Source organism: Pseudomonas putida, assembly GCA_041071465.1.
In the GTDB taxonomy this organism is placed as follows: Bacteria; Pseudomonadota; Gammaproteobacteria; order Pseudomonadales; family Pseudomonadaceae; genus Aquipseudomonas; species Aquipseudomonas putida_P.
In genome coordinates this window covers 6147643-6262985 of sequence record CP163498.1, presented here as the reverse complement: position 1 = coordinate 6262985, position 115343 = coordinate 6147643, and the positions used below count along the sequence as shown (strand labels likewise).

The 115343-nt window shown below is 63.3% G+C and carries 94 protein-coding genes, 1 tRNA gene and 13 pseudogenes (2 of these 108 only partly in view); 37 read left to right on the top strand and 71 right to left on the bottom strand.

Features of this window, described 5'->3' with window-relative positions:
- The 7 genes and pseudogenes from AB5975_28745 to AB5975_28715 all read right to left on the bottom strand — a co-directional run.
- On the bottom strand, window positions 1-340 hold the 5' portion of the coding sequence (locus AB5975_28745; GenBank protein XDR20358.1) for an ABC transporter substrate-binding protein. 398 nt of this gene lie to the left of the window's left edge; only the first 340 of its 738 coding nucleotides appear in the window; its start codon is at window positions 338-340; its stop codon lies off the left edge, out of view.
- Between the two features lie 83 nt (window positions 341-423).
- Complete coding sequence (locus AB5975_28740) at window positions 424-1110, bottom strand: hypothetical protein (GenBank protein XDR20357.1); 687 nt, start codon at window positions 1108-1110, stop codon at window positions 424-426.
- Between the two features lie 180 nt (window positions 1111-1290).
- On the bottom strand, window positions 1291-1683 hold the full coding sequence (locus AB5975_28735) for a hypothetical protein (GenBank protein ID XDR20356.1): 393 nt from the start codon (window positions 1681-1683) through the stop codon (window positions 1291-1293).
- Between the two features lie 21 nt (window positions 1684-1704).
- On the bottom strand, window positions 1705-1917 hold the full coding sequence (locus AB5975_28730; protein XDR20355.1) for a hypothetical protein: 213 nt from the start codon (window positions 1915-1917) through the stop codon (window positions 1705-1707).
- A 336-nt stretch (window positions 1918-2253) separates the two neighbouring features.
- Window positions 2254-2436 (bottom strand): annotated as a pseudogene (locus AB5975_28725) (hypothetical protein).
- A gap of 464 nt (window positions 2437-2900) precedes the next feature.
- Window positions 2901-3401, bottom strand: a complete 501-nt coding sequence (gene lspA / locus AB5975_28720) for a signal peptidase II (GenBank protein ID XDR20354.1) — start codon at window positions 3399-3401, stop codon at window positions 2901-2903.
- A 3-nt stretch (window positions 3402-3404) separates the two neighbouring features.
- The gene (locus AB5975_28715) at window positions 3405-6317 is read right to left on the bottom strand and encodes a heavy metal translocating P-type ATPase (protein ID XDR20353.1); all 2913 of its coding nucleotides are present in this window, start codon (window positions 6315-6317) and stop codon (window positions 3405-3407) included.
- A gap of 91 nt (window positions 6318-6408) precedes the next feature.
- Between AB5975_28715 and cadR the strand changes: the two genes are divergently transcribed.
- On the top strand, window positions 6409-6807 hold the full coding sequence (gene cadR / locus AB5975_28710; protein XDR20352.1) for a Cd(II)/Pb(II)-responsive transcriptional regulator: 399 nt from the start codon (window positions 6409-6411) through the stop codon (window positions 6805-6807).
- Between the two features lie 67 nt (window positions 6808-6874).
- On the opposite strand, the gene AB5975_28705 is transcribed toward cadR, so the two are convergent.
- A complete protein-coding gene (locus AB5975_28705) occupies window positions 6875-7237 on the bottom strand; it encodes a DUF3703 domain-containing protein (GenBank protein ID XDR20351.1) in 363 nt (120 codons plus the stop codon).
- A gap of 24 nt (window positions 7238-7261) precedes the next feature.
- Window positions 7262-7465, bottom strand: a complete 204-nt coding sequence (locus AB5975_28700; GenBank protein XDR23052.1) for a sterol desaturase — start codon at window positions 7463-7465, stop codon at window positions 7262-7264.
- A gap of 417 nt (window positions 7466-7882) precedes the next feature.
- On the opposite strand from AB5975_28700, the gene AB5975_28695 reads away from it, so the two are divergent.
- On the top strand, window positions 7883-8518 hold the full coding sequence (locus AB5975_28695) for a cation transporter (GenBank protein XDR20350.1): 636 nt from the start codon (window positions 7883-7885) through the stop codon (window positions 8516-8518).
- 723 nt (window positions 8519-9241) lie between these two features.
- On the opposite strand, the gene AB5975_28690 is transcribed toward AB5975_28695, so the two are convergent.
- The 11 genes from AB5975_28690 to AB5975_28640 form a co-directional block, all read right to left on the bottom strand.
- Complete coding sequence (locus tag AB5975_28690) at window positions 9242-11272, bottom strand: DNA topoisomerase III (GenBank protein XDR20349.1); 2031 nt, start codon at window positions 11270-11272, stop codon at window positions 9242-9244.
- 283 nt (window positions 11273-11555) lie between these two features.
- Window positions 11556-11996, bottom strand: coding sequence for a single-stranded DNA-binding protein (locus tag AB5975_28685; protein XDR20348.1), 441 nt, complete (start codon window positions 11994-11996; stop codon window positions 11556-11558).
- 73 nt (window positions 11997-12069) lie between these two features.
- Window positions 12070-12597 (bottom strand): DUF3158 family protein, encoded by a 528-nt coding sequence (locus AB5975_28680; GenBank protein XDR20347.1) that lies wholly within the window; start codon window positions 12595-12597, stop codon window positions 12070-12072.
- Window positions 12594-13373 carry a PFL_4669 family integrating conjugative element protein gene (locus AB5975_28675; protein XDR20346.1) on the bottom strand — a complete coding sequence of 260 codons (780 nt, stop codon included), beginning with the start codon at window positions 13371-13373 and terminating at the stop codon, window positions 12594-12596. The genes AB5975_28680 and AB5975_28675 overlap by 4 nt, the downstream gene beginning before the upstream one ends.
- Window positions 13374-13704: 331 nt before the next feature.
- The gene (locus AB5975_28670) at window positions 13705-14958 is read right to left on the bottom strand and encodes an STY4528 family pathogenicity island replication protein (protein XDR20345.1); all 1254 of its coding nucleotides are present in this window, start codon (window positions 14956-14958) and stop codon (window positions 13705-13707) included.
- Between the two features lie 3 nt (window positions 14959-14961).
- Window positions 14962-15522, bottom strand: a complete 561-nt coding sequence (locus AB5975_28665) for a DUF2857 domain-containing protein (GenBank protein XDR20344.1) — start codon at window positions 15520-15522, stop codon at window positions 14962-14964.
- A 15-nt stretch (window positions 15523-15537) separates the two neighbouring features.
- Complete coding sequence (locus AB5975_28660) at window positions 15538-17202, bottom strand: ParB family protein (protein XDR20343.1); 1665 nt, start codon at window positions 17200-17202, stop codon at window positions 15538-15540.
- Entirely contained in the window at window positions 17195-17455 is a 261-nt protein-coding gene (locus AB5975_28655; protein ID XDR20342.1) for a hypothetical protein, read from the bottom strand. The genes AB5975_28660 and AB5975_28655 overlap by 8 nt, the downstream gene beginning before the upstream one ends.
- Window positions 17439-18314: a ParA family protein gene (locus AB5975_28650; protein ID XDR20341.1), complete on the bottom strand. Its 876-nt coding sequence runs from the start codon at window positions 18312-18314 to the stop codon at window positions 17439-17441. Before AB5975_28650 ends, AB5975_28655 begins: the two co-directional genes overlap by 17 nt.
- 42 nt (window positions 18315-18356) lie before the next feature.
- On the bottom strand, window positions 18357-18569 hold the full coding sequence (locus AB5975_28645; protein ID XDR20340.1) for an AlpA family transcriptional regulator: 213 nt from the start codon (window positions 18567-18569) through the stop codon (window positions 18357-18359).
- A gap of 118 nt (window positions 18570-18687) precedes the next feature.
- Window positions 18688-19434 carry a hypothetical protein gene (locus AB5975_28640; protein ID XDR20339.1) on the bottom strand — a complete coding sequence of 249 codons (747 nt, stop codon included), beginning with the start codon at window positions 19432-19434 and terminating at the stop codon, window positions 18688-18690.
- Window positions 19435-20159: 725 nt separating this feature from the next.
- On the opposite strand from AB5975_28640, the gene AB5975_28635 reads away from it, so the two are divergent.
- Genes AB5975_28635 through arsH form a run of 6 tightly spaced genes read left to right on the top strand, consistent with a single transcriptional unit; the run spans window position 20160 to window position 24432 of the window.
- Window positions 20160-20483, top strand: a complete 324-nt coding sequence (locus tag AB5975_28635) for an ArsR/SmtB family transcription factor (GenBank protein XDR20338.1) — start codon at window positions 20160-20162, stop codon at window positions 20481-20483.
- A 4-nt stretch (window positions 20484-20487) separates the two neighbouring features.
- Window positions 20488-20982: an arsenate reductase ArsC gene (locus AB5975_28630; GenBank protein ID XDR20337.1), complete on the top strand. Its 495-nt coding sequence runs from the start codon at window positions 20488-20490 to the stop codon at window positions 20980-20982.
- 10 nt (window positions 20983-20992) lie between these two features.
- Entirely contained in the window at window positions 20993-22063 is a 1071-nt protein-coding gene (gene arsB, locus AB5975_28625; protein XDR20336.1) for an ACR3 family arsenite efflux transporter, read from the top strand.
- A 2-nt stretch (window positions 22064-22065) separates the two neighbouring features.
- Complete coding sequence (locus AB5975_28620; GenBank protein ID XDR20335.1) at window positions 22066-23298, top strand: MFS transporter; 1233 nt, start codon at window positions 22066-22068, stop codon at window positions 23296-23298.
- Window positions 23295-23717 carry an arsenate reductase (glutaredoxin) gene (gene arsC / locus AB5975_28615; GenBank protein XDR20334.1) on the top strand — a complete coding sequence of 141 codons (423 nt, stop codon included), beginning with the start codon at window positions 23295-23297 and terminating at the stop codon, window positions 23715-23717. Before AB5975_28620 ends, arsC begins: the two co-directional genes overlap by 4 nt.
- Window positions 23710-24432 carry an arsenical resistance protein ArsH gene (arsH, locus tag AB5975_28610; GenBank protein XDR20333.1) on the top strand — a complete coding sequence of 241 codons (723 nt, stop codon included), beginning with the start codon at window positions 23710-23712 and terminating at the stop codon, window positions 24430-24432. The genes arsC and arsH overlap by 8 nt, the downstream gene beginning before the upstream one ends.
- A gap of 354 nt (window positions 24433-24786) precedes the next feature.
- Here arsH and AB5975_28605 read toward each other — a convergent pair whose 3' ends face one another.
- The 3 genes from AB5975_28605 to AB5975_28595 all read right to left on the bottom strand — a co-directional run bounded on the left by AB5975_28605 (window position 24787) and on the right by AB5975_28595 (window position 27526).
- On the bottom strand, window positions 24787-26103 hold the full coding sequence (locus AB5975_28605; GenBank protein XDR20332.1) for an arsenic transporter: 1317 nt from the start codon (window positions 26101-26103) through the stop codon (window positions 24787-24789).
- Between the two features lie 161 nt (window positions 26104-26264).
- Entirely contained in the window at window positions 26265-26780 is a 516-nt protein-coding gene (locus AB5975_28600) for a DUF4880 domain-containing protein (protein XDR20331.1), read from the bottom strand.
- 431 nt (window positions 26781-27211) lie between these two features.
- Window positions 27212-27526 (bottom strand): hypothetical protein, encoded by a 315-nt coding sequence (locus tag AB5975_28595; GenBank protein XDR20330.1) that lies wholly within the window; start codon window positions 27524-27526, stop codon window positions 27212-27214.
- 130 nt (window positions 27527-27656) lie between these two features.
- Here AB5975_28595 and AB5975_28590 point away from each other — a divergent pair, with 130 nt between their 5' ends.
- The gene (locus AB5975_28590) at window positions 27657-28310 is read left to right on the top strand and encodes a LexA family protein (GenBank protein XDR20329.1); all 654 of its coding nucleotides are present in this window, start codon (window positions 27657-27659) and stop codon (window positions 28308-28310) included.
- Window positions 28311-28342: 32 nt separating this feature from the next.
- Here AB5975_28590 and AB5975_28585 read toward each other — a convergent pair whose 3' ends face one another.
- The 4 genes and pseudogenes from AB5975_28585 to AB5975_28570 all read right to left on the bottom strand — a co-directional run bounded on the left by AB5975_28585 (window position 28343) and on the right by AB5975_28570 (window position 33901).
- A complete protein-coding gene (locus AB5975_28585) occupies window positions 28343-30295 on the bottom strand; it encodes an acetyl-CoA carboxylase biotin carboxylase subunit (GenBank protein ID XDR20328.1) in 1953 nt (650 codons plus the stop codon).
- On the bottom strand, window positions 30292-31107 hold the full coding sequence (locus tag AB5975_28580) for a gamma-carboxygeranoyl-CoA hydratase (protein XDR20327.1): 816 nt from the start codon (window positions 31105-31107) through the stop codon (window positions 30292-30294). Before AB5975_28580 ends, AB5975_28585 begins: the two co-directional genes overlap by 4 nt.
- Before the next feature lie 3 nt (window positions 31108-31110).
- Window positions 31111-32654: pseudogene (locus tag AB5975_28575) on the bottom strand (carboxyl transferase domain-containing protein).
- 83 nt (window positions 32655-32737) lie between these two features.
- Entirely contained in the window at window positions 32738-33901 is a 1164-nt protein-coding gene (locus AB5975_28570; GenBank protein ID XDR20326.1) for an isovaleryl-CoA dehydrogenase, read from the bottom strand.
- Window positions 33902-34120: 219 nt separating this feature from the next.
- On the opposite strand from AB5975_28570, the gene AB5975_28565 reads away from it, so the two are divergent.
- Window positions 34121-35803: an AMP-binding protein gene (locus AB5975_28565; GenBank protein ID XDR20325.1), complete on the top strand. Its 1683-nt coding sequence runs from the start codon at window positions 34121-34123 to the stop codon at window positions 35801-35803.
- 139 nt (window positions 35804-35942) lie between these two features.
- On the opposite strand, the gene AB5975_28560 is transcribed toward AB5975_28565, so the two are convergent.
- Window positions 35943-36104: a hypothetical protein gene (locus AB5975_28560; GenBank protein ID XDR20324.1), complete on the bottom strand. Its 162-nt coding sequence runs from the start codon at window positions 36102-36104 to the stop codon at window positions 35943-35945.
- Window positions 36105-36243: 139 nt separating this feature from the next.
- On the opposite strand from AB5975_28560, the gene AB5975_28555 reads away from it, so the two are divergent.
- Genes AB5975_28555 through glgB form a run of 3 tightly spaced genes read left to right on the top strand, consistent with a single transcriptional unit; the run spans window position 36244 to window position 43840 of the window.
- Entirely contained in the window at window positions 36244-38262 is a 2019-nt protein-coding gene (locus AB5975_28555) for an alpha-1,4-glucan--maltose-1-phosphate maltosyltransferase (protein ID XDR20323.1), read from the top strand.
- Window positions 38263-38312: 50 nt separating this feature from the next.
- Complete coding sequence (gene treS / locus AB5975_28550; GenBank protein XDR20322.1) at window positions 38313-41633, top strand: maltose alpha-D-glucosyltransferase; 3321 nt, start codon at window positions 38313-38315, stop codon at window positions 41631-41633.
- Window positions 41630-43840 (top strand): 1,4-alpha-glucan branching protein GlgB, encoded by a 2211-nt coding sequence (glgB, locus tag AB5975_28545; protein ID XDR20321.1) that lies wholly within the window; start codon window positions 41630-41632, stop codon window positions 43838-43840. Before treS ends, glgB begins: the two co-directional genes overlap by 4 nt.
- 123 nt (window positions 43841-43963) lie before the next feature.
- Here the strand turns inward: glgB and AB5975_28540 are convergent, their stop codons facing one another.
- From AB5975_28540 to AB5975_28500, 9 genes and pseudogenes are all read right to left on the bottom strand, one after another.
- On the bottom strand, window positions 43964-45040 hold the full coding sequence (locus AB5975_28540) for an autotransporter domain-containing protein (protein ID XDR20320.1): 1077 nt from the start codon (window positions 45038-45040) through the stop codon (window positions 43964-43966).
- A 318-nt stretch (window positions 45041-45358) separates the two neighbouring features.
- Window positions 45359-46153, bottom strand: coding sequence for an endonuclease/exonuclease/phosphatase family protein (locus AB5975_28535; GenBank protein XDR20319.1), 795 nt, complete (start codon window positions 46151-46153; stop codon window positions 45359-45361).
- Between the two features lie 72 nt (window positions 46154-46225).
- Window positions 46226-48379 carry a glycogen debranching protein GlgX gene (glgX, locus tag AB5975_28530; GenBank protein ID XDR20318.1) on the bottom strand — a complete coding sequence of 718 codons (2154 nt, stop codon included), beginning with the start codon at window positions 48377-48379 and terminating at the stop codon, window positions 46226-46228.
- A 152-nt stretch (window positions 48380-48531) separates the two neighbouring features.
- A complete protein-coding gene (locus tag AB5975_28525) occupies window positions 48532-48798 on the bottom strand; it encodes a DUF2934 domain-containing protein (protein XDR20317.1) in 267 nt (88 codons plus the stop codon).
- Window positions 48799-48812: 14 nt separating this feature from the next.
- The gene (locus AB5975_28520; protein XDR20316.1) at window positions 48813-51587 is read right to left on the bottom strand and encodes a malto-oligosyltrehalose synthase; all 2775 of its coding nucleotides are present in this window, start codon (window positions 51585-51587) and stop codon (window positions 48813-48815) included.
- Window positions 51584-53654: pseudogene (malQ, locus tag AB5975_28515) on the bottom strand (4-alpha-glucanotransferase). Before malQ ends, AB5975_28520 begins: the two are co-directional and overlap by 4 nt.
- Window positions 53651-55393: a malto-oligosyltrehalose trehalohydrolase gene (gene treZ / locus AB5975_28510; GenBank protein XDR20315.1), complete on the bottom strand. Its 1743-nt coding sequence runs from the start codon at window positions 55391-55393 to the stop codon at window positions 53651-53653. Before treZ ends, malQ begins: the two are co-directional and overlap by 4 nt.
- A gap of 14 nt (window positions 55394-55407) precedes the next feature.
- On the bottom strand, window positions 55408-56967 hold the full coding sequence (gene glgA, locus AB5975_28505; GenBank protein ID XDR20314.1) for a glycogen synthase GlgA: 1560 nt from the start codon (window positions 56965-56967) through the stop codon (window positions 55408-55410).
- A 535-nt stretch (window positions 56968-57502) separates the two neighbouring features.
- The gene (locus tag AB5975_28500) at window positions 57503-57670 is read right to left on the bottom strand and encodes a DUF6026 family protein (protein ID XDR20313.1); all 168 of its coding nucleotides are present in this window, start codon (window positions 57668-57670) and stop codon (window positions 57503-57505) included.
- A gap of 171 nt (window positions 57671-57841) precedes the next feature.
- On the opposite strand from AB5975_28500, the gene gnd reads away from it, so the two are divergent.
- From gnd to AB5975_28465, 7 genes are all read left to right on the top strand, one after another.
- A complete protein-coding gene (gene gnd / locus AB5975_28495) occupies window positions 57842-58858 on the top strand; it encodes a phosphogluconate dehydrogenase (NAD(+)-dependent, decarboxylating) (protein ID XDR20312.1) in 1017 nt (338 codons plus the stop codon).
- On the top strand, window positions 58855-60360 hold the full coding sequence (gene zwf / locus AB5975_28490; protein XDR20311.1) for a glucose-6-phosphate dehydrogenase: 1506 nt from the start codon (window positions 58855-58857) through the stop codon (window positions 60358-60360). Before gnd ends, zwf begins: the two co-directional genes overlap by 4 nt.
- Before the next feature lie 144 nt (window positions 60361-60504).
- Entirely contained in the window at window positions 60505-62301 is a 1797-nt protein-coding gene (locus tag AB5975_28485; protein XDR20310.1) for a glycoside hydrolase family 15 protein, read from the top strand.
- Window positions 62302-62417: 116 nt separating this feature from the next.
- Window positions 62418-62696, top strand: coding sequence for a type II toxin-antitoxin system RelE/ParE family toxin (locus AB5975_28480; GenBank protein ID XDR20309.1), 279 nt, complete (start codon window positions 62418-62420; stop codon window positions 62694-62696).
- A 15-nt stretch (window positions 62697-62711) separates the two neighbouring features.
- Window positions 62712-62999 carry a HigA family addiction module antitoxin gene (locus tag AB5975_28475; GenBank protein ID XDR20308.1) on the top strand — a complete coding sequence of 96 codons (288 nt, stop codon included), beginning with the start codon at window positions 62712-62714 and terminating at the stop codon, window positions 62997-62999.
- A gap of 59 nt (window positions 63000-63058) precedes the next feature.
- Window positions 63059-63415, top strand: coding sequence for a VOC family protein (locus AB5975_28470; protein ID XDR20307.1), 357 nt, complete (start codon window positions 63059-63061; stop codon window positions 63413-63415).
- Window positions 63415-64035 carry a TetR/AcrR family transcriptional regulator gene (locus tag AB5975_28465; protein ID XDR23051.1) on the top strand — a complete coding sequence of 207 codons (621 nt, stop codon included), beginning with the start codon at window positions 63415-63417 and terminating at the stop codon, window positions 64033-64035. Before AB5975_28470 ends, AB5975_28465 begins: the two co-directional genes overlap by 1 nt.
- A 175-nt stretch (window positions 64036-64210) precedes the next feature.
- On the opposite strand, the pseudogene preA reads toward AB5975_28465, so the two are convergent.
- From preA to hydA, 3 pseudogenes are all read right to left on the bottom strand, one after another.
- Window positions 64211-65484: pseudogene (gene preA, locus AB5975_28460) on the bottom strand (NAD-dependent dihydropyrimidine dehydrogenase subunit PreA).
- Window positions 65485-66851 (bottom strand): annotated as a pseudogene (locus AB5975_28455) (NAD(P)-dependent oxidoreductase). It abuts the pseudogene before it with no gap.
- A gap of 83 nt (window positions 66852-66934) precedes the next feature.
- Window positions 66935-68372, bottom strand: a pseudogene (gene hydA, locus AB5975_28450) (dihydropyrimidinase).
- A gap of 343 nt (window positions 68373-68715) precedes the next feature.
- Here hydA and AB5975_28445 point away from each other — a divergent pair.
- Both AB5975_28445 and AB5975_28440 read left to right on the top strand, forming a co-directional pair.
- Entirely contained in the window at window positions 68716-70233 is a 1518-nt protein-coding gene (locus AB5975_28445) for an NCS1 family nucleobase:cation symporter-1 (protein ID XDR20306.1), read from the top strand.
- 11 nt (window positions 70234-70244) lie between these two features.
- Window positions 70245-71528, top strand: coding sequence for a Zn-dependent hydrolase (locus tag AB5975_28440; protein XDR20305.1), 1284 nt, complete (start codon window positions 70245-70247; stop codon window positions 71526-71528).
- Between the two features lie 18 nt (window positions 71529-71546).
- Here the strand turns inward: AB5975_28440 and AB5975_28435 are convergent.
- The 6 genes and pseudogenes from AB5975_28435 to nhaB form a co-directional block, all read right to left on the bottom strand.
- A pseudogene (locus AB5975_28435) lies at window positions 71547-72085 on the bottom strand (AAA family ATPase).
- 36 nt (window positions 72086-72121) lie between these two features.
- Window positions 72122-73081, bottom strand: coding sequence for a ribonuclease Z (locus tag AB5975_28430; GenBank protein ID XDR20304.1), 960 nt, complete (start codon window positions 73079-73081; stop codon window positions 72122-72124).
- A gap of 17 nt (window positions 73082-73098) precedes the next feature.
- Entirely contained in the window at window positions 73099-73545 is a 447-nt protein-coding gene (locus AB5975_28425; GenBank protein ID XDR23050.1) for an NUDIX hydrolase, read from the bottom strand.
- 84 nt (window positions 73546-73629) lie between these two features.
- On the bottom strand, window positions 73630-74175 hold the full coding sequence (locus AB5975_28420) for a lipocalin family protein (protein XDR20303.1): 546 nt from the start codon (window positions 74173-74175) through the stop codon (window positions 73630-73632).
- Between the two features lie 78 nt (window positions 74176-74253).
- Window positions 74254-74871: a dihydrofolate reductase family protein gene (locus AB5975_28415; protein ID XDR20302.1), complete on the bottom strand. Its 618-nt coding sequence runs from the start codon at window positions 74869-74871 to the stop codon at window positions 74254-74256.
- 130 nt (window positions 74872-75001) lie between these two features.
- On the bottom strand, window positions 75002-76504 hold the full coding sequence (nhaB, locus tag AB5975_28410) for a sodium/proton antiporter NhaB (protein ID XDR20301.1): 1503 nt from the start codon (window positions 76502-76504) through the stop codon (window positions 75002-75004).
- Window positions 76505-76654: 150 nt separating this feature from the next.
- Between nhaB and AB5975_28405 the strand changes: the two are divergent.
- A pseudogene (locus AB5975_28405) lies at window positions 76655-77466 on the top strand (crotonase/enoyl-CoA hydratase family protein).
- A gap of 37 nt (window positions 77467-77503) precedes the next feature.
- A complete protein-coding gene (gene nudC / locus AB5975_28400) occupies window positions 77504-78334 on the top strand; it encodes an NAD(+) diphosphatase (GenBank protein XDR20300.1) in 831 nt (276 codons plus the stop codon).
- On the opposite strand, the gene AB5975_28395 is transcribed toward nudC, so the two are convergent.
- The 11 genes and pseudogenes from AB5975_28395 to AB5975_28345 all read right to left on the bottom strand — a co-directional run bounded on the left by AB5975_28395 (window position 78302) and on the right by AB5975_28345 (window position 91549).
- Complete coding sequence (locus AB5975_28395) at window positions 78302-79081, bottom strand: TSUP family transporter (GenBank protein ID XDR20299.1); 780 nt, start codon at window positions 79079-79081, stop codon at window positions 78302-78304. The genes nudC and AB5975_28395 overlap by 33 nt on opposite strands.
- 140 nt (window positions 79082-79221) lie before the next feature.
- Window positions 79222-80052 carry an alpha/beta fold hydrolase gene (locus tag AB5975_28390; protein XDR20298.1) on the bottom strand — a complete coding sequence of 277 codons (831 nt, stop codon included), beginning with the start codon at window positions 80050-80052 and terminating at the stop codon, window positions 79222-79224.
- A gap of 81 nt (window positions 80053-80133) precedes the next feature.
- Window positions 80134-81423 (bottom strand): NAD(P)/FAD-dependent oxidoreductase, encoded by a 1290-nt coding sequence (locus AB5975_28385; GenBank protein ID XDR20297.1) that lies wholly within the window; start codon window positions 81421-81423, stop codon window positions 80134-80136.
- A 77-nt stretch (window positions 81424-81500) separates the two neighbouring features.
- Window positions 81501-83459 carry a DNA topoisomerase III gene (locus tag AB5975_28380; GenBank protein XDR20296.1) on the bottom strand — a complete coding sequence of 653 codons (1959 nt, stop codon included), beginning with the start codon at window positions 83457-83459 and terminating at the stop codon, window positions 81501-81503.
- A 168-nt stretch (window positions 83460-83627) separates the two neighbouring features.
- A pseudogene (locus AB5975_28375) lies at window positions 83628-84055 on the bottom strand (GNAT family N-acetyltransferase).
- Window positions 84048-85214, bottom strand: a complete 1167-nt coding sequence (locus tag AB5975_28370; protein ID XDR20295.1) for a cupin domain-containing protein — start codon at window positions 85212-85214, stop codon at window positions 84048-84050. The pseudogene AB5975_28375 and the gene AB5975_28370 overlap by 8 nt, the downstream one beginning before the upstream one ends.
- 81 nt (window positions 85215-85295) lie before the next feature.
- Window positions 85296-86666: an adenylosuccinate lyase gene (gene purB / locus AB5975_28365; GenBank protein ID XDR20294.1), complete on the bottom strand. Its 1371-nt coding sequence runs from the start codon at window positions 86664-86666 to the stop codon at window positions 85296-85298.
- A gap of 189 nt (window positions 86667-86855) precedes the next feature.
- Window positions 86856-87482: a high frequency lysogenization protein HflD gene (gene hflD / locus AB5975_28360; GenBank protein XDR20293.1), complete on the bottom strand. Its 627-nt coding sequence runs from the start codon at window positions 87480-87482 to the stop codon at window positions 86856-86858.
- Window positions 87479-88603 (bottom strand): tRNA 2-thiouridine(34) synthase MnmA, encoded by a 1125-nt coding sequence (mnmA, locus tag AB5975_28355; GenBank protein XDR20292.1) that lies wholly within the window; start codon window positions 88601-88603, stop codon window positions 87479-87481. Before mnmA ends, hflD begins: the two co-directional genes overlap by 4 nt.
- A gap of 58 nt (window positions 88604-88661) precedes the next feature.
- Window positions 88662-89102, bottom strand: a complete 441-nt coding sequence (locus AB5975_28350; GenBank protein ID XDR20291.1) for an NUDIX hydrolase — start codon at window positions 89100-89102, stop codon at window positions 88662-88664.
- A 221-nt stretch (window positions 89103-89323) separates the two neighbouring features.
- Window positions 89324-91549, bottom strand: coding sequence for an NADP-dependent isocitrate dehydrogenase (locus tag AB5975_28345; protein XDR20290.1), 2226 nt, complete (start codon window positions 91547-91549; stop codon window positions 89324-89326).
- Window positions 91550-91963: 414 nt separating this feature from the next.
- Between AB5975_28345 and icd the strand changes: the two genes are divergently transcribed.
- Entirely contained in the window at window positions 91964-93220 is a 1257-nt protein-coding gene (gene icd / locus AB5975_28340; protein ID XDR20289.1) for an NADP-dependent isocitrate dehydrogenase, read from the top strand.
- A gap of 71 nt (window positions 93221-93291) precedes the next feature.
- Here the strand turns inward: icd and cspD are convergent, their stop codons facing one another.
- Window positions 93292-93546 (bottom strand): cold shock domain-containing protein CspD, encoded by a 255-nt coding sequence (gene cspD, locus AB5975_28335; protein XDR20288.1) that lies wholly within the window; start codon window positions 93544-93546, stop codon window positions 93292-93294.
- Between the two features lie 230 nt (window positions 93547-93776).
- Here cspD and clpS point away from each other — a divergent pair, with 230 nt between their 5' ends.
- Window positions 93777-94139 carry an ATP-dependent Clp protease adapter ClpS gene (gene clpS, locus AB5975_28330; GenBank protein ID XDR20287.1) on the top strand — a complete coding sequence of 121 codons (363 nt, stop codon included), beginning with the start codon at window positions 93777-93779 and terminating at the stop codon, window positions 94137-94139.
- 30 nt (window positions 94140-94169) lie between these two features.
- On the top strand, window positions 94170-96440 hold the full coding sequence (clpA, locus tag AB5975_28325) for an ATP-dependent Clp protease ATP-binding subunit ClpA (protein XDR20286.1): 2271 nt from the start codon (window positions 94170-94172) through the stop codon (window positions 96438-96440).
- Window positions 96441-96525: 85 nt separating this feature from the next.
- Here clpA and infA read toward each other — a convergent pair whose 3' ends face one another.
- The 3 genes from infA to aat all read right to left on the bottom strand — a co-directional run bounded on the left by infA (window position 96526) and on the right by aat (window position 98291).
- Window positions 96526-96744, bottom strand: a complete 219-nt coding sequence (infA, locus tag AB5975_28320; GenBank protein ID XDR20285.1) for a translation initiation factor IF-1 — start codon at window positions 96742-96744, stop codon at window positions 96526-96528.
- A 102-nt stretch (window positions 96745-96846) separates the two neighbouring features.
- Complete coding sequence (locus tag AB5975_28315) at window positions 96847-97554, bottom strand: arginyltransferase (GenBank protein XDR20284.1); 708 nt, start codon at window positions 97552-97554, stop codon at window positions 96847-96849.
- Between the two features lie 56 nt (window positions 97555-97610).
- Window positions 97611-98291 (bottom strand): leucyl/phenylalanyl-tRNA--protein transferase, encoded by a 681-nt coding sequence (gene aat, locus AB5975_28310; protein XDR20283.1) that lies wholly within the window; start codon window positions 98289-98291, stop codon window positions 97611-97613.
- 354 nt (window positions 98292-98645) lie between these two features.
- On the opposite strand from aat, the gene AB5975_28305 reads away from it, so the two are divergent.
- From AB5975_28305 to cysG, 6 genes are all read left to right on the top strand, one after another.
- Window positions 98646-101153, top strand: a complete 2508-nt coding sequence (locus AB5975_28305) for a DNA translocase FtsK (GenBank protein XDR20282.1) — start codon at window positions 98646-98648, stop codon at window positions 101151-101153.
- A 62-nt stretch (window positions 101154-101215) separates the two neighbouring features.
- On the top strand, window positions 101216-101839 hold the full coding sequence (gene lolA, locus AB5975_28300; GenBank protein XDR20281.1) for an outer membrane lipoprotein chaperone LolA: 624 nt from the start codon (window positions 101216-101218) through the stop codon (window positions 101837-101839).
- 12 nt (window positions 101840-101851) lie between these two features.
- Window positions 101852-103177, top strand: coding sequence for a replication-associated recombination protein A (locus AB5975_28295; GenBank protein XDR20280.1), 1326 nt, complete (start codon window positions 101852-101854; stop codon window positions 103175-103177).
- On the top strand, window positions 103174-103548 hold the full coding sequence (crcB, locus tag AB5975_28290) for a fluoride efflux transporter CrcB (protein XDR20279.1): 375 nt from the start codon (window positions 103174-103176) through the stop codon (window positions 103546-103548). Before AB5975_28295 ends, crcB begins: the two co-directional genes overlap by 4 nt.
- A 30-nt stretch (window positions 103549-103578) precedes the next feature.
- A complete protein-coding gene (serS, locus tag AB5975_28285; GenBank protein ID XDR20278.1) occupies window positions 103579-104859 on the top strand; it encodes a serine--tRNA ligase in 1281 nt (426 codons plus the stop codon).
- Window positions 104860-106251, top strand: a complete 1392-nt coding sequence (cysG, locus tag AB5975_28280; GenBank protein XDR20277.1) for a siroheme synthase CysG — start codon at window positions 104860-104862, stop codon at window positions 106249-106251. It begins immediately after the preceding gene.
- A gap of 33 nt (window positions 106252-106284) precedes the next feature.
- On the opposite strand, the pseudogene AB5975_28275 reads toward cysG, so the two are convergent.
- The 8 genes and pseudogenes from AB5975_28275 to AB5975_28240 form a co-directional block, all read right to left on the bottom strand.
- A pseudogene (locus AB5975_28275) lies at window positions 106285-107243 on the bottom strand (glutathione S-transferase family protein).
- A gap of 96 nt (window positions 107244-107339) precedes the next feature.
- Complete coding sequence (locus tag AB5975_28270) at window positions 107340-108341, bottom strand: glycosyl transferase family protein (protein XDR20276.1); 1002 nt, start codon at window positions 108339-108341, stop codon at window positions 107340-107342.
- Window positions 108338-108673, bottom strand: coding sequence for a TusE/DsrC/DsvC family sulfur relay protein (locus tag AB5975_28265; GenBank protein ID XDR20275.1), 336 nt, complete (start codon window positions 108671-108673; stop codon window positions 108338-108340). The genes AB5975_28270 and AB5975_28265 overlap by 4 nt, the downstream gene beginning before the upstream one ends.
- A pseudogene (gene tusB, locus AB5975_28260) lies at window positions 108670-108967 on the bottom strand (sulfurtransferase complex subunit TusB). Before tusB ends, AB5975_28265 begins: the two are co-directional and overlap by 4 nt.
- On the bottom strand, window positions 108967-109326 hold the full coding sequence (gene tusC, locus AB5975_28255) for a sulfurtransferase complex subunit TusC (protein ID XDR20274.1): 360 nt from the start codon (window positions 109324-109326) through the stop codon (window positions 108967-108969). The pseudogene tusB and the gene tusC overlap by 1 nt, the downstream one beginning before the upstream one ends.
- A 1-nt stretch (window position 109327) precedes the next feature.
- Window positions 109328-109719 (bottom strand): annotated as a pseudogene (gene tusD, locus AB5975_28250) (sulfurtransferase complex subunit TusD).
- Between the two features lie 177 nt (window positions 109720-109896).
- Window positions 109897-111275 (bottom strand): annotated as a pseudogene (locus AB5975_28245) (nucleobase:cation symporter-2 family protein).
- Between the two features lie 179 nt (window positions 111276-111454).
- Window positions 111455-112126 carry a Bax inhibitor-1/YccA family protein gene (locus AB5975_28240; GenBank protein XDR20273.1) on the bottom strand — a complete coding sequence of 224 codons (672 nt, stop codon included), beginning with the start codon at window positions 112124-112126 and terminating at the stop codon, window positions 111455-111457.
- A 133-nt stretch (window positions 112127-112259) separates the two neighbouring features.
- Here AB5975_28240 and AB5975_28235 point away from each other — a divergent pair.
- Together AB5975_28235 and AB5975_28230 are read left to right on the top strand one after the other, a co-directional pair.
- Window positions 112260-112347, top strand: a tRNA-Ser gene (locus AB5975_28235).
- 163 nt (window positions 112348-112510) lie between these two features.
- Complete coding sequence (locus tag AB5975_28230; GenBank protein ID XDR20272.1) at window positions 112511-112684, top strand: hypothetical protein; 174 nt, start codon at window positions 112511-112513, stop codon at window positions 112682-112684.
- Window positions 112685-112927: 243 nt separating this feature from the next.
- On the opposite strand, the gene AB5975_28225 is transcribed toward AB5975_28230, so the two are convergent.
- On the bottom strand, window positions 112928-113569 hold the full coding sequence (locus tag AB5975_28225; GenBank protein XDR20271.1) for a 3-oxoacid CoA-transferase subunit B: 642 nt from the start codon (window positions 113567-113569) through the stop codon (window positions 112928-112930).
- A gap of 8 nt (window positions 113570-113577) precedes the next feature.
- Window positions 113578-114273, bottom strand: a complete 696-nt coding sequence (locus AB5975_28220) for a 3-oxoacid CoA-transferase subunit A (protein ID XDR20270.1) — start codon at window positions 114271-114273, stop codon at window positions 113578-113580.
- A 228-nt stretch (window positions 114274-114501) separates the two neighbouring features.
- Here AB5975_28220 and AB5975_28215 point away from each other — a divergent pair, with 228 nt between their 5' ends.
- Both AB5975_28215 and AB5975_28210 read left to right on the top strand, forming a co-directional pair.
- Window positions 114502-114951 (top strand): GNAT family N-acetyltransferase, encoded by a 450-nt coding sequence (locus AB5975_28215; GenBank protein XDR20269.1) that lies wholly within the window; start codon window positions 114502-114504, stop codon window positions 114949-114951.
- Window positions 114952-115062: 111 nt separating this feature from the next.
- On the top strand, window positions 115063-115343 hold the 5' portion of the coding sequence (locus tag AB5975_28210; GenBank protein ID XDR20268.1) for a LysR substrate-binding domain-containing protein. The gene runs 598 nt beyond the window's last position; the window shows 281 of its 879 coding nt (coding positions 1-281); it begins with the start codon at window positions 115063-115065; the stop codon falls past the right edge of the window.

The following is a 115343-nucleotide window of genomic DNA, read 5'->3' as shown; positions in this document are numbered from 1 at the left end:
CCGAATAGGTGTCGCCAATGTGGACGGGGCGGCCGTCGAAGTCGTCGCCGTGGATCGCGTACACCACGGCACCCACCATGCCTTCGCCGCTGCCCCCTTCAGCCGCGTCGCATTCGGCGATCAGTGCGGCGCCGACAGGTTCGGTGCCAGTCCTGACCACCGCGAAGTCGCTGGTGATGATGCAAGGAGAAGAAACCAGCGCCGCGTCGCAGAGGTGCTGCTGGCTCGGGTGGATGTTTCGCCAAACATGCGGGCTTCCGTCCTCGTAGCTGATGGACAGCGTGCGGACGATTTTCAGATTCCAGTAGCCGCGTAGAAAGGGATTGGGATTCTGGGACATGGGATTTCTCCAACAGAATAATGATGGAGCAAATCCCCGCCACCGGGAATTGACCCCGGTGGGTGGAAAGAAAGGAAACAGCGTCAGGTGACGCTGATCGTTGGCGTTTGGGCCAATCGCTCGGCGACGCGCCGGCGCAAATTCATGCGGAATGGCTCGTCGCTGACGCCCGCCAGCAGATTGATGGTCTCCAGCGCGATCAGGGCCGAAGCCTCTTCGATGTCGGCGGCCACAATGGTCTTGCGCAATTGGTCGCCGAGCTGGAGGGCCTGGGAGGAGGAGCTGATGAAGCGGACCTCGCGGCTCAGGTAGCAGCCGTTGCCGCCGAACTCGAACAGCCGCGGCTTGCTGCAGTACCAGCAGCCCTCGAACTGGATGGCGGTCAGGTGGTGCCCGTCATCGAACCGGGTGGCGATCAGAAACAATGCGTCGAGATCGGCGGTGTCCTCGAACGAATGACGGTCGATCAAGTTCCCCAGCTCTTCGTCCTCATCGGCACGGAAGTGCACGGCGAGCAGTTCGAGCAGCGGCGGGATCGACAGCCCTTCGTCGTCCGGCATCGGAATACCGAGTTGCGTGGCCAGGTCTTCCAGGCCATCGAGCACGTCCGGCCATTGCGGATTGGTGGTCTCGGCGATCTGGGCGATGTAGGCCTGCCCGTTGCCGGGGTGGCTCTCGTCCAGCGCGAAGGCGCCGAACAGCGCCTGGATGACGGGCGTCACACGGTCGAGCACGAGAACGCCGGTGGCTTCGTAGTAGTTGTTGGCCATGAAGGCTCCTTTCGATGAATGAACGGAGCCAGCCCTTGCGGACGATGGCATCCGCAGGGGAAACCGCCTGATGCCGGATGGCGCTGGGCGGGAGAAACGCGAGGGACATGGCCTCGAACGAGGCGCATGTCCCTCATGGGGTCCCGTGAACGCAGTGATGAAGGTGTGCCAGGGACCGGCTCACCAACCGCTGTAGTTCAGCAGCAGGTCGGCGATCACCTGGCGACGTTGCAGATCGAGACCATCGAAGTCCGACAGTCCTTGGAAGTGGCAGCGCTTGAGCATGGCACCGCCCTCGCGCGCGTTGTAGAAGCTGAACATGGCGGACAGGAACATGCGTTCCCCGCTGCTCAGGACGCCGAGTGCGTCGTTGGCACGCAGCATGTCGGGACGCAGATCCCACTTGCTCTTTGCCTGGTTCAGGCCTTCGCGCGTGCCGTCGCCAAACCATTGCGGGCCTGCGATCTCGACGCCGCGCTTCCAGACCTCGAAGAAGGCTTGGGGCGCGGCGGCGAAATGCTGCTCTTCCCGCATGATCTGATCGACGACTTCCTGGGGCAAAAGCTGGTTCATGACGTGGTTCCTCCAGTTGGATCAGGGTGTGGCGAGCTGGGACCAGCCGCCTCTTTCGAGGGCACGTTGAGCCGCGGCATAGCTGCGGAAGTACTGGCAGGATTCCCGCGAAACGGGACCTTCTGTATCGCGCGTGCCGATGTAGTGGCCGGCGGCGCTATGCAGGATTTCGAGCGGCAGGAACTTGCCGCAATGGATCAAGGCCAACTGGCCGAAAGAGGCTTGCTGGGACATGGACGGGCTCCTTGGAAAAAGCGGGGCCTCGTCCCTCACGGGATGGCAGCTCCCGCACGCGGTTGAGAAAAAAGCATCGGCGTCACGGGTGACGCGCGTCCGCAGACTCGATGCGATGGCGGACTGGCGGGTAGCGCGGAAAGAATCCGCGGCAGCCTGGAAACTCTGGCTGCTGGCATGGTGCTGACGAATCAGCGACACATGCGGGCAGCTTCATGCGCGAGGCGAGCCGCGTCAGCCGGAAATCGGCATTTGCAACAGCCCCGATTGGCGAACGCGGAAAAAGAAAGCCCCGCAATAAGTGCGGGGCTGTCAGGAGGATGAGGCGAAACTGGGTCAGCGAGGCCTGTCGCCCAGTACATGCTGCTTCCACAGGGCGAATGCCTCGTCCGGTCCCAGCTCTGCGAGGATGACGATGGGCTGGCCCCGACGGGCACGCAGCGATGCGAAATACGCTGGCCGGTCGGCGATGGCGTTGAGCTTGATGCCCTTTAGGAACAGCAACTGGCGGGGGCGAACTTTGGTGGTAACGCAGGCATGATTGCGCTTGTTTGGGCAAAAGGGCCAGCGAAGCGGGCGGACACGGCCAGAAAACCGCGACGAACTACTTGTACTTGCCAGGCGAGGCGAACGGGTGACATCAGCATATCGCTATGCGGTAAAGAAGACCGTCCTAAAGCTTGCAGGATCCCGGCATAGCTTCATCATCACCTCTCCGTGACGGCTCATTGGAACGAAAAAGGCCAGCATCGCCGTGATGGACTTTCATAATTGCCAGGTCAACTGGCTTGCGTGCTGTTTATTCACAGCAAGGCATTGCGACGTCGTTGCAGCAATCGCCGCCATCGCAACAGGGCGTTGCAGCAAAAGCGGCGGTGGGCGCTAGCATGAGGGCCAAGCCGCGGCCGCTCATGCTGGGGGCCGTTCTCTTCAGATTGGTGTCCTGCACCGTGTGCATTGCGAATTTCCGGATCGTCCCAATGTCACTGGGACTCCTTTGTGGCGGCCGGGTTCTCCACGCTCATGAACGACTGGGCCACCAGCGCGATCGCCCCGCCCACGATGGCCATGTCAGCGATGTTGAAGGCGGGCCAGTGCCAGCCGTGCAGGTGAAAGTCGATGTAGTCGATAACGTGCCCGCGCGTGGCGCGGTCGAACGCGTTGCCCAATGCGCCGCCCAGAATGAGGCTGTACGAAAGGCCTTCCGTTTTGCGCAGCGGCCGGGAGAGCAGCCATGCGAGCCATGCCGATATTGCGAACGCGATCGCCAGAAAAAACCACCGCTGCCAGCCGCCCGCGCCAGCAAGGAAGCTGAACGCCGCGCCGGGATTGAGAGCGTGAACTAGGTTGAAGAATGACGCCACCTCGTGCGACCAACCCAAGGGAGTTGTCGCGTCAATGTAGCTCTTAGCTGCCTGATCGCCGGCGAATATAACGATCGCGAGTGAGTACCACTGCGTCTTGCGAAGAGATGGTTCATCCATTGTTCATGCCGCCTTGAACTTCAGGAGGCGCAGCCCATTGACGACAACCAAAAGACTTGCCCCCATGTCAGCGAACACAGCCATCCACATGGTGGCATGCCCTGTGAACGTCAACGCAAGGAACACCGCCTTGATGCCAAGGGCCAGAACGATGTTCTGCGTGAGGATCGCCGCAGTGCTACGCGACAGCCGGATGAAGGCGGGGATCTTGCGCAGGTCGTCGTCCATCAGGGCGACGTCGGCTGTTTCGATCGCGGTGTCGGTGCCGGCCGCGCCCATGGCGAAGCCGATGTCGGCACGGGCGAGCGCGGGCGAATCGTTGATGCCGTCGCCCACCATGCCCACCTGGCCCTCGCCGCCGACCAGGCTTTCGATGGTCTTGAGCTTGTCTTCGGGCAGTTGGTCACCACGGGCTTCAGAGATTCCGACCTGGGCAGCGATGGCCGCGGCCGTGTGCTGGTTGTCCCCCGTCAGCATCAGCGTGCGCACACCCAGCGCCTGCAGGTCGGCCACCGCCTCACGGCTGGTTTCCTTCACGGTGTCGGCCACTGCAAAAATGCCGAGCACGGTCGCATCGTCCATCAGCAGGATCGCTGTCTTGCCTTGGCGCTCCAGGGTCTCCAGCCGAGCCTGGAGCGTCGCTTCGCTCAGGCCCAGCTCCTGGGCGAGCCTGTGGTTGCCCATGTGCAACATGCGCCCGGCGACGCGGCCGCGCACGCCGCGGCCAGGCAGCGCCGCGAAGTCGTCGACCTCGTGCAGCGCGATGCCGTCACGGTTCGCCTTGCGGGCGATGGCCTGAGACACAGGATGGTCCGAGCGTGCCGCGAGGCTTGCGGCCCAGGCGGCAACTTCCTGCGCCTCGCCGATCAGCGGCACGAAGTCGGTCTGCTCGGGCTTGCCATGTGTGAGTGTGCCGGTCTTGTCCAGGGCCAACGCCTTGAGCTTGCGCCCGCCCTCCAGGTAGACGCCACCCTTGATCAGGATGCCGCGTCGGGCGGCAGCGGCCAAGCCGCTGACGATGGTGACCGGCGTGGAGATGACCAGAGCGCAGGGGCAGGCGATCACCAGCAGTACCAGGGCCTTGTAGACCCAGTCAAACCATGCGCCGCCGAAGGCGAGCGGCGGCACGACGGCAACCAGCACGGACACCGCGAACACCGCCGGCGTGTAGACGCGGGCGAACTGGTCGACGAAGCGCTGCGTGGGCGCACGGCTGCCCTGCGCGGACTCCACGGCATGGATGATGCGCGCGAGCGTCGAGTCGCTGGCGCCTGCGGTCACCTTGTATTCGAAAGAGCCGGTCTCATTGATGGTTCCGGCGAAGACCTGGTCACCTTCGGCCTTCTCGACGGGCAGGCTCTCGCCGGTGATGGGCGCCTGGTTGATGGCCGATCGACCCGAGGTGATCAGGCCGTCCAGTGCGATGCGCTCGCCAGGACGCACGCGGACCACCGCGCCCTTTGCGACCTCCTTGGCCGGCAGCTCTGTCCATGAGCCATCGGCCTGCCGCACGGTCGCGGTCTCGGGCGCCAAGTCCATCAGCCCCCGAATGGCGTTGCGGGCGCGGTCCAGCGACTTCGCCTCGATCACTTCCGCCAACGCGAACAGGAACATGACCATGGCGGCCTCCGGCCAGTGGCCGATCGCCATGCCGCCGGTGACCGCGATGGCCATCAGGGCGTTCATGTTCAGGTTGAGGTTCTTCAGCGCGATCCAGCCCTTCTTGTAGGTGCTGAGGCCGCCGGTGAAGATCGAAACCAGTGCCAGCACGATCACGGCCCAATGATTGCCGTCGTTGACCCAGTACACGCCTTCGGCGGCCACCGCCGCAACGCCCGAAACCGCCATCGGCCACCAATTGGTCTTGTGCGCGGCCACCGGGGCATCGCGCGGCTCATCAGTCCTCTGGACCTCGGCTTCCATGCCCAGCGATTCGATGGCTTCGACTGCCGGCTTGATCGCGTCGGGTGTGTGCCGAACCGTGAGCGTGCGCTGCATCAGGTTGAAATCCATTCCCTGCACGCCCGGCATGCCTTGCAGCTTGCCGCGGATCAGACTTTCCTCGGTCGGACAGTCCATCTTCGCGATGCGAAGTACCGTGGTGGCTGTCTGCATGTCCTGCCGCGCAGCCTGCATTCCAATGGAAGCAAGCGCCTTCTCGATCGGCGCTGAGGTCGCCAGCGTGTGCTGGACTCCCAGCACACGCTGCATCAGATTGAAGTCGAGCGCGGTCACACCCGGCAGCTTGCCCAGCCGGTCGCGGATCAGCGCTTCTTCCGTCGGGCAATCCATGTTCTCGATCCGGTACGTCACCCGCTCGCCGATCGGCGGCGCGGAAACGGCAGCGGTTGGTTGCTGCTGCAGGGCCGAGGATGGGATCACAGCCGCGGCTTCGATCGGCCCCGTGTGGCCGAAGGTCTGCTCCTTGGCGCGCATGCCGATCGAGGCCAGGACCTGCTCCATCTGCGCGCGTGCCTGAGCGAGGTGTTTCACCGACAGGGTGCGCTCAGCGAGGTCGAAGTCGAGGTCCTGAATTCCCTCGACTGCCCCGAGGTGCGAGCGGATGAGTTTCTCCTCGCTCGGGCAGTCCATGTTCTCGATGCGGTAGGTGGTCGACACGGCGGCGTCTCGGACAGCCTGAGCCTTCATGCCCACCGAATTCAGCGCTTGCTCCAAGGCATCGGCCGAGACTTCGCGGTGCGAAATGGTCAACAAACGCTGCGGAAGATCGAACAGGAGCCGCTCGACACCGGGCATGCCCTCCAGCGTTCGCCGCACCAGTGCTTCCTCATTGCGGCAATCCATGTTGCTCACGTGGAAAACGGTGGTTTCAGTGCTGGCCTGCTCACTGGCGCACGCCGTCTGTTGGCCATTGCCGCCGGAGCAGGCGCATGGGCTGGAAGGTTCTTTGTTCATAGATCGCTCTTCATTGACAAGGTTTTCCCCGGATGCCATCATTAGAAAACCTCTAGTAGATATAGAGTCAAGTTTTTTATAGGAAGCAACCATGATGCGGATCGGTGAACTGGGCAAGAAGGCAGATTGCTTGGTGCAGACCGTGCGCTTTTACGAGTCAGAAGGCTTGCTGCCCGAGCCTGCACGTAGCGAGGGCAACTTCAGGCTCTATGACGAAGTCCATTTGCAGCGCTTGCTGTTCATCCGCCGCTGCCGGGCGAAGGACATGACGCTGGATGAGATCCGTCAACTGCTGAACTTACGGGATCGGCCAGAGTTGGGCTGCGGCGAGGTGAACGCGCTGGTCGACGCTCATATCGCGCAAGTGCGGACCAAGATGAAGGAATTGCGCGCCTTGGAGCGCGAGTTAATGGATCTGCGACGCTCCTGCGATAGCGCCCGAACCTCGCGCGAGTGCGGCATTCTCAACAGCTTGGCCGAGCCCGCCTGAAGCTCGAGCGTGTCATCGGTGCTGGAAGTGATCGGGTCCAGTTCTGAGAGCCACGTGCCGCGCTCCATCATGCGAAAGCGCGCGATTCTGACGTTTTGAGACGGCGTGCGACCGAGGGCGTGGCCCACAGGAGCCAGCGCGAGCCGGACGACCTGCGCGCCGCAATCTCCGCCACCTTACGGGTTCTCCAGGCCAGACCGAGCATCGCGGCGTGGCTGCGCAGGTGCAGGTGCAGGCCAAGGTAGCAGTGCGCCACGACGCGGCCCGACTCATGGGCACGCCACGCAACTCGCGATCGCTTCGCAAGAAGCCGCAAGGCCCGACTCGCGCAAGAATGCGACGTGGGCAAGATCGTATAGCCAGCAGCGCAAGCGTTTGCCGCTGCTGGCCGGCTCCGGAAGGGATAGACAAGCTGCGGGCCGTAGTCCATTGGAAAGTCCATCTTTCTTGAGTGTCACTCTTTGGCGCCCAGCGTGTGCTTTTGCGACCGGAAAGCGCTGAACAAGTGGCCCCCGGGCATCCAGAAATCGCCGTAGTTGACTTGGGCGTCTTCGTGCTCACGCTTGTGATGCCAGCGATGGGCTTCAGCCACCCCGATCAACAATCCCAACGGCCCGACCCGGTATCCCAGATTGGAGTGCTGGAAGGCCAGATGCACGACCAAGAAGCCGAGCCATGCGCCGACGGCCAACCACAGCTTGGAACGCCGCTACTGGCTCAACGGGGAGTGGAAAGGCCGCCCGCCCTCTAGCAAGGCGGCACAAGCGAGCGCGACGATCACTGTGAGTAGCTCCGTCGGAAAAGACGGCCGGCCGGTCGCGAGCTCGCCGAAGAGCACAACCGCAGTGGCGCCACGGATCAGTGGATAGCAGCCATACCGGATGACAGTCGCAATGAAGGGGGCGCATTGGTGCTCATCTGTTCTGTCCTAAAGCTCTGACTGGATTGGAAAACCTTCTAGCTACGGTAGAGTCAAGGGCGTCCGGGAAGACCCTGTGGCAAGTTCGTTGCATCTGCGCCTTGACTCTCCAGCCGCTACAGGCTTCAGCATCCATCGATTTGGAAGGAACAATGCATGGCTGAAAACCACAGAAATCACGAAAACGACGAGTTGGGCCGCCTAGATGCGAGCGATGCGAAGGACCGAAAGATTCTTCTGACTGTGTTGCTGATCAACCTGACGCAGTCCGCCGCCGGCATTGCCCTTGGCATCTGGGCTGGCTCTACGGCGCTGATGGGCGCCGGGTTGGACAACCTCGCCGATGCGTCGGTCTATGCGGTTAGCCTGTATGCCGTCGGTCGTGCGGCAACGGTCAAGGTGGGCGCGGCCCGCTTGTCGGGTTTCTTGCTAATCGGCCTGGCCGCGCTGCTGCTGTTGGAAGTCCTACGCCGCTTCGCTGGAGGGGAAGAGCCTGTCGGCCCAGCCATGATGGCCATGGCCGCGCTGAACGCGGCTTTGAACCTAGTGTGCCTCAGACTACTGCGCCGCCATCGCGGGGAAGATGTGAACTTCAAGGCGTCAGCGATCTTTACCAGCAACGACTCCATCGTCAATGGTGCGATTGTGCTGTCCGGGGTGCTGGTGATGGGGTTCGGGTCGAACATCCCGGATCTGGTGCTGGGCGTCATCGTGGCCGCAATCGCAGCGAATGGGGGGCGGGAAATCCTGCGCGAAGCATCGGAAACAGCTCGCCGTAAGGCGGGCACATAAGGCATGTTTTCGCCCAGTTCATCCCGAGGTTTACCTCTGCAAAAGAGGTAGTCCAGCCTTTGGGCTACGGCCTCGGCTGCAGCCGAGCGTACCATTGGCGATGGCCGCGCGATAGGCGGGCATGCCGTTCTCGACCTCCGTCTGCCGTACAGCAGCGGTGCGCAAGGTTGAGGGTGCATGTCGTCTCTCCTGTTCGTGTGGCCCAGGCCAATGGCCGGGCCGGGACGTTGATGGGCAGGAGAATGGCGCCGAAGGCCCAACGGCCTTCGGCTCGGGAGAAAAGAGGAACCACCCGTGGGCTGATTGGCAGGCCCGGTCGTCGCTAGAACCGTCTGCTCATCAAGCAATCACACCCGGCCCATGTCGTGGCTGGGGCCGGCATCGTCTGGCGCACATCCGCGCACAAAGGGAGCCCGTTTTTGCACCGGCGGGCACCGGCACCGATTACCGCTGACCACGAAGGGTCTCCCGGTGGCTCGTGCAGCCTGGCAAGCCACCGGGAGACCCTTCGCAGAGGGCGGAAGAAACGCAGATCAACAGAACGCGCGTGGTGCGGCTCGCAGAGAAGCTACCTTCAGGTCCCGCGGCCGGGGACGGCTGGGCGGGACGCGCACACGGATCAAGAAGGCGTTGCGCGCTGGGCGTCCCGCAGGGCATGCGGCGGAGTGCGGGACAGGGGCCACGCCGCCGAAGGCGGGCACGGCTCACGGGGAACGGGGGCGGTCAGGAGCCTTTGCGGCCGCTACGGCGCGGGCGCGAGGCGCCGCGCTTGGAGCTGCCGGATTCGACTGGCAGCGTGCCTTTGCAGTCCGGGTAGCGGCTGCACGACCAGAACGGGCCGCTCTTGCCGCTGCGCTGGCGCGTGGGTGCGCCGCACTGCGGGCATGCCGGCCCTTGGGGAACCTTGATGGACAGGGAGGCGCTGCCGTACTGCGCAATCAACTGCGAAATCCACGCGGCCTGCTTGCCGATGAACACGTCCAGGGTGAGCTGTCCGGCCTCGATCATGTCGAGCGCCTGTTCCCAGACGGCGGTGGTGCCAGGGTCGGCAATCGCCGCAGGCACGGCATCGATCAAAGTGAAAGCCGCATCCGAGGCGCGGATGGCGCGCCCCTTCTTCACGAGGTAGCCGCGAGCGATCAGGCCGCCGATGATGTTGGCCCGCGTCGCTTCGGTGCCGATGCCAACCGTATCCTTGAGCTTCTGCTTCAGGCGGGGATCGGACACCAGCTTGGCGACGCCTTTCATGGACTTGACCAACTCGCCTTGCGTGTACGGTTTGGGCGGCAGCGTCTTGAGTGCCTTGAGATCGACGTCGGCCACCTGGCATGCCAGGCCCTCATACAGTTTCGGCAGCGCGGGCAGCACCTGGGCGCGGACCGCAGTATCGCCCTCGCCATCACCGTCTTCGGCCTGCGGCTCGGCGAGCACCTGGCGCCAACCCGGGATGACAACCTGCTTGCCCGTGGCCGCCAGGTTCTGCCCCCCGCACGAAAACTTGGCCACAGTGCGGTCGAACTCGTGGTGAGGGAGGAACTGCGCCAGGTAATGCGACCGGATGAGCCTGTACACGGCCAGTTCCTTCTCGCTCATGGCGGAGAGCTTCGCCGGTTCGAGCGTCGGGATGATGCCGTGGTGCGCCGTGACCTTGCCATCGTTCCAGGCGCGCGAGCGCTGCGAGCGGTCGAGCTGGCCCATGATCGAGCGCAGCGAGGGATCGGTCTTGAGCAGGCTGTCGAGAACGGTGGGCACTTCGGCAAACATGCTCTCGGGCAGGTAGCCGGAGTCCGAGCGGGGGTACGTCGTGGCCTTGTGCGTCTCGTACAGGGCTTGGGCAATCTCCAAGGTTTCCTGCACGTCCAGCCCAAGCTGCTTGGAACACACTTCCTGCAAGGTGCCCAGGTCGAACGGCAGCGGCGGGCCTTCGCGGACACGCTCAGTCTCCACCGACACGACGTGGGCACTGCCCGCAGCGCGGATCTGCTGCATGGTCTGCTGTGCGACCGGCTGCCGCAGGCAGCGGCCTGCGTCGTCGGTGCACGCATCGGGTGGAACCCATTGCGCGGCGAAAGTCGAACCGCCTGCGAACAGGGACACGGCGATGGCCCAGTATGGTACGGACACGAAGCGCGCGATCTCGCGGTCGCGGTCCACAACGAGCTTGAGCGTCGGGGTCTGTACGCGGCCGACCGACAGCACGCCGTCGTAACCCGCCTGTCGCCCCAGCACCGTGAACAGCCGGCTCAGGTTCATGCCCACGAGCCAATCCGCACGGGAGCGCGCCAGCGCCGAGTGGTACATCGAAAGCGTCTCGGCCGAAGGCCGCAGCTTGCCCAGTGCCGCCCGAATGGACGCATCGTTGAGCGCCGACAGCCACAGGCGTTCGATGGGGCCGCGGTAGCCGCAAAGCTCCACGATCTCGCGGGCGATCAATTCGCCCTCGCGGTCGGCATCGGTGGCGATAACCAGGTGAGTCGCCTTCGCCAAGAGCGCCTTGACGACCTTGAATTGCGTGGCGGTCTTCGGTTTGACCTCGACCCGCCAGTGCTGGGGAATGATGGGCAACTGCTCAACGGACCATCGTTTGAGCTGCTCGTCGTAGGCCTCGGGCGGCGCCGCCTCCACGAGATGGCCGATGCACCAGGTGACCGTGACGCCGGAACCGTTGAGGCAGCCTTCACCGCGCTGCGTGGCGCCGAGAATCCGGCCAATGTCTTTGCCCTGGGAGGGCTTCTCGCACAAGAACAGCCGCATATCCGTCCATCCCGATTCCTGTTGTTCATGGAGTTGCTGGGATCGAGGATGCCGAGCGCAGCCCCTGGCAGCAGCAAACAAGCCGCATGCGGCAGCGACCGCTTTCACGCCGATGAAATGGCGAGTGCGGGGAAGGTGCGTGGCCGGAAGTGTGCGGGCCGAGAGCCGCGATTTCCGGGAGCGCGCGTGGAACTCGGTGGACGTTGGTGGAGCTATCCCCTGGGGATAATTCGCAGCGCATGGAGGGCGGCGAAGCACTGCGGCAGCCGCCCTCCATGCCCGATCACTTCCTGCGCTTGGTCTCTTTCGGCGCCGTCGATTCCTGGGTGGCCTGGGGCTTCGGCTCTGCCTCCTGTGGCTTCGGGCTGAGGGCCACAGACTCGATGCGGTACGGCAGGATGCCGACACTGCGCGCGTTGACCTGCCAAGTCTCACGCGGCTGATCTTCGTTGTCCGTCCAGGGGTCGCGCTCCATGCGGCCGACGACCAGCACCCGCATGCCCTTCTGGTAGAGCTGCTGCCAGCGGTCGGCGTCGTGGTGCCAGAGTTCCACCGGCGCCCAGAAGCCGCCGCGGTCCTCGAACTCGCCGCCCTTGGTGGGGACGGGGTTGTCGAAGTACACGTTCAGCCGGAGCAACCGGCGAGGATCGTCGTTGCCATTGGGGAATTCGCGGTACTCGGGAGGCGATCCGATGTTGCCCTCGCCGATGAATTGTGTGCTCATGTTGGAATCTCCGTGGTGGTTGAAATACCCGTGCCTCGTTGGGCTCGGGCGCGTGCTCGGATGGCAGGCGCAATCACCGATCGCGCACTGCGGCAGGAACGGACGCGAGCCGGCGCAGGTAGGTGTTGTCCGCCTGCGCGGCCTTGCTGGCGCATTCCTGTGCTTGCCTGCCCAGGGTGTGCAGCAGGCTGATCTGCATGTTCAGCATGACGCGCTGCAGTTCGATCTCGTGCAGGTCGTGCAGCAGGTTGACCGGCGTGCTGGGGCTCGCCATCAGCTCCTGCCACAACGCCACGCCCATGGCCGATCGATCGTGCTTGCGCCAGCGAAGAAAGGTCGTGCCTGCGCCAGTGGTCTGCTGGGCCAGCTCGACGGGAAGCAGGTGGAAGGGATGCCCGCACGCCTGTGGCAGCACCTGTCGCTGCGCCAGGGCAATCAACTCGTCGCGCATGGCGAAGCACTGGCTGGCCCAGGCCTCGAAGTCCCCTTTACCTTTAAAAGGCTTTAAAAGGCCTTTTAGAGAGGCCGCGTGTTCCAGCCGCATGAAGGCTGGCTGTTCCAGACCACGGAAGTAGCGAGGTTCGCGGTTCGGGTCGCTCATGCCTGTTCGTCCTCGCCGGTGCTGGCCTCGGCCGGATCGGCGGCAGTGCCTTCGTCGCTGGGAGGTGCGGCTGCGGCAGCGCTATCACTGCGCTGTTGCAGGCCGCGGCGCACGACGGGCGGCGCAAACTTCGAGCGGCGAGCGCCTTCGAGCACGTCCTGCGGCAAGTCGCCGAACTTCTCCAGCGCCGCCCGCGCTGCGGCGTTCTTGGCCGCGAAGTCGTCGCGGGTGCATCCCGAGTAGCGGTACTGCTGGGCCAGGCTGAACAGGCTGCGCAGCGTGTGAGCGCCTTCGTTGAGCCACCGCTCCAATGTCGAGCGATCGATCAGCGCGGTGTGATGGGCGAGGATCAGCTTGCGGGCGATGTCGTCATAGTCGGCCAGGAGATAGACCGCGGCAAAGCCGAGCTGCGCGTTCACGAACAAGGGGAGCTTCACCGGTTGCACGTTGAGGTTCTCGCCCAGGCTCAACGCCGCTGGCACGCCGGCCAATGCCTGGTCCACCTGCTCGCGCAGCGATTGCAACGTGGTCTTGGCCTGGTCGAGCTTTTCCTCGATGCGCAACATCCACCAGTCGCTGTACGGGTCATCCTGTTCCGAGCCGCGCTTCATCTTGTTCATCACGGCGATGTAGCCGTTCAGGCCGACGATGCCGGGTCGCCCCTCGGCGGCGGCGCGGCCATGCCAGATGCGCGATGCGTGGTGGGTGTGAAGCGTCAGCGACATCGCGCTGCGCAAAGAGCCGAGATTGAGTTGCAGAGGTTCGTTGGTTGCCATGGTGTCCGCTCGCTTGGGAAAAGGAGCGGTCAGGATCGGCATGCAGCGGAAGGCAGTCAGTCAACAAACCGAAATGAACTGGTCCCCGGTTGTCGTGGTGGTGGCGGCCCGCAATGCGAGCTATCCCCAGGGGATAGCTCCATCAAACGCCACAGAGCGCTGCTCGCGCAGATGGTGGGTGCGCTCAGGAACCGGACGCCACTGCAGCACCGTGGACAGAAGCACCCAGCCTGTGTCTTTCGGTGTTACGCCTTGCATCACATCTATCCCCAGGGGATAGCTCTACTGACGGCCACGGGCGTCTGCTTCACGCCCTTGTCGCTCGTCGCGCTCAGCTACTGCGCAGAAGGTCGCGCAGCCGGTCGATGTGCTGCCGGGCTACCTCGGGCGGAACTACATTGCGCGGTGGCTCAGGCGGTGCATCTCGTGCAGGGGCAGGTGGCGGTGCTGACCCAGCTTGCCTGGCCCATGCGTTGAACTCGCCACGGATGGCACGTTGGATGATGCCGAACAGGTAGCCTGCCGGGTTGCGGATGGTGCTGCCACGACAGCGATCCGCCCATTCGTCGTCCAGCACGGCCTGGCGTAGCGGGGCATCGACCTGCTGCAATGCCACCATGGCGCCGGCCTGCTGTTCATCTTTCAAGCCGAGAAAGCGATCAGGCAGACGAACTCCCGGCATCGCGCGCGCCTGCCCACGCTCACGCGCGGTAGTACGTACTTCATTAATACGACTACTACGTACAGTACGGTCCTGTTTCGGATTCCGAAGAGCGCCGTCTGCTGCGTGTTTTGGCCCTGCTTCGGAATCCGAAGAGGGCCGATCAGAATTCCGAAGAAGGCTCGGCGCCCCTTCTTCGGAATCGTGAACCGTGTCCTCCTGTGGATAACTCTCCTGCGACCCAATGCCTTGGCTTGCGAGGCGTTCGGCAAGGACCTGCAGCCGCGAGGGCAGCATGCGGCCAGACAGCAGCGGGTCTTCGGCGATCTCATTGAGCGTGTGCAAGCCCACGACCTGAACGGCCCTGGCCGAATGGCCCAGGGCTTGGCTGACGAGCTGCAGGTAGTCCGGGTCGAGCTGCATCGCCTCGAACGGGGTCAGGGGCTCATCGTGCAGGACGTAGAGGTTGCCGAGGATGCGCCCGGTCTTGGGGTCGCGCCTGCGGCGCACGAGACTCAACCAGCGCGTCAGGCGCAACAGCGTCAGCGCCCGTGCCACGGTCTCGTGGGAGGCCTGTCCGGCGCAGGGCATTGACGCGAGCCACGGGCGAAGTTGCTCATACGTCGGAAACGCCGTGACGCCATCCTCGTTGAGCATCATCCGGAAGACTTGCCAGGCATTGCGTTCCAGCGGCGTCAGGCGTCGGTCGAGGAACAGCCGTCGCGGCACGCTCTCGTGCCGATTTCCACTGAACAGGAAACCGTCGCCGGTTGCAGACACAGGAGACGTCGCGGATGCGAAGGCGGGAGCCGGTGCTAGTGGGCGAGGTTTCGGTGCAAGGTCTTTCAGCGCGCTGTCGAACAGATCAGCGAGGGCGACCGGACCTTGGCGTGGTGCTCGTGGTGCAGCGTCGTCCACGGCCATGATTCAACCCAGTCCCTGATCGATCCAGTTCTTGATCGCAGCCCAGACCACCGACAGCGGCAGCTCCATGCCTTCGGCGAGGTCCATTGCCGCATCAAGAACCGAGGTCTCATCCTCCAGCTCGACGTTCCTGCTGCTGGTCACGACCTTCCAGCGCCGCCACAGCTCGGTGTCCTGCTCCTCGTCCAGAACCGGATGGCGCCCCTTGCGTTTGGGCAGGCCGAGAACTTCGCGCCGAAGTGCGACTTCCTGATGTGTCAGCCCGTAGAAGCGGCTCACCATTTCGGTACTGGCACCCAGGCGCAGCATGCGATCGACGGTGGCGATCTCCTTCTCCACGTCCTGCGCCTGTTTGAGCAATCGCCGGAGCACTTCCCGGTTCACCGAGACAGAGCACCAGGAGACGTTGGCATTGGCCAGCACGCTGATCAGCGCCGGATGCTTGAGCGCATCCAGCTCTTCCTCGCCGAACCCCATCGCCTTGCAGCGACGCAGTTGCCCGTTTCGTAGGTCGTAGAGTGCCTGCGCGATGACGGCCTGGTTGAGTGGGTTCGGTGCGGACATGCAGGCCTCCCTCGCTCAGATCCCAGAACCGACAGCGCCGGCTTCCAGATCCAGCAGGCGCCGGGCCAGCCGCAGCAGACGAAACAGCTTGACCAGCGCGGTGTCGCTCAATCGCCGGGCCCCGCCGTCACGACGTTGACCCTGGCCGTGCAACAGCGCTGGCAGGTCTGTGATGAGTTGCCCGCTGTCCAAGCCGACGCCGGCTGGCTGCTGACCGGCCAGGGAAACCAGTAGTGCGAGCACGGCGCGTGCGAGCGGCGACGAAGCCTGGGCTGGGGCACGACACGTGAACCCGATGCCATCAGAACGATCCTCGACACACGCGTCCAGGTCGGCCTCGCCCGCGATCTCGCGCGCGAACTGCGCGATGTGGATGCGCAGGCGGTCGGGTGTGTCGAGGCCAGGGTCGATATACCAGATGTCCGAGATGGGATAGAGGCCACCGGCCTGCACGGGAATCGACTGCAAGACGTTGGCCGAGAAGTCGGGCGGCAGCGCATCGCCCAACTGGTCGGCGACCATGCGCTGGATGGACTGGAGCCGCTCCGTCGTGGGTGCCGGAGAGATGATGTGCTCGTCAAGCAGACCGCCATTCGCTGCCGCAGGGCTGGCTGCGGATGCCTCGCTCGGGGCCCCATCGTCCCGGGGCCTTGTCGGCGCGTCGGCAGAGTGGCCCGCAGAAGGTGCAGTTGTAGTGGGGGGCGGTGCCGGTTCGATCGGCGGCCGTGCGATGGCCCCAGGCTCGGGCAATGCCGGCGGCGCCGATGGCGGGGTTGGGTCGCTGACCAGGGCGCGGTGGCGGCTCTCGGATTCGGTCAGGTCCAAGGCGAGCACGTCGTAGTCGATGCCCAGCAGCTCGGACATCTGACCGATCAACTCGTCCTGCACACGCGGCGGCGAGAACTCGTCGGGCTGGACATCAAATTGCGACAGCGCCTCCAGAAAGAAGCTGTCGAAGTCCAGCGGCAGGGAGCGGCCTTTGGCATAGTGCTCCCACGTGCGTTCGCTGGCTTTGCGCATGACCGACAGCCGCTCGACCTGGTGGCGGCCGAGGCCCCCGTATAGGACGGTCGGGATCGCGGGCAGCAGGTAGCGCACCGCGTCAGCCATGCGGCTGATGTGCGACTGCTGGACTGGGAAGCCGTCGGCGGCCAGGCGGCGGGCCAGCTCGGACTGGCTCAGGGTGGTGCCGCTTTCAGCCTCATAGAACTCGCGGGCTTTCTCGACGCCCAGGGCGCGCTCGATGAACGTGAGGCCGCCGCGTAGTTCGTTCTCGGCGAGGTGCCCGGTCAGGGCGACGATCTCTCCGCGCGCAGGCCACGGCCGGAACAGGCACGATATGCGGAAGAAGCGTTCGTCCTTGGTCTCCGCCCAGAGTTCACGCAGGATCGCCAGCCTGGTGTTGCCGCCGTTGCGGATGATGTAGTGCGCCTCGCCAGGACGGCGTGTGATCGCTGGCGCCGCGTCCAGGCCGCGCTCTCGGATGGAGGCCTTGATTTCATCGTAGGCCGAGTTGCGCTTTTTGCGGGGGTCGTGGTCGTAGGGCCGCAACTGGTCCAGCGTCACGACCATCGGCGTGTCGGCGATCGGGTCGCTCAAGGCCGTGGCCGATGGCCCACTGCGCTCGAACCCGGCGGCAAGCAGCTTGCCGGCCATGTCCTGGGAGGTCATCTCAGCCATGACCACATCCCTCGGCGTTGACGGCCCGGGCCATGCGGGCCTCGCGCTCGGCGCGGCGGATCTGTGCACGGGCGTTGAGATCCGCCCGGTAGTCGCTCGCTGTTGAGCTGGTGTAGATGGCGGCGCAGCCGGCCTTGGTGAACTTGAGGTGTCCGCCCCGTGTGCGCTTGACGTGCCAGCCTTCGCTCACCGCAAACTCAATCAGGGCGCGCAGCCGTTTGTGGCCGCGGGCCAGTTCATGTGCGTTCGCCATGTGACCTCCCGGTTTCAATGGAACGAGGAGGACGGCCGGACACGAGGGCAAATCTGTCTTGCCACTGTGGGAACAGTTCGCCGGCGAGCGCGCGCATGGTGTCGAGCGCGGCGGGCGCAACTCTGCCCGGCGGCTGGCGATGCTCGACGCGATGCACCGGCAGGCCGCGGGTTGCGGCGCGCGGATAGGCCTCGATGGCCGGCACGTCGGTGCCCAGCACGCATATGCCGGCATGGTCCTGGAACAGGTCGCGCAGCGCCTGCTGGATCATCCGTGCATTCGCGGACACGGGGTGGACGCGATTGATGAGCAGGTGCAGGGATGGCGGTTCGATGCCGAGGTGCCGGTATGGCGCGATGTCCTCCAGCAACTGCATGGTGCCGCGTCGCAGTTCGCGGGCAGCGAGAATTTCCGGGGTCACGGGCGACAGCGCCAGGTCAGAGGCGAGCACCGCCATCTCCAACAGCACCGAGCGTGCACCCTGGGTGTCGATCAGCACCAGGTCATAAAGCGGCGCCAGCGCCGGCAGCAGGTGCCGCAGTCTCAGGCGTCCGTCTGGCGCGTGCAGTAGCAACGTGTTCAGTTCACCCCGGTGATCGTTCGAGAGCACCAGGTCCAGGCCCGCGATGATGGTGCGGGACACCAACTGATCGAGGGCGCGTTCGTTGAACGCCAGCAACTCATAGATACCGCCGGCAGCGCGGTGTGCCAGCTCGTAATAGGACGACAAGGTCGGCTGCACGTCGAGATCGAGCAGCAGCACACGCAGCCCCGCGTCCGCGGCGAGGCCGCCGAGGTTGGCGGCCGTAGTCGTCTTGCCTACGCCGCCTTTCGTTGAAATTATGGATACGACCTGCATGGCGCTCTCCGTTTGGCGATGGGAAAATCGAGGGGGAGCGGGTCAGGTCCGGTTGTTGAGGCGTTCGGCGATCCACTGGTCGATCTCGACCGAATCCCAGCCCACGGCGCGCACGCCCAGGCGCAACGCCTGCGGAAACTGGCGCTTCTTCATCAGGTTGTAGATGTGGGCGCGTTTGAAGCCGGACTTCGCTTCAACTTCATCGAGCCGCAGGATGCGGCGCTCGTGCGGTGGCAGTACAGGTATTTGCGACATGGCGGTCACTCCTGAACGCTCAGTAGCGTTTGTTGGCGTGACCTCTATTCAATAGACATGGCTGCGGAAAAACATTGCAAATGCAATCTCCGCGACTGCACATACAAGATGGAAGAATTCACGCGGCTGCGCTACGGACATTCTTCCTGGCATTGGCGAACTTGCCGTTCAAGGTTCGCTCCGTGATGCCCATGGTGCCGCCATAGTGGGCGAGCAATGCGGTGACGATGGCCTCCTGCGTCTTGAAGCTGGAGTACGGCACGCCGGATGGGGATTGGCTCAGCATCAGCGTCAGCATGCCGCCGATGATGTTCAGGTATGTAGTTTCCGCCCGATCACTGATCACGCACTGCTTGGGAGCCAGCAGTACGGCGGACTGCTTTAGCAAGACTTCGTGTTGCTGTTGCAGTTCGCGCATCTCGCGTCGGCTATGGTCCAGCGCGGCCTGCAGAGCCAGCCGTTCCAGCAGGATTGCCTGTCCTGTCTCGATGGTGATGAAGGGATGCACCATGCGCTCGCCGCGACTGAACAGAAATCCCGGCCGATGCTCGGGATAGTGGGTGCGCATCCACCGCTTCAGATCGACATGGCGGACGGTCAGATCGAGTGAACTCACCAGATCTGGGTCATTAAGTGTGATCCCGTTCTTGCCGAAGGGTAGTTCGGCGTTGAGGATACCGTCGTAGATGCGTTCCGAGTACAGCCGACACTCGTTCCATCGCGGGCAGTCCAACATCTGCGGCAGACAACGCGGTGATGCGATCGATGCGACGATCACCGCTTCGTACCGCAACAACCCAGCCCACCGTATGGCAGCTTCGATGGGACGATAGAACACCTTTGATAGTGGTGGCTCCTTGTGCATGTTTTCGTCTCCTTTCGGAAGCGCTACATCACCGGCTCCTTCTTGCCCCACCAAGGGGCTGTTTTTTCGTTATGCCTGTGGCTGATGCCTGGGGCGATGCCCTGGAACATGGACGGAAGAGATCATGGCACCCGTCACAGGTGGTTCTCTCTTGCTCGATATGCAAGAATTGACCAGTTGCCGGTCCGTCGAGTAATAAGGAAGAAGCACGCTCGACAATTGCGCTCACGGTGCCAGCGTCATGGGGTGCGTCAAGCACATCAAGACCGATTCGATATGGTCTGATATCCCCACGGTTTCACAAGGCGCAGGGGATTGCATCCGCTGCTCCACGTCCAGAGGGACCTGGAGAAATCCGCGCATGTCATGCTTGTTTCGGCATCCTGATATATCGACATAGCATCTTGCGGCGAAGCATTTTGCTTGGTTCAATCCAACGCACTTTGCGTTCACGCGCCTGCGGTGTGGGCCAAACATGGTCACATCGCATCAGGATGCAGTGCAGTTCTATCGCCCGCTAGGCATCCTGCCTTCCCTTGAACTAGTCCGTGGTGCGAGAAGGCATCCGCCGCTCTTGATAGAAGCATCTTGCTGCCGCGATGACTTTGATGGGCGTGATGCGCGGAACATAGTCCAAGAACTCGACGGCGGTATGCCGCGAAGCCATGAATGACTTGCCCGCTGATTCTTATCCATTAATTCAATAATTGTTGTACTATCGAATCATGAACGAAGATCAAGCCGTTTCCGCCCTGAGCGCCTTGGCGCACACCCAGCGCCTGCGTGTGTTCCGCGCCCTGGTCGTCGCCGGCCCGGAAGGACTCACGCCCAGCGTGCTGGCCGACCAGCTCGACGTGGCCCGCAACACCTTGTCCTTCCATCTGAAGGAACTGGCCCACGCCGGCCTCGTCAGCATCGAGCAGCAAGGCCGCAACCTGATCTATCGCGCCGAATACGACCACATGAACGGCCTGATCGGCTACCTGACCGAGCATTGCTGCCAAGGCGGAGTGTGCGAGGTTTCCGAATCCACCCGCTGCGACTGCTGACGCCATGACCGACACGATCTACAACGCATTGTTCATTTGCACGGGTAATTCCGCCCGCTCCATCCTTGCCGAAGGCATGCTCAACGAGCTGGGCAAGGGCCGCTTCCACGCTTATTCGGCGGGCAGTCACCCCAAGGGCGAGGTTCATCCGCTGGCACTTGCCACGCTGGAGCGGCTGCACCTGCCGACGACCGGCTACCGCAGCAAGAGCTGGGACGAGTTCGTGGCACCGGGTGCGCCGGTGTTCGACTTCATCTTTACAGTTTGCGACAACGCTGCTGGGGAGGCTTGCCCGCTGTGGCCGGGCAAGCCGGTGTCGGCGCATTGGGGCGTCCCTGATCCGGCAGCCGTCGAGGGCACTGAGGAGCAACAGCGCAAAGCGTTCCTCGACGCCGCGATCACGCTGCGCCGACGCATTGAACTGTTCCTGTCGCTGCCGCTCCAGCGCCTGGACGCCATGTCGTTGCAGCGCGAGCTGCGCGACATCGGCCGCCAGTAAGGGCGGCGCGATGACTACAGAAACCGAAGCGGCCGGTCACGCGCCGGCCGCATCTGCCATGAGCAGCTTCGAGCGCTATCTGACCCTGTGGGTGCTGCTGTGCATCGTTGCCGGCATCGCGCTGGGCCAGTTCGCGCCGGGCGCGTTCCAGGCCATTGGCCAGCTGGAAGTCGCCCAGGTCAACCTGCCGGTGGGCTTGCTGATCTGGGTGATGATCGTGCCGATGCTGCTGAAGGTGGACTTCGGCGCACTCGGCCAGGTCAGGCGACACTGGCGCGGCATCGGCGTCACGCTGTTTGTGAACTGGGCGGTCAAGCCGTTTTCGATGGCGCTGCTGGCGTGGATCTTCATCCGCCATGTCTTCGCACAGTGGCTGCCGGCCGGGCAGCTGGACAGCTACATCGCCGGGCTGATCCTGCTGGCCGCCGCGCCCTGCACGGCGATGGTGTTCGTGTGGAGCCGGCTGACCGGCGGCGATCCGGTGTTCACGCTGTCGCAGGTGGCGCTGAACGACACCATCATGGTGTTCGCCTTCGCGCCCGTCGTCGGCCTCCTGCTGGGCCTGTCGTCGATCATCGTGCCATGGGCCACGCTACTGGTGTCGGTCGCGCTCTACATCGTCATTCCTGTCATCCTCGCGCAGCTCTGGCGCCGGGCGCTGCTGCGCCGGGGTCAGGTTGCGTTCGACCGGGCGCTGGAACGTATTGGCCCGCTGTCGATCGCCGCGCTGCTACTGACGCTGGTGCTACTGTTCGCCTTTCAGGGAGAGGCCATTATCCGGCAACCGCTGGTGATCGCCATGCTGGCGGTGCCGATCCTGATCCAGGTGTTCTTCAATTCCGGGCTGGCGTACTGGCTCAACCGCAAGGTAGGCGAGAAGCACAGCATCGCCGGCCCCTCGGCACTGATCGGCGCGAGCAACTTCTTCGAGCTGGCCGTGGCCGCCGCCATCAGTCTGTTCGGCTTCCACTCGGGCGCGGCGCTGGCCACCGTGGTTGGCGTGCTGATCGAGGTGCCGGTGATGCTGCTGGTGGTGCGCGTGGTCAACCGCTCGCGCGGCTGGTACGAGCGCCAAGCGTAATCATGGACAACACCATCCCGCGCTCTCGCGGCTGGCTGATTCCCTCGCTCGGACTGACGCAGATCGTCGCGTGGGGGTCGATGTTCTACGCCTACGGCGTCCTGATGCAGCCCATGCAGGACGAACTCGGCCTGTCCAAGCCCGCCATCGTCGGGGCTTATTCGGTGGCCTTGCTGATCTCGGGACTGCTTTCGACCGCGGCCGGCAGCATCATCGACCGCATCGGTGGACGTCTGCTGATGGGAAGCGGCGCCTTGCTGGCCGCCGTCATGCTCGCGTGCCTCTCGCGGGTACACAACGCGACGGAGCTTTACCTCGTGTGGGCCGGTATCGGCGTGGCCATGAGCGCGACCTTGTACCAGCCGGCCTTCGCGGTCATCACGCAGGTCCATGGCAGCAACTATCGCCGGGCGATCACGCACCTGACGTTGTTCGGCGGTTTCGCCAGCACGGTATTCTGGCCGCTGACGCAAACGCTGTTGCAACACGTCGGCTGGCGCGAGGTCTGGTTGATCTATGCGGCCGCGAACCTGCTGATCTGCCTGCCCATCCATGCCAGCCTGCCAAAGGGACGCGGCCCGGCACACGGCACACCCCCAGCGCGGACGGAAACCCGATCCCGCAATCTCACCGCGGTCATGCGCGAACCGGTGTTCTATCTCGTCACGGCGGCTGTGACGCTGAATGCACTGGTGTTCGCGGCGATGTCGCTGCACATGATCCCAGTCTTGCAGGCACATGGCATCTCTGCCGCAAATGCGGCCTGGGTCGGTGCGCTGATCGGGCCAATGCAGGTACTCGGCCGTGTGGTGCAAGCCACGGTCGGCAAGCGGGCCAGCACGCGCCAGGTCGGCATGGCGGCCATCAGTCTGCTGCCGCTGTCATTGCTCCTGCTCTTTGCTTCCGAGCAGTGGCTGCCGGTGTATGTCGTGTTTGCCGCGCTCTACGGCATCGGCAATGGCGTCATGACGATCGTACGAGGCGCCTTGCCCGCCGAGCTGTACGGTCGGGCCGCTTATGGCGCCATCAGCGGCGCGATGGCGACACCCGTGCAGATCGCAGTGGCCGCCGGCCCCTTCGTGGCCTCGCTGCTGTATTCCGCCGGCAACGGCTATCCCGGCACGCTGCTGGCCCTGACCGGCATCAGCGCGGCGGGCGCGATCCTGTTCGGCTATGTGATCAGGCATCTGCGCCAGCAATCCATGCTTCTCTCGAACGAAGGCACCTCGACATGAGCCACATCACGATCTACCACAATCCCGATTGCGGCACGTCACGCAACGTCCTCAGCCTGATTCGCAACAGCGGCGAGGAACCGGCTGTCATCGAATATCTGAAGACACCGCCCGACCGCGACATGCTGAAGGCGCTGATCGCCGCGATGGGCATCCCGGTACGCGCGGTGCTGCGCGAGAAAGGCACGCCGTATGCGGAACTCGGCCTGGGAGATCAGAAGTGGAGCGACGAGCAATTGATCGACTTCATGCTCCAACATCCGATCCTCATCAACCGACCTATCGTGGTCACGCCGCTGGGCACGCGCCTGTGCCGCCCGTCGGAAACAGTGCTCGACATCCTGCCGCAACCGCAGCGCGGCGCGTTCAACAAGGAAGACGGCGAGCCGGTAGTGGATGTGGAGGGCCGTCGTGTCTGAATCCCGTCTCGACCTGCCGAACATCGACGCCGCATTGCTCCAGCCGCCGGACATGGAACGGCTACTGGCACCCGAACGTTCCACCCATGCGCCACGCTTCCTGCTGCTCTACGGCTCGCTGCGCGAACGCTCGTTTAGCCGACTGGCCGCCGAAGAGGCAGCCCGCGTGCTGCGGGCGTTGGGCGGCGAGACGCGGCTGTTCAACCCGTCGGGCCTGCCGCTGGTGGATGACGCGACCGAGGATCATCCCAAGGTCAGGGAACTGCGCGAACTCGCGCAGTGGGCCGAGGGTATGGTGTGGAGTTCGCCGGAGCGCCATGGCGCGATGTCCGGCCTGATGAAAACGCAGATCGACTGGATTCCGCTGTCAGTCGGCGCGGTGCGTCCGACTCAGGGCAAGACGCTGGCAGTGATGCAGGTGTCGGGCGGCTCGCAATCTTTCAATGCTGTCAATCAGATGCGCGTGCTGGGCCGCTGGATGCGGATGCTGACCGTCCCCAACCAGTCCTCGGTCGCCAAGGCGTATCAAGAATTCGATGAAGCGGGACGCATGAAACCGTCGGCCTACTACGACCGCATTGTGGACGTGATGGAGGAACTGATGAAGTTCACGCTGCTCACGCGCGATGCGTCGCCGTATCTGGTGGACAGGTATAGCGAGCGCAAGGAAAGCGCCGAGGCGTTGACCAAGCGCATGCAGCAGGCGGTAATCTGATAACCCCTGATTCCATTCGCCTATCGCCGCACGACGGCCTTGGCCACTGGAGGCCCCATTGCATCGCGACAGCATCGTAGGGCGGTGCGACTGCGAAAAGAGCAGTCCTTGGACTTCAATGGAAGTCGTTGGATGAACTTTGTTGCCGAGGGCGAAAAACAAGGCTATAATTGAGTTCTTCACTGATCACCACAGTGAAGAAAGTGATTGGGAAACAGAGACTTAGCGCTCTAGTGCATGACTCGTTTCCCGCTCCAAATTCGATCCTCAGTGCGTCGCTGGGATCAAAAAGAAGAGGCCTTAATGGCCTCTTTTTTTTTGGGATTTTTTACCTATGGCTGGGTTGGCGGCTGCTTACCCGGCAATTTCAGCACTGGTTAGATCAAGCGCCGCTTCAGAGCCCCAGGCGTGCGCTGGGTTACACCCACAACGCCAGCAGCGCGGCAGCCAGGGCAGGGGCATTACCAATAGCCCCAGGCGTAAGAAGTGCCAGGCCCCCACGTGCTCTCCCTCACGGCGGATCGCGACCAGCCATAGCAACGTGGCCAGTGATCCGGTAATCGACAGATTCGGGCCCAGGTCCACGCCGATCAGCAAAGCCGCGGTAGTTTGCTGCGGCAACTCGACGACCGACCCCATGGCCCCGGCAATCAGCCCGGTCGGCAGGTTGTTCATCAGGTTGCTGGCAATAGCAACCCCTGTGCCCGCTACCCAACTTGCTGTGTTCGGCGAGCCCTCGGCGAGCGCCGCCAGCGCATGGGCAAGACGCACCACCAGGCCGGTTTGGGCGACCGCTTCGACCAGCACGAACAAGCCTGCTACAAGTGGCAGCACGCCCCACGCGATATGGCGCAACACTGGCGTCGGGCTGCGCCGCTGGCGCAGGTGGATCAGGGCGGTGGTCGCTACCCCCGCGCAGAATGTCGGCAGCCCCAGCGCCTGGTCCAGCGCCGAGGCGCCCAGCAGCAAGACCGCGGTGAAGGCGATACCCACTGCGCACAACCGTGCGCCCGCGCTCAGTGGCAGGGTTTGAACGTTCAAGGCCAGCGGCTGGCGGATCTGTCGGCGCTGGGACAGGCGCAGGGCCACGTAGGTCAGGGCAATTGCCGCCAGTGATGGCAGGCTGAACTGTCTTAACCAGTCCAGTAGCGGCGGCATCTGGCTGCCAAATACCACGAGGTTGGCCGGGTTCGAGATGGGCAGCACGAAGCTGGCGGCGTTGGCGATGAAGGCGCAGATGAACAGGTACGGCAAAGGCTCGGCCTTGGCGGCCTTGCACGCAGCGTAGACTGCTGGGGTCAGCACCACCGCGGTGGCATCGTTGGACAGAAAAACAGTGACCAGCGTGCCCACCAGGAACACCAGGTCGAACAGCCGTTGCCCCGATCCTCGCGCGTGCTGGACGGCATAGTGGGCCAGCCAGTCGAACAGGCCTTCCTGGCGAGCAAGCTCGGCCAGCACCATCATGCCGATCAGGAACAGGTAGACGTCGCTGCCTTCGGCCACCGCAGCCAGCGCGCTGTGCGGCGTGATCAGGCCAAGAGCGGTCAGCAGCAGTGCGCCGCCCATGGCCCAGGCGTACTCCGGAATACGCCAGGGGCGCAGGATGACGCCGCAAGTGGCGAGGGCGGCTACGACCCAGATGATCGATGCGTTTTCGCTGACAGGCATGGAGGGGCGGTTTCCGGGAGGGATCGCGAAACAGGGGCGTGATCGGCAGCTGTCTTACGCGCCGGTTTCAACCCAATTGCAAGCGGTTGCGGCCGCTCCTTGACAATGTACAGTAGCCTGCTGGGCGCATGCGAGCAGTGTTTGGGCGGCTGAAGCGAGGATCAGGCCCAGAAGCCGAACAGTACCAGGGCTGTAACGCCAAGCCCCACCGCAATCGAGCAACCACCCAGCGACAGTGCAGCCCGGCCTTGCCGATACCAGCCGTCGTGGCCCAGTTGTCGTGCCGGTGCCAGCAGGCTGCGCCAGCGTAGCTCTGTCTCATGAAACGCTTGCAAGTTAGCCGGGTCCGCATCCAGCCAGCGGCGGAAGTCGATCCGCTCGCACGCTGTCACCTGTGGGCTCTGCAAGCGTACATACCATTGCCCGGCAACACTCGCCAGTACATCCCGGCGCGAGCGGCCCACCTGCAGCACTTGGTCCATGTTCCGTTCAATGCTTGCCAGTGGCAGATCAAGGCGGCTAGCGATCGTGGCAAAGTCCAGCTGGTCAAGGCGGTTGAGCAGGAACACTTGCTGCACGCGCCGTGGCAGCCGTTTCAGGGCATGTAGAAGGGCATCGTCGGCATTGTGTTCGGCGGCAGTGGTAGGGTGTTCAAGGGGCAGCAGCAGACGGGTCATGGACAGCTCCTTGCTCTATAAAGGGGAGGGGTGGGGGCATCTTCCCTGATGCGTGATCAGCGTAGGTGAAACGAGATTGATTCTCAAGTGCTGATTCCGCAAAGTTTTGTAATGAGCGTTCACGCCCTGAAACACCTTTGCTATCATGCGCGCCATCACGATCTTCATTAGCCTGAAGAGCCAAAAAAAAGACCCGGCAAAAAGCCGGGTCAAAAACCGTGATTAGCCTGATGAGGAGATAATCTGAGAGCGACCTAAGCTCCAGGTTATCCAGCAGATCTCGCGATCAGCTGAGTGCAATAATAATCGTTATCATTTGCCAGTCAAATGAATTTTCGCTAATTCGGTAAAAAAGTTTTACCGATGCGCTTCCTTGTCCCGGCAATCGGGGCATTTGCCGTTCCAGGCCATCACGTTTTCTCCCTTCTTCATTACTTGAAAACCGGTTCTCCGGCGCCTTTGTGCTCCAGCAGTGCCCGCGCCATGTCCATCATGTGCATCAGGGCGAAGGTCAGCTCGCGCTGGCTACCGTGCTGGTGGCTTGCGGTTTCCTGGGCGGTTGCAGCGGCGCAACGCAGCAGGGCGATGGCATGCTGCTGGGCCTGGTCGTTGGTTACGCCTTCGTGCAGCGTCCAGATCTTGTTGTCCAGGCTGGGCCGTGGCGGGTTCGGGTTGAGGTAGTAATCGAGAGCGCGGCGGGCCGCTTCGCTGTCGAGATCTGTTTCGTCGTTTTTCGGTGGTTTCATCGCGATACCTTCTGATTTCCCTTCAAACACACTGGAAATACAGGATAGGTCAATCTGTACTGTTAGATACCAGATAAATAATTCAGATTGTGTATTGCTGTGGGTAATACAGTCCGTATTGTTGCCGCTCATGGAAAACTGGAACGCATTTCTCAAGCGCTACAAGCGCGAACATAACCTCAGCCAGCTCAAGCTGGCTGAACGCCTGGGCATGACTCAGGGCGGCGTGGGGCATTGGCTGCGCGGCACGCGGCGGCCGACGGTGGAAACCATCAACGAAAAGCTCGAGAAACTCGGCCTGGTGTTTTTGGAAGCACAAGTCATGGTGGTAGAGCGCAACATCGTGCGCGAAGCCCCTGGGCGTTATGCAGTCGAGCAGCCGGTGTCGGGCGAAGCGCTGCTTTATGCAAGCTTTCGCTTCCCGGTGTTGGCTTGGTCCGACTTGCAGGGGCCTTTGCCTGAAACAGCCAAGTCCAACGAGCAGACCGATTACATGCCAGCAGGTAATGCGTTCTGGCTGTTGGTTGAAAACGACTCGATGAATGCAGCCAGCGGCAAGAGTGTTCCTGAGGGCATGCGCGTATTGGTGGATACTGGCCTGCCGGTAGAGCCCGGCAGGCTGGTGATTGCGCGCCAGCCGGGGCGGCCTGCTGTGTTGCGGCAGTTGGTCGAAGAGGGTGGCGACAAGATGCTCAAGCCGCTGAATACGCGCTATCCGACAATCCTGTGTGAAGAGGGATGCGAGTTTATCGGTGTGGTCGTGCGGGTGCATGGCGCCTTCTAGAATGCCGGGGCCGCAAAGCGGCCCCCGTACCCTTACTCCACCAGTTCGACCAGCACCGTCCCTTCGCTGACCATATCGCCTTCCTGGCAGAACAATGCCTTCACTGTGCCTGAATGCGGCGCACGAATGCTGTGCTCCATTTTCATGGCCTCCAGCACCACCAGCGCGGTGCCTGCTTCCACCACCTGTCCCGGTTCCACCAGCACCCGCACGATGCTGCCGTTCATGGGCGCACCCAGCCCGCCCTGATGACTGTGGCTGGCTTCCGCCTGCGCGATCGGGTCGAAGGCTTCGATGGCATGCATCTCGCCATCCCACTGCAGATACAGCGTGCCACCCCGGCGGATGGCCAGGTGCTGACGACGTACGCCGTCCTGGTCATGCAGCAGTTGTTCGCCCGTTAGCTGCCAGGTAGACGCAGCACTGCGTTCCAAGGCAACCGCCTGATCCTGCCCGCCGCTCACCAGATGCAGGCTGCTACGCGCTGGCAGGCCCAAGCGCAGGCCGTTGCACTCACCCCACGGCGAATGGCAGTCGTCATCGCGGTGATGGCCGGCCTGGCCTTGCAGCCATGCCTCGGCCGCCGCCTCCCAGAAACCTGCTGGCATTGCCTGTGGTGCCGGCAGCAAAACCGCCTGGTGGCGCGGAATGAAGCCGGTATCCAGCTCCGCCGCCGCAAACGCCGGGTGGGCCAGGATGCGGCGCAGGAAGGCGATGTTGGTCTTCAGCCCGCCAATGGCGAACTCTTCGAGCATGGCCAGCAAGCGCAGGCGCGCCTGCTCGCGGTCTTCGCCCCAGGCGATCAGCTTGCCCAGCATCGGGTCGTAGAACGGCGACACCACATCGCCTTCGCTGACCCCGCTGTCCACCCGCCGGCCCTCGCCTGGCGCCGACTCCCGATACAACATCAGCTTGCCGGTTGCGGGCAAGAATTCGTTGGCCGGGTCCTCGGCATACAGGCGCACCTCGATGGCATGGCCGATCAGCGGCACCTGCTCCTGGGTGATCGGCAGGGCTTCGCCGCAGGCCACGCGAATTTGCCAGGCCACCAGGTCCAGGCCGGTAATGGCTTCGGTGACCGGGTGCTCCACCTGCAGGCGCGTGTTCATCTCCATGAAGAAGAACTCGCCACGGGCGTCGAGCAGAAACTCCACGGTGCCGGCGCCCACATAGCCGATGGCTTGTGCCGCGCGCACTGCGGCTTCGCCCATGGCACGGCGCAGTTCTGGCGAGAGGCCGGGGGCGGGAGCTTCTTCGACCACTTTCTGGTGGCGGCGCTGGATCGAGCAGTCACGCTCGTTGAGGTACAGGCAGTTGCCGTGTTGGTCGGCGAACACCTGGATCTCTACGTGGCGCGGTTTGAGCACGTATTTTTCTACCAGCATGCGCGAGTCGCCGAACGACGATTGCGCCTCACGCTGGGCCGAGGCCAGGGCGTCGGCCAGCTGGCTTTCTTCCTCGACCACCTTCATGCCCTTGCCACCGCCACCGGCGCTGGCCTTGAGCAGCACTGGGTAGCCGATGCGTTCGGCGGCGGCGCGGAAGGTGTCCAGGTCCTGGGCTTCACCGTGGTAGCCCGGCACCAGCGGTACGCCGGCAGCCTCCATCAACGCCTTGGCCGCCGATTTGCTGCCCATGGCGTCGATGGCGCTGGCCGGTGGGCCGAGGAAAATCAGCCCGGCTTGTTCGATGGCCCGGGCAAAACCTGCGTTCTCGGACAGGAAGCCATAACCTGGGTGGATGGCCTGGGCGCCTCTGGCCTTGGCCGCGGCCAGCAGTTTGTCGACCTGCAGGTAGCTTTCGGCAGCCTTGGTGCCGCCGAGGTCGACGCGGATGTCGGCTTCGCGGCTGTGCCGGGCGTCACGGTCGGTGGCGCTGTGCACGGCCACGGTGGTCAGGCCCATGGCCTTGGCGGTGCGCATCACCCGGCAGGCGATTTCGCCGCGGTTGGCGACCAGCAGGGTGGTCAAAACGGGGCGGCTCATGGGCGCGGCTCCTTCTTGTCATCGGTTTGCCAGGCGGGGCGGCGTTTTTCCAGGAAGGCGCGCAGGCCCTCCTGGCCTTCGGCGCTGACGCGGATACGGGCGATGGTGTTTTCGCAGTAACGGCGCAGGGCCGGGCTGAGTTCGCCATCGTCCACTTCGCGCAGCAGGTCCTTGGTGGCGCGCAACGCTTGTGGGCTGTTCTGCAGCAGGTTGTTCACCCAGGCTTCGACGTGGGCGTCCAGCTCGCTGGCTGGATACACCTCGGCCAGCAGGCCCAGCTCGCGGGCGCGCACGCCGCTGAAGCGCTCTGCGGTGAGCGCATAGCGGCGCGCGGCACGCTCGCCAATGGCCTTGACCACGAACGGGCTGATCACTGCCGGGGCCAGGCCGATGCGTACTTCCGACAGGCACAGCTGGGCGTCTTCGGCGCCGATGGCCATGTCACAGCAACTGATCAAACCCAGCGCGCCGCCAAAGGCTGCACCTTGCACCACCGCCAGGGTAGGGGCCTTGAGGCGGTGCAGGGCGTACATCAGCTCGCCCAGTTCGTGGGCATCATCCAGGTTGGTATTGAAGTCCAGCTGCGCCGATTGCTGCATCCAGGCCAGGTCGGCGCCGGCGCTGAAGTGCCGGCCGCGGCCGCGCAGCAGCACGAAGCGCAGGCTGGCGTCTTCGGCCAACTGGTCGATGGCCACGATCAGCTCGCGGATCATCTGCGCGTTGAAGGCGTTGTTCTTGTCCTCGCGGCTCAGCCACAGGGTGGCGAAACCGCGCGGGTCGCGGGTCACTTCGAGGGTGCTGAAGTCGCTCATGGGTCACATCCGGAAAATGCCGAAGCGGCTCTGTTCGATCGGCGCGTTCAGCGCGGCAGACAACGCCAGGCCGAGCACGTCGCGGGTCTGTGCCGGGTCGATGACACCGTCGTCCCACAGGCGGGCGCTGGAGTAGTAGGGGTGGCCTTGATGCTCGTACTGGTCGAGGATCGGCTGCTTGAGCCTGGCTTCATCCTCGGCGCTGAACGGCTGGCCGCTGCGTTCGCTTTGCTCGCGCTTGACCTGGGCCAGAACCCCGGCGGCTTGTTCGGCGCCCATCACGCCGATCCGTGCGTTGGGCCACATCCACAGGAAGCGCGGGTCGTAGGCGCGGCCGCACATGCCGTAGTTGCCGGCGCCGAAGCTGCCACCGATGATTACCGTGAATTTCGGCACCTGGGCACACGCCACGGCGGTAACCAGCTTGGCGCCGTGCTTGGCGATGCCGCCTTCTTCGTACTTTTTGCCGACCATGAAGCCGGTGATGTTCTGCAGGAACAGCAGTGGGATACCGCGCTGGCAGGCCAGCTCGATGAAGTGCGCACCCTTTTGCGCCGCTTCGGCGAACAGAATGCCGTTGTTGGCCAGGATCGCTACCGGGTAACCGTGCAGGTGGGCGAAGCCGCACACCAGCGTAGTGCCGAACAGGGCCTTGAACTCATCGAAAACCGAGCCATCGACCAGCCGCGCAATCACTTCGCGCACGTCGAACGGTTGCTTGGCATCCGCTGGCACCACGCCATACAGTTCATCGGCGGCATACAGCGGCGCCACCGGTGCCAGGCGTTGCAGCTTGCCCAGCTTGTGCCAGTTGAGGTTGGCCACGCTGCGCCGGGCAATGGCCAGAGCGTGCTCGTCATTGTCGGCATAATGGTCGGCCACGCCGCTGGTACGGCAATGCACATCGGCGCCACCCAGGTCTTCGGCGCTGACCACTTCACCGGTTGCGGCTTTCACCAAGGGCGGGCCAGCCAGGAAGATGGTCGCCTGCTGGCGCACCATGATCGCTTCGTCGGCCATGGCCGGTACGTAGGCGCCGCCAGCGGTGCACGACCCCATCACCACGGCAATCTGTGGAATACCTTGCGCGCTCATGTTGGCCTGGTTGAAGAAAATCCGCCGAAATGCTCGCGGTCGGGGAACACTTCGTCCTGGCGTGGCAGGTTGGCGCCGCCCGAGTCCACCAGGTAGATGCACGGCAGGCGGTTTTGCAGCGCGATGGTTTGCGCGCGCAGGTGCTTCTTTACCGTCAGTGGGTAGTAGGAACCGCCCTTTACCGTGGCGTCATTGGCCACGATCATGCATTCCACGCCTTCGACGCGGCCGATGCCGGCAATCACGCCCGCAGCCGGCACGTCTTCGCCGTACACCTCATGGGCGGCCAGCTGGCCGATCTCGAGGAATGGCGAGCCAGGGTCCAGCAGGCGGTCGATACGCTCGCGCGGCAGCAGTTTACCGCGCGAGGTATGCCGTTCCTGGGCCTTGGGGCCGCCGCCCTGGGCGACCTGGGCGAGCAGGCCGCGCAGGGCCTGGACCTGTTCGAGCATCGCCGCACTGTTGCCGGCGAATTCCGCCGAACGTGGGTTGATCTGGGTGTGCAAGGTAGCCATGTGCGCCCGTCCCTTTATGCTCAGCGGGTTTCGTTGAACAGTTCGCGGCCGATCAGCATCCGGCGAATTTCGCTGGTGCCAGCGCCGATTTCGTACAGCTTGGCGTCGCGCAGCAGGCGGCCAGCCGGGAATTCGTTGATATAGCCGTTGCCACCGAGAATCTGGATCGCCTCCAGGGCCATTTGCGTGGCGCGTTCGGCGGTGTACAGGATGACGCCGGCAGCGTCCTTGCGGGTGGTCTCGCCACGGTCGCAAGCCTGGGCCACGGCATACAGGTAGGCGCGGCTGGCATTGAGCTGGGTGTACATGTCGGCGATCTTGCCCTGGATCAGCTGGAACTCGCCGATGCTCTGGCCGAACTGCTTGCGGTCATGAATGTAGGGCACCACCAGGTCCATGCAGCTTTGCATGATGCCGGTCGGGCCGCCGGACAGCACCACACGCTCGTAGTCCAGGCCACTCATCAGCACGCGCACGCCGCCATTGAGTTGGCCCAGGATGTTTTCTGCCGGCACTTGCACGTCGTCGAAGAACAGCTCGCAGGTGTTGGAGCCACGCATGCCAAGCTTGTCGAACTTGTTGCTGCGGCTGAAGCCTTTCCAGTCACGCTCGACGATGAAGGCGGTGATGCCGTGCGCGCCCTTGTCCAGGTCGGTCTTGGCGTAGATCACGTAGGTGTTGGCGTCGGGGCCGTTGGTGATCCAGGTCTTGCTGCCGTTGAGCACGTAGTGGTCGCCGCGCTTTTCCGCACGCAGTTTCATCGACACCACATCGGAGCCGGCATTGGGCTCGCTCATGGCCAAGGCGCCGATGTGCTCGCCGCTGATCAGCTTGGGCAAGTACTTGAGCTTCTGCTCGTGGGTACCGTTGCGGTTGATCTGGTTGACGCACAGGTTGGAGTGGGCGCCATAGGACAGTGCCACCGAGGCCGAGCCACGGCTGATTTCTTCCATCGAGACCACATGGGCCAGGTAGCCCAGGCCAGCGCCACCGTATTCTTCCGGGACGGTGATCCCCAGCAGGCCCATGTCACCGAACTTGCGCCACATGTCGGCGGGGAACAGGTTGTCGTGGTCGATTTGAGCGGCGCGCGGGGCCAGTTCGGCGGCGACGAAGGTACGCACCTGGTCGCGGAGCATGTCGATGGTCTCGCCCAGGGCGAAGTTCAGGGAGGGGTAATGCATGCTGGGGCACCTTCTTGTTCTTGAAATGGGGTTACACCGTAGCGTCAGGGCAATCCGCCGGCCCTGCGAGACCCGGTGTCGTTCATCACCTTTACGTTAACGTAAACCTGCGTGCGATCACTGTCAATCCACTCATCACCTTTACGTAAACGTAAATCTGCGCCAGAGTATTCCCGCTTGCTTCAGCCGTGCCCAGAACAACCACAAGAAGGGACACCCATGAGTCAACCGAGTTATACCCGCGGTCGCCAGGACCAAGCCTTGCTGACCCAGACCATCGGCCAGGCCTTCGATGCCACCGTGGCCCGCTGTGCCGACAGCGAGGCGCTGGTGTCGCGCCATCAAGGCCTGCGCTACAGCTGGCGGCAGTTGGCCGCACAGGTCGAAAACCATGCACGCGCGCTCATGGCCCTGGGCGTGAACACCGGCGAGCGTGTCGGTATCTGGTCGCCCAACTGCGCGCAATGGTGGATTTTGCAACTGGCCAGCGCCAAGGTCGGGGCCATCCTGGTCAACATCAACCCTGCCTATCGCGTGGGCGAGTTGGAATACGTGTTGCGCCAGTCCAGCTGTCGCTGGCTGGTGTGTGCCGATGCCTTCAAGACGTCTGATTACCATGCCATGGTTCAGGAACTGGTGCCTGAATTGGCCAGCGCCAAGCCAGGTGAACTGGCCAGTGAGCGCCTGCCAGCGTTGCGCGGTGTGATCAGCCTGGCCGCCAACCCGCCTGCCGGCTTCCTGCCCTGGCACGCATTGCCCGAGTGGGCAGGGCAGACCTCGCCAGAGGCCTGCAGCGCTCGCCAGCAAAGCCTGCAGTTCGACCAGCCGGTGAACATCCAGTACACCTCCGGCACCACCGGCGCGCCCAAGGGTGCCACCCTCAGTCACTACAACATCCTCAACAACGGTTTCATGGTCGGCGAAAGCCTGGGGCTGACCGAGCGCGACCGTATGGTGATCCCGGTGCCGCTGTACCACTGCTTCGGCATGGTCATGGCCAACCTCGGTTGCATCACACACGGCAGCACCATGATCTACCCCAACGACGCCTTCGACGCCGAGCTTACCCTGCGCGCCGTGGCCGAGGAGCGCGCCAGCATCCTCTATGGCGTGCCGACCATGTTCATCGCCATGCTCGACCACCCGTCGCGTGCGCAGATGGACCTGTCGACCCTGCGCAGTGGCATCATGGCCGGTGCCACCTGCCCGATCGAGGTGATGCGCCGGGTCATCGACCAGATGCACATGGCCGAAGTGCAGATTGCCTACGGCATGACCGAAACCAGCCCGGTGTCGCTGCAGACCGGCCCGGACGACGACCTGGAACTGCGCGTGACCACCGTCGGCCGCACCCAGCCGCAGCTGGAAAACAAGCTGGTGGACGCCGACGGCTGCATCGTCCCGCGCGGTGAGATCGGTGAACTGTGCACCCGTGGCTACAGCGTGATGCTCGGCTACTGGGACAACCCCCAGGCCACGGCGGACGCCATCGACCCGGCGGGCTGGATGCATTCGGGCGACCTGGCGGTGATGGATGAACATGGGCACGTGCGCATCGTCGGGCGCAACAAGGACATGATCATTCGTGGCGGTGAGAACATTTACCCGCGTGAGCTGGAAGAGTTCTTCTATACCCACCCGGCGGTGGCCGATGCGCAGGTGATCGGCATTCCGTGCAGCCGCTATGGTGAAGAAATCGTGGCCTGGATCAAGCTGCACCCAGGGCATAGCGCCACGGTCGAGGAACTGCAGGGTTGGTGCAAGGCACGCATCGCCCACTTCAAGGTGCCTCGGCATATTCGTTTTGTTGAGGAATACCCGATGACGGTGACCGGCAAGGTGCAGAAGTTCCGCATGCGGGAGATTAGTGTGGCGGAAATCTCGGCGGTATCTGCGGGTTGATGGGTTGGGTCAACCGGCCCTTTCGCGGGTAAACCCGCTCTCACAGTACGGCGCCACTTGCAAGGTTGGCGCAATCCCTGTGGAAGCGGGTTTACCCGCGAAGAGGCCGGTCCTGCCAGTACACAATCCTGGTCTACCCTTAAGCCTTCACCGGTGGCTCCTGGCTCGGCGGGTCGCCCACCGTCGGTGGCATGGTCGGCTTGATCGGCAGCTCGTCCGGTTCTTCTTCTGGCACGGGCGGCGGCAAGCTCGGGTCGTCGATGTTGGGATCGGGGGTTTCCGGTGGAATGGGAATGTTCATGGCCTGACCTCGCGTGGGTGAATGAAGAGGTGCTGCAGGCTCTGACCGCTGGCAGCTGCCGTTCGCTCATTTTTTTTGAACCCCGCGCTTGTGCCTGGCTCTGAATCCTTACCGCCACCAGCCTGAGGGAGCAAGGTCGATGTCACGTAACGAGCCCTTTGAAAACGTGCCCACGGCGAACGATCACCCGGACCAGGCCATCAGCCTATCCCAGGCGTTGCTGGCGCCACGCATCGTGATCGAAGACACCCAACCGGTGCTCGAAGCCGGCACCTTCGCCGCCAAGGCCATCAGTGGCCAGCCGGTGGTCGTCGGCAGCAAGGTCTATTGCGATGGCCACGACCGCCTGGCGGTGATGCTCAACTGGCGCCAGGCCAACAGCCGCCGCTGGCATTGCGTGCCCATGCACTCGCCGGGCAACGACCTGTGGCTGGCCGAGTTCACCCCCACCGAACTTGGCCCGCACCTGTTCAGTATCGAGGCCTGGATCGACCCGTTTGCCACTTATTGCCACGACCTGGAGAAAAAATACCACGCCGGCGTCGAGGTGAAACTGGAGCTGGAAGAGGGCCGTTTGCTGCTGAGCAAAGGCCTCGAACTGTGCAGCGGCGCCCTGCACGAGGAACTTGAGGCCGTGCAGCAGCGCCTGGCTACACTCGGTCCCGACGACCAGGTGGCGTTGTTTCTCGACCCAACCACCGCCCGCCTGATGAGCGAAGCCGAACACCGCAGTTACCTGGCCCGCAGCCGTGAATTTCCGGTCGATGTCGACCGCCCGGCGGCGCAATTTGCCAGCTGGTACGAACTGTTCCCGCGTTCGATCACCGACGACCCGCAGCGCCACGGCACCTTCAACGACGTGCACGAACGCCTGCCGATGATTCGCGACATGGGCTTCGACGTGTTGTACTTCCCGCCCATCCACCCCATCGGCATGCAGCACCGCAAGGGCCGCAACAATGCCCTGCATGCCGAACCTGGCGACCCCGGCAGCCCTTACGCGATCGGCAGCGCCGAAGGCGGCCACGATGCGATCCACCCGCAACTGGGCAGTCGCGAAGATTTTCGCCGGTTGGTCGCCGCTGCGGCGGAGCACGGCCTGGAAATCGCCCTCGACTTCGCCATCCAGTGTTCGCAGGACCACCCCTGGCTCAAGGAGCATCCGGGCTGGTTCAGCTGGCGCCCCGACGGCACCATCCGCTATGCCGAAAACCCACCGAAGAAGTACCAGGACATCGTCAACGTCGACTTCTATGCCCCCGACGCGGTGCCGAGTTTGTGGCTGGCCCTGCGCGATGTGATCATCGGCTGGGTCGAGGAGGGGGTCAAAACCTTTCGCGTCGACAACCCGCACACCAAGCCACTGCCGTTCTGGCAATGGCTGATCGCCGATGTGCGTAGCCAGCACCCCGACGTCATCTTCCTCGCCGAAGCGTTTACCCGGCCGGCGATGATGGCGCGCCTGGGCAAGGTCGGCTACGCGCAAAGCTATACCTACTTCACCTGGCGCAACACCAAGCAGGAGCTGCGTGAATTCTACGAGCAGCTCAACCAGCCGCCGTGGAGCCAGTGCTATCGCCCCAACTTCTTCGTCAACACACCGGACATCAACCCGTACTTCCTGCACACCTCTGGACGCGCCGGCTTCCTCATTCGCGCGGCGCTGGCGACCATGGGCTCGGGCCTATGGGGTATGTACTCGGGTTTCGAGCTGTGCGAAGGCACGCCGCTGCCTGGCAAGGAGGAGTACCTGGATTCGGAGAAGTACGAAATTCGCCCGCGTGATTTCACCCAGCCCGGCAACATCATTGCCGAGATCGCCCAGCTCAACCGCATCCGCCGGCAGAACCGTGCGTTGCAAACGCATCTGGGCGTGGCGTTTTTCAACTGCTGGAACGACAACATCCTGTACTTCGCCAAGCGCACGGCCGAGCGCGACAACTACATCCTGGTGGCGATCAGCCTCGACCCGCACAACGCCCAGGAAGCGCACTTCGAGCTGCCGCTGTGGGAGCTTGGTTTGGATGACAACGCCGAAACCCATGGCGAAGACCTGATGAACGGCCATCGGTGGTCGTGGTACGGCAAGACTCAGTTCATGCGCATCGAGCCTTGGCACCAGCCATTCGGAATCTGGCGTATCGAAAAGGCTAGGTGAAAGTGGGAGCGGGCGTGCCCGCTCAACCTGGAAAATGCAAGGAGTCGCACATGGCCAAGCGTGCCCGCACGGCAGCCTTCATCGACGACCCGCTGTGGTACAAGGACGCCGTCATCTACCAGTTGCATATCAAGTCGTTCTTCGATTCGAACAATGATGGTATCGGCGACTTCGCCGGCCTGATCAGCAAACTCGACTACATCGCCGAGCTGGGCGTCAACACCCTGTGGCTGCTGCCGTTCTACCCCTCGCCTCGGCGCGATGACGGCTACGACATCGCCGATTACAAAGCCGTGCACCCCGACTACGGCAGCCTGGGCGATGCCCGGCGTTTCATCGCCGAGGCACATAAGCGCGGCTTGCGGGTGATCACCGAGCTGGTCATCAACCACACCAGCGACCAGCACCCGTGGTTTCAGCGTGCCCGCCATGCCAAACGCGGCAGCAAGGCGCGCGATTTCTACGTGTGGTCGGACGACGACCAGAAATACGACGGCACGCGCATCATCTTCCTCGACACCGAAAAGTCCAACTGGACATGGGACCCGGTCGCCGGCCAGTACTTCTGGCACCGCTTCTACGCGCATCAGCCAGACCTCAACTTCGACAACCCGCAAGTACTCAAGGCGGTGATCGGCGTGATGCGCTTCTGGCTCGACCTGGGTGTTGACGGCCTGCGCCTGGACGCCATCCCGTACCTGATCGAACGCGACGGCACCAACAACGAGAACCTCGCCGAAACCCACGACGTGCTCAAGGCGATCCGCGCCGAAATCGACGCCAACTACCCCGACCGCATGCTGCTGGCCGAAGCCAACCAGTGGCCGGAAGACACGCGTCCATACTTCGGCGAAGGCGAGGGCGACGAATGTCACATGGCCTTCCACTTTCCGTTGATGCCACGCATGTACATGGCCCTGGCCATGGAAGACCGCTTCCCGATCACCGACATCCTGCGCCAGACCCCGGAAATTCCCGCCAACTGCCAATGGGCGATTTTCCTGCGCAACCACGATGAGCTGACCCTGGAAATGGTCACCGACCGCGAGCGCGACTACCTGTGGAACTACTACGCCGAAGACCGCCGCGCGCGCATCAACCTGGGTATCCGCCGGCGCCTGGCGCCGCTGCTGCAGCGTGACCGTCGGCGCATCGAGCTGCTCACCAGCCTGCTGCTGTCGATGCCCGGCACGCCAACCCTGTATTACGGCGACGAACTGGGCATGGGCGACAACATCTACCTGGGTGATCGCGATGGCGTGCGTACGCCCATGCAGTGGTCGCCGGACCGCAACGGCGGGTTCTCCCGCGCCGACCCGCAGCGCCTGGTGCTGCCGCCGATCATGGACCCGCTGTACGGCTACCAGACCGTCAATGTCGAAGCGCAAAGCCACGACCCGCATTCACTGCTGAACTGGACCCGGCGCATGCTGGCGGTGCGCAAGCAGCAGAAGGCCTTTGGCCGCGGCAGCCTGCGCACCCTCACGCCCAGCAACCGGCGCATTCTCGCCTACGTCCGCGAGTACACCGATGTCGACGGCAACACCGAGGTCATTCTGTGCGTGGCCAACGTGTCGCGCGCTGCCCAGGCCGCAGAACTGGAATTGTCACACTTCGCCGACAAAGTACCGGTGGAGATGCTCGGCGGCAGCGCCTTCCCGCCCATTGGCCAGTTGCCGTTCCTGCTGACCTTGCCACCCTATGCCTTCTACTGGTTCCTGCTGGCCAGCCGTGACCGCATGCCCAGCTGGCATATCCAGCCCACCGAGGGGTTACCTGAATTGACCACGCTGGTACTGCGCAAGCGCATGGAAGAACTACTGGAAGCACCTTCAAGCGATACCCTGCAAGCCACCATCCTGCCGCAATACCTGCCCAAGCGGCGTTGGTTCGCCGGCAAGGAAGGGCCGATCGACGCCGTGCGCCTGTGTTACGGCGTGCGTTTTGGCACTGCCACCACACCGGTGCTGCTCAGTGAAATCGAAGTGCGCAGCGACGGCACGGCCACCCGCTACCAACTGCCGTTCGGCCTGCTGCGCGAGGAGCAGATCACTACCGCGCTGCCGCAGCAGTTGGCCTTGTCGCGGGTGCGCCGCGCCCACCAGGTTGGCTTGATCACAGATGCCTTCGTGCTGGAGCCGTTCATCCGCGCCGTGATGCTTGCCTGCCAAGATGGCCTGCGCCTGCCATGCGGCAACGATGAGGGTGAATTGCGCTTCGAATGCACGGCGCAATTGGCCGGCCTGGCGCTCGACGAGGAAAGTGAAGTGCGCTACCTCAGCGCCGAACAGTCCAATAGTTCGGTAGTGATCGGCGACCGGGTGGTGCTCAAGCTGATCCGCCGGGTCAACCCAGGTGTTCATCCAGAGCTGGAAATGAGTGCCTACCTGACCGCCGCCGGCTTTGCCAACATCTCGCCGCTGCTGGCCTGGGTCAGCCGAGTGGATGAGCAGCAGGCACCGCACCTGCTGATGATTGCCCAGGGTTACCTGAACAACCAGGGCGATGCCTGGGGCTGGACCCAGAACACCCTTGAACGGGCCATTCGCGACCAGATGGAGCCCACCACCAGCGACCCCGAGGCGCACACCGACGCACTGGCCGAGCTCAGTGGCTTCGCTGCCTTGCTTGGCCAGCGCCTGGGCGAGATGCACCTGTTGCTGGCCGCGCCAACCGAAGACCCGGCCTTCCAGCCACGTCCCAGCAATGCGCAGGACAGCCAGCGTTGGAGCACGCAGATCAGCGCCGAACTGACCCACGCTCTCGACCTGCTGGCCCAACACCGCGACACGCTCGACCGCGATAGCCAGGCCCTTGTCGATGACCTGCAGCAGCAGCGCGACGGCCTGGCCCAGCACATCGACAATCTGACCGACCAGGCCCAGGGCGGCCTGTTGATGCGGGTGCATGGCGACCTGCACCTGGGCCAGGTGCTGGTGGTGCAAGGCGATGCCTACCTGATCGATTTCGAAGGCGAGCCGGCCCGGCCGCTGGAAGAGCGTCGGGCAAAACACAGCCCGTACAAGGATGTCAGCGGCGTGCTGCGATCCTTCGACTATGCTGCTGCGATGATCTTGCGCAGCGCGTCTGCGGTGGACCTTTCAGACCCGGCGCGGCAGGCCCGGCAACGGGTTGCCCGGCAGTACCTGCACCAGTCGCGGCATGCCTTTGTCGAAGCCTATGGCCTGGCCACCGCCGCCATGCCCCACGCCTGGCAGCGGGCCGAGGGTGAGCGCGCGGCTCTGGAGCTGTTCTGCCTGGAAAAAGCCGCCTACGAGATTACCTACGAAGCCGAGAACCGTCCGAGTTGGCTGGCCGTGCCTTTGCATGGCCTGCATGGATTGATCAGTACCTGGGGAGAGTCAGAATGAACGTTACATTGCGTGAAAACGGTGGCCTTCGGCAACGGGACCTCGATGCCCTGGCCCGCGCCGAACACGCCGATCCATTTGCGGTACTCGGCCCCCATGGCGACGGCGCAGGCGGCCAGGTGGTCCGCGCCTTCCTGCCCAGTGCCCTGAATGTGCGCATCCTGGCTCGCCACGATGGGCGCGTGCTTGCCGAAATGGTGCAGGGCAGCTTGCCCGGGTTGTTCAGCGCGCACCTTGATGAGGCACAACCCTACCAGTTGCAGATCGGTTGGGCCGGTGGCGATCAGATTACCGAAGACCCCTACAGCTTCGGCCCACAATTGGGTGACATGGACCTTCACCTGTTCGCCGAAGGCAATCATCGAGACTTGTCCGGGCGCTTTGGCGCCCAGCCTACCCAGGTCGATGGTATCGACGGCGTGTGCTTCTCGGTGTGGGCGCCGAACGCTCGGCGGGTGTCGGTGGTGGGTGACTTCAACAACTGGGATGGGCGTCGCCACCCCATGCGCCTGCGCCACAGCGCCGGGGTGTGGGAGCTGTTCATTCCGCGCTTGGGTGTGGGTGAAACCTACAAGTTCGAAGTGCTCGGCAAGGACGGCATACTGCCGCTGAAAGCCGACCCGCTGGCCCGTGCCACGGAACTGCCGCCGAGCACCGCGTCCAAGGTGGCCGGTGAGCTTGGCCACGCTTGGCAAGACCACGACTGGATGGCGCAACGCGCGCAGCGCCATGCCTACAACGCGCCACTGTCGATCTACGAACTGCACCCAGGGTCATGGCGCTGCGAGCTGGACGAGGCGGGTGAAGTCGGGCGCTATTACAACTGGCGCGAACTGGCCGAGCGGCTGGTACCCTATGTGCAGGAACTGGGCTTTACCCACATCGAGCTGTTGCCGATCATGGAGCACCCCTTCGGCGGTTCCTGGGGTTATCAGCCACTGTCGATGTTCGCGCCCACCTCGCGCTACGGCAGCCCGGAGGACTTCGCAGCCTTCATCGATGCCTGCCACCAGGGTGGCATTGGTGTGCTGCTGGACTGGGTGCCGGCGCATTTCCCCACCGACGAACACGGCCTGGCGCGGTTCGATGGCACTGCGCTGTACGAATACGATAACCCCCTGGAGGGCTACCACCAGGACTGGAACACGCTCATCTACAACCTCGGCCGTAACGAGGTGCGTGGTTTCATGATGGCTTCTGCGTTGCACTGGCTGAAGCACTTTCACATCGACGGCCTGCGCGTCGATGCAGTGGCTTCGATGTTGTACCGCGACTATTCGCGCAAGGCCGGTGAATGGGTGCCCAACCGCCATGGCGGGCGCGAGAACCTGGAAGCCATCGACTTCATCCGCCACCTCAACGGCGTGGCTGCCCACGAGGCCCCTGGGGCACTGATCATCGCCGAGGAGTCCACCGCCTGGCCCGGCGTCAGCCAGCCGACCCAGCAGGGCGGCCTGGGCTTTGCCTACAAGTGGAACATGGGTTGGATGCACGACACCCTGCATTACATCCAGAACGACCCGGTGCACCGCACTTTCCACCACAACGAGATGAGCTTCGGGCTGATCTATGCCTATTCCGAGCACTTCATCCTGCCCATCTCCCATGACGAAGTGGTGCACGGCAAGCACTCGCTGATCGACAAGATGCCCGGCGACCGCTGGCAGAAGTTCGCCAACTTGCGCGCCTACCTCACCTTCATGTGGGCGCACCCGGGCAAGAAGCTGCTGTTCATGGGGTGCGAGTTCGGCCAGTGGCGTGAGTGGAACCACGACAGCGAACTGGACTGGTACCTGCTGCAGTACCCCGAGCACCAGGGCGTGCAGCGCTTGGTGGGTGACCTCAATCGCCTGTACCGCGACGTGCCGGCGCTGCACGAGCAGGACTGCCAGCCGCAGGGCTTCCAGTGGCTGATCGGTGACGACGCGCAAAACAGCGTCTACGCCTGGCTGCGCTGGAGCAGCAGCGGTGAGCCGGTGCTGGTGGTGGCCAACTTCACCCCGGTGCCGCGCGAGGGCTACCGTATTGGCGTGCCGTTTGGCGAGCGTTGGCAAGAGCTGCTGAACAGCGATGCCGGGCTGTATGCCGGGTCCAACGTGGGCAACCTGGGGGCAGTGGCCAGTGAGGCATTGCCCAGCCATGGGCAGCCATTGTCGCTGGCGCTGAACCTGCCGCCGCTTGGGGTTCTGATACTGAAACCGGCCTGAGATTGTTGGGGCTGCTGCGCAGCCCATCGCGACACAAGGCCGCTCCTACAGGCTGACGCGATCCCTGTAGGAGCGGCCTTGTGTCGCGATGGGCCGCGCAGCGGCCCCAGCAATGGCACAGGCCTACCACCGCATCCGCACCCCAAGGCTGCCAATCAACCCGTTCAGGTCATTGTCATCCACATCGCTGCTGTAGTCGGCACTCACGAACAAGGCCACTGAAGGTGTTACCCGTGCCACCAGCCCCAAGCCCAGTTCCACCGTGGTCGAATAGCGCGAGCTGGAGATTTTGTCGACCTGGTCCAGCTTCACTTCATCGGCATTGCTGAAGTCATACCACACGTTGGTCCGTACATAGGGCTCGATGGGCATGCCACGCACTTCGTAGCGACCGGACAATTTGGCACCCACACGGCCGCTCCAGGTTGGCTGGCTGTCAAATGCCTGCAAGGTCTCTTCCTGCACCTGGTTGCCAGGGAAGAACTGTTGATTTATCAACTGTGCCTGAGGTTCGATCACCCAGTTGCCGCCCAGGCGGATCGGGTAACCGCCCTCCACCGAGAAGGTCATCGCGTGGCCGCTGTCGTCCAGTCGTTGGCCGCTTTCGCCACGGCCCAGCACATCGATGCGCGAGCCCATGGCCACGGCGTCCAGGTGCCAACCCTGTTCATGGGTCATGCTCCAGTAAACGCCCAGGCTTTCCCCACTCAGGTTCACGGCATTGCGCTGCTTGTCGCCCAACAGCGGGCGCATGCCGTTGAAGCTGCTTTGCAGGTTGTTGTGCCCCACGAAAATCCCTGCGCGGTGCACATTGCCCGCTGCAGTTTCACGCACGAACAGGTCCGGGCCGATTGTCAGTTGCTGGCTGGGTGCCTCCAGTTGGTCTGGGGGCTGTGAAACACTGCGCGAGGTGGTTGGGAAGAACTGCGCCCACTGGCTGGCGACCAGGTCCGGTGCCGCCTGCCCGTGACGTGCAGTCATGGCTTGGGAGAACGCGTTCAGGGTGCCGATGCTCAAGCCACTGGCGCTGATCGGGTCGAGCGACAGCTGAGGCACTGCTGTCTGCTGCAGAAAGCCGGGCGAAATAGGGTCATCCTGCAGTTCGTACGCGAAAGTTTCCACCGGGGTTGCCAGAAGCAGCGACGTGGAAACCGCGTAGAAAATGCTGTCGAAGCGCAAGGGGTTCGAGGTGCTTTTCATGGCGGATCTCCTTTGTTTTTGTGGGGTACAGCCCGAGGACCTGGCCTGTTGTCACGAGCTGTACGGCAAAAACAGTGGGCGACCCAAACCAGCACGCCGGCTTTCGCAAACGCGCACGAAGGCGCGAGCTAGAGGCCCGGCGCGAGATCTTTACTACTTGGTAATGTTCAGCTAAGGAGAGGTGGCCGCTTGCGTCAAGAAAGCGTGAAGGAAGTGTTGATGATGTGTGGTAATGCTCAACCCCTTGTTTTGTTGAGCAAAACAGTAGGGTATAGCGGGGTTCGCTATTTGCCGTGCCCTGGCTATGAAGAATGATTGCTAGAGGCGCACTTCAACCGCCAACGGCAGGTGATCTGACAGGTGCGACCAAGGTTTGTGCCCCAAAATCCGCGGCCCATGGCTTTCGGCGTTACGCAGATAGATGCGGTCCAGGCGCAGCAGCGGCAGGCGGGCAGGGTAGGTGCGGGCGAGGTGCCCATGGTGGCGCTCGAATGCCTCGTGCAAGTCGCGTTGCAGGCCGAGCGTGCGGTTGCCGTGGGTTTTCCAGTCGTTGAAGTCGCCGGCGATGATCACCGGGGCATCGGCGGGTAAGGCGTCCAGCAATTTGCGCAGCAGTTGCAGCTGTTTTTGCCGGTGGCTTTCCAGCAACGACAGGTGCACGCAGATCGCGTGTACTTGGCCTTGCCCCGGTACATCCAGCACGCAGTGCAACAGGCCACGGCGCTCTGGCCCGGTGATTGACACATCAAGGTTGCGGTGCTCGATGATCGGGTATTTGGACAGCAGTGCATTGCCGTGATGGCCGTCGGGGTAAACCGCGTTGCGGCCATAGGCGAAGTCGCTCCACATGCTGTCCGCCAGGAATTCGTACTGCGAAGTCTGTGGCCAGCCGGGGTAACGGGCGGCGTGGCGGTCGTGGCTACCGAGCACTTCCTGGAGGAAGACGATATCGGCCTGGGTGCTGCGCACCGCCTCGCGCAGTTCCGGCAGGATGAAGCGCCGGTTGAAGGCGGTGAAGCCCTTGTGGGTATTCACCGTCAGCACCCGCAGGCGTTTTACGGCCGGGGCCTGGTTGATGCTGGCGAAACCTTCACTGCCGGCTTCGGGGTCCACGGTAACTCCTCGAACAATGGGTTTACACAAGGCCGCTTCTACAGATAACGGACATGCGCCAGTTACTCAGGTTCACTCCTCGTCGCGCTGCAGCACCATCAGCAGCATCGACCGCCCCTTGACCTCGAACGTGCTGTCGAACTGCAAATGCTGCCCTTTGCGTAACTCTGGCCGGTCGGTATCCACCAGGCAGCTCCAGTACTCGCCTTCAGGCACGGACGGCAACTTGAAAGGCACGATGTCATGGTGGGCATTGACGATCAGCAGCACCGTGGCCTCGGCGCCCGGCCGGGCGATGCCGCTGACCTGTGCGCGGCCATCGATCAGCATGCCCAGGCAGCGCCCGTGCGGGTCTTCCCACTGCTCCACAGTCATCTCGCTACCATCCGGCGCCAGCCAAGTCACATCCTTGACCCCGATCGCCTCATTGTAATCGCCCACCAGGAAACGTGAGCGGCGCAGCACCGGGTAGGCCAGGCGCAGACGGGTCAGGCGCTTGACGAAGGCCAGCAGCTCTTCGCCTTGCTGATCCAGGTCCCAGTTCACCCAACCGATCTCGCTGTCCTGGCAGTAGGCGTTGTTGTTGCCGTGCTGGGTGCGGCTGAATTCGTCACCGGCGACGATCATCGGCGTGCCCTGGGCCAGCAGCAGGGTAGCGAAATAGTTGCGCATTTGGCGCATGCGCAGGGCATTGATCCCCGGGTCGTCGGTCGGCCCTTCGACGCCGCAGTTCCACGACAGGTTGTTGTCGGTGCCGTCCTGGTTGTTCTCGTCGTTGTCTTCGTTGTGCTTGTGGTTGTACGACACCAGGTCGCGCAGGGTGAAACCATCGTGGGCGGTGATGAAGTTGACCGAGGAATACGGCCGCCGCCCACGGTTGTTGAACATGTCGCCCGAGGCGGTCAAGCGTGCGGCAAAATCGGCGAGTTGGCCTTCATCGCCTTTCCAGAAGGCGCGTGCGGTGTCGCGGAAGCGGTCGTTCCATTCCGCCCAGCCAGGGGCAAAGTTACCCACCTGATAGCCGCCGGGGCCGCAGTCCCAGGGCTCGGCAATCAGCTTGACCTGGCTCAGCATCGGGTCCTGGCGGCAGGCGACGAGGAAGCCATGACGCTCGCTGTAGCCGTCGTGGTAGCGGCCAAGGATGGTCGCCAGGTCGAAGCGGAAGCCGTCAACGTGCATTTCACCCGCCCAGTAACGCAGCGAATCGGTGACCAGCTGCAGCACGCAGGGGTGGCTCAGGTCCAGGGTGTTGCCGGTGCCGGAATCGTTGATGTAGTAGCGCTTGTCGTCCGGCATCAGGCGGTAGTACGAGGCGTTGTCGATACCGCGCATCGACAGGGTCGGGCCGCGCTCGTTGCCTTCGGCGGTGTGGTTGTAGACCACGTCCAGGATCACCTCGAGCCCGGCGTCGTGCAGGTGGGCGACCATTTCCTTGAACTCGGCAATCTTGCCGCTGGCCAGGTAGCGCGGGTGCGGGGCGAAAAAGGCGATGCTGTTGTAGCCCCAGTAGTTGTTCAGGCCTTTGTCCAGCAGGTGTTGGTCGTTGACGAAGGCGTGAATCGGCAGCAGCTCGATGCTGGAGACGCCCAGGTCCTTGATGTGCTTGAGCAGTTCGTCATTGGCCAGGCCGGCAAAAGTGCCGCGCAGCGCTTCCGGTACCGCCGGGTGGCGCATGCTGATGCCACGGGTGTGCGCCTCGTAGATGATCGTGCGTTCCCAGGGGATCAGCACGCGTTGGTCGCGGCCCCAGGTGAAGGCCGGGTCGATCACCTTGCACTTGGGGACGAAGGGCGCACTGTCGCGCTCGTCGAACGACAGGTCGCCATCGGGGTGGCCGATGGTGTAGCCAAACAGCGCTTCGGACCATTTCAGGCTGCCGACCAGTTGCTTGGCATAGGGGTCGATCAGCAGTTTGTTGGGGTTGAAGCGGTGGCCGTTTTCCGGCTCGTACGGGCCGTATACCCGGTAGCCATAGACCAGGCCAGGGTGAGCGTCGGGCAGGTAGCCGTGGTAGATCTCGTCGGTGTATTCGGGCAGCTCGATGCGCTCGATTTCCTGTTCGCCGGTGGAATCGAACAGGCACAGCTCGACCTTGGTGGCGTTGGCCGAGAACAGGGCGAAGTTAACCCCAAGGCCATCCCAGGTGGCACCGAGGGGAAAGGGCATGCCTTCGCGGATGCGCGACGGTGCGACCGAGCGGGTTTTCTTTGGGGTGCGGGGGCTCATGGCGGTCCTCGTATGGCCGTGGTGGAGGGGATTGTGCAGTCCTGCCCCGGCCTCTTCGCGGGTAAAACCCGCTCCCACAGGTTCATCACCGGTGCTGAAAGCCGTGCAGTACCTGTGGGAGCGGGTTTACCCGCGAAGAGGCCAGTACAGGCTTAACCAGCAGAAGGCTTTTTCACCGCCCTGGGCTTTTTCGCCGCAGCCGGTTTAACCCCTGGCAGCGCGGCCACCTTGGGTTCGGCAGGTGGCTTGGGCTTGGCCGGTGCCCGTTTGCGTGGCGCCGCCTTGGGTGCCAAGGCTTCAGCCTCGGCCAACTTGCGCGCCATATCCCAGTGGCGGTCTTCCTGGCCGGCGGGTTTACCTTCGGACTCCCATATCTGGTAGGCAAATTCGCGAATACGCTTTTCATCGACACTCATCATGACGCTCCTGATGCTCAAGATTGTTGTATCAACAGGTTGACCGGAAACTCCGCCAGCACGGCGCTCAACATCAGCTCCTTGGAAGAGCTGACCGCCGCACAGGGGAAAAGTCCCGTCGAGTTGGCAGTTGACAAGGCAAACGGCAATACCAGCCGGGTGTCGTCCCAGTTCTGTGCCGGGATCAACGGGGTTGTGGCGCCACCGAGCAGGCTACTGGCCAGGCGTGGCGCGACGATGACGGCCCGCTCGCCTTCTCCCAGGCGGGCAAACGCAATCACGTTGTCTGCGTGCCGGCCCTGCACGCTCAGTGGCAGGTAGGCACCACGGCGGAACAAGTCGGCGTGTGCCTGGCGGCAGTCCAGCACTTTGGCGATCAAGGCCTGCTTGATGCGGCCATCGCGCCAGTGCGTCAGCAACTCGGCGGGCGCTGTGGCGTCGTCGAGGGTACGACGCCTGCAAGCGTAGTCCACGGCGCGGCGGTTATCCGGGTCGACCAGGCTGAAGTCCCAGTATTCATTGCCCTGGTACAGGTCGGGCACGCCTGGGGTTGTCATGCGCAGCAGGGTTTGGACCAGGCCGTTGAGGGCGCCTGGGCAGGCCAGCAGTTGTGCGGCATCGGCCACGGACTTGCGCAGTTGCTGGTTCTCGCTGTCCAGCAGCAGGCCATCGACATAGCGGGTGCAGGCGCTTTCATAGGCTTCGTTCGGTGCATTCCAGCTGCTGCGCAACTTGGCTTCGCGCAGGGCCTTCTGCTGCCATTGGCGAATGCGCTCGGCGTATGTGCGCAGGCCGCCCGTGTCCTGCAGGTCGAGCGTTAGCGGCCAGCTGCCGAGCAAGGTCTGCAAGAGCATCAGCTCGTCGCCAGGGCTGGGTGCTGGGCCGTCGTCCAGCAGTGTGCGCAAGGGGGCAGCCAATTCACGCCAATGCTCCACCCGACTGGCCAGCCACGGCCCGCGCTCGCTGAGTACGGCCAAGCGCGCTCGGGTGTCTTCACCGCGCTTGTGGTCGTGGGTGGCGGTGGCCAGCAGGTTGTCGGGGAAGTCGCGCAGGCGCCGCTGGGCTTCGTTGTGGAAGTGCGCAGGTGCTGCGCTGAAATGCTCGGCCTCGAAGCCCACGTCATTGCGCGACAGCAGCCGCGCGTTGCGGTAGAAGGCGGTGTCTTCCACGGCTTTGGCGGCGCTGGGCGCGGTCAGTTGCTGGAAACGCACGCAGGCATGGCGCAGCTGCTTGCGGGCGCGGCCCGGTGGCAGGTGACGCCAGGCTTGCCCGCCCAGCCATCGTTCAAGTTGTTCCAGCAGTGGCCAGTCGGCTTCGCCAAGGTCTTGCCGGGCGTTGACCAGCGCCTGCTGGAAAAACCTTTCGTCTTCAGCCGGGCGCCCGCAGGCGTTGAAGTAGGTACGGTAGACAGGGTAATGCGCCACCAGCGCCTGCAAGGCCCGGCGAATCGCGCCCAGGGTCAGGTCGCGGGTCATCAGGTCGTTGCGTGCCACTTGCAGCAGGGCCAGGGCCACCGATTCGCAGTCACCGGCCAGGCTGGCGTTGAGTACCAGGTGACGGGCCTGGCGCACTTCTTCGGGGAAGTCCGGGCGCTCGCTGAGGTTGGCCCACAGCTCGCTCAGCGGCGCTTCGCCGGCCGGGTCGTGTTGCAGCAGCGACACCTGGTTCATGAACTCGTAGCCGGTGGTGCCGTCGGTGAGCCAGTCGCGGTGCAGGTGCTCGTCAGCGCCAAGAATCTTCTCCACGTAGATCGGGAAGTGTTCCAGTGCTGCACTCAGCGGCCGCTGTGCCAGCAGGCCATCGACCCGTCGGCGCAGTTTGCGGCAATAGCCGCGCGGGTCGGCAAGGCCGTCGATATGGTCGATGCGCAGGCCGTCCACCAGGCCGCGTTCGATCAGTTCGAACAGCTTGGCGTGGGTGGCCTCGAACACCACTGCGCGCTCCACCCTCAGACCTCCGAGCTCGTTGATGTCGAAGAAGCGCCGCCAGTTGATGTCGTCGGCGGCGGTGCGCCAGCTGGCCAGGCGGTAGGTCTGGCGCTCCAGCAGCAGGTGCAGGCGCTTGAAACCATTTTCGGCGCGGCTGTCGAATGCCACTAGCGCTGATTCCAAGTCGGCACCTTCGCGCACCAAGCGTGCCAGTTCGGTGTGCAGCGCAAGGGCATCGGCCAGTGGGGTGGTCGATTCGGCCAATGCCGTGAAGTGCTCGGCCAGGGCCTTGAGTGCCGGCTCTGGGCTGAGGGCGAGAATCCAGCCATAGTCGACCGGGCAGATTGGGAAGCGGTGATCGTAATGGGCGATTTGCAGCGTGCCTTGCTGCTTGTCGAATTCAAGCGGTATGTCGCCGTTCTTCAGCGCCACGCCATAGTCGCTGCCGAGAAACGGCAACAGCAGTTGCCCGGCCAGCAGCGGGTCGCTGGAGTGCCACTGGATGTCGAAGAACTCCGCATACGGGCTGCGCCGGCCCCAGGCCAACAGGCTTTGCCACCAAGGGTTGTCGGCACCGCCCACGGCCATATGGTTGGACACAGTGTCAAGGATCAGCCCCATGCCATGCTGGCGCAGGGCGGCGACCAGTCGCTGCAGTGCCGCCTCGCCGCCAAGCTCCGGGTTCACGCAGGTAGGGTCGACCACGTCGTAGCCATGGCGCGAGCCCGCGCGGGCCTTGAGGATAGGCGAGGCATACAGGTGGCTTATGCCCAATTGAGCGAAGTACGGTACCAGCGGCACGGCGTGATCAAGGGTGAAGTCACTGTGAAATTGCAGGCGCAGGGTCGCGGTCAGTGGCTTCATCGGTCACGCTCCCAGGCTTGTTCGCGGGCCTGGGCCAGCAGCTCCAGGCGGCGGGCGGCATGCTCGTCGTCGAGCAGTTCGCGCACTGGCTGGGCGAAGCGCCGCCTCCAATTGGGGTGGCCGCTGGTGGTCCCGGCAGGTTGGGCTGCTCGTCGCAACCCAGCAAGTCTTCCAGCGGCACCAGCACCAGCGGTGCGCGGGTATGGCCAACGTAGCGGATGGCGGCGTCGATTACCGCGTCATTGTCCTTCAGCTCGCCGTAGTTGGCCTCCAGGGTGCGGCGCAGGCCGTCGTGTTCTTTCTGGCGGTCGTGGCGCCAGTGCAGCTCGGTAGCGGCGTCGATCAGTTGCAAGCGCTGGCTCCAGTCGATGTCGCGGTTTTCCAGCCAGCCGGCCAATGGCGCGAGGTCATGGGTGCCCGTGGTGGCCAGGGCGTTGTCCGGCCAGTCGAGAATCGGCTTGAACTGGCCGGGCTGGGTCTGCTCGAAGGGCAGTACGCGCATGCCCAGCACGGCTTTTTCGGCCAGTGCCTCGCGCAGGCCATCGGGTACGGTGCCCAGGTCTTCGCCAAGAATGATCGCCTGGTGGCGCACCGATTCCAGCGCCAACAGGCGCAACAGGTCGTCCAGCGGGTAATTGAGGTAGGCGCCTTCGCTGGGCTTTGCCCCCTGCGGGATCAGCCACAGCCGGCGCAGGCCCATCACATGGTCGATGCGCAGGCCGCCAGCGTGGGCGAGGTTGGCCCGCAGCATCTCGATGAAGGCGCGGTAGCCGTTGCGCTTGAGGCCCTCGGGCGAGAAGGCGCAGATACCCCAGTCCTGCCCGGCGCGGTTGAGGATGTCGGGCGGCGCCCCCCCACTTTCAGGCCGGCCAGCAGTTCATCCTGGCGGCTCCAAGCCTGGCTGCCGGCGCCGTCGGCGCCCACCGCCAGGTCGGCGATCAGGCCCACGGCCATGCCGTTGCCACGGGCTGCCTCGTGGGCACGCTGCAGGCCGCGTTCGGTCAGCCACTGGCAAAAGGCATGGAACTCGACCTTGGCCGGGTAGGCGCTGGCAAAGGCTTCCACTTCCGGGTGGTACGGGTCGTGCCAGGCCTTGGGCCAGTTGCGCCAGTCGGCGCCCAGGCCATGCTCGACTGCCTGGGCCTGGAGCACCTCGAAGCGACAGTGGTGTTCCAGCGCCTGGCCACCGGCTGCGCGGAAGCTGTCGAAATCGCTGCGTAGCGGGTGGTTGCCTTGGCTGAAGCCCTGGTACAGCGCTTCTAGCAGGCGCAGGCGGGCGCTGGCGGCGCGTGGCCAGTCGACCAATGGGCGTTGCTCCAGCTCCTCCAGTTGCTGTTCCAGGCCGCAGGCTTCGATGGCTATGCGCACCTCCCGTTCACCCAGCAAGGACGCGGGGCTGGCGTACAGGGTGTTGAGCAGCAGGCGACTGGACGGCGAGTAGGGGCTGTAGTGTTCCTGGTCGATGGCCGACAAGGCGTGGATCGGGCTGATGGCCAAGGCATCGGCGCCGCGCTCGGCTGCCGAGCGTGCCAACTGCTCCAGTGCCAGGCAGTCGCCGTAGCCACCATCGCCGGGGCGACGCAGGCTGTACAGCTGCACCGCCAGGCCCCAGCAGCGTGGTGGTGGTTGTTGCACATCGTCTTCCAGGCTGTGGCAGCGTGGCGGGGCAATGGCCACAGTGAAGCGGCGGCTGTCGATTTCTACCTGATGGTAGCCAATCGGCAGATCACCGGGCAGACGCGCCTGCTGGTCAAGGCTCAGGGTAAGCGAGGCCTGGTCTTCCAGGGTGCAGTGGGCGACGCTGGCGGCGCTGAAGTAGCGCGCCAGCGCCAGCGGTTGGCCCTGCTCGGCGGTCAGTAAGGGCGGCAGGTGCTCACTGTCCTCGGCGGCTTCCACCGCACGCAGGCTGGCGGCAATGGCCGTGTCATCGCTGGCTGGGTGGCCAAGGCCTGCGAGGATATTGCGCAGCACTTCGTCGCTGACACGCTGAGGCCGGGCATTGGCGTCGATCCAGTCGCGGCTGAGCCCGACGAGGGTCGCCAGACGGTGCAGGGCGGTTTCGCTCATAGGCGCTCCTGGGCAGGGGGAAGCAGGCTGACCACACAGCTGTACGCAGCCAGGTGGGTATCCGGGTGCCGGGTGTCGCTGCTGTCGAACAGCCGAGCGGGTGGCGCGGGCAGCTCGACGGCTTGCGCGGTGTCGGCCAGGTTCAGGTCGATGCGCAATGTGTTGCCATTGCCTAGCCGCCAGCGTGCGGTCAGCGCCTTGTCGCCGTGCACCTCGGCGCCCAGTGCACGGCTGCCGGGCAAGTGCGGGATGACGTGGCGGCGGCGCAGGTCGAGTAGCTGCTGGTACAGGCCGTGCCAGCCGGCGATCACCTCCTTGTTTTGCGGGCGCGAAGACTCGAAGGTCTGCTCGGCGTTGGGGTCGGGAATATGCTCACGCTGATCGGGGTCGGCAAACGCGGTGAAGTGGGCGAATTCACCTCGGCGGCCTTCGCGCACGGCATCGGCCAGCGCATCATGGAAATCGGTGAAAAACAGAAATGGCCGGCAGCTGCCGTCGTCATCGCCCATGAACAGCAGCGGAATCATCGGTGCCAGCAACAGCAGGCCGGTGGCCGCACGCAGGGCCGGTGGCGAGCACAGGCGGGTCAGGCGTTCACCGAGCGCGCGGTTGCCGATCTGGTCGTGGTTTTGCAGGAACAACACAAAGGCACTGGGCGGCAGATGCGCGCTGGGTTCGCCGCGTGGCGTGCCATGCCGGTTGGGTTCGCCCTGGAACACGAACCCTTCGCCAAGGCAGCGCGCCAACTGGTCGATGGGGCGTTGCTGGTAGTCGGCGTAGTAACCCTCGGTTTCGCCGGTCAGCAGCACGTGCAGGGCATTGTGGCCGTCGTCGTTCCATTGGGCGTCGAAGCCTTGTTCCAGCAGGCCGGCTTGGTTGTGCTCGTTTTCCAGCACCAGCCACACCTGGCGGCCAGGTTCCACTGCAGCGCGTACGCGCTGCGCCAGTTCGACGAGGAAGTCCGGCTGGTCGATGGCGTGCACGGCGTCCAGGCGCAGGCCGTCGCAGCGGTAGTCGCACAGCCACATCAGGGCATTCTGGATGAAGTACTCGCGCACCTGCGGGCGGCGGAAGTCGATGGCCGCGCCCCATGGCGTCTGCCGGTCTTCGCGGAAGAACGGGCTGGCGTACTGGTGCAGGTAATTGCCGTCGGGGCCGAAGTGGTTGTACACCACGTCCACCAATACCATCAGCCCTTCGCCGTGGGCCTGGTCGACCAGTGCGCACAGCTGTTCGGGGCTGCCGTAGGTGTTCTGCGGCGCGTAGGGCAGCACCCCGTCGTAGCCCCAGTTGCGTTCGCCGGGGAACTGCCCCAGCGGCATCAGTTCGATCGCGCTGATGCCGAGTTCGGCCAGGCGCGGCAGTTGCCGAGCTACCCCGGCGTAGCCATCGAGCAGGCCAACATGCACCTCCTGGATCACCGCTTCATGCCAAGGCCGGCCTTGCCACGGGTGTTGCCAGGCGTAACCGGCCACATTCACCACCTGGCTCGGCCCTTGTACGCCGTCGGGCTGGTAGCGTGAGGCCGGGTCGGCCACCAGCAATTCACCGTCGATTCGGTAGTGGTAACGGTCACCGGCCTGGCATGGGGCCACGCCGGTGTACCAGCCATCGTCGCCGGGCAGCAGCTCGATGGCCGGTTGCTGTTCCAGTTCAACGCTCACGCTGCGCGCATCGGGTGCCCAGAGGGCGAAGCGCGCCGACGTGGCGTCCAACAAGTGTGCGCCATGCCTGTGCATCTTCCAGCCCCCGCTCAGTAGTGGCTCAGTTGTGCCTGCTTGACCAGGTCCTCGTACAGGCGGGCGTAGGGCTCCACCGCCTGGCACCAGTTGAATGGCTGGGTCATCGAAAGGCAGCGCATGGCGTTGAGCAGGTCCTTCTTGCCGTATACATAGAAGGCGCGGCTCAGTGCCTGGCGGTAGCTCTCGACGGTCGATTCGTTGAACAAGAAGCCCGTGACGCCGCACTCGATGGTGTCGGCCAGGCCGCCTGTATTGCGCGCCACCGGCAGTGAGCCGAAGCGTTGCGCGTACATCTGGCTGAGGCCGCAAGGCTCGTAGCGCGACGGCATAAGCAGGAAGTCGCTGCCCGCGAACATCCGTCGAGCATCGGTTTCATTGAAACCGATGCGCACACCGATACGCCCTGGGTGGCGCAGCGCCAGTTCGCGCATGGCTTGTTCTTCTTCCGGCTCGCCACGGCCGATGATCGCGATCTGCCCACCTTGTTCGACGATGTAGTCGGCCACGCCCAGGGTCAGGTCCAGGCCCTTCTGATAGACCAGCCGCGAGACCACGGCGAACAGCGGGCCTTCGGAATCTTCCAGGCCGAACAGCTCGCGCACTTCATGGGTGTTGCGCGCCTTGCCTTCCCAATCGTTGATGCTGAAGTTGTGCTGCAGGTGCTTGTCGGTGGCCGAGTCCCAGCTTTCGTCGATACCGTTGGGGATGCCACCTAGCAGGCCTTGCTGGGCCTTGCTGGCGAGGAAGCCGTCCAGGCCGCAGCCGAATTCCGGGGTGGTGATTTCCCGCGCATAGGTGGCGCTGACCGTGGTGATGTGGCTGGAGTAGGCCAGCCCAGCCTTGAGGAACGACAACTTGCCGTAGAACTCCATGCCTTCCTGCTGCATGGCGTGGTCGGGGATCGCCAGCTCCGGGCTGCAGCCGCGGCTATATACTCCCTGGTAGGCCAGGTTGTGGATGGTGAACAGGGTGGGCGTGCTCAGCCCGCGCCAGTGCATGTAGGCCGGGGCCAGGCCGGCGGGCCAGTCATGCGCGTGCACCACTTCCGGCGTCCAGTGGATCTTGCCTTCGCCAGCGGCGATTTCGGCGGCAGCCAGGCCCAGGCGAGCGAAGCGAATGTGGTTGTCAGGCCAGTCTCGGCCGTTGTTGGCACCATAGGGTGTGCCGTCGCGTTGATACAGTTCGGGGCAGATCAGCACGTAGATGACCAGGCCGTCGGCCATGTCCATGCGCCCGATCTTGCACGGCGGCAGGGCCGCGTGGCCGCCCAGTTCACCCACGATATGGATCGGGTTGTCGCTTTCCATGACCTGGCGGTAGCCGGGGATGAGCACCCGTACATCGTGCAGGTGCGCCAGGGCACGGGGCAGCGCGGCGGACACGTCGCCCAGGCCGCCGGTTTTCACCAGGTCGGCGATTTCCGAGGTCACGAACAGAATCTTGCGCATGTTCGGGTTGTGTTGGCGCTGGGCGCCGGGTGCCTTGCCTGTCGTGGCGAAATCCGGGGTGAGCGGCTCGCGGTTGTCCGGGTTGAATGAATCTACGTGAGGCTCGACAGCGGCACTGATCATACTTCTCTCCGTCCCTATGCTTGGCCGGGTGCTGGCACCCGTGGCGATGTTTCGTGTTGGTTCTCTCTAATTTTGAATCTGCGTAGTGCGTTCCTTGCCCCAGGGGCGTGCGCGCAGGCACAGCGCGATCGGCGCTCCGGCCGAAGGCGATTGGACTGGTTGGGGTTGTAGGCTGAGGATTGGGAGTAGCCCAATGCGTCTGGCCTTCTTTGTTCATGACCCGCCGGCTTTCCTGAAAGTTCGACTTATTTTGGTCACTCTTCCTGATGAGCAAATGGCGGGCCGAAAACCGAGTGTAGGAGAGAAAGTGCTAAAAAGGTGACCCGCTGGTCACTATTGTTATGTGCGGAATAGACGCAAACGTTGGCGTATGTGACTGGATGTGAAAAGGTTTGTCGGGGGTGTTTGGCGGGTGCGCCAATTTGTGGCCAGCAGGGGGCCGTGCACCAAGTTGGTGCTTGGTGGGGGATTAAAAAGCTACGTCGGGGAGATCAGCAGGTGGGAGCCTTACAGCCCCCACTGGAGGAAGGGAAGATCAGAGGCTGACAGCTTTATCGCCATCACGTTGTTGCGCCAGCAGCAGGTTCAGCTGGGCGACCTGTTGGCGCAGTTGGTCACGTTCGTCCTTCAGTTTACGCAGCTCATCACGGCGCACGGAGACATAGAGTGTCTGGGGTGGGGTTGCAGGCATCAAGGTACCCATGAGCACACCTCGCGGTTTTGGCTGGTGACAAGTCAAAGCGTAGACGCTTCACGCGGGGCGCATTTTGAATTCTTTCGCAGGCCTTGGGAACTTTTTTGTTTATCGTGGTCTTGCCGTTCGTCGCTGAACCCTCGGGCGGCATGCTGGACTAATCTGAACAGCTGGACTGTATTGTCATCCATTTCGAAAGGGGAGCATCGGCTCATGCAACTGGGAATCGTCGGGCTGGGCCGCATGGGCGGCAACATCGCAAGGCGCCTGATGCGCGCCGGCCATCGCACCGTGGTACACGACCGCAACCGTGAAGCCATCACTGGGCTGGAGGGCGAGGGCGCCCAGGGCGCGCACGACCTCGGTGCACTGGTACAAAAGCTGAAAGCGCCGCGTGCCGTATGGGTGATGCTGCCGGCCGGCGAGCCCACCGAGCAAACCATCGCCCAATTGGCCGAGCTGCTGGAGCCGGGCGATGCGATCATCGACGGCGGCAACACCTTCTACAAGGACGACATGCGCCGCGCCGCAGAACTGGCCAAGCGCGGCCTGCATTACCTGGACGTCGGTACCTCCGGCGGCGTATGGGGCCTGGACCGTGGCTACTGCATGATGATCGGTGGCGAAAAGGACGTGTTCGAGCGCCTGGAGCCCCTGTTCAAGGCGCTGGCGCCAGGCGTGGGTGACATCCCCCGTACCCATGGCCGCAGCGGCGAGCACCAGCGGGCCGAACACGGCTATATCCACGCCGGCCCACCTGGCGCCGGGCACTACGTGAAAATGGTGCACAACGGTATCGAGTACGGCTTGATGCAGGCTTATGCCGAAGGCTTCGACCTGCTGCGCAGCAAAGGCGGCGACGAGCTGCCGGAAGACCAGCGCTTTGACCTGAACGTGGCCGAAATCGCCGAAGTGTGGCGGCGCGGCAGCGTGGTGACCTCGTGGCTGCTCGACCTTACCGCCGATGCGCTGGTGGCCGACCCGCAGCTGTCGCAGTTCAGTGGCTCGGTGTCCGACAGTGGCGAAGGCCGCTGGACCATCGACGCTGCGGTCGAGCAGGCGGTGCCGGTGCCGGTGTTGTCCAGCGCATTGTTCGCGCGCTTCCGCTCGCGCCAGCAGCAGGGTACTTATGGTGACAAGATTCTCTCGGCCATGCGCCTGGGCTTCGGTGGCCACGTCGAGAAGAAAGCCGAATGACCAAACAGACCATTCCCGCTGCACCCCCTTGTACCCTGTTCCTGTTCGGCGCCAATGGCGACCTGGTCAAGCGCCTGCTGATGCCGGCGCTGTATAACCTCAGCCGCGACGGCCTGCTGGACCGTAACCTGCGCATCGTCGGCGTCGACCACAACGCGGCCAGCGCCGCGGATTTCGCTGAGCGGCTGCAGGCGTTCATGCGCGAGCGTGACAAAGGCCGCGAGGGCGGCGACCAGTGCCTCGACGATAAGCTCTGGGCCCGCTTGGCCAAGCGCCTGGATTACCAGACAGGCGACTTCCTCGACCCGGCGACTTACCAAGCCATTGCCAAGCGCATCGAAAAGACCAGCCATGGCAACGCCATCTTCTACCTGGCCACGTCGCCGCGCTTCTTCCCCGAAGTGGCGCAGCGCCTCGGGCAGGCCGGCTTGCTTGACGAGTCTGCCGGCGGCTTTCGCCGAGTGGTGGTGGAAAAGCCCTTCGGCACCGACCTGGCCAGCGCCGAGGCGCTCAACGCTTGCCTGCTGAAGGTGATGGGCGAGCGGCAGATCTACCGCATCGACCATTATCTGGGCAAAGAAACGGTGCAGAACATTCTGGTCAGCCGCTTCTCCAACGGCCTGTTCGAATCGTTCTGGAACAACCACTACATCGACCATGTGCAGATCACCGCAGCAGAAACCGTCGGCGTCGAGACCCGTGGTGCGTTCTATGACAGCACCGGCGCCTTGCGTGACATGGTACCCAATCACCTGTTCCAGTTGCTGGCGATGGTGGCCATGGAGCCGCCGGCCGCGTTCGGCGCCGATGCGGTACGCGGTGAAAAGGCCAAAGTGGTCGGTGCCATCCGCCCATGGTCGGCAAAAATGGCCCTGAAGAACTCCGTGCGTGGCCAGTACAGTGCCGGCAAGCAGGGGCGCAAGCAACTGCCCGGTTACCGCCAGGAGGCCAACGTCGCGCCTGAGAGCCAGACCGAAACCTACGTGGCGCTGAAGGTGATGATCGACAATTGGCGCTGGGCCGGCGTGCCGTTCTACCTGCGCACCGGCAAGCGCATGAGCGTGCGCGACACCGAGATCGCCATTTGCTTCAAGCCCGCGCCGTATGCGCAGTTTCGCGAGTCGGAGCTGGAGCGGCCCAAGCCCAACTACCTGAAAATCCAGATCCAGCCCAACGAAGGCATGTGGTTCGACCTGCAGGCAAAGCGGCCCGGGCCGGAGCTGGTGATGGAGAATGTCGAGCTGGGCTTTGCCTACAAGGACTTCTTCAAGATGACCCCGGCGACCGGCTACGAGACGCTGATCTACGACTGCCTGACCGGTGACCAGACCCTGTTCCAGCGGGCCGACAATATCGAAAACGGCTGGCGAGCGGTGCAGCCGTTTCTCGATGCCTGGGCCCAGGGCGGCGATGTGCATGGCTACCCGGCCGGCGAAGATGGGCCCGAAGCGGGCAATGAATTGCTGGCGCGGGACAAGCGCGAGTGGCACCGGTTGGGGTAAGACTTTTGTAAATTCTGTGCCGGCCCTTTCGCGGCTAAAGCCGCTCCCACAGGGATACCACTTCCCTTAGGGCCGATGCGATACCTGTGGGAGCGGCTTTAGCCGCGAAAGGGCCGGCACAGGCGATCACACCAAGGAGACTTAATGCCCGCCCACATCGAAGACTACGCCCTGCTGGGCAACTGCCGCAGTGCCGCCCTGGTCAGCCGCGATGGCTCGCTCGACTGGCTGTGCCTGCCGCGCTTCGACGCTCCAGCGGTATTCGCTGCCCTGTTGGGCAACGAAGAAAATGGCCGCTGGCGCCTATCTCCTTGCGACCCGATCGAACACAGCAGCCGCCAATACCTGGACGATACCTTGGTACTGGAAACCACCTGGGTGACGGCCACTGGCCGGGCCCGCGTGCTCGATTTCATGCCCCTGGGTGAGGTCAATTCGGTGGTGCGCATCGTCGAAGGCCTGTCTGGCGAAACCAACTTCGAAATGGACCTGGTCATGCGCTTCGACTACGGTCGCAGCGTGCCTTGGGTCGAGCGGCTCGACCCACTGACCCTCAGCGCCGTGGCAGGCCCGGACCGGCTGATCCTGTGCAGCACCGTGCCCCCGCATGCCCGCGACCACCATACGGTTGCCCGCTTTCGCGTCGGCACGGGCCAGCGCCACGTCTTCAGCCTGCGCCACCAACCCTCGCACTTGTCGGTGCAGCCCAACTGCGATGTCGAACAGGCCTTGGCCCAAACTGTCGACCAATGGCAGGCTTTCGCCGCCCGTTGCCCAGAGGTAGGCCCATACACTGCGCTGGTGCGCCGCTCGCTGCTCACCCTCAAGGCCATGACCTACGCCCCCACCGGCGGCATCGTCGCCGCCGTCACCACTTCGTTGCCCGAGCGTGTGGGCGGGGAGCGCAACTGGGACTACCGTTTCTGCTGGCTGCGCGACGCCACCATGACCCTGCTGGCCTTCATGAACCTCGGCTACTTCGACGAGGCCCAGGCCTGGCGTGAGTGGCTGCTGCGCTCGGTAGCCGGCAACCCCGAGCAGATGCAGATCATGTACGGCCTGGCCGGTGAGCGCGACCTGCAGGAGTACACCTTGCCGTGGCTGGCCGGTTACGAACATTCGCAACCCGTGCGAGTCGGCAATGCTGCCTCGCAGCAGATGCAATTGGACATCTATGGCGAACTGGCCGATGCCATGAGCCAGGCGATCAAAGGCGGCTTGCCGCGTCCCCCACGCAGCGCCGCCATCTCCCGATTGATTCTGCCCTACGTCGAGCGCATCTGGCGTGAGCCGGACGAAGGCATCTGGGAGGTGCGTGGCGGCCGGCAGCAGTTTGTGCATTCCAAGGTGATGGCCTGGGTCGCCTTCGACCGTGCTGCGGGGCTGGCCGACACCACTGAAGAGGGCCGCGAGCGCGGGCAGCATTACCGCCAGGTGGCTGACGAGATTCACCGCGAAGTGTGCGAGAACGGCCTGGACGCCAGCGGCAAATACTTTGTCCAGGCTTATGGTTCAAGCGAAATGGACGCCAGCCTGTTGCAGATTGCCCTGACCGGCTTCCTGCCAGCAGATGACCCACGCTTTCTGCGCACGCTGGCACAGATAGAACAGCGGCTATTGAAAAACGGCCTGCTGCTGCGCTACGACAGCGACAGCTGCAGCGACGGCTTGACCCCGGGTGAGGGCACCTTCCTGGTGTGTTCGTTCTGGCTGGCCGATGTTTACGTGTTGCTGGGGCGCCAGCAAGAAGCGCAGGCCTTGTACGAACGCCTGACCGGCCTGTGCAACGACCTCGGCCTACTGGCCGAACAGTACGACCCGGCGGGCCAGCGCATGCTCGGCAACTTCCCCCAGGCGTTTAGCCATATTGGCATCATCAACACCGCCCTGAACCTGCACCGCGCACAGTGTCCGGTGCGAGACAGGGCACGTTGTGGATAGCGTCGTTACCATTGGTAAACAGTGTGTGACGCATTGCGTCACATATGATATTTTGCTTCGTGTGATGCATGGGGTCACACTTGGTTCGTCTCCCAAATGGACGCGGCGAGCTACCCATGATCATCAGTTTTCGGCACAAGGGACTGCGAGTTTTTCATGAAACGGGTAACACCCGAGGGATTCAGGCCCCTCACGCAAGGCGTTTAAAACGGCAACTCCAGTTCCTTGACCGCGCCATGGCTGCGCAGGATTTGAACGTACCAGGCTGGCAGTTGCATCCGCTCAAAGGAGCGTTATCGGATTTCTGGTCAGTCAGTGTTTCCGGTAACTGGAGGCTGACTTTTCGCTTCGTGGGTTCGGATGTCGAACTGGTCGATTACCTTGATTACCACTGAAAAGGAAAACTGATCATGCCTTTGCATAATCCGCCACATCCCGGTGAAACCCTGCGTGAAGATGTTCTGCCCGCGTTAGGTCTGACGGTGAAGGCGTTCGCGTCGCATCTTGGGTTCTCTCGCGAAGCACTGTCGCGGGTATTGCACGGCCGCGCGGCGATTTCTCCAGACCTGGCGATACGCCTGGAGATGGCGGGTATCAGCACCGCCCGCCTGTGGTTGGCCATTCAGGCTGATTACGATATCTGGCAGGCGCGTCACCGACAGCAACCTGTGATTACCCGGTTGTTTCAGGCCGCCTGATGTAAAAGTGTGAAACGACCGGAGTAGACTAGGCCAAACCCCTTCGGCACGGAGCACACATGGGCATTCGCGGTACGGATCGGCAGATCGACAACATCGAGTTCAATGTCAGCGACATCGCACGTAGCAAGGCCTTTTATGGCAGCGTGTTCGGCTGGGTCTTCGCCGACTACGGGCCAACATACACCGAGTTCAGCGACGGCCGCCTTACGGGTGGTTTCACCACGGGTGAGCCGGTGCGCCCGGGCGGGCCGTTGGTGATTTTGTACGCCGATGACCTTGACGCCACGCAGCAACGGGTCGAAGCGGCCGGGGCGAAAATCAGCCGGGCGACCTTTGCCTTCCCTGGCGGGCGGCGTTTTCATTTCATCGACCCGGACGGTTACGAACTGGCCGTGTGGACGGCCCAAGCCTGATGGCCAACCACAAGATCGAAATTCGCCGACGCAACATCGAGAAAATCCTGCAGGCGGCGGAGAAGGTGTTCGCTGAGAAGGGCTACGGCGCCACCTCCATGGGCGATATCGCCGAGCAGGCGGAGCTGCCGCGCTCCAACCTGCATTATTACTTCAGCACCAAGGACGAGCTTTTCCGCGCGGTTTTGCAGGACCTGCTGGATGTTTGGAAGCAGGATGCACTGTGCTTCGAGAACTTCGACGACCCACGCGTGGTGCTGACCAGCTACATCCGGGCGAAGATGGGCCATTCGCGTTCGCGGCCGCTGGGCTCGAAGATCTGGGCCGAAGAGATGCTGCACGGGGCGCCGGTGCTGGGGGTGAACCTGGATGACAGCCTTGTGCCTTGGGCCAAGTTGAAAGAAGCCAAGATCCGCCGCTGGGTGGAGGAGGGGCGCATCCTGCCGGTGGAGCCGTCGGCGCTGTTGTACATGATCTGGGCCTCTACCCAGCACTATGCCGACTTTGGCTACCAGGTGCAGTTGCTCAACGGCGGCGAGGTGCTGTCGGACATGGCGTTCGAGAGTGCGGTGCAGACGGTGACCAGCGTGATCTTGCGGGGGATTGGGCTACAGCCGTGAACCGCTGTTGCGGGCTGGCTCGGTCCTTTGTGGGGGCGGCCTTGTGTCGCGAAAGGGCCGCTAAGCGGCCCCCGGATTTCTGCATCGTTGCGAAGATTGCTGGGGCCGCTCTGCGGCCCTTTCGCAACACAAGGCCGCTCCTACACGGGGGTAGTCGGTGCGGTAGCAGCTTGCTTCAACTGGCCTCGCGGTAGGGGTTGCGTGGGTCCTGCGTCCAGTTCAGGTATGGCTTGCCGGTATCCTGCGCCTCCATCTCGATGCAGTTTTCAACCGGGCAGGTGATTTGGCACAGGTTGCAGCCCACGCATTCCTCTTCGATCACGTTGTACGCATGGGTACCGTCAGCCTTGAGCGTGCTGGCAATCGCCTGGTGCGAGGTATCCTCACACGCAATGTGGCAGCGCCCACAGCCGATACAGGCCTCCTGGTCGATATGCGCCACCGACTTGTAGTTGATGTCCAGGTACTTCCAGTCGGTGGTGTGCCCTACCGCCTGGCCACGGAACGCCTCGATATTGGCGTGCCCATGCTGGTCCATCCAGCGTGCCAGGCCGTCCTTCATGTCCTCGACAATACGGAAACCATGCAGCATCGCCGCCGTGCAGACCTGCACGGCGCCACTGCCCAAGGCCATGAATTCCGCTGCATCACGCCAGTTGCCGATACCGCCGATGCCACAAATCGGCAAGCCACGGGTGTCTGGGTCGCGGGCGATTTCTGCCACCATGTTCAGGGCAATCGGCTTCACGGCCGAGCCGCAGTAACCGCCATGGGTGCTCTGGTCACCGACGATGGGGTGGGCCACCATGCGGTCCAGGTCGACGCTGGTAATGGAGTTGATGGTGTTGATCAACGACACCGCATCGGCCCCACCACGGTGGGCGGCGCGGGCCGACTGGCGGATGTCGGTGATGTTCGGCGTGAGCTTCACGATCACGGGCAACGCGCAGTAGGTTTTGCACCAGCGGGTGACCATTTCCACGTATTCCGGCACTTGGCCTACCGCCGCGCCCATGCCGCGCTCCGGCATGCCGTGCGGGCAGCCGAAGTTCAGCTCGATGCCATCAGCCCCGGTGGCTTCCACCAGCGGCAGGATGAATTTCCACGACTCCTCCACGCAGGGCACCATCAGCGAGACGATCAACGCCCGGTCGGGCCAGTCCTTCTTCACCTGGGTGATTTCGCGCAGGTTGATGTCCAGCGAGCGGTCGGTGATCAGCTCGATGTTGTTGATGCCTTGCACCATGCGGTTGGCGCCGTAGTGCGCCGAATAGCGCGACGACACGTTGACCGCCGCCGGGTCTTCCCCAGTGTTTTCCAGACCACGCCGCCCCAGCCGGCCTCGAAGGCGCGGACCACGTTGTAGGCCTTGTCGGTTGGCGGTGCGGAGGCCAGCCAGAACGGGTTGGGTGCCTTGATGCCGGCGAATACGATAGACAAGTCGGCCATTTACGCTGCCTCCACGTTGAGCATGAGTTGGGCATGGATGGCTTCGGCGGCCAGCTTGCCGTGTTGCACCGCCTGGACGGTGAGGTCCTGGCCCAGCGCGGTGCAGTCGCCGCCTGCGTACACGCCCGGCAGGCTGGTTTGCATCGTTTCATCAACGCGGATACGTTCGCCGTCGCGGGCCAGTTGTGCGGCCACCGGGTCGCCAAGGCTGGCCTCGTCGAAGCGCTGGCCGATAGCTTTGAAGATGGCGTCGGCGGCCAACTCGAAGGTTTCGCCGGTGTCGCGCAGGCGGCCGTCCGCCAGTTCGGTGCGGGCAAAGCGCATGCCGCGCACCTTGCCGGCGTCATCGAGCAGCACAGCATCAGGGCGGGCCCAGGTGTGCAGGCGCACCTGGTTGGCCTTGGCGATGTCCTGCTCGTGGCCGGTGGCACCCATGTCGGCGTGGCCACGGCGGTACACCAGGTTGACGTCGCGGGCACCCAGGCGGCTCATTTGCACGGCCATGTCGATGGCGGTGTTGCCGGCACCGATCACCAGGCAGCGGTCGGCCAATGGCAGCTGGCTCAGGTCATCGGCCTGGCGCAACTCGCGGATGTATTCGGTGGCGGCGAGCACGCCGGGGCTTCTTCATCGGGAAGCCCCAGCTGGCGCACGGCATTCAGGCCAAGGCCCAGGAACACTGCGTCGTACTGGTCGCGCAGTTCACCCAGGCTGAGGTTGCCGCCCAGGCGCTGGCCATGGCGAACTTCAATACCGCCAATGCCCAGCAGGAACTCCACTTCGCGCTGGGCGTAGTCATCCACCAGCTTGTAGCGGGCGATGCCGTACTCGTTGAGGCCGCCGGCCTTGTCGCTGGCCTCGAACACCACCACGTCATGCCCGTGCATCGCCAGCCGGTGGGCGCAGGACAGCCCGGCAGGGCCGGCGCCAACCACGGCAATGCGCTTGCCAGTGGCGGGCGAGCGCTTGAACGGGTGTTCGCTGAATTGGGCGTTGTCCAGCGCGTAGCGCTGCAACTGGCCGATCAGCACCGGTGCGCATTCCTGGGCGTTGTTGCGCACGCAGGCTTGCTGGCAAAGGATTTCGGTGGGGCACACGCGGGCGCAGCTGCCGCCGAGGATGTTGGCCGAAAGAATGCGCTCGGCGGCGCCTTGCAGGTTTTCGTCGCTGATGCGGTGGATGAACGAGGGGATGTCGATGTCGCTGGGGCACGCGTTGACGCAGGGGGCGTCGTAGCAGTACAGGCAGCGTGCACTTTCGACGGCGGCCTGGCGGGCGGTGAGGGGTGGGGCCAGGTCGCTGAAGCGCTCGGCCAACTGGTCGGCGCCGGCCCGGGGGCGCGGCAAATGGTTCAGGGCGTCGATCACGGGTGTAGCCTCTCTATTTTTTATGGGGCAGGCGACAGGTAATGCGATGGGTTTTGGGGCCGCTGCGCAGCAGCCCCAATGGCTTAGCGCTGAACGGGCGTCGGCCGCTGCTGTTCGGCCCTGCGCCCCAGCACCTCATACACCGACGGATACGCCGGCCGTTCCACATACCGCCCTGCGCCGGCTTCGGCGCGCAGGTCACCGTCGGCCCAGAGCACCTTGCCCTGGCTAATGGTGTGGCTGGGGATGCCGCGCACGGTGCGGCCTTCGAAGATGTTGAAGTCCACCCGCTGGTGGTGGGTTTGGGCGGAGATGGTGCGGGTGCCCTCTGGGTCCCACAGCACCAGGTCGGCATCGGCACCCACGCGGATGGCGCCCTTGCGCGGGAACAGGTTGAAGATTTTCGCCGTGTTGGTGGAGGTGAGTGCGACGAACTCGTGCATCGACAGGCGCCCGCTGTTGACCCGGCATCCCACAGCACCGCCATGCGGTCTTCGATACCGGCGGTGCCGTTGGGGATGCGGCTGAAGTCGTCGCGCCCCATGGCTTTCTGCTCGGCGCAGAAGCAGCAGTGGTCGGTGGCGGTGGTGTGCAGGTTCCCGATTGCAGGCCGCGCCACAGCGCCTCCTGATGCTCGCGTGGGCGGAACGGCGGGCTCATCACATAACCGGCGGCGGTGGCCCAGTCCGGGTCACGGTAAACGCTGTCGTCCAGTAGCAGGTGGCCAGGCAAGACTTCGCCGTAAACCGGCTGGCCCTTGGCGCGCGCATAGGTGATTTCATCCAGCGCTTCACGGCTGGAAATATGCACCACATACAGCGGTGTACCAATCGTTTCGGCAATGCGGATGGCGCGGCTGGCCGCTTCACCTTCCACTTGCGAAGGGCGCGAAAGGGGATGTGCCTCTGGCCCGGTCAGGCCCTGGGCCAGCAGCTTTTTCTGCAGGTGGTACACCAGCTCGCCGTTCTCGGCATGCACGGTGGGCACCGCGCCCAGTTGCAGGCAGCGCTCGAAGCTGGCCACCAGGGTGTCGTCGGCGGCCATGATCGCATTCTTGTAGGCCATGAAATGCTTGAAGCTGTTCACCCCATGCTGGGTCACCAGCTCGCCCATCTCTTCGGCCACCTGCTCGCTCCACCAGGTGATGGCGACGTGGAAGCCGTAGTCGCTGGCGCTTTTCTGCGCCCAGCCGCGCCAGGTGTGGAAGGCCTCAAGCAAGGATTGCTGCGGGTTGGGGATGACGAAGTCGATGATCGATGTGGTGCCGCCGGCCAGGCCCGCAGCGGTGCCGCTGAAGAAGTCCTCGCTGGCCACGGTGCCCATGAACGGCAACTGCATATGGGTGTGCGGGTCGATGCCGCCGGGCATCAGGTACTGGCCGCTGCCATCGAGAATCTCGCAGTCGGTGGGCGGTTCGAGGTTTTGCCCGATGGCGCGAATCAGGCCATCGGCACACAGGACATCGGCGGGGTAACTCTCTTCGTGGGTAACCACGGTGGCGCCACGGATCAACAGGGACATGCCGTTTTCCTCGCAGGCTGACCGGTCTTGGCCGGTTCTTGGAATTGTCTTGGGTGCAGGCAGGCAGGGCGGTTAATCCTGTCAGTCCTGACAAGATTCGAGGCTAGATGCTGATCTGGAAATCAGCAAGAAAATTTTCCCATTAAATTTGTGGTCTTTAACTATTTGATATTTAACATTTATTTTTTAATGACCTGCTGACTGCGGGGCTTTCAGAGGTTTTTGACTTACTTGACAAGATGGAATTCTGGTCAAGATTTCTAAGCACCAATGCGCGTGTGTACTCCGGCCATCGAATTAGCCCGATGAGCAAACAACTACAAGAAAATCTGGAGAAGGCCCCATGCAACAGAGCAGATCGGAAGTGGTCGAGCAAAATGGCCTGTTCGAGCTGTCCGAGGGTAGCGATGTCCTCGACAGCCCGCGCTACAACCACGACATCGCACCGACCAAGGTGCATCAGCGCACCTGGAACAAATGGCACATCACCGCCCTGTGGGTAGGCATGTCCATCTGCGTACCCACCTACACCTTGGGCGGCGTGCTCACCGCCTACTTTGGCCTCAGTGTCGGCGAAGCGTTGCTGGCAATCCTGCTGGCCAACGTGATCGTGCTGATACCGCTTACCCTCAACGCCTTCCCCGGTACCAAGTACGGCATACCGTTCCCGGTGTTGCTGCGCTCGTCGTTCGGCATCCTGGGCTCCAACGTACCGTGCCTGATTCGCGCGGTAGTCGCCTGTGGTTGGTTCGGTATCCAGACCCTGTTCGGCGGGCTGGCCATTCACCTGTTCCTCGGCTCGGTGTTCGACGGCTGGAAGGCCCTGGAGGGCACCGGTGAGGTGATTGGCTTCATGATTTTCTGGTGCCTGAACCTGTGGGTGGTACTGCGCGGCGCCGAGTCGATCAAGTGGCTGGAAACCCTCTCGGCACCGCTGCTGGTGGCGGTGGGCGTCGGCCTGCTGTTCTGGGCCTTGCCGCACATGTCGATGACCGAACTGCTGGCGCAGCCGCCCAAGCGCCCCGAAGGGGCGAGCGTGGTCAGCTACTTCTGCGCCGGGCTTACCGCCATGGTCGGCTTCTGGGCCACGTTGTCGCTGAACATTCCCGATTTCAGCCGCTACGCCCGCAGCCAGAAGGACCAGATTCTTGGGCAGATCTTCGGCTTGCCGCTGACCATGTTCCTGTTCGCTTCGCTAGGTGTGGTGCTGACCGCCGCCTCGGCGTCGCTGGTGGGCGAAACGGTGTCCGACCCGGTCAGCCTGATCGGCAAGATCCACAGCCCGTTCTGGGTGGCCCTGGCCATGGCGCTGATCGTGATCGCCACGCTGTCGACGAACACGGCGGCGAACATCGTGTCGCCGACCAACGACTTCCAGAACATCGCCCCTCGGCTGATCGGGCGCAGCCGCGCGGTATGGCTGACTGGCTTCATCGGCCTGGCCTTGATGGGCCATGAGCTGCTGAAGAAGCTGGGGTTGATCGTCTCCGACCTGAGCCTTGAGAGCGTGTATTCCAACTGGCTGCTGGGCTATTCCAGCCTGCTGGGGCCGATTGCCGGGATCATGGTGGTGGACTACTTCCTGATCCGCCGGCAGCAGTTGGACCTGGCTGGGCTGTACCGCGACGACGTGTACCCGGCGTGGAACTGGGCCGGGTTTGCCGCCTTCGCCTTGCCGGTGGGGCTGACGGTGTTGGCAATTGGCAACAGCAGTTTCAGCTGGTTCTACGACTACGGCTGGTTTACCGGCTCGCTGCTGGGTGGGGCGCTGTACTACGTCTTCGCCGGCCTGGCGGCACGCAACCCAGTGGGAGCGGGCTTGCCCGCGAAGAGGCCCGCACCAACAACAAAAAAAGCCTGAAGGAGATACCCGTGACCCCCGTCAAAGAGATCCTGAAGACCACCGCCCAGCACGTCGACAGCAACCGGCTGTGGCAATCGCTGATGGACCTGGCGCGCCTCGGTGCCACCGCCAAGGGCGGCGTCTGCCGCCTGGCCTTGACCGACCTCGACCGCCAGGCTCGAGACCTGTTCGTGCAGTGGAGCGAGGCCGCTGGTTGCACGGTCAGTATCGACGCGGTCGGCAACATCTTCGCCCGCCGCCCTGGGCGTAACCCCAAGCTGCCACCGGTGATGACCGGCAGCCATATCGACACCCAACCCACCGGCGGCAAGTTCGATGGCTGCTTCGGGGTGATGGCCGGGCTGGAGGTGATCCGCACCCTCAACGACCTGGGCGTGGAAACCGAAGCACCGCTGGAAGTGGTGGTGTGGACCAACGAGGAGGGTTCACGTTTTGCGCCCTGCATGATGGGTTCAGGCGTGTTCGCCGGCAAGTTCACCCTTGCGGACACCCTGGCCAAGCGCGATGCCCAGGGTGTCAGCGTTGGCGAAGCGTTGAACGCCATTGGCTACGCTGGCCCGCGTGCGGTGCTGGGCCACCCGGTGGGGGCGTATTTCGAAGCGCATATCGAGCAGGGGCCGATTCTGGAGGATCAGGCCAAGACCATCGGCGTGGTCCTTGGCGCCCTGGGCCAGAAGTGGTTCGACCTGACCCTGCGCGGCGTCGAAGCCCACGCCGGCCCAACGCCCATGCACCTGCGCAAGGACGCCCTGGTAGGCGCTGCCGCCGTGGTGGAGGCGGTCAACCGCACCGCCCTTGGCCACCAACCGCATGCCTGTGGCACGGTAGGTTGTCTGCAGGCGTACCCAGGGTCGCGTAACGTGATCCCGGGCGAAGTGCGCATGACGCTGGACTTCCGTCACCTCGAAGGCGAGCAGCTGAATGCGATGATTGCCGAGGTACGCGCGGTGATCGAAGCGACCTGCGCCAAGCATGGCCTGAGCCATGAGCTGGTGCCCACGGCCGACTTCCCGGCGCTGTACTTTGACAAAGGCTGCGTCGATGCCGTGCGCGAATCGGCCAAGGCCTTGGGCCTGCCGCTTATGGACATCGTCAGCGGTGCGGGGCATGACGCGATCTTCCTGGCCGAGCTGGGGCCGGCGGGGATGATCTTCGTGCCGTGCGAAAACGGCATCAGCCATAACGAGATCGAGAACGCCACGCCTGGTGACCTGGCAGCGGGATGTGCGGTGTTGCTGCGGGCGATGCTGGCGGCGTCGGAGGCGATTGCCAGCGGGCGGTTGGCGGCATAGCACCTCGGGCGAACGTCTCTACTGGGCGCGCGCTGTTGATACAGGCTGTCTGAGGTCTGCCAGCAGCGCCTCAATCTGTCGCCTACCTTGCACATGCACCACCGGCACCTGCGGCCCGACAGCCTGGCGCATCGCCTCGATCCCAGGCCGATAGCCCCGATCGAATGTCCACACAAACTTGAGAAACTCCAGAAACGCCCGGTCCAGCCGCTCGCTGCAACCAGCAGGCAGGTCCGGGCGTGGCTTGTTCAGCACACTGCGCAGGATCACCCTTTTCAGGCACGTCAGCCGTGGCGTATCCAGCCAGATGACCAGGTCGGCCCGGGGCAAGCGCAGGTCGAATGTGCGGCGAGCATAGTTGCCCTCACATACCCAGGTTTCCCCGGCAACCGCTTCGCGCACGCGGGCGCGGAACGTCTGGCATCTGCCTCCACCCAACCGGCCTCCCAGAACAGCGTGTCGAGGTGCACCACGGGCGCCCCCAACCGTGCGCCAATCTGCCGGGCCAGGGTGGATTTACCACTGCCGGCGTTGCCCAGTATCACGATGCGTTGCATGGCCAAGTCCTTTTGGAAAAAACCGGCCATGCTAAATCATCCGACCGGCTCAAGACAGCCATCACGGCCAAGGTGATAGCGCTGCAGGTCCTGCGCCAGGGTCAGCTGCCCGCTGTAATGGGCGAGGGCCTCGTCGCGCACGTTGTCGATGTTGGGGCTACGCCTTGGGTCGCTTTGGTAACGGGCGCTGAAATGCGTCAGTACCAGGTTGCGCACACCAGCGCCCTCGGCAAAGCGCGCCACTGCAGCGGCGGTGCTGTGGCCGAACGTGACCCCGGTGCGTTCGACCACCGCCTGGGTGAACGTGGCCTCATGCACCAGTACGTCCGCACCCTTGGCGACGTCGGCCAGCAGCTCGGGGTTGTCGTTGTCCCCGCACACGATCACCCGCCGTGGCGGGCGTGACGGGCGCAGGTAGTCGTGACCGTCCAGCAACTGCCCGTCATGCTGCACCGTCAGGCCTTTGGCCAGTTCGCCCCACAGCGGGCCACGGGGGATACCTTCGGCTTGCAGCCGCTGGGTGTCCAGGCGGGGTTCGGGGTTGAGTTCAGTGAACACGAAGCCCACGCTGGGCACCCGGTGCGACAGTTGCACGGTGGTCACCTGCAGGGCCTCGTTGCGCCATTCGGCCAGTTCCTCCACGGCCAACAAGCGCAACTCGAATGGCAGGAACGTGTCGCTGGCCACCAGGCCCTGGCGTACCCAGTCGTGCAGCGCGACGGGCAGAATCAGCTCCAGCGGCTGGGTGCGCCCGCTCATGCCAGCGCTGGCCAGCAGGCCGGGCAGGCCAAAGCAATGGTCGCCATGCACGTGGGTGATGAAGATTGCACGCAGGTCGCGGATCGACAGTGGCGTATGCAACAGCCGGTGCTGGGTGCCTTCGCCGCAATCGACCAGGTACCAGTGGCTGCCGTTGGTTTCGATCACGGCCGTGGCGCTGACATTGCGTGCCTTGGTCGGCACCCCGGCGGAGGTGCCGAGGAACAGCAGGTCCATGGTTCAGGTTCCCTTTTTCAGCTCAACAGCGACAGGTCGCGCAGCAGGGCCTGCAGCCCTTGTGGCACCAGCGGGCCAATGCGTGCGAAGTCGGCGCTGTCGCACCAGCGCGCACGGAACGGGCTGCTGTCGGACTCCTGGCCGTCAAGCCAGTCTTGCTGGTACAGGCTGGCATCATCGAAGCGCGCGTCATACACCTGCACGATCTCATGCCCTGGCTTGCCGGCATAGGTGAACAGGCTTTCCAGGGTGCCGAGCAGTTTTACCGCGCTGATCGGCTGGCCCAGTTCCTCGGTGATTTCCCGGGCGATGGCGTCGCGGCCCAGCTCACCGAACTCGATACCGCCACCCAGCGGGCGGCACAGGGTCTGCCCACTGGACGGGTCGTCGAACACGTTGACGAGGATCTTGCCCTGATGGTGGAACACACACAGGGCAAGAAAGCGGATGCGCGGTGTTGGCAGCGGTTGGGGCGTCACGGGCTCGTTCCTTCGAGGCGATAAAGGGCGCACACCATAGCCCGATTGCCGCCTGCCGTCGACGGCCTGCTAGTCGCCCTGGCGCCAGATGAGCTTGCTGGTGTCATAGCCTTGCTCGCGAGCGATCGTCAACAGTTGCTCGCGCTGTTGGTCGGTGACCGCCGGCGTGCGCGAAAGCAACCACAGGTACTCACGGTTGGGGTGCCCGACCAGCGCCACGCGGTAGTCTTTGTCGTGGTACAGCACCCAGTACTCGCCCTTGGTCAGGCCCGGTGCCAGGCGGCTGAACCAGTTGTCGAAGCGTACCCACAGCTTGTCGGTGCTGCCCGGTTGCTGGGCCTCGGCGATGCCCTTGGCTTCATTCCATTGGCCGTCCTTTTCCTTGCAGCGGTTGGTTACGTCGATGCGGCCATCGGTACGCAGGCCATAGTGCGCCTCGGACTGCACGCAGTTACGCTGGAAGAACATGGGCAGCCGTGCCAGTTCGTACCAGGTGCCCTGATAGCGTTGCAGGTCCACCTGCTGGGTGCGCGGCGGTGCCGGGTGATCGTTGCCAGCGCAGCCGAGCAGGGCCAGGGTCATGCAGGAAAGCAGCAGCGTGGTACGTAGCGCCATGGTGAACCTCCTTGAGGCGGATGGGGGCTTACCTGTGTTTCGATGCGGGCGCGGGGCAAAAGTTGTACGCGTTTACCTTTATTCGAATGAGCCGGTCTGCACTTGACCTGCGCGCACGTAGCGGGCGATGACCACGCCCTTGGGTGAGACCACCCAGTGCTGCAGGGTGAAAGCCGCCGCTGCCGCATCATTGCCGAACAGGCGTTTACCGTGGCCTAGCAGCAAGGGGTGGATCAACAATTGCAGTTCATCGACCAGGTCGGCCGCCAGCAGTTGCTGCACAAGGTCGGCGCTGCCCTGGGTCAGCAGGTTGGCGCCGTCTTGCTGTTTAAGTGCGCTTACCGCTGCGGCTACGTCCCCGCCAAGCGGGTGGCTGTTGTGCCACTCGAGGGTAGCAGGGGTGTGGGTGGCTACGTGCTTGGGTACGCTGTTGAACAGGTTGGCGATGGAGAAGTCTTGCGAGTCGTCTTTTATTTTTGGCCAGTAGCCAGCAAAGATGTCATACGTGCGCCGGCCGAGCAGCAACTCGAAGGGCTGGCTGAACAATGCCTGCATGGCCTGGCCGAAGACTTCTTCGGCGTAGGGCACGATCCAGCCGCCGTAACTGAAACCGCCGCTGGTGTCCTCTTGCGGGCCACCGGGGGCTTGCATGACGCCGTCGAGGCTGATGAAGGCGGCTACGATGAGTTTGCGCATGGGGACTCTCCGGTTGGCAGCCTGGGGGTGGCGGCCTTCATGGGTAGTCGAATGGCAAAAGGCAAAATCGACAGGGTTGACCTGTGCCGGCCCCTTTCACGGGCTCACCCGCGAAAGGGCCGTTACAAACTCACAGCCAGTAGGTCACTGCCCACCATCCCAGCCCACCCATCACTACGGTATAGGGCAACGCCATCCACACCATTCGGCCATACGACAGCCGGATCAACGGCGCAATCGCCGAGGTCAGCAGAAACAGAAACGCCGCCTGCCCGTTAGGCGTCGCCACGCTGGGCAGGTTGGTGCCGGTGTTGATCGCCACCGCCAGCGTTTCGAAATGCTCGCGGCTCATGCCGCCATTGAGAAATGCCTGTTTCACTTCGGTGATATAGATAGTGGCGACGAACACGTTGTCGCTTATCGCCGACAGCAAACCGTTGGCCAGGTACAGCATGCCCGGTTGCTGCTCGGTCGGCAGAGTCAGCACCCAGCTGATCAAGGGGCTGAACAGTTGCTGCTGGTGAATTACTGCGACCACGGCGAAAAACACCACCAGCAGCGAAGTGAACGGCATGGCGTCCTGGAAGGCACGGCCCAGGCGGTGTTCGTCGGTGATACCGGTAAAGGCCGTGATCAGCACGATCACCATCAGGCCAATCAGGCCGACCTCGGCCACATGCAGCCCCAGGCAGATGATCAGGATCAGCGCAGCGAGCCCTTGCACCCACAGTGCGATGCGTTGCGCCTGAGTGCGCGCGGCGTCGTCTTCGGCCGCATAGGCGGCCAGCACCTGGCGTACCGGCTCGGGCATCAACGTGCCATAGCCGAACAGGCGCAGCTTTTCCAGCAGCACGCAGGTCAGCAGGCCGGCACCCAGCACCGGCAGCGACACGGGGGCCACCTTGAAGAAGAAATCGGCGAAGTGCCAACCCATTTCGTGGCCGATCAGCAGGTTCTGCGGCTCGCCCACCAACGTGCAAACCCCGCCCAGGGCGGTGCCCACCGCGCCATGCATCAGCAGGCTGCGCAGGAAGGCGCGGAACTGGTCGAGGTCTTCGCGGTGCAGCTGGGCGACCTGCTGGTCGCTGTCCAGTGCACTGTCTTCACGCGGATTGGCCCCGGACGCGACGCGGTGGTACACCGCATAGAAGCCGACGGCGGCGCTGATGATTACCGCCGTCACGGTCAGCGCATCGAGAAACGCCGAAAGAAACGCCGACAGCACGCAGAACAGCAGCGACAGGATTGCCTTCGAGCGCACCCCAAGCAGGATGCGCGAGAACAGGAACAGCAGCAGCTCCTTCATGAAGTGAATGCCGGCCACCATGAACATGAGCAGCAGAATCACCGGGAAGTTGTGTTGCAGTTCCTCGTACAACGCCTGTGGTGTGGTCATTTGCAGCAGCAGGGCTTCGACCAGCAACAGGCCGCCGGGCATCAACGGGTAGCACTTCAGCGCCATGCCCAAGGTGAAGATGAACTCGAGCACCAGCGCCCAGCCGGCCGCAACCGGGCCTACGGTTACCAGCAGCAGCGGGTTGAGCACCAGGAACAGGCAGATAATCGCCTTGTACCAAAGCGGCGACTGGCCCAGAAAGCCATGGGCGAGGGCGCCGGTCAGGGAGCGTGACATGAATATGTATCCTTATAATTCGGCGATGGCGCACGGTGCCGTATCAGCACGACTTAGGCAAGTCGCGCAGTCCCGCTTTTGGCACAAGTGCGGTCATCGGGCTGGGTTAACATCCGGGCCATGAACCTTTCACCCGCAGGAGTGCCGCCCGTGACCGAGTACAGTGCATTCAAGGTCGAACTGACCGACAACATCGCCCACGTTCAGATCAACCGCCCGGAAAAGGTCAACGCGATGAACGCGGCCTTCTGGGATGAGATCGTCGAAATCTTCCAGTGGATCGACGACACCGATGCCGTGCGCGCCGTGGTAGTCAGCGGTGCCGGCAAGCACTTCTCTGCCGGTATCGACCTGATGATGCTGGCGTCCCTGGCCGGGCAGATGGGCAAGGACGTGGGCCGCAATGCGCGTTTCCTGCGCAAGACCATCCAGCGCCTGCAGGCCTCGTTCACTGCCGTGGACAAGTGCCGCAAGCCAGTACTGGCCGTCGTGCAGGGCTATTGCATCGGCGGCGCTATCGACCTTGTCTCGGCCTGCGACATGCGTTACTGCAGCGTTGATGCGCAGTTTTCGATCAAGGAAATCGACATGGGCATGGCGGCCGATGTCGGTACACTGCAACGTTTGCCACGTATCATCGGCGACGGCATGATGCGTGAGCTGGCCTTCACCGGGCGCAATGTGGCGGCCGACGAGGCGCTGCGCATAGGCCTGGTCAACCGGGTTTATGATGATCAGGCCGCACTGATGGACGGTGTCTTTGCCATCGCCCGCGAAATTGCCGCAAAATCGCCAATCGCCGTGGCCGGCACCAAGGAAATGCTCAGCTACATGCGTGACCATCGCATCGACGATGGCCTGGACTACATCGCCACCTGGAACGCCGCGATGCTGCAATCCGAAGACTTGCGCGTGGCCGTGGCGGCGCACATGAGCAAACAAAACCGACGTTCGCCGACTGATCGGGCCGGGGGACGCGCAGTAAAGGAACCCCCCGACATGTCAGCACGCTGGACTACCGCAGTACTCGACCCGCAAATCACCGGGGGGCTGGCCGTGGCCCGCAGCCCGGACGGGTTTCTGGTGGACGCCAACGACGCGCTGTTCCCCCGCGACTGGCTCAAGCGCCAGGACCTCAATGTGCTGTGCGAGCACGGCATCGGCCATTTTGACGGCCAGCCGGTGTTCCTGCTGGAACTGTGCAGCGCCACCGATGTACCCGGCTGCAGCTGGCGCGGCCTTCGCGCCTTCATGCTCGAAGGCGACTTCGACACCTACAAGGTGCTGGGCTACGCCGCGCAAATCGGCACCTGGGCCCGCGAGCACCGCTTCTGCGGCAGCTGCGGCCAGGCCATGACGCAAATTCGCTGGGAGCGGGCAATGTATTGCCAGCCCTGCGACCTGCGCAGCTACCCGCGCATCTCGCCGAGCATGATCGTTTTGGTGACCCGTGGCGATGAAATCCTGCTGGCGCGTTCGCCACGCTTCGTCACCGGGGTGTACAGCACCTTGGCAGGTTTTGCAGAGCCGGGTGAATCGGCCGAGGACTGCCTGGTGCGTGAAGTGCGAGAAGAAGTGGCGGTTGAGGTGCAGAATATTCAGTACGTCGGCAGCCAATGCTGGCCGTTCCCGCATTCGATGATGCTCGGCTTCCATGCTGAGTACGCTGGTGGCGATATCGTCATGCAACCGGACGAGATCGAGGACGCCCAGTGGTTCAGCGTTCACGACCTGCCGCCGCTGCCGGCCGGGCGCTCCATTGCCCGGTATCTGATCGACCTCTACGTGGCGCGCCGCTTAGGCCTGCCCGAACCAGTGCTGCCACGCTAGGCGAACGGTCAACGCCAGTACCACGGTGATGAACACAGGGCGGATGAATTTGCTGCCGCCACTGATCGCCGTGCGTGCGCCGAAGAAGGCGCCGACCATCACCGACAGGCCCATGCACAGGCCGACGATGTAGTCCACCTGCCCGGAAATGATGAACACCGTCAGCGCCGCGATGTTGCTGACGAAGTTCATGCTGCGCGCCACGCCGCTGGCGCGGACCAGGTCGATGGGGTACAGCAGCAGGGTGCTGACCGTCCAGAACGCCCCGGTACCCGGGCCGGCCACGCCGTCGTAGAAGCCCAGGGTGAAGCCTTGCGGCACTTGCCACTTCTTCTTGATGGGGGCATCGGCATCCAGCGGCGCCTTGGGCGTGCCACCGAACAGCAGGTAGATGCCACAGGCGAAGACGATGACCGGCAGCATCTTGTTCAGCCATTCGGCGGGCATGTAGTGGGCGATGACCGCGCCGAGCAGTGCCCCGATCAAGGTGGCGAACAAGGCAGGGCGCCACTGCGCCGGGTGGAAGAGTTTGCGCTTGTAGTAGGTGAAACCGGCGGTGGCCGAGCCGAAGGTGGAGCTGAGCTTGTTGGTGCCCAGTACCAGGTGCGGCGGCATGCCGGCGGTGAGCAGGGCCGGGGTGGTGAGCAGGCCGCCGCCACCGGCGATAGCATCGATGAAACCGGCGACGAAGGCGACCAGGGCCAGTATCAGCAGAGTTAGGGGTTCTACGGTGAGTTCGAAGGGCATGGGTTTTGACAGGCAGAGAGGCAAGGGGCGGCAAAGAGCCGCACTAGAAGGGGGACATGGTAATCCTCGGGTGAATGTGTTGCCAGTGCCGGCCTCTTCGCGGGTAAGCCCGCGAAGAGGCCGGTGTAGACGCAACTACATCAACTACGGATAAATGCCAGTAAATCCGCGTTGATCACATCGGCATGGGTAGTCGGCATGCCATGCGGGTAGCCCTTGTAGATTTTCAGCGTGCCATTGGGCAGTAACTTGGCCGACAGCACCCCGGCGTTTTCATACGGCACGATCTGGTCATCGTCGCCATGCATCACCAGCACAGGCTGCTCGATACCCTTCAGGTCCTCCGTGAAGTCGGTCTGGGAAAATGCCACGATGCCGTCGTAATGGGCCTTGGCGCTACCGATCATGCCCTGGCGCCACCAGTTGCCGATGATACCTTCGCTGGCTTCGACACCGGGGCGGTTGTAGCCGTAGAACGGCCCGGCTGGAACATCCCGGTAGAACTGCGCCCGGTTGCTGGCCACCTGGGCCTGGAAACCGTCGAACACCGCCTTGGGCAGGCCGCCTGGGTTGCCGGGCGTTTGCACCATCAGTGGCGGTACGGCAGCGATCAGCACGGCTTTGGCCACCTTGTCTTCCGGGTGTCGGGCTATGTAACGCACCACCTCGCCACCCCCGGTCGAGTGGCCGACATGCACAGCGCCCTGAGTGCCCAGGTGGGCGACCACGGCGGCCACATCGTCGGCGTAGTGGTCCATGTCGTGCCCGTCCCATACCTGGCTGGAGCGGCCATGGCCACGCCGGTCGTGGGCGACCACGCGGTAACCTTGGGCGAGGAAGAACAGCATTTGCGCGTCCCAGTCATCGGCACTGAGCGGCCAGCCATGGTGGAAGTGGATGACCGGGGCATCGCGCGGGCCCCAGTCCTTGTAGAAAATCTGTACGCCATCCTTCGTGGTCACATAGCTCACGGTCGGGTCTCCTGTGTGCAGGCACCTAAGGGAGCTATTGAGAATAGGAGAGATTTCAGCGTAGCAAGCGCCCGGCCGTCTTCAGACGCGATCGCGCATTCTGTACCAGGCCTTGGCGGCAGCTTCCAGTGGTGCTGCCAGCAGATCGCCGCCGGGGAACCGGCCGTTGTCGATCCCTTGGTACAGCGTCAGCAGGTCGTCGTCACCGAGGATGGCGTCGCTCACGGCCCGTGCTGCAGCCAGGGTCGGCAGCACGCCGTGGCCGGAGAAGCCCTGCAGCCAGTAGCGCTGGCCTTCGCGGCCGACGTCCGGGGTGCGCTGGATGCTGCAGTCGATATGGCCGCCCCAGGCATAGTCGATGGCTACCCCGGCCAGTTGCGGGAACACCCGCTCCAGGTAGGGGCGGGTGGCGCTGGCGACGTCCTTGGGAATGCCCCCCAGATAAGTGCAGCCACCGCCGAACAGCAGCCGGTGGTCTGGGGTGAGGCGGAAGTAGTCGGGCACGAACTGGTTGTCGATCACGCAGCTGTTGCGCGGCAGCAGCGAACGGGCCAAGTCGGCGTCCAGCGGCGCGGTAGCTACCTGGTAGGAGCCAACGGGCAACAGGCGCCTCGACAGACCACGATCGAGGCGGTCGATGTAGGCGTTGCAGGCCAGCACCAACATCTGGGCGCGTACTTCGCCGTGGTCGGTACGGGCGACAAAGCCGTCGCCAGCCTGGTGGTAACTGAGCACCTGGCTTTGCTCGTAGATGCGCCCGCCAGCAGCCTCGAGGGTGCTGGCCAGGCCTTGCGCCAGTTTCAGCGGGTTGAGGTGTGCCCCTTTGGCGTCGTACAGCGCGGCCTGGTAGCGCGGGCTGTCGACCCATTGCGGCAGCTCGTCACGGCCGATCAGGCGCAGGGCGTCGTAGCCCCACTTGTGTTCGGCCTCGTGCAGGGCTTCTTCAAGTATTTTCACTCGGCGCGGCATGACAGCAGTCCACAGGCTGCCCAGCCGGTAGTCGATATCGAAGCCGTGGCGCTGGGGCAGTTCGCGCATTTCGTCGGCGGCCCAGCACATGCTGGCCCACAACCGTTGGGTACGTTCGATGCCCAGGGCTTTTTCCAGCGGCGGCATGTCGCACGACCAACCCAACAGCGCCTGGCCCCCGTTGCGCCCGGAGGCAGCCCAGGCAACCCGGCTGGCTTCCAGCAATGTGACGCGCTTGCCGGCCTGAGTCAGGCGCAGGGCAGTGTGCAGGCCGCTGAAGCCGGCGCCGATGATGAGTACGTCGGTGTCGTGGGTGCCTTGCAGGGTAGGGCGTAATGGGATGTTGGCGGGGTAGGTCTGGGCGTAGTAGCTGGCGACGTGCTGAGCGGACTGTTTGAACATGCCGGGCTTCCATGAAATTTATTGTGGTTATTTTCATGAAAACTTAGCATGTAAATTTCATGGTGCCAATGTGACGGTCAGGTTGAAGCCTTTTTCCGAGGCTGCCGCGGCTTGCTGGCGGTAGCCTTGCTTCCAGCCGCTTTGCTTTTTCCGCCACCGCGACGCTTCTTTTTCCAGGGAGGCGCCGCCCCGGCCGCCGGCCCGCTGATTGTCATGCGCATGCCACTGCACCGCTCGACCAGCTTGCCCATCCACGTTGATTGCCTGGCGACGAACTCTTCCAGGGTCATCTCGCCGCTTTGCACCATGTCCAGCGCCTGCTCCCAGATTGCCGTGGTGCCTGGGTCGGCAATGGCGCGCGGCACGGCGTCGATCAGGCTGAAGGCTGCTGGCGTGGCCGCCAATGCCTTGCCGTTCTTCACCAGGTAACCACGGTCGAGCAGGCCCTGGATAATACTGGCGCGGGTGGCCTCGGTGCCGATGCCGGTGGTTTCCTTGAGCTTCTGTTTCAGTCGTGGATCGTCCACCAGCTTGGCCACGTTCTTCATCGCCTTGATCAGGTCGCCTTCGGTGAACGGCTTGGGCGGCTGGGTCCACAGGTCTTTCAGCTGCAGGCCATGCACTGTGCAGTCCTGGCCTTCGCACAGCGCTGGCAGCACCTGGGCCGGTGGGGCTTCGCGACCCTTGGCTGGCGTCAGCGCTTCGGGCAGGGCACGGCGCCAACCCGGTTCGACAATTTGCTTGCCCACCGCGCGCAGGGCATGGCCAGCGCAGTCGAAGTCGGCCTGGGTACGATCGTACTCATGGTTGGGCAGGAACTGCGCCAGGTAACGGGCGCGGATCAGGGTATACACCGCCTTGTGCTTGGCCGGCAGGCGCGACGGGTCACTGGCGGCGGCAGTGGGGATTATGCCGTGGTGGGCGCTGACCTTGGCGTCGTTCCAGGCCCGTGAGCGGCGTTGCGGCTCGAGGTAGGGTTGCAGCGGCGTGAGGCTGGCATCGGCTCGCTGCAGTGCAGCGAGGATCGCGGGTGCCTCGGCATGCTGGCTTTGCGGCAAGTAGCCGCAATCGCTGCGCGGGTAGGTGATCAGTTTGTGGGTTTCGTACAGGGCCTGGGCAATGTCGAGGGTTTCCTGGGCGCCCAGGCCGAATTTTTTCGAGCACAGCTCCTGCAGGGTGCCGAGGTCGAAGGGCAGCGGCGCGGCTTCGCGGACGCGCTCGGTGGCTACCTTGACGGCCCGGGCAGTGGCGGCATTGCCGATGTCGGTGGCGGCCTGTTGTGCCAGGTCCTGCTTCAGGCAGCGACCCTGGTCGTCGCAGGCGTCTTCGGGGGCGCGCCATTGGGCATTGAAGCGCTGAGCGGCGTGTTCCAGTTGCACCTCGATGGCCCAGAACGGCACCGGCACGAAATCGGCGATGCTGCGGTCGCGGTCGACCACCAGGCGCAAGGTAGGTGTTTGTACCCGGCCCACCGGCAGCACGCCCTGGTAGCCGGATTGGCGGCCCAGCAGGGTGAACAGCCGGCTCATGTTCATGCCGATCAGCCAGTCGGCGCGCGAGCGACCTAGCGCCGAATGGTACAGGTTGAACGTTTCATGGCCCGGCAGCAGGCGCGCCAAGGCCTTGCGGATGGAGGCGTCATCCAGCGCCGACAGCCACAGGCGCTGCACCGGGCCACGGTAGCGGCAATGCTCGACCAGCTCGCGGGCGATCATTTCGCCTTCGCGGTCGGCGTCGGTGGCGATCACCAGCTCCCGTGCTTCGCCGAGCAGGCGCTTGACCGCCTTGAACTGGCTGGCAGTCTTGGGCTTGACCAGCATCTTCCACTTGTCGGGAATGATCGGCAGGTCGGCCAGGTTCCAGCGCTTGTAGCGTTCGTCATAGCTGTCGGGCGGGGCGGTTTCCAGCAGGTGGCCGATGCACCAGGTGACGCAGACGTCGGTGCCTTGCCAGCAGCCGTCGCCTTTGCGGTTGGCGCCGAGCACTTTGGCGATGTCTTTTGCCTGGGAGGGTTTTTCGCAGAGGAACAGGCGCATGGCCGGGGACGCTTTATCGGGGCTGATAGGCCCTAGGATGCGCAAGCAGGGGCGCGGAGGCAAGTTTTATCTGGATGGATGTACAGGTTTTTTGTCAGCAAGGATATACATGACGTGTACCGGCCTCTTCGCAGGCTTGCCCGCGAAGAGGCCGGTACACGTCATGAATCAGACGCGCGAGTCGCGCACCATGTCCACATGCGGGATGCCGGCTTCGAGAACTCTTCGCTGACTACGCGAAAGCCCAACCGCTCGTAGAACGGTGTGGCGTGTACCTGGGCGCTGAGCATCTGCTGCTTCAGGTCGCGGTTCTGCGCTTCGTCGATAACCGCATTCATCAGCGCGTCACCCACCTTCAGCCCGCGCCAGTCCTTCAGCACCGATACCCGGCCAATGGTGCCGTCAGGCAGCAGGCGGGCAGTACCGATCGGGTAGTCGCCTTCCTGGGCCAGGAAGTGCGCTGCGGTCGGGTCATCCGAGTCCCACTCCAGCTCTGGTGGCACGTGCTGCTCGGCAATGAACACCGCTTCCCGGATACGGCGAATGTCGGCGTTGTCTTTCTGCCAGTCGGCGAGGCGAACGCTGATCTTATTCATTGGCGAATCCCAGACTTCCCTGTTTGACCAACTGCTGTACCAGCATAAGGCCATCTTCGTCTTGCAGCCAGTCTGCCAGGTTGTCGATGTGCAGGGCGTCGGCCGCGCATACCAGCTTCAGCAGCTCGCGCAATTTGCCCGGCAGTGGGCAGCTGCGGCCGCTGGCGAACAGCAACAGGTCGTCTTCGAATTCCGACCAGGCCAGGCGTGCGCTCGGGTTGCGGATCAGGATGGCGCCTTGTTCAAGGGCGTCGATCAGCTCTTCCTCGCTCAGCTCTTCGCCGACGATCTGCTCCGGGTAGCGCGGCTCGGTCATGAATTGGCCGAACCAGGTCAGCAACAGGTCCTTGTCGCCCATGTGCTTGTCGAGCAGCGCCTTGAGGCGGTCGAGCGCGTCGTGCTGGATCTGGTGCGGGTCGCTGGCTGGCTGGGCGTCAGCGTCGCTGTAGCGCTCTTCGTCGGGCAGGAACTGGCCCAGGAAGTCGGTGAAGTGGGTCAGCACTTCGGCGGCGCTAGGTGCGCGGAAGCCTACCGAGTAGGTCAGGCAGTCGTCCACGGCCACGCCGTAGTGGGCCAGGCGCGGTGGCAGGTAGAGCATGTCGCCGGGTTCCAGGGTCCACTCTTCGCTCTGCTCGAACTCGGCCAGGATACGCAGGTCGGCGTGCTCCAGCAGCGGGCTGTCGCTGCTGCACATCTGGCCGATCTTCCAGTTGCGCTGGCCGTGGCCCTGCAGCAGGAACACGTCGTAGTTGTCGAAGTGCGGGCCGACGCTGCCACCGGGGGCGGCGAAGCTGATCATCACGTCATCAATGCGCCAGCTGGGCAGGAAGCGGAAGTTTTCCAGTAGCTCGGCCACTTCCGGGACGAACTGGTCCACGGCCTGTACCAGCAGGGTCCAGTCCTTTTCCGGCAGCTCGGCGAAGGTGTCTTCGTTGAACGGGCCGCGACGCAGTTCCCATGGGTGGGCGCCGTGCTCCAGCACGATGCGCGACTCGACTTCGTCTTCAAGGGCCAGGCCGGCCAGTTCGTCGGGGTCGATGGGGCTGATGAAGTCCGGGAAGGCCTGGCGCACCAGCAGCGGCTTCTTCTGCCAGTAGTCGCGCATGAATTCGCGGGCCGAGATGCCGCCGAGCAGCTGCAGTGGAGTATCAGGATTCATGTTCAACCTATTGAAAAAACGTAATTTTCGTCCGGGAATAAAAACGCCCGGCCAGGCCGGGCGTTGTACGCGACGGTCAGCTTAGATGCGTTTGGCCTGGGCTGCCGCGTTACCGATGTAGGTAGCGGGGGTCAGCAGCTTGAGCTCGGCCTTGGCGTCGGCTGGCATGTCCAGGCCGTCGATGAAGGTCAGCAGCGCTTCAGGGGTGATGCCCTTGCCACGGGTCAGCTCTTTGAGCTTCTCGTAGGGGTTTTCGATGTTGAAGCGGCGCATCACGGTCTGGATCGGCTCGGCCAACACTTCCCAGCAGGCGTCCAGGTCGGCGGCGATGCGGGCTTCGTTGACTTCCAGCTTGCCGATGCCCTTCAGGCTGGCTTCATAGGCGATGACGCTGTGGGCAAAGCCCACGCCCAGGTTGCGCAGCACGGTGGAGTCGGTCAGGTCACGCTGCCAGCGCGAGATCGGCAGCTTGCTGGCCAGGTGCTGGAACAGCGCGTTGGCGATACCCAGGTTGCCTTCGGAGTTTTCGAAGTCGATCGGGTTGACCTTGTGCGGCATGGTCGACGAGCCGATTTCGCCGGCAACGGTCTTCTGCTTGAAGTAGCCCAGCGAGATGTAGCCCCACACGTCACGGTCGAAGTCGATCAGGATGGTGTTGAAGCGGGCAATGGCGTCGAACAACTCGGCGATGTAGTCGTGCGGCTCGATCTGGGTGGTGTACGGGTTGAACTGCAGGCCCAGCTCGTCTTCGATGAAGGCGCGGGCGTTTTCTTCCCAGTCGATTTGCGAGTAGGCGGACAGGTGGGCGTTGTAGTTGCCCACGGCGCCGTTGATCTTGCCCAGCAGCGGCACGGCGGCAACCTGGGCGATCTGGCGCTCCAGGCGGTACACGACGTTGGCCAGCTCTTTGCCCAGGGTGGTCGGCGAAGCCGGCTGGCCGTGGGTGCGCGACAGCATCGGCACATCGGCGTGGGCGTGGGCCAGGGCGCGGATGGCGTCGGCGATCTGGCGCATCAGCGGCAGCAGCACGTCGTCACGGCCGGCGCGCAGCATCAGGGCGTGGGACAGGTTGTTGATGTCCTCGCTGGTGCAGGCGAAGTGGATGAATTCGCTGACTTTGGCCAGCTCAGGCAGCTTGGCGGCCTGCTCCTTGAGGAGGTATTCGATCGCCTTGACGTCGTGGTTGGTGGTGCGCTCGATTTCCTTCACGCGCTCGGCGTGTTCCAGCTTGAAATCGCTGGCCAGGTTGTCCAGCAGGGCGGTGGCTTCGGCGGAGAACGCCGGCACTTCGCCGATCTGCGGGTGGGCGGCCAGGCGCTGCAGCCAGCGCACTTCGACCAGGGCGCGGAAACGGATCAGGCCGAATTCGCTGAAGATGGGGCGCAAGGCCTGGGTTTTGCCGGCATAACGGCCGTCTACAGGGGAAACCGCAGTGAGCGAAGAAAGCTGCATGGGGTGTTCTCGGACAGTCAGGCTTTTGGAAGGGCGCATATCATACATGAAAAATGCCTGTAGGAGCGGCCTTGCGTCGCGAAAGGGTCGCGCAGCGGCCCCGGCAACCTATGCTGGGGCGGCGATTCTGGGGCTGCTGCGCAGCCCTTTCGCGACGCAAGGCCGCTCCTACAAGTCCGGCGTTTTTCTTCAGGACGGTGTGCGCATCATATCGTACAGTTCGTTCAGCAACTTGCGACGGCTGAACACCAACTGCCAGCGGTGTCCACCCAGCTGGCGCCACAGGCGCGCGGCACGGATGCCGGCCAGCAGCAGGGCGCGAATCTTCGACGCGTTGCTGGCCTGCTGCAGGAAACGCATGTCGCCGTGCACCTGGATGCGCTGGCGCAAGGTGCTAAGCGTGTCCTGGTACAAGGCTCCGCTGGAAGCGATGACGTTTTCGTGAACCAGGCCGAAATGCTCGGCCTGCGACTGGATTTGCGGCAGGCGATTGCCGATGGTGTCAAGCAGGTCGCCACGTTTGTTCAGTTGGCGCTCCAGGCCCAGCATCGACAGGGCGTAGCGCAGTGGCTCGCGCTGCAGGCTGCTGGGGTCACGCTCCAGGGCGCCGACCAGCGCGCGGTAGCCGTCGCGCAGGTTCAGGTCGTCACCGCCGAACACCTCCAGGGTGTCCTTGGGGTCACGTACCAGCAGGCTGCCCAGCATGCAGCCGATATTGGCCTCGCTGGCCTGGCCGGTGCGGGCAATGCGGTCGACCAGCACAGCGGCCTGAAATACGCCGCCCAGGGCAATCAATTGCTCCTGCAGGTTGCTCATGCGCGCGGGCTCCACGGCTCGGCGGCTTCGATTACACCACCGCCCAGGCACACTTCGCCGTCGTAGAACACCACCGACTGGCCTGGGGTGACGGCGCGCTGTGGCTCGTCGAACACGGCGCGGTAGCCGGTTTCGGTCAGTTCGAGGGTGCACTGCTGGTCGCTCTGGCGGTAACGCACCTTGGCGGTGAGCTGGCGCGGGCTGCTGAGGTCGATCGGGTTCACCCAGAAAATCTCCGAAGCCAGCAGGGCGCGGGAGAACAGCCATGGGTGTTCGTTGCCTTGGCCAACCACCAGCACATTGCGGGTCAGGTCCTTGTGCAACACGTACCACGGCTCGTCACCGGCATCCTTCAGGCCGCCAATGCCCAGGCCCTGCCGCTGGCCGATGGTGTGGTACATCAGGCCGTGGTGGCGGCCGATCACTTCACCTTCGGTGGTTTCGATGTCACCCGGCTGAGCTGGCAGGTACTGCTTGAGGAAATCGCTGAAACGACGCTCGCCAATGAAGCAGATGCCGGTGGAGTCCTTTTTCTTGGCGGTGGCCAGGCCGTGTTTTTCGGCGATGGCGCGCACTTCGGGTTTTTCCAGCTCGCCGACCGGGAATAGGGTGCGGGCAATTTCCTTGCCGCCAACGGCGTGCAGGAAGTAGCTCTGGTCCTTGTTCGGGTCCAGGCCCTTGAGCAGTTCGGTGAGGTCGCCAGTGTCGCGGCGGCGCACGTAGTGGCCGGTGGCGATCAGGTCGGCACCCAGCGACAGGGCGTAGTCGAGAAACGCCTTGAACTTGATTTCGCGGTTGCAGAGGATGTCCGGGTTGGGCGTGCGGCCGGCCTTGTATTCTTCAAGGAAGTGCTCGAACACGTTGTCCCAGTATTCGGCGGCGAAGTTGGCGGTGTGCAGCTTGATGCCGATGCGGTCGCACACGGCCTGGGCGTCGGCCAGGTCTTCACGGGCGGTGCAGTATTCGGTGCCGTCGTCTTCTTCCCAGTTCTTCATGAACAGCCCTTCCACCTGGTAGCCCTGCTCGATGAGCAGAAGGGCGGAGACGGAAGAGTCCACGCCGCCGGACATGCCGACGATGACGCGGGTCTTGGCGGGGTCTTTGAGTGCTGGGCTGGTCATGGGTACCGGTGTAGATCAAGGGGAAAAACGCCGATTCTATCAAACCCGTGGCGCCGCGTCAGTCGCGCAGCAGCTCAAGGCTATGCAGCGGGCCGTTCAAATAGTCGTCGAGGCAGCGCGGCACCAGCTCGCTGCGCCAGCGGGCGGGGTCGGCCAGCAGCTCGTCGCGGGTCAGCCATACGGCGCGGACGATGTCACTGTCCAGGGCGAGGTCTTCGTGGTGGCGCACAGGGCGGGCGGCGAAGCAGATGCGCTGGTAGGTCACGCCGTTGCTGGGGGCGGTGTACAGGTAGATGCCGACAACGCCGGTGAGCTCGACTTCCCAGGCAGTTTCTTCCAGGGTTTCGCGCAGGGCGGCCTGGGGCAGGGTCTCAAAGGGTTCGAGGTGGCCGGCGGGTTGGTTGAAGACGTGCTGGTTGGCTTTGAGCTCCTCGACGAAAAGGAACTTGCCTTCGTGTTCGACGATGGTAGCGACGGTGATGTGGGGTTGCCAGGACATGAGTATTTCCTAGGGTTGGCGCGGGTCCTGTAGGAGCGGCCTTGTGTCGCGATGGGCCGCAAAGCGGCCCCGACGATATCCGCTGCGAAGCCGAAAATCTGGGGCCGCTTCGCAGCCCTTTCGCGACACAAGGCCGCTCCTACAGGGAGCCGTGTACGCACTTTAAGAAAGCAAAAACCCCGGTGCGTGGCCGGGGTTTTTGCTGTTACTTCAAGCGAACCTTACAGGGCGGCAATGGCGCTGTTCAGGGTCTGGCTTGGGCGCATCACCTTGGCGGTCAGCTCGGCATCCGGGGCGTAGTAACCACCGATGTCGGCTGGCTTGCCCTGAACGGCATTGAGCTCGGCGACGATGGTCGCTTCGTTCTCGGCCAGGGTTTTTGCCAGCGGTGCGAAGCGTGCCTGCAGGGCAGCGTCGTCAGCCTGAGCGGCCAGGGCTTCAGCCCAGTACAGGGTCAGGTAGAAGTGGCTGCCGCGGTTGTCGATACCACCGACCTTGCGCGACGGCGACTTGTTGGTGTCGAGGAACTTGCCGGTAGCCTGGTCCAGGGTGTTGGCCAGAACCTTGGCGCGCGGGTTGTCGTAGGTGTTGCCCAGGTGCTCCAGGGAAGCGGCCAGGGCCAGGAATTCACCCAGCGAGTCCCAACGCAGGAAGTTCTCTTCAACCAGCTGCTGTACGTGCTTGGGCGCCGAACCGCCGGCGCCGGTTTCGAACAGGCCACCGCCGTTCATCAGCGGCACGATCGACAGCATCTTGGCGCTGGTGCCCAGTTCCATGATCGGGAACAGGTCGGTCAGGTAGTCGCGCAGCACGTTGCCGGTCACCGAGATGGTGTCCTTGCCTTCGCGGATGCGGGCCAGGGAGAACTTGATGGCGTCGACCGGGGCCAGTACGCGGATGTCCAGGCCAGTGGTGTCGTGATCCTTCAGGTACTTCTGTACCTTCTCGATCATCACGCCGTCGTGGGCGCGAGCCGGGTCCAGCCAGAACACCGCCGGGGTGTCGCTCAGGCGGGCACGGTTGACGGCCAGCTTGACCCAATCCTGGATCGGAGCGTCTTTGGTCTGGCACATGCGGAAGATGTCACCGGCTTCGACGTTCTGTTCCAGCACGACGTTGCCCTTGCCATCGACCACGCGCACGACGCCGTCGGCCTTGATCTGGAAGGTCTTGTCGTGGGAGCCGTACTCTTCGGCCTTTTGCGCCATCAGGCCAACGTTCGGCACGCTGCCCATGGTGGTCGGGTCGAAGGCGCCGTGTTTCTTGCAGTCTTCGATGGTGGCCTGGTAGATGCCGGCGTAGCAGCGGTCCGGGATCACGGCCTTGGCGTCTTGCAGTTCGCCAGCGGTGTTCCACATCTTGCCCGAGTCACGGATCATGGCTGGCATCGAGGCGTCGACGATAACGTCGCTCGGCACGTGCAGGTTGGTGATGCCTTTGTCGGAGTTGACCATGGCCAGGGCTGGGCGGTCGGCGTACAGGGCCTGGATGTCGGCTTCGATCTCGGCCTGCTTGTCAGCTGGCAGGTCCTTGATGCGGGCGTACAGGTCACCGATACCGTTGTTGGCGTTGAAGCCCACTTCGGCCAGTGCTGCGGCGTGCTTGGCCAGCACGTCGTTGTAGAACTCTTCGACGATGACGCCGAACATGATTGGGTCGGAGACCTTCATCATGGTGGCTTTCAGGTGAACCGACAGCAGCACGCCAGAAGCCTTGGCATCGGCGATCTGCTCGGCGATGAAGGCTTTCAGGGCCTTGCGGCTCATGGTGGCGCAGTCGATGATTTCGGCGGCTTTGACGGCGGTCTTTTCTTTCAGCACGGTGGTGCTGCCATCGTTGCCGACCAGCTCGATGCGCAGGCTGTCGTCACCTTCGATCAGTGCGGCCTTCTCGCTGCCGTAGAAATCGCCTTGGGTCATGTGGGCAACGTGCGACTTGGAGTCGGCGGCCCAAGCGCCCATCTTGTGCGGGTGCTTGCGGGCGTAGTTCTTGACCGACAGCGGCGCGCGGCGGTCGGAGTTGCCTTCGCGCAGCACCGGGTTCACGGCGGAACCCTTGATGCGGTCGTAGCGGGCGCGGGACTCTTTCTCGTCCGCGGTGGCCGGCTCGTCGGCGTAGTCAGGGATGTTGAAGCCCTTGCCTTGCAGTTCCTTGATCGCGGCTTTGAGCTGCGGTACCGAGGCGCTGATGTTCGGCAGCTTGATGATGTTGGCTTCAGGGGTGGTAGCCAGCTGGCCCAGTTCCGCCAGGTGATCGCCTACTCGCTTCTCTGCGCCCAGTTGCTCCGGGAAGGCGGCAAGGATACGGCCAGCCAGGGAGATGTCGCGAGTTTCGACGGCGATGTCAGCGCAAGCTGTGAAAGCTTCGACGATCGGCAGCAGCGAGTAGGTGGCGAGGGCGGGGGCTTCGTCGGTGAAGGTATAGATGATCTTGGAACGGGTGGGCATGCGGGTTAACTCTCTGTGTGCTGAGCGTGCTCGAGTCTCGTGGTGCGCAGGGTAGGCGCATCGCCCTGGCAGCGCCATGAGCGGAAAGTCGAGAGGCTGCGAGCGGTGATGGTGGATGCATCAGTCGAGCGTCAAGTGCTGGGCTGCGGTAACAACCCAGGCTTAGTGGCCATTCATGGCCTAGGGCGGTCCGCATTTTCCTGGGATTCGCCCCGATGACCCTTCGGTCGCGGCGGAGTATACCAAACCATTCGGGCTAATCAGCAAGGCCAAGTGATATCGGCCCATTTATAAGACCAAAGACTAAGCGGCAATGTGGCGGGTTGTCGCATGCCTTGCAGGTCGGCAGATGTGGTTTAGGCTCATTGCATCGCATGATGTCCAAACCACACCCGACAGCGGAGTAGTGCAAGCATGGGATACCAGAAAATCAAGGTTCCGACCGACGGCGCCAAGATCACCGTCAATGCAGACCATTCGCTCAACGTGCCTGACAATCCGATCATTCCGTACATCGAGGGCGACGGGATCGGCATCGATGTCTCGCCCGTGATGATCAAGGTGGTCGACGCCGCCGTGCAGAAGGCCTATGGCGGCAAGCGCAAGATTGCCTGGATGGAGGTGTACGCCGGCGAAAAAGCCACCCAGGTATACGACCAGGACACCTGGCTGCCGCAGGAAACCCTCGATGCCGTGCGAGATTACGTGGTGTCGATCAAGGGCCCGCTTACCACCCCGGTCGGTGGCGGCATCCGCTCGCTCAACGTGGCGCTGCGCCAGCAGCTCGACCTGTACGTGTGCCTGCGCCCGGTGCTGTGGTTCCAGGGTGTGCCGAGCCCGGTGAAAAAGCCGGGCGACGTCGACATGGTGATCTTCCGCGAGAACTCCGAGGACATTTACGCGGGCATCGAGTGGAAGGCCGGCTCGCCCGAGGCGAACAAGGTGATCAAGTTCCTTAAAGAGGAAATGGGCGTCACCAAGATCCGTTTCGACCAGGACTGCGGCATCGGCGTCAAGCCGGTATCCCGCGAGGGCACCAAGCGCCTGGTGCGCAAGGCCCTGCAATACGTGGTGGACAATGACCGCGAGTCGCTGACCCTGGTGCACAAGGGCAACATCATGAAGTTCACCGAAGGGGCCTTCAAGGACTGGGGCTACGAGGTGGCGCGGGACGAGTTCGGCGCCGAACTGCTCGATGGCGGCCCGTGGATGAAGTTCAAGAACCCCAAGAGTGGCCGCGAGGTCATCGTCAAGGACGCCATTGCCGACGCCATGCTGCAGCAGATTTTGCTGCGCCCGGCCGAGTACGACGTGATTGCCACGCTCAACCTCAACGGTGACTACCTATCCGACGCCCTGGCGGCGGAGGTGGGCGGTATCGGCATTGCGCCGGGCGCCAACCTGTCCGACACCGTGGCCATGTTCGAGGCCACCCACGGCACCGCGCCCAAGTATGCCGGGCAGGACAAGGTCAACCCGGGCTCGGTGATACTCTCGGCAGAAATGATGCTGCGCCACATGGGCTGGACCGAGGCCGCCGACCTGATCATCAAGGGCACCAACGGCGCGATTGCGGCCAAGACCGTGACCTACGATTTCGAGCGGCTGATGGAGGGGGCCCGGCTGGTGAGCAGCTCAGGTTTTGGCGATGAAATGATCAAGCACATGTAAGGCAATACAAAACCGGCCGCTTCCTGTAAAGAAGCGGCCGGTTTTTTCGTATACCGGCAGTAAAGCAGGGTTCACGCATTAGCGGTCGTGGGCGAGTTCGGTACTCCCGTTGAAGCGCTGACGTTGATGCCCTTGATTTCAACCGCATGCAGGCCTTTCGGGCCCTGGATGATGTTGAACGTCACAGCTTGTCCGGCTTTCAGCGTCTTGTAACCGTCCATCTGGATCGCCGAATAGTGTGCGAACAGATCTTCGGTTCCGCCGTCCTCATTGATGAATCCATAGCCCTTGGCATTGTTGAACCACTTGACTTTACCGCTTGCCATCCCTATGTCCCTCTGCAAAGGACTCCATCACTGGAGTATCATCCACGTCATCCGCATACGAACCTTGCGAAAAATCTGGTTGACTGCGCGGATCTTTATCGACCACGGTGGGTTCTTATTGGTTGTAACACCGTTTTGCCGATAGTCAAGGTCACGCGGCGCCTGCGCTGGCGGTGGCCTGTGCGGTCAACCCACAACCTTAACCTGACGCTCATGATGAAATTCTTTCCATGCATGCACCTAGTGAGATTCGACTAACATTCAATCAGGATCGCCCGCAATCGAATGAGGACGACGGCTCGGGTCTTGCAGTTCAGGAAGCCAAGCCGATCCTGCAGGCGCCACCGATGTACAAGGTGGTTTTGTTCAACGATGACTACACGCCAATGGATTTCGTCGTCGAAGTGCTCGAGACGTTCTTCAGTCTGAACCGCGAGCTGGCGACCAAGATCATGCTGACCGTCCATACAGAAGGGCGGGCAGTGTGCGGATTGTTTACCCGTGACATCGCCGAAACAAAGGCTATGCAGGTCAACCAATACGCCAGGGAAAGCCAGCATCCGCTACTCTGTGAAATCGAGAAGGACGGTTAATCGCCGACCACTTGGGTATGAGGTGAAGCTATGTTAAACCGCGAGCTCGAAGTCACCCTCAATCTGGCCTTCAAGGAGGCCCGTTCGAAGCGTCATGAGTTCATGACTGTCGAACATCTGCTGCTGGCACTCCTTGACAATGAGGCTGCTGCGACCGTTCTGCGCGCCTGTGGCGCCAATCTCGACAAACTCAAGCATGACCTGCAAGAGTTCATCGACTCCACAACGCCGCTGATTCCTGTCAACGACGAAGACCGGGAAACCCAGCCGACCCTGGGCTTCCAGCGTGTGCTGCAGCGTGCCGTGTTCCACGTGCAAAGCTCCGGCAAGCGCGAAGTGACTGGCGCCAATGTGCTGGTGGCGATCTTCAGCGAACAGGAAAGCCAGGCCGTGTTTCTGCTCAAGCAGCAGAGCGTGGCCCGTATCGACGTGGTCAACTACATCGCCCATGGTATCTCCAAGGTGCCAGGGCATGGTTCGCAGTCTGAAAGCGACCAGGAAATGCAGGACGAAGAGGGCGGTGAAACCTCCTCTTCGAGCAACCCACTGGACGCCTATGCCAGCAACCTGAACGAGCTGGCGCGTGCCGGCCGCATCGACCCACTGGTCGGCCGCGAGCAGGAAGTGGAGCGGGTGGCGCAAATCCTTGCCCGTCGGCGCAAGAACAACCCGCTGCTGGTGGGTGAGGCAGGCGTGGGCAAGACGGCCATCGCCGAAGGCCTGGCCAAGCGCATCGTCGACGGCCAGGTGCCCGACCTGCTGGCGCAGAGCGTGGTGTATTCCCTCGACCTGGGCGCGCTGCTGGCCGGTACCAAATACCGTGGCGACTTCGAGAAGCGTTTCAAGGCGCTGCTCGGTGAGCTGCGCAAGCGCCCGCAGGCCATCCTGTTCATCGACGAAATCCACACCATCATCGGTGCCGGTGCAGCGTCGGGTGGGGTGATGGATGCCTCCAACCTGCTCAAGCCGCTGCTGTCGTCGGGTGAAATCCGTTGTATCGGCTCGACCACCTTCCAGGAGTTTCGCGGCATCTTCGAGAAGGACCGTGCGCTGGCACGGCGCTTCCAGAAGGTGGACGTCAGCGAGCCATCGGTCGAAGACACCGTGGGCATTCTGCGCGGCCTGAAGGGGCGTTTCGAAAGCCACCACAACATCGAGTACAGTGACGAAGCCCTGCGCGCCGCCGCTGAACTGGCCTCGCGCTACATCAATGACCGGCACATGCCGGACAAGGCCATCGACGTAATCGACGAAGCCGGCGCCTACCAGCGTCTGCAACCGGAGGCCAACCGCGTCAAGCGCATCGATGTGCCGCAAGTCGAGGATATCGTCGCCAAGATCGCGCGGATTCCGCCGAAGCATGTCAGCAGTTCCGACAAGGAGCTGCTGCGTAACCTTGAGCGCGACCTGAAACTGACCGTGTTCGGCCAGGACCAGGCAATCGACTCGCTGTCTACCGCGATCAAGCTGTCTCGTGCCGGCCTCAAGTCGCCAGACAAACCGGTTGGTTCGTTCCTGTTCGCTGGCCCCACTGGTGTCGGCAAGACCGAAGCGGCGCGGCAGCTGGCCAAGGCGCTGGGCGTGGAACTGGTGCGCTTCGACATGTCCGAGTACATGGAACGCCACACCGTGTCGCGCCTCATCGGTGCGCCGCCTGGTTATGTTGGTTTCGACCAGGGTGGTTTGCTGACCGAGGCGATTACCAAACAACCGCACTGCGTGTTGCTGCTCGACGAAATCGAGAAGGCTCACCCGGAAGTCTTCAACCTGCTGTTGCAGGTGATGGACCACGGTACCCTGACCGACAACAACGGGCGCAAAGCCGACTTCCGTAACGTGATCCTGATCATGACCACCAACGCCGGTGCCGAAACCGCGGCGCGGGCGTCGATCGGCTTCACTCATCAGGACCACGCGTCCGATGCCATGGAAGTGATCCGCAAGAGCTTCACGCCAGAGTTCCGCAACCGCCTGGATACCATCATCCAGTTTGGCCGCCTGAGCACAGAGACGATCAAAAGCATCGTCGACAAGTTCCTTATCGAACTGCAGGCGCAGCTGGAAGACAAGCGTGTGCTGCTGGAAGTCAGCGATGATGCGCGCGGCTGGCTGGCGGTTTCGGGGTACGACGCGCAGATGGGTGCGCGGCCGATGGCGCGGCTGATCCAGGACAAGATCAAGCGGCCGCTGGCCGAGGAGATCTTGTTCGGCGAGCTGGCCGAGCATGGCGGCGTGGTGCACGTCGACCTGCGCGATGGCGAACTGGTGTTCGACTTCGAGACCACGGCTGAGGTCGCGTGATGCAGGGGGCTGCAAAGCAGCCCCCTTGTAATCTGGCAGGCACAAAAAAGCCCGGCACATGGCCGGGCTTTTTCATGGCTGGAGCTTAGCGCGCACGGTAGGTGATGCGGCCTTTGCTCAGGTCATAAGGCGTCAGCTCGACGCGGACCTTGTCGCCAGTGAGAATACGGATGTAGTTCTTGCGCATCTTTCCGGAGATGTGCGCGGTTACGACGTGCCCGTTTTCCAACTCCACGCGGAACATGGTGTTGGGCAGGGTGTCGACGACAGTACCTTCCATTTCGAAGCTGTCTTCTTTCGACATGCAGTAGAGCCCTCGGATCCAGTGTTGGCCCGACGCATAACCGCACCGGGCAAAAAAGTGGCGTGGATTATGCCGGAAAACTGCGTGTCAAGCCAATGTCTTTCAGTTGAGGGTGACCCAACGCTGGTTTATCAGCAGCTCGATAGGCCGATACTGCGTCTTGTAGTTCATTTTCTTGCAGTTCTTGATCCAGTAACCCAGGTACACCGCTTCCAGGTCCTGGCGAAGGGCTTCGGTGATCTGCCAGAGGATGGCGAAGCGGCCAAGGCTGCGGCGTTCCTCGTCCGGCTCGTAGAAGGTGTACACCGCTGACAGGCCATTGGGCAGCAGGTCGCACACGGCCACCGCCATCAGGTGGCCTTCGAGGCGGAACTCGTAGAACCAGCAGAACGGCAGGTCACGTACCAGAAAAGTGGAGAACTGGTCGCGGCTGGGTGGGTACATGTCACCGTCGGCGTGGCGCGTTTCGATGTAGCGCCGGTAGAGCTCGAAGTACTCTTCCTTGAACGCCGGGCGAGCTGCCGTCACGGTCAGGTCGGCGTTGCGTTTGAGGATGCGCCGCTGCTGGCGGTTGGGGATGAAGCGCGCCGCCGGGATGCGCGCCGGCACGCAGGCGTTGCAGTTCTGGCAATGTGGGCGGTACAGGTGGTCGCCGCTGCGTCGAAAGCCCATTTCCGACAAGTCGGCGTACACATTCACGTCCATCGGCTGGCTGGGGTCGAGGAACAGCGTGGTCGCCTGCTCGTCTGGCAGGTAGCTGCAGGAGTGGGGTTGAGTGGCATAGAACTTCAACCGCGCCAGCTCTGTCATGATCAACCCCCTCGGTGAGACTTTGATTTAAGTGTAAGCCAGCTACGGCAACTCGCCTAGGCAACCCATGTAGCGCTGTTGGGCTGGTCGAGGTGGCGTGCCAGGTAATCGGCGAACTCGGCGCGGCTGATGGCATGGGCACCCAGGCTGTGCAGGTGGTTGGTGGGCATCTGGCAGTCGATAAGCGCAAAGCCCGCATCGCGCAGGTGGTTGACCAGGGTGACGAAGCCGACCTTGGAGGCGTTGTCGGCGCGGCTGAACATCGATTCGCCAAAGAACAGCTGGCCCATGGCCAGGCCGTACAGGCCGCCGACCAGCTTACCGTCCTGGCGTACCTCCACCGAATGGGCGATGCCGCGGCGGTGCAGCTCGCAATAGGCGTTGCGCATGGTGTCGGTAATCCAGGTGCCGTCGGCGTAGTCGCGTGGCGCAGCGCAGGCGGCGATCACGGCCGGAAAGTCGGTGTCGAAGCTGACCTGGTAGCGGCCTTGGCGCATCAGCTTGGCCAGCGAGCGCGACACGTGCAACTGGTCGGGGAGCAGCACTGTACGTGGGTCGGGCGACCACCACAGGATCGGCTGGCCGTCCTGGTACCACGGGAAGCAGCCATGGCGATACGCTTGTACCAGGCGCTCGGGGCTCAGGTCACCGCCAGCGGCCAGCAGGCCGTTGGGGTCATGCAGGGCCTTTTCCAGGGGTGGGAAGGTCAGCGAGTCGCGAGTCAGCCAAGTAAGCATGGTCTATCGTGCGGTGGGGGAGGGGAGAGGGCAGCATGGCGCGGGTGAAATGCAGGGTCAATCTCTTTGGCTTCTTCGCGGGCGATGAAAACAGGCAATTTAAGACACATTCATCAAGCCGCAGGCACCATCCGCTACATTTGCTGTCACACCTGTGCAAAAACACAGCATAAGCCTTTGTCACAAAAGAAAATGCGTGCTCAAATTGCAGCTATATGATTCGCCCCCGCTCAAACACCCATACGGCGTGCCGTCATGGCGGCTGGCGGGCAGTAATGTTAAAAGTAGTGGTTCATTGGTCGCGCAGCGGCCGATCACTATTGGACGCGCACCACGCGCAGGAATAGACGCGTTTTGAAGAAATCCACCGCAACCCCAGCTCCCTTGCCTGTGCCTCTGTGGCGGCAGCAGCTGCATTATCGCCTCAAGGAAGGTGCGTTGATCGCTGTCGGCGCCCTGTGCCTGTACCTGTGGATGGCGCTGCTGACCTACGACACCTCTGACCCAGGCTTCAGCCACACCAGCAACGTCGACCAGGTGCAGAATGCTGCCGGGCGTGCCGGTGCCTACTTCGCCGACATCCTGTTCATGGTGCTGGGCTACTTCGCCTATATCTTCCCGCTGCTGCTGGCGGTCAAGACTTGGCAGATATTCCGTGAGCGCCACCAGCCGTGGGATTGGAGCGGCTGGTTGTTCTCCTGGCGGCTGATCGGCCTGGTGTTCCTGGTGCTGTCGGGGGCGGCGCTGGCGCATATCCACTTCCACCCGCCGGCGAGCCTGCCGTTCTCCGCCGGTGGTGCACTGGGCGAAAGCCTCGGCGACCTGGCGCGCAACCTGCTGAACGTGCAGGGCAGCACGCTGATGTTCATTGCCCTGTTCCTGTTCGGCCTGACCGTGTTCACCGATCTGTCGTGGTTCAAGGTGATGGACCTGACCGGCAAGATCACCCTCGACCTGTTCGAACTGGTGCAAGGGGCGGCCAATCGCTGGTGGGAAGCGCGCAACGAGCGCAAGCGCCTCGAGGCACAGCTGCGCGAGGATGAGCCAGTGGTCAGGGCTGCACCCATGGCCACCGAGAAGCGGGAACCGGCTAAACCGGCGCTGCGTGAACGTATCTTCAAGCGTGAAGAGTCGCCCGCCCCGGTGGTTGAACCCCGTGAGCCAACCCTCGGCCGCGAGCCTGCCGCCCCGCCGCGCGAGCCAACCCTCGCCCGTGAGCCGGTCGTGCCGCGTGACGCGGTGGTGCCACGTGCGCAGCCTGCAACCCCGATGATCGTGCCACCGGCAGCCGACAAGGCGCCGGAACCGAGCAAGCGGGTGATGAAGGAGAAGCAGGCGCCGCTGTTCGTCGACAGCGCCGTGGAAGGCACCTTGCCGTCGATTTCCATTCTCGACCCGGCGGAGCAGAAGAAGATCGAGTACTCGCCGGAGTCTCTGGCCGGTGTCGGTCAGCTGCTGGAAATCAAGCTCAAGGAATTCGGTGTGGAAGTGGCGGTGGACTCGATCCACCCGGGCCCGGTGATTACCCGCTACGAAATCCAACCGGCCGCCGGTGTGAAGGTCAGCCGCATCGCCAACCTGGCAAAGGACCTGGCGCGTTCGCTGGCCGTGACCAGCGTGCGGGTTGTCGAGGTCATCCCTGGCAAGACCACCGTCGGTATCGAGATCCCCAACGAAAACCGCCAGATGGTGCGCTTCTCCGAAGTGCTGGCCACGCCGCAGTTCGACGAGCAGAAATCGCCGGTCACCCTGGCCTTGGGCCACGACATCGGCGGCAAGCCGGTGATCACCGACCTGGCGAAGATGCCGCACCTGCTGGTGGCCGGTACTACGGGTTCTGGTAAGTCGGTGGGTGTCAACGCGATGATTCTGTCGATCCTGTTCAAATCCAGCCCGGAAGACGCGCGGCTGATCATGATCGACCCGAAAATGCTCGAACTGTCCATCTACGAAGGCATCCCGCACCTTCTGTGCCCGGTGGTCACCGATATGAAGGACGCCGCCAACGCCTTGCGCTGGAGCGTGGCCGAGATGGAACGGCGCTACAAGCTGATGGCGGCCATGGGCGTGCGTAACCTGGCTGGCTTCAACCGCAAGATCAAGGACGCCCAGGAAGCCGGTGAAGTCATCCATGATCCGCTGTATCGCCGCGAGAGCATGGACGACGAGCCGCCTACACTGAAAACCCTGCCGACCATCGTGGTGGTGGTGGACGAGTTCGCCGACATGATGATGATCGTCGGTAAGAAGGTCGAAGAGCTGATTGCCCGTATCGCGCAGAAGGCGCGGGCAGCCGGTATCCACCTGATCCTCGCCACGCAGCGCCCGTCGGTGGACGTGATCACCGGCCTGATCAAGGCCAACATTCCGACCCGTATGGCGTTCCAGGTGTCGAGCAAGATCGACTCGCGCACCATCATCGACCAAGGCGGCGCCGAGCAGTTGCTGGGCCACGGCGACATGCTGTACATGCCGCCGGGCACCAGCCTGCCAATCCGCGTGCACGGTGCGTTCGTTTCCGACGACGAAGTGCACCGCACGGTCGAAGCGTGGAAGCTGCGCGGCGCCCCGGACTACAACGACGACATCCTCAACGGCGTCGAAGAGGCCGGCAGCGGCTTCGATGGCGGCGGCGGTGGTGGCGATGGTGACGATGCCGAAACCGATGCACTGTATGATGAAGCGGTGCAATTCGTGCTTGAGAGCCGTCGTGCTTCCATTTCTGCAGTGCAACGCAAGTTGAAGATCGGCTACAACCGTGCTGCGCGCATGATCGAGTCGATGGAGATGGCTGGCGTCGTCACCCCGATGAACAGTAACGGCTCGCGGGAAGTGATTGCCCCAGGTGGCCCGCGCGACTGATGAACACCCTGTCGGGCGCCAACGGTGGTGCCCGGCCTTTTCAACGCTCAATGAGGATTCCCATGCGCGCGATTCGCATGCTGTTGGTTTCTGCCCTGGCTCTGGGCACTGTTACGGCTTATGCCGGTGAGCAAGATGTACAACGCTTGACCCAGCTGCTGGAGAAGTCGCAGACCATCGAGGCCAACTTTTCCCAGCTGACCCTGGGCGCCGATGGCACCAGCTTGCAGGAAACCTCGGGCAAGATGACGGTCAAGCGCCCAGGCCTGTTCTACTGGCACACCGATGCGCCGCAGGAGCAGGTGGTGGTGTCGGATGGCAAGAACGTCACCCTGTGGGACCCGGACCTGGAGCAGGCCACCATCAAGAAGCTCGACGTGCGTCTGAACCAGACCCCGGCTCTGCTGCTGTCCGGTGACGTGTCGAAGATCAGCCAGAGTTTCGATATCGCCTCGAAGGAGCAGGGCGAAGTAATGGACTTCACCCTCAAGCCCAAGACCAAGGACACGCTGTTCGATTCGCTGCGCGTCTCGTTCCGCAAGGGCCTGATCAATGACATGCAATTGATCGACAGTGTTGGTCAGCGCACCAACATCCTGTTCAATGGCGTCAAGGCCAACCAGGCGGTGCCGGACAGCAAGTTCACGTTCGACATCCCCAAAGGCGCCGACGTGATCAAGGAGTAACCAGAGCCCGTCATGGACCTGTTTCGAAGCGAACCCGTCGCTCAGCCCCTGGCCGCCCGCCTGCGCCCGTCCAACCTGGATGAATACGTTGGCCAGGAGCACCTGCTGGCGCGCGGTAAACCGCTGCGCGAGGCGCTGGAGCAGGGTGCGCTGCACTCGATGATTTTCTGGGGGCCGCCTGGGGTGGGCAAAACCACCCTGGCGCGGCTGCTCGCGCAGTTCTGCGATGCGCACTTCGAAACGGTGTCGGCGGTGCTGGCTGGGGTGAAAGAGATTCGCCAGGCGGTGGAGGTGGCCAAGCAGCAGGCTGGTCAATATGGCCGCCGCACCATCTTGTTCGTTGACGAAGTGCACCGTTTCAACAAGTCGCAGCAGGACGCCTTTCTACCCTATGTGGAAGACGGCACACTGCTGTTCATCGGCGCCACCACCGAAAACCCGTCGTTCGAGCTGAACAACGCGTTGTTGTCGCGGGCGCGGGTCTACGTGCTCAAGAGCCTGGACGAGGCGGCCCTGCGCAAGCTGGTCAACCGTGCGCTGACCGAAGAGCGTGGCCTGGGCAAGCGCAACCTGCGGGTGGGTGACGAAGCTTTCAAGATGCTGATGGCCGCCGCCGACGGTGATGGCCGGCGCATGCTCAATTTCCTCGAGAACGCTTCGGACCTGGCCGAAGATGGCAGCGAGATCGACGTCGAGATGCTGCAGAGCCTGCTGGGTGACAGCCGTCGCCGTTTCGACAAGGGCGGCGAGGCGTTCTACGACCAGATTTCCGCGTTGCACAAATCGGTGCGCGGCTCCAACCCTGATGGCGCTTTGTATTGGTTCGCCCGCATGCTCGACGGCGGCTGCGACCCGCTGTACATCGCCCGCCGCGTGGTGCGTATGGCCAGCGAGGACATCGGTAATGCCGACCCGCGCGCGCTCAGCCTGTGCCTGGCAGCCTGGGACGTGCAGGAGCGCCTTGGCAGCCCCGAGGGTGAGCTGGCGGTGGCCCAGGCCATCACCTACCTGGCCTGTGCGCCCAAGAGCAACGCGGTGTACATGGGCTTCAAGACGGCGCTGCGAGAAGCCGCCGAACATGGGTCGCTGGAAGTGCCGCTGCACCTGCGCAATGCCCCGACCAAGCTGATGAAGCAACTGGGCTATGGTGACGAGTACCGCTACGCCCACGATGAACCCGACGCCTACGCCGCCGGTGAGGATTACTTCCCCGATGAGCTGGAGCCACGCCAGTACTACCAGCCAGTGCCCCGTGGCCTGGAACTGAAAATTGGCGAGAAACTGCGCCACTTGGCCGACCTGGACCGAAACAGCCCCCGTCAGCGGAGAAAACCATGATCGCACTCATTGCCGCGGTCAGCGCGGGCGGTGTTGCTGGCACTTTGTTGCGCTTCGCTACCGCCAATTGGGTCGCGGCCCACTGGCCACGGCACTTCTATGCCGGTACGCTGGCGGTCAACCTGGTTGGCTGCCTGCTGATCGGCCTGCTCTATGGCTTGTTCTTGCACAAGCCGCTGGCGCCGATCGAATTGCGCGCTGGCTTGATTGTCGGCTTCCTCGGTGGCCTGACAACCTTTTCCTCTTTCTCGCTCGATACCGTGCGCCTGATGGAAAGCGGGCAAGTGCCCCTTGCCTTGGGCTATACCAGTATCAGCGTGGTGGGTGGGCTGCTTGCAACCTGGGCTGGCCTGTCCCTGACCCGATTCTGAACCAACACTTACATATAACGAGAGAACGATATGCTCGATTCCAAACTGTTACGCGGCCAACTTCAGGAAGTGGCGGATCGCCTGGCCTCCCGTGGCTTCAGCCTGGATGTCGCGCGCATCGAATCACTGGAAGAACGCCGCAAGGCGGTGCAGACCCGCACCGAGCAACTGCAGGCCGAGCGTAACGCCCGCTCCAAGTCCATCGGTCAGGCCAAGGCCAAGGGCGAAGACATCGCGCCGCTGATGGCCGACGTCGAGCGCATGGCCAATGAACTGGCCGCCGGCAAGCTTGAGCTGGACGGTATCCAGGCCGAGCTGGACGGCATTCTGCTGACCATCCCCAACCTGCCGGACGCGAGCGTACCGGTCGGTGCCAGCGAAGACGACAACGTCGAAGTGCGCCGTTGGGGCACGCCGAAGGCGTTCGACTTCGAAATCAAGGACCACGTCGCCCTTGGTGAAGTCAGCGGTGGCCTGGACTTCGAAGCGGCTGCCAAGCTGTCCGGCGCCCGTTTCGCTGTGCTGCGTGGCCCGATCGCCCGCCTGCACCGCGCCCTGGCGCAGTTCATGATCAACCTGCACACCGGCGAGCACGGCTACGAGGAACACTACACCCCTTACCTGGTGCAGGCTCCGGCCCTACAGGGCACCGGCCAGCTGCCCAAGTTCGAGGAAGACCTGTTCAAGATCACCCGCGAAGGCGAGGCTGACTTCTACCTGATCCCGACCGCCGAAGTGTCGCTGACCAACCTGGTAGCGGGTGAAATCCTCGACGCCAAGCAACTGCCGCTGAAACTGGTTGCCCACACCCCATGCTTCCGCAGCGAAGCCGGTGCTTCCGGCCGCGACACCCGCGGCATGATCCGCCAGCACCAGTTCGACAAGGTCGAGATGGTCCAGGTGGTAGAGCCGGCCAAATCGATGGAAGCCTTGGAAGGCCTGACTGCCAACGCTGAGCGCGTGCTGCAGTTGCTGGAGCTGCCGTACCGCGTGCTGGCCCTGTGCACCGGCGACATGGGCTTTGGTGCAGTGAAAACCTACGACCTGGAAGTGTGGGTGCCGAGCCAGGACAAGTACCGCGAAATCAGCTCGTGCTCCAACTGCGGCGACTTCCAGGCGCGCCGCATGCAGGCCCGCTGGCGTAACCCGGAAACCGGCAAGCCAGAACTGGTGCACACCCTCAACGGCTCTGGCCTGGCCGTAGGCCGTACCTTGGTTGCCGTATTGGAAAACTACCAGCAGGCCGACGGCTCGATCCTGGTGCCGGAAGTGCTGAAGCCGTACATGGGCGGCGTCGAGGTCATCCGCTAAATGAATTACCTGCCGCTGTTCCACAAGCTGCAGGGCGGCCGCGTGCTGGTCGTCGGCGGCGGTGAGATCGCCTTGCGCAAGGCGCGCCTGCTGGCCGATGCCGGCGGTGTGCTGCGCGTGGTGGCGCCGGACGTCGACGGCCAGTTGGCCGCGTTGGCCCGGGAAGGTGGCGGTGAGGTGCTGGTGCGTGGCTATCAGGCAGCCGACCTTGTCGGTTGCCGGCTGGTGATCGCGGCTACCGACGACCCTGGGCTCAATGCCCAGGTGTCGGCCGATGCGCAGGCCCTCAGCCTGCCGGTCAACGTGGTGGATGCGCCGGCCCTGTGCACGGTGATCTTCCCGGCGATCGTCGACCGCTCGCCGCTGGTGATTGCGGTTTCCAGCGGTGGTGATGCCCCAGTGCTGGCGCGCTTGATTCGCGCCAAGCTGGAGGCGTGGATCCCTTCGGCCTACGGCGAGCTGGCCGGGCTGGCGGCGCGTTTCCGGCACAAGGTCAAATCCTTGTACCCAGACGTCAATCAGCGCCGCGGCTTCTGGGAAACCGTGTTCCAGGGGCCGATCGCCGAGCGCCAGCTGGCCGGGCAGGGCGCTGAAGCCGAGCGCCTGTTGCAGGCGATGGTAGAAGGCGCGCCGGTGCAGCAGGGCGGTGAGGTGTACTTGGTAGGTGCTGGCCCGGGCGATCCGGACTTGCTGACCTTCCGAGCCTTGCGCCTGATGCAGCAGGCCGATGTGGTGCTGTACGACCGCCTGGTGGCGCCAGCTATTATCGAGATGTGCCGGCGGGATGCCGAGCGCATCTACGTGGGCAAGCGCCGCGCTGAGCATGCCGTGCCGCAGGATCAGATCAACCGCCTGCTGGTCGATCTGGCCCAGCAGGGCAAGCGGGTGCTGCGCCTGAAGGGTGGCGACCCGTTCATCTTCGGCCGGGGAGGCGAAGAGATCGAGGAGCTGGCCGAGCATGGCATCCCGTTCCAGGTGGTGCCGGGCATCACGGCGGCCAGTGGCTGTTCCGCTTATGGCGGCATTCCGCTGACTCACCGCGACTATGCCCAGTCGGTGCGTTTCGTCACCGGGCACCTGAAGGATGGCACCAGCAACTTGCCGTGGAATGACCTGGTGGCGCCAGCGCAGACCTTGGTGTTCTACATGGGGTTGGTGGGTTTGCCGACCATTTGCGCCGAGTTGATTCGCCATGGGCGAGCGGCCAGCACACCGGCTGCTTTGGTTCAGCAGGGGACGACGCGAAACCAGCGGGTGTTCACCGGTACCCTGGCAGACCTGCCGGGCCTGGTGGCCCAGCATGAAGTGCATGCGCCAACCCTGGTAATTGTCGGGGAAGTGGTGCAGTTGCGTGAAAAGCTGGCCTGGTTCGAAGGTTCGCAGAACAGCTGACAATGCTGGGGCTGCAAAGCAGCCCCGGCTTTCTCAAGCCTGCCAAATCCCCTTGCCCACCAGCCGCTCCCGATCATGCGGCGCGCCAAAGTCCAGCAAAGGCCCTTTAGGCACTATCCCGTTCGGGTTGATGGTCTTGTGGCTCATGTAGTAGTGCTTCTGTATATGCTCCATATCCACAGTGGCCGCTACCCCTGGCCACTGGTACAGCTCGCGCAGCCAGTTCGACAGGTTGTGGTAGTCGCTCAGGCGCCGCAGGTTGCACTTGAAGTGCCCGTGGTACACCGCATCGAAGCGCACAAGCGTGGTGAACAGGCGTACATCGGCCTCAGTCAGGTACTCGCCCGCCAGGTAGCGATTGCGGCTTAGCAAGTCTTCCAGGTAATCCAGTTCGTTGAACACATCATCAAACGCCGCTTCGTAGGCGTCTTGCGTGGTGGCAAAGCCTGCCCGGTAAACGCCGTTGTTCACCGCCGGATAAATGCGCTCGTTCAGCGCCTCGATGACCGGTCGCAGTGGTTCGGGTACAAATCCAGGGTGTTGCCAGTCAGCTCGTTGAACGCGCTGTTGAAGATACGGATGATCTCCGACGATTCGTTGTTGACGATGCGCTGCTCTTTCTTGTCCCACAGGACAGGCACGGTCACCCGGCCGGTGTAATGCGGGTCATCCTGGGTATAGCGCTGGTGCAGATACTGCAGGGCGCCAAGGTGGTCGCCGCTGGAGCCTTGCTGCTGGTCGAAGGTCCAGCCATGGTCTTGCATCAGCCAACTGACCACCGACACATCGATCAATGGCTCAAGGCCTTTGAGGGTGCGCAAGATCAGGGTGCGATGAGCCCATGGGCAGGCCAGCGAGACGTACAGGTGGTAACGGCCGGCTTCGGGGGCGGGGAGTTGATTGCGGCGTTGGGCGTTTTCGCGTTTGAACGTACCGTCCTTGCCGTTTTCATACCACTGGTCATGCCAGCGGCCGTCGATCAAAAGGCCCATGAGTGAGCTCCTCGGTACAAAGTGATTTCTCGTTGGAGCCCAGTCTAGGCCAAATCGTTCGAACAAATAGCGCAAAGATCGGGGTTATACGATCGGTTAAATCGATCGGTTTCGCGTGTTCCAATAGCCTTGAGCTGTCGCAAACGCTTGTTCGCGGTCCCGCCCTAAGCCCCGCAATGCCAGGGCCATGGTGGCGATGACGGCCTTCTCGCCATAGCTGTCTTCAATCTCGCCACGCCAGAACGCCAGCAACTGTTCGGCCTGCAGGCTGGGCGGTTTGACATGTCGGCGCTCGCTCAGCGCTGGCCACTCTTCGTCCCACGCTTCGCCCGCCGTGGTGCCGTAGAGGTGGCTGATGACATCAGGGTTGACCTCGATCTCGCCACCGTCGCCCTTGATCACCACGGCATGATCGCCCAGCAGCCGGCTAGCCTCGCGGTGCACGGCCTGATAGCCGGGATGGAAGATGCTTTGCAGGCCACAGCGCGCACCCAGCGGGTTGAGCACCCGGGCCAGCGAGTGGATCGGTGAGCGCAGGCCCAAGGTGTTGCGCAGGTCGATCATGCGCTGCAATTGCGGCGCCCAATCGTGCAGCGGGAAGAACGCCAACTGATGCTGGTCCAGTGCGTTGCCGACTGCATCCCAATCGCGGCACAGCGGGATCTGCAACCGTTCGAGCAACTGTTCGCTGTACATGCGCCCGGCGGTGTGCGCGCCACCGCCGTGCATCAGGATGCGCACGCCATTGTTGGCCAGGCACTTGGCAGCCAACAGGTACCAGGGCAGGTGGCGCTTCTTGCCGGCGTAAGTGGGCCAGTCCAGGTCCACGGCGATGCGCGGTGCCTGCAGGTGGGAGCGCAGGGCCTCGGTGAAGCCGGCCAGTTCTTCGGCGCTTTCTTCCTTGTGCCGCAGCAGCATGAGGAAGGCGCCCAGCTGAGTGTCTTCGACCTTGCCTTCCAGCAGCAGGGTCATGGCAGCACGGGCTTCTTCGCGGGTCAGGCCGCGCGCACCGCGCTTGCCTTTGCCGAGAATGCGCACGAATTCGGCGAACGGGTGTTCGGCGGGAGTTTCCAGGGTGAGCGGACGAGGGTCGGTCATATGCAGTTGGTCGGCTTGGGCAGGCCCGCCAGCTTGGCGGCGAGTTTGGCGGGGGTGCCGTTGAACAGGCGGTTCAGGTGCGGGCTGTTGCCCTTGTCCGGGCCCAGTTTCAGCGCCGTGTACTTGATCAGCGGGCGCGTGGCCGGGGACAGCTGGAATTCCTGGTAGAACTGGCGCAACAGTTCGAGGATCTCCCAGTGGTCCGCCGTCAGCAGGATGCCTTCGCGTTCGGCCAAGGCCTCGGCAGCAGCGTGGGACCAGTCTTGCAGGTCGACCAGGAAGCCGTCCTTGTCCAGGGCGATCGCTTGATCGCCAACGGTGAGCGTACTCATAGCCAGCTATTGACCTTGTCGTAGTGAAGCGACAGTTCGACGAACCCGGCGTAGTCCACGGCTTTGGCCAGTTCGTTGTCGATGGCGCGGGCTTGCAGGTCTTCGTTCAGGGCGAACAGGCGTGTGGCTAGGCCGGCACCTTGCAGCTGGCGGTGCGGCTCGCTGCCGCAGCGCAGGGCATACACCGCATCGCCGCACAGTAGCAGCGCGTCGTCGGCTCCGAGCAGGCGCAGGCAGCTGGCCAGGCGCTCGTCGCCAAACGGGGAGTGGGCAATTTACATGCAGGGTCGTCATCAAAGTGTTATCACCTGGTCAAAACGGGCGATCAGCGCGGACAAGGCCGCGTCATCGAGCACTTGCACCGGCAGTGCCAGGGTATCGGCTGCCAGGCCGCGGCGGGTGAGGCTGTGGCTGCAAGCGAACAGTTCCTCTACACCGAACATCGGCAGCGCTTGCAGGTTAGCGGCCAGGTTCTTCTGTTGCACCTCGGTGGGTTGCTGGCCGGGAGCGAGCTGGAACACGCCGTCGTCCAGAAACAGCATGCCCAGCGGCAGGTCGAATGCCCCGCCGGCCAGGGCGATGTCCAGTGCCTCACGGGCCGATGGGCCGTTCCACGGGGCCTGGCGGCTGATGATCAACATGGATTTAGCCATTTCAATCGCCTCCGAAGCAGACAAGGCGGTCAGCAACCTGCGCCGCTTCATGCAGTTGGCCAAGCCCCGACAGTTCCCAAGGTTTGGGCAGGTTCACGGCCGGGCGCTGGTAACGGTTGGCTTCGGCTTCATCGAGCACGCCACGGCGCAGGGCAGCGGCGATGCACACCACGGCGTCCAACTGGTGGGTCTCGATAAAGGTACGCCACTGGCCAGCCACGTCCAGTTCGTCCTGGGGGGCGACCACGTTGGCCGAGGCACTGTGCACCCCGTCCTGATAGAAGAACAGCCGGGCAATCTCATGCCCGCCGGCCAGCACTGCCTCGGCATAGCGCAAGGCACGCCGCGAGGAGGGCGCATGGGCCGGGAGAACACCGCGATAGCGAATTTCATGGATAACTCATGCAAAGGAATGCTGCCATGATAAAGCAAAAAAGCCCGCGCCCGCTTGTGCAAGCGGCGCGGGCTTCTATTGATTCCCCAGGCCTGTGCGATCCCTTGCAGGAGCGGCCTTGTGTCGCGATGGGCTGCATGGCAGCCCCCCATGGCCCTAACAGGTAGACACCAGACTTACGCCTGTTCCTTGCTTTCCGGCAAGAACCAGTTCAGCACCAGGGCACAGATCCCCCCGGTGGCCACACCCGACTCCAGCACATTGCGAATCGCCGCCGGCATGTGCGCCAGGAACTCCGGCACCTGCGCCACACCCAGGCCCAGTGCCAACGACACGGCAATGATCAGCAGCGCGCGACGATCCAGCCGGGTGCTGGCCAGAATGTTGATGCCCGAAGCCGCAACCGCCCCGAACATCACCATGGCCGCGCCACCCAGCACCGGCTCTGGCACCGCCTGGATCACCCCGGCAACGCTGGGAACAGCCCCAGCAGCACCAGCATCACGGCAATCCACATACCGATATGGCGGCTGGCAATCCCGGTCAGCTGAATTACCCCGTTGTTCTGGGCAAAGATCGAACTAGGGAAGGTGTTGAACAAGCCGGCCAGCAGCGAGTTGGCGCCGTTGACCAGTACACCGCCCTTGATCCGCTGCATCCATACCGGCCCTTCGACCGGCTGGCGCGACACCTTGCTGGTGGCGGTCACGTCACCAATGGCTTCCAGCGAAGTGACCAGGTAAATCACCAGCATCGGAATGAACAGCGCCCAGGAAAAGCCCAGGCCGAAGTGCAGCGGCGTCGGCACCTGGAACAGCGCGGCCTCGTGCATGCCGGTGAAGTCCAGGCGGCCCATGTAGCCGGCCAGCGCGTAGCCGACCGCCAGGGCGATGACGATGGCACAACTGCGCATCCACACCACGGGAATGCGGTTAAGGATCACGATAATCGCCAGCACCACGCCCGACAGCAGCAGGTTTTCGCCATTGGCGAAGGTGCCGTTGGCCATGGCACCAAAGCCGCCACCCATGCTTATCAGGCCTACCTTGATCAAGGTCAGGCCGATCATCAGCACGACGATGCCCGTCACCAGCGGGGTGATCAGGCGTTTGACGAAGGGCAGAATGCGCGACACCCCCATCTCGACGAACGAGCCCGCAATCACCACACCAAAAATGGCCGCCATCACCCCTTCAACGGGCGTGCCTTGCTTGACCATTAGCGCGCCGCCGGCAATCAGCGGGCCTACGAAATTGAAGCTGGTGCCCTGAACGATCAGCAGCCCGGCGCCAAATGGGCCGAAGCGTTTGCACTGGACGAAGGTGGCAATACCGGAGATCACCAGCGACATGGAAACGATCAGGTTGGTATCACGCGCCGAAACGCCCAGCGCCTGGCAGATCAGCAGGCCAGGGGTGACGATCGGCACAATGATCGCCAGCAGGTGCTGCAGGGCTGCCAGCAGGCCGATCAACAGCCGTGGCTTGTCCTCAAGGCCAAGCACCAGTTCATTGGCAGGCGCCGCTGCGCCTGGGCTGTGTTCGTGTGAGCTCATTGCTGAAAGCTGCCCCGGAAGAAAAAGGAGCGCATTCTACGGGGTGACGGAGGATTACGGTAGAGAAAAGCACGATAGCGGCATGATCGGCGGGTATGCATCCAATAAGCTGACTTTTAAGTCAATCCACTGGGTGCAAAAAAAGCCCGCCGAGGCGGGCTTTCTCTTACACCAGTCAATCAGTCATCACGACCCATGATGCCAAACAGCTGCAGCAGGCTGACGAACAGGTTGTAGATCGAAACATACAAGCTGATGGTCGCCATGATGTAGTTGCGCTCGCCACCATGAATGATCGCGCTGGTCTGGAACAGGATGCACACCGACGAGAACAGCACGAAACCAGCGCTGATCGCCAGCTGCAGGCCGCTGATCTGGAAGAAGAAGCTGGCCACGACAGCGCCCAGCAGAACAAAGAAGCCAGCAGTGATGAAGCCGCTGAGGAAGCTCATGTCCTTGCGGGTAATCAGCACATAGGCCGACAGACCACCAAATACCAGCGCAGTCATGGCGAATGCCGAGCTGACCACTTCAGCGCCACCGGCCATGCCCAGGTAACGGTTGAGGATTGGGCCGAGAATGAAGCCCATGAAGCCGGTGAGGGCGAAGGTGGACACCAGGCCCCAGGCGGAATCACGCAGTTTATTGGTAAGGAAGAACAGCCCGTAGAAGCCGATCAGCACCACGAACACGTTCGGGTAGCCGACACGCATCTGCTGGGCAACGAAAGCCATGACACCGCTGAAGGCGAGGGTAAGCGCCAGCAGGCTGTACGTGTTGCGCAGGACCTTGCTGATCTCCTGCTGCTCGACCTGCTGGCCGTGGTGTACGGCGTAATCCTGTTCGCGCATGGCGACACTCCTTGGTAAACCTGTGGTTTCGAACGTTCAGATGCTAGGAGTCTATCAGAGCTCCTGCAACCCGCGACACAGAGAGTTTGACAGCGTGTTTCATTACGGTATGATGGCGGCCGCAAAACGAGCTGGAAGCGTGGCCGAGTGGTTTAAGGCAACGGTCTTGAAAACCGTCGATGGGCAACTATCCTAGAGTTCGAATCTCTACGCTTCCGCCATATTCAAAGCCCTGATTATTCAGGGCTTTTTGCGTTTTTGGGGCCTGTAAGAACGGGCCTGTGGAGTGGGGCGGTTCGACTTTGCGCCCAGAGATCTCTCGCACGCCGGCGCTGCGTAGGCTGTGCCCCTCACGATCTATGCCGTTCGCACCTGGAGGCCGAAATGAACAAGCTGATCCTGCCCGCCGCCATTTTCGTAAGCGTGATCATCGCCGGGAAGATAGCGGAGCACTTCGGCCTGGAAGGGGGTTGGAAAATAGGTGTGCTTTGCCTAGTGGCCGGTGTTGTTCAAATCGCAGTTACCCGTTTTCAACGTGCCCCGCGCAACAACGCCTAATTTTGAGCGCAGCGCACATGCGCAGCTCGGCATCATCCATCACCGCCTTGGCCAATGCGCAGCCCAAGGCCTAGCCTGCTGCGATTGCGGGCTGGGGTGGTGGGATAGTGGGTGTTGCTGGTGTCTTGGGGGCTGCAAGGCAGCCCCCCGGATTTCAGCGTTACATCAACAACTGCCGGGGCTGCTTCGCAGCCCTTTCGCGACACAAGGCCGCTCCTACACAGGTCTGCGTCGATCAAAACATCACTTGATCAGCGGCACACCACTCAGCTTCTGCAGCTCGTCAAAGTCGATGTCCGCGCAAATCTCGACCACTTTCAGGCCTTCAGGCGTTACTTCCAGCACGGCCAGGTCGGTGTAAATGCGGCTGACGCAACCAATACCGGTCAGCGGGTAGGTGCACGCGGGCACCAGCTTGCTTTCGCCGGTCTTGGTCAGGTGGTCCATCATCACGAACACCTGGCGGGCGCCGGTGGCCAGGTCCATCGCACCGCCCACGGCGGGGATCGAACCTTCGGCACCGGTGTGCCAGTTGGCCAGGTCGCCCTTGACCGACACCTGGAAGGCGCCCAGTACGGCGATGTCCAGGTGGCCGCCACGCATCATCGAGAACGAGTCGGCATGGTGGAAGAATGCACCGCCGGTCAGCAGGGTGACGTGCTGCTTGCCGGCGTTGATCAGGTCATCGTCTTCCTCGCCCGGCGCTGGGCTTGGGCCCATGCCCAGCAGGCCGTTCTCGCTGTGCAGGAATACTTCCTTGTCGCCCAGGTAGTTGGCCACCAGGGTCGGTGCGCCAATGCCCAGGTTTACGTACGCGCCTTCTTGAATGTCTGCGGCCACGCGTTGGGCCATCTCGGTGCGGGAGAGCTTTTTGGTGATGGTCATGGCAGGCCTCAGACAGCTTTGGCAATCGAAGAAGCGGCAGCGCCGGTGACGGCGACCACGCGCTGGACGAAGATACCCGGAGTGATGATGTGTTCCGGGTCCAGTTCACCGAGTTCGACAACCTGGTCGACCTGGGCGATGGCAGTCTTGGCGGCCATGGCCATGATCGGCCCGAAGTTGCGCGCGGCTTTGCGGTAGGTCAGGTTGCCCCAACGGTCACCCTTGTGCGCCTTGATCAGTGCGAAGTCGGCGTGCAATGGCATTTCCAGCACGTACATGCGGCCGTCGATTTCACGGGTTTCCTTGCCTTCGGCCAGCAGGGTGCCGTAGCCGGTCGGCGAGAAGAACGCACCGATGCCCGAACCGGCTGCGCGGATACGCTCGGCCAGGTTGCCTTGCGGCACCACTTCCAATTCGATCTTGCCGGCCCGGTACAGTTCGTCGAACACGTAGGAGTCGGATTGGCGCGGGAATGAGCAGACCACCTTGCGCACGCTGCCTGCCATGAGCAAGGCGGCCAGGCCGATCTCGCCGTTACCGGCGTTGTTGCTGATGATGGTCAGGTCGCGGGCACCGGTTGCGATCAGGCCATCGATCAGCTCGGACGGCATGCCGGCAGTGCCGAAGCCACCGACCATGATGGTCGAACCGTCGGTGATTCCTTCCACCGCGCTGGCGATGGACTCGTACGTTTTATTGATCAAGGCGAGCTCCTGGTTGTTCCTGGAGTTGTGGTTGTCGGGCTGGCCGGAGCGCGTGAAGCGATGGGGCCTGTCAGCGCTTGAAAGTGTTTGCTGACTTTCGGTATAGCGTGCCGCAAGATAGGGCAACAGTAGAGGGGGTTTGGCTGAATTTGTGCGATTATCGAACCGTTGTGCGATGTGCGAGCAGCTGCAGTGGGCATCAGAACCCCATCAACCAAAGGAGACCCCATGATCCGGCTGGCCGTAGCAACCGATGAGCCCGAGATCAGAAAGTGCGCCGAGCAGGCCTATGCTCGCTATGTGCCACTCATCGGACGCAAGCCAGCCCCGATGACCGCACATTTCGCCAGGCAGATCGCGCAAGGGGTGGTCTACGTAGCGACGGATGACCAGGCGACCTTTCAAGGCTTCATTGTCTTCTATGCCGAAGAAGGGCATTTGCTGCTGGAAAACGTGGCGGTCCTGCCCCGTGCAGCCGGGCGTGGTGTAGGAAAGGCGCTGATCGGCTTCTGCGAAAATGCCGCCCGGCGATTGGGGATAAGCACCGTCCATCTCTACACCAACGAGATGATGACCGAGAACCTGTCGATTTACCCCAAGCTCGGCTACGTAGAGGTGGGGAAACGTACAGAGGACGGTTTCAATCGGGTTTACTTCGAGAAAACCCTCGCTCCCTGATACCCCGTTCATGCGCGCGCACAAAGCATGCCCCGCACGCAGGCAATGCGTCATGCACCCCAGGTTCAGGCATCATGTACCCAGCCCCATTCAGAAAGCTGAACCCGCCCAATGCCAGAATCCACCAACCCCAACCGAGCCATCTACGACCTGGACATGCTCCGCACCGTGGTCATGGTGGCCGACTGCGGCAGTTTCACCGCCGCCGCTGCACGCCTGCACTCCACCCAATCGACGGTCAGCCAGAAGGTGCGCCGGTTGGAGGAAATGGTCGGCCACCAGTTGCTCGACCGCAGCAACCGCGAGGTGCACCCGACCGATGCCGGGGAAACATTGCTGGGTTTCGCACGGCACCTGCTGGCAGTGAGCAGCCAGTTGACCGAAGCCATGTC

Coding starts and splice junctions, on each gene's coding strand:
- zwf (XDR20311.1), top strand. CDS start 58,855: ATGACCAAACAGACCATTCCCGCTGCACCCCCTTGTACCCTGTTCCTG.
- AB5975_28540 (XDR20320.1), bottom strand. CDS start 45,040: ATGAAAAGCACCTCGAACCCCTTGCGCTTCGACAGCATTTTCTACGCG.
- AB5975_28525 (XDR20317.1), bottom strand. CDS start 48,798: ATGATGAGTGTCGATGAAAAGCGTATTCGCGAATTTGCCTACCAGATA.
- AB5975_28660 (XDR20343.1), bottom strand. CDS start 17,202: ATGGCTGAGATGACCTCCCAGGACATGGCCGGCAAGCTGCTTGCCGCC.
- AB5975_28465 (XDR23051.1), top strand. CDS start 63,415: ATGGCCAACCACAAGATCGAAATTCGCCGACGCAACATCGAGAAAATC.
- AB5975_28590 (XDR20329.1), top strand. CDS start 27,657: ATGGAAAACTGGAACGCATTTCTCAAGCGCTACAAGCGCGAACATAAC.
- AB5975_28295 (XDR20280.1), top strand. CDS start 101,852: ATGGACCTGTTTCGAAGCGAACCCGTCGCTCAGCCCCTGGCCGCCCGC.
- AB5975_28500 (XDR20313.1), bottom strand. CDS start 57,670: ATGGGTACCTTGATGCCTGCAACCCCACCCCAGACACTCTATGTCTCC.
- AB5975_28555 (XDR20323.1), top strand. CDS start 36,244: ATGTCACGTAACGAGCCCTTTGAAAACGTGCCCACGGCGAACGATCAC.
- AB5975_28675 (XDR20346.1), bottom strand. CDS start 13,373: ATGGCAACCAACGAACCTCTGCAACTCAATCTCGGCTCTTTGCGCAGC.
- arsB (XDR20336.1), top strand. CDS start 20,993: ATGACTACAGAAACCGAAGCGGCCGGTCACGCGCCGGCCGCATCTGCC.
- lolA (XDR20281.1), top strand. CDS start 101,216: ATGCGCGCGATTCGCATGCTGTTGGTTTCTGCCCTGGCTCTGGGCACT.
- AB5975_28605 (XDR20332.1), bottom strand. CDS start 26,103: ATGCCTGTCAGCGAAAACGCATCGATCATCTGGGTCGTAGCCGCCCTC.
- AB5975_28215 (XDR20269.1), top strand. CDS start 114,502: ATGATCCGGCTGGCCGTAGCAACCGATGAGCCCGAGATCAGAAAGTGC.
- AB5975_28470 (XDR20307.1), top strand. CDS start 63,059: ATGGGCATTCGCGGTACGGATCGGCAGATCGACAACATCGAGTTCAAT.
- mnmA (XDR20292.1), bottom strand. CDS start 88,603: ATGACCAGCCCAGCACTCAAAGACCCCGCCAAGACCCGCGTCATCGTC.
- AB5975_28600 (XDR20331.1), bottom strand. CDS start 26,780: ATGACCCGTCTGCTGCTGCCCCTTGAACACCCTACCACTGCCGCCGAA.
- AB5975_28655 (XDR20342.1), bottom strand. CDS start 17,455: ATGGCGAACGCACATGAACTGGCCCGCGGCCACAAACGGCTGCGCGCC.
- AB5975_28730 (XDR20355.1), bottom strand. CDS start 1,917: ATGTCCCAGCAAGCCTCTTTCGGCCAGTTGGCCTTGATCCATTGCGGC.
- AB5975_28560 (XDR20324.1), bottom strand. CDS start 36,104: ATGAACATTCCCATTCCACCGGAAACCCCCGATCCCAACATCGACGAC.
- AB5975_28520 (XDR20316.1), bottom strand. CDS start 51,587: ATGAAGCCACTGACCGCGACCCTGCGCCTGCAATTTCACAGTGACTTC.
- AB5975_28715 (XDR20353.1), bottom strand. CDS start 6,317: ATGAACAAAGAACCTTCCAGCCCATGCGCCTGCTCCGGCGGCAATGGC.
- AB5975_28585 (XDR20328.1), bottom strand. CDS start 30,295: ATGAGCCGCCCCGTTTTGACCACCCTGCTGGTCGCCAACCGCGGCGAA.
- cspD (XDR20288.1), bottom strand. CDS start 93,546: ATGGCAAGCGGTAAAGTCAAGTGGTTCAACAATGCCAAGGGCTATGGA.
- AB5975_28445 (XDR20306.1), top strand. CDS start 68,716: ATGCAACAGAGCAGATCGGAAGTGGTCGAGCAAAATGGCCTGTTCGAG.
- AB5975_28265 (XDR20275.1), bottom strand. CDS start 108,673: ATGAGTACGCTCACCGTTGGCGATCAAGCGATCGCCCTGGACAAGGAC.
- AB5975_28485 (XDR20310.1), top strand. CDS start 60,505: ATGCCCGCCCACATCGAAGACTACGCCCTGCTGGGCAACTGCCGCAGT.
- AB5975_28415 (XDR20302.1), bottom strand. CDS start 74,871: ATGCGCAAACTCATCGTAGCCGCCTTCATCAGCCTCGACGGCGTCATG.
- glgX (XDR20318.1), bottom strand. CDS start 48,379: ATGAGCCCCCGCACCCCAAAGAAAACCCGCTCGGTCGCACCGTCGCGC.
- AB5975_28230 (XDR20272.1), top strand. CDS start 112,511: ATGAACAAGCTGATCCTGCCCGCCGCCATTTTCGTAAGCGTGATCATC.
- AB5975_28430 (XDR20304.1), bottom strand. CDS start 73,081: ATGGACCTGCTGTTCCTCGGCACCTCCGCCGGGGTGCCGACCAAGGCA.
- crcB (XDR20279.1), top strand. CDS start 103,174: ATGATCGCACTCATTGCCGCGGTCAGCGCGGGCGGTGTTGCTGGCACT.
- tusC (XDR20274.1), bottom strand. CDS start 109,326: ATGGCTAAATCCATGTTGATCATCAGCCGCCAGGCCCCGTGGAACGGC.
- clpS (XDR20287.1), top strand. CDS start 93,777: ATGCATGCACCTAGTGAGATTCGACTAACATTCAATCAGGATCGCCCG.
- treS (XDR20322.1), top strand. CDS start 38,313: ATGGCCAAGCGTGCCCGCACGGCAGCCTTCATCGACGACCCGCTGTGG.
- AB5975_28665 (XDR20344.1), bottom strand. CDS start 15,522: ATGTCCGCACCGAACCCACTCAACCAGGCCGTCATCGCGCAGGCACTC.
- glgA (XDR20314.1), bottom strand. CDS start 56,967: ATGATCAGTGCCGCTGTCGAGCCTCACGTAGATTCATTCAACCCGGAC.
- AB5975_28480 (XDR20309.1), top strand. CDS start 62,418: ATGATCATCAGTTTTCGGCACAAGGGACTGCGAGTTTTTCATGAAACG.
- lspA (XDR20354.1), bottom strand. CDS start 3,401: ATGGATGAACCATCTCTTCGCAAGACGCAGTGGTACTCACTCGCGATC.
- AB5975_28345 (XDR20290.1), bottom strand. CDS start 91,549: ATGCCCACCCGTTCCAAGATCATCTATACCTTCACCGACGAAGCCCCC.
- aat (XDR20283.1), bottom strand. CDS start 98,291: ATGCTTACTTGGCTGACTCGCGACTCGCTGACCTTCCCACCCCTGGAA.
- AB5975_28735 (XDR20356.1), bottom strand. CDS start 1,683: ATGAACCAGCTTTTGCCCCAGGAAGTCGTCGATCAGATCATGCGGGAA.
- AB5975_28580 (XDR20327.1), bottom strand. CDS start 31,107: ATGAGCGACTTCAGCACCCTCGAAGTGACCCGCGACCCGCGCGGTTTC.
- AB5975_28650 (XDR20341.1), bottom strand. CDS start 18,314: ATGCAGGTCGTATCCATAATTTCAACGAAAGGCGGCGTAGGCAAGACG.
- cysG (XDR20277.1), top strand. CDS start 104,860: ATGAATTACCTGCCGCTGTTCCACAAGCTGCAGGGCGGCCGCGTGCTG.
- AB5975_28670 (XDR20345.1), bottom strand. CDS start 14,958: ATGGCCGTGGACGACGCTGCACCACGAGCACCACGCCAAGGTCCGGTC.
- AB5975_28695 (XDR20350.1), top strand. CDS start 7,883: ATGGCTGAAAACCACAGAAATCACGAAAACGACGAGTTGGGCCGCCTA.
- serS (XDR20278.1), top strand. CDS start 103,579: ATGCTCGATTCCAAACTGTTACGCGGCCAACTTCAGGAAGTGGCGGAT.
- AB5975_28635 (XDR20338.1), top strand. CDS start 20,160: ATGAACGAAGATCAAGCCGTTTCCGCCCTGAGCGCCTTGGCGCACACC.
- nhaB (XDR20301.1), bottom strand. CDS start 76,504: ATGTCACGCTCCCTGACCGGCGCCCTCGCCCATGGCTTTCTGGGCCAG.
- AB5975_28740 (XDR20357.1), bottom strand. CDS start 1,110: ATGGCCAACAACTACTACGAAGCCACCGGCGTTCTCGTGCTCGACCGT.
- AB5975_28380 (XDR20296.1), bottom strand. CDS start 83,459: ATGCGCCTGTTCCTCTGCGAAAAACCCTCCCAGGCAAAAGACATCGCC.
- AB5975_28640 (XDR20339.1), bottom strand. CDS start 19,434: ATGCACAAGGAGCCACCACTATCAAAGGTGTTCTATCGTCCCATCGAA.
- icd (XDR20289.1), top strand. CDS start 91,964: ATGGGATACCAGAAAATCAAGGTTCCGACCGACGGCGCCAAGATCACC.
- infA (XDR20285.1), bottom strand. CDS start 96,744: ATGTCGAAAGAAGACAGCTTCGAAATGGAAGGTACTGTCGTCGACACC.
- nudC (XDR20300.1), top strand. CDS start 77,504: ATGTCAGCACGCTGGACTACCGCAGTACTCGACCCGCAAATCACCGGG.
- AB5975_28225 (XDR20271.1), bottom strand. CDS start 113,569: ATGACCATCACCAAAAAGCTCTCCCGCACCGAGATGGCCCAACGCGTG.
- clpA (XDR20286.1), top strand. CDS start 94,170: ATGTTAAACCGCGAGCTCGAAGTCACCCTCAATCTGGCCTTCAAGGAG.
- AB5975_28385 (XDR20297.1), bottom strand. CDS start 81,423: ATGTTCAAACAGTCCGCTCAGCACGTCGCCAGCTACTACGCCCAGACC.
- AB5975_28570 (XDR20326.1), bottom strand. CDS start 33,901: ATGCATTACCCCTCCCTGAACTTCGCCCTGGGCGAGACCATCGACATG.
- AB5975_28475 (XDR20308.1), top strand. CDS start 62,712: ATGCCTTTGCATAATCCGCCACATCCCGGTGAAACCCTGCGTGAAGAT.
- hflD (XDR20293.1), bottom strand. CDS start 87,482: ATGAGCAACCTGCAGGAGCAATTGATTGCCCTGGGCGGCGTATTTCAG.
- AB5975_28420 (XDR20303.1), bottom strand. CDS start 74,175: ATGGCGCTACGTACCACGCTGCTGCTTTCCTGCATGACCCTGGCCCTG.
- AB5975_28690 (XDR20349.1), bottom strand. CDS start 11,272: ATGCGGCTGTTCTTGTGCGAGAAGCCCTCCCAGGGCAAAGACATTGGC.
- AB5975_28370 (XDR20295.1), bottom strand. CDS start 85,214: ATGAATCCTGATACTCCACTGCAGCTGCTCGGCGGCATCTCGGCCCGC.
- AB5975_28350 (XDR20291.1), bottom strand. CDS start 89,102: ATGTCCTGGCAACCCCACATCACCGTCGCTACCATCGTCGAACACGAA.
- glgB (XDR20321.1), top strand. CDS start 41,630: ATGAACGTTACATTGCGTGAAAACGGTGGCCTTCGGCAACGGGACCTC.
- AB5975_28680 (XDR20347.1), bottom strand. CDS start 12,597: ATGAGCGACCCGAACCGCGAACCTCGCTACTTCCGTGGTCTGGAACAG.
- purB (XDR20294.1), bottom strand. CDS start 86,666: ATGCAGCTTTCTTCGCTCACTGCGGTTTCCCCTGTAGACGGCCGTTAT.
- AB5975_28645 (XDR20340.1), bottom strand. CDS start 18,569: ATGTCGCAAATACCTGTACTGCCACCGCACGAGCGCCGCATCCTGCGG.
- AB5975_28595 (XDR20330.1), bottom strand. CDS start 27,526: ATGAAACCACCGAAAAACGACGAAACAGATCTCGACAGCGAAGCGGCC.
- AB5975_28270 (XDR20276.1), bottom strand. CDS start 108,341: ATGACCGACCCTCGTCCGCTCACCCTGGAAACTCCCGCCGAACACCCG.
- AB5975_28315 (XDR20284.1), bottom strand. CDS start 97,554: ATGACAGAGCTGGCGCGGTTGAAGTTCTATGCCACTCAACCCCACTCC.
- AB5975_28705 (XDR20351.1), bottom strand. CDS start 7,237: ATGGACTACGGCCCGCAGCTTGTCTATCCCTTCCGGAGCCGGCCAGCA.
- AB5975_28630 (XDR20337.1), top strand. CDS start 20,488: ATGACCGACACGATCTACAACGCATTGTTCATTTGCACGGGTAATTCC.
- AB5975_28685 (XDR20348.1), bottom strand. CDS start 11,996: ATGAGCACACAATTCATCGGCGAGGGCAACATCGGATCGCCTCCCGAG.
- AB5975_28395 (XDR20299.1), bottom strand. CDS start 79,081: ATGCCCTTCGAACTCACCGTAGAACCCCTAACTCTGCTGATACTGGCC.
- cadR (XDR20352.1), top strand. CDS start 6,409: ATGATGCGGATCGGTGAACTGGGCAAGAAGGCAGATTGCTTGGTGCAG.
- AB5975_28565 (XDR20325.1), top strand. CDS start 34,121: ATGAGTCAACCGAGTTATACCCGCGGTCGCCAGGACCAAGCCTTGCTG.
- AB5975_28240 (XDR20273.1), bottom strand. CDS start 112,126: ATGCGCGAACAGGATTACGCCGTACACCACGGCCAGCAGGTCGAGCAG.
- arsC (XDR20334.1), top strand. CDS start 23,295: ATGAGCCACATCACGATCTACCACAATCCCGATTGCGGCACGTCACGC.
- treZ (XDR20315.1), bottom strand. CDS start 55,393: ATGCACAGGCATGGCGCACACTTGTTGGACGCCACGTCGGCGCGCTTC.
- AB5975_28620 (XDR20335.1), top strand. CDS start 22,066: ATGGACAACACCATCCCGCGCTCTCGCGGCTGGCTGATTCCCTCGCTC.